Genomic DNA, 113427 nt, shown 5'->3' with positions numbered 1-113427 from the left:
AACCGGTCTGGTCTTTCGTTCCCGATGGCTCGGTGATCGACATCGCCGCGCCGGACGCTGCCGAAGTCTGCTTCATCGAAATGGGCAACGCGCTCTCGAAGATCGCGCGCTTTGACGGCCGCAATCCCGGCCCGGCCTATTCCGTAGCGCAGCATTCGGTGATGGGCGCGCAGGCGATCCTGAATGAGGGCGGCACCCGCATGGATGCCGCCCTGTTCCTGTTGCACGATGGGCATGAATACATCGTGGGCGACCAGTCCAAGCCCTCGCAGGAGCTCTATTCCTCCGTGGCCATTGATCTCTACGGCGAAGCCCGCATGCGCGATGCCGTGGCCACCTGCAAGGCGGCCTGGGATGAGGCGATCTACTTCGCCGCTGGCTTCCCAGGTCCCGAAGCGTGGAACCGCCGCCAGGCGAAGCTCGTCAAGGACATGGACATTCGCATGTGCCGCGCCGAGGCGATCGCGCTCTTCGGACCACGCGCCGGCCGCGAAATGCCCCCTTCCGCCACTCCCAAGCTGACCGGCGCCATCAAGCCATGGGCGCCCATGAAGGCCGAAGAGCAATTCCGAAAAATGGCCTACCGCCTGATCGGCGAAGACCTGGTGCTCGAACGCGCCTCGATCGTCGCCGCCAACCGAGCACTGAGGTGACATGTGTCTGGCTATCTCAACGAAGTAACATTGATCGGCAACCTCGGCGCCGATCCCGAAATCCGCCGCACACAGGACGGCCGGCCAATCGCCAGCATTCGGCTTGCCACGTCCGAAAGCTGGCGCGACCGCAACACCGGCGAGAAACGCGAGAAGACGGAATGGCATAGCGTCGTCGTCTTCAATGAGCAGCTCTGCAAGGTCATCGAGCAGTACGTCCACAAGGGCGACAAGATCCTTGTGAGAGGTCAGCTCGCTACCCGCAAATGGCAGGACCAGAACGGCAACGACCGTTACTCGACTGAGGTAGTGCTGCAGGGCTTCAACGCGTTCCTGACCATGCTGTCGGGCCGTCGTGAAGGCTCCAGCTACCGCGCGGGCGGCGATGGCGCTTCCGACTATGGCTATGACGGCGACCGTGCCGCTGGCTCTTCCTCCTCTTCCAGACAGTCCACCGGTTCCGGCTCCAGCCGGGACTTTAACGACGACATTCCCTTCTAGGAGACGACGATGGGACAAGCGCTTATCAATGAACCGACCGCGACGGTCGGCGGCGTCCCGATCGCCGCCGTGAAAGCGGCCGCAAAGGCCATCAGCAAGCAGGCCGCCGGCGAGCAGCCAGTCGACGAGCCTCAGACCGAGGCCTTCGACAAAAAGGAAACCGGAGCGTCCGACGCGCACGGCGTCGCGCGCGATCAACTCCGCGCCTTCATCGAACGGATCGAACGCCTCGAAGAAGAGAAGGCGACGATCGCCAGCGACATTAAGGATGTCTATGGCGAGGCGAAAGCCATGGGCTTCGACACGAAGATCCTGCGCAAGGTCATCTCGATCCGCAAGCAGGATCATGACGAGCGGATGGAGCAGGAGGCAATCCTCGACACCTACCTCCAGGCGCTTGGCATGGTGCCGGCAGGGGAGGATGCGTGATGATCATCAACAAAACGGTGGCGATCAGCCTTGCTCGCCTGAGCGACGAAGAGAAGGCGAAGTTCACGGCGGCCACGGGGATTTCCCCGGACCAGGTTCCCCTCTTCCTTTACCCGGTCGATGTGCGTGTCAGCTTGCGCGACTTCGACGACGACGAAATCGAGAACTACTACGCCGAGCACTTCGACGATGACACGCCGAGGCCGTGGGTCGACCGCGTCTATGCCGCCTTGGCGGCCGGTGACTGCAAGGAAGCGATGGATTTGATGCATCGCGAGTTCGGTCTTTCCACTCCATCCCACGAATGCGCGATCGCCGACCTCCTCGCCGGCCGTAAAGGAACCGCCCATGTTTAAGACCAGGAAGGCGGCCTTCCAGGCGGCGCTTTCATCCGTGAAGGATGCCGTCAACAGCCGCAACACCATCCCGCATCTCGCTAACATCGCCGTGGAGCGCCACGGTGACCTGCTTCGGTTGCGCGCGACGAACCTTGACATTGAGATCGCCGCACCCTTCGAAGCCGAGATCAGCGCCGACTTCTCCGGTTTCACCTTTCCGATGAAAACGGTGACCTCGATCGTGAGCGCGATCGACGACGGCAAGGATATTTCCTTCGAGGCCGTCATGGTCGGCAACAAGCTCGAGGCGGTGACAATCCGTTCCGGCCGATCGAAGATCAAGGTTCCGATCTTGCCGCTGGCAGACTTCCCGCAGCTCGACAAGGGCGCCTTGCCGTTTTTGCTTTCGCTCGGCAGCTCGTCCTTCATCCGGTGCCTGTCGGCGGTCGACTATGCCTGCGCCAACGAGGAGACGCGCCCCTATCTCGGCGGCGTCTATCTCGACGCCACCGAAACCGGACTGATGTTCGTTGCGACCGACGGGCACCGCATGGCGCGTCGACTGCTGCCAACTTCGGATATCGATGATCCGATTGAAGGCATGCCAAAGGTGATCGTGCCCAGGGAGACGGCACCACTGCTCGTCAAGCACCTGCCGAAGGACGAGACGCTGTCGATCTCGCTTTCCGACTACCGGATCCGCTTCGAGGCCGGAAACATCGTCATCATCTCGAAGCTCGTCGAGGGCAACTATCCGGACTATCGCCGGCTGTCGCCGGCCTCGCACAAGATCCGCGCCAAGATCAACGGCGCCGAGCTGAAGGCGGCAATTGCACGCGTGCTGACGGTCAACACCGAGAAGGGCAATGCCGTCTGCTTCAGCTTCGACAATACCTCGGCAACGCTCACCTCTCGCGAGGGCGATGCTGGCTCGGCCGAGGACGTCGTCACCACCGCGTGCGACGGTGAAATCGTCGTCGGCATCAACGGTGCCTATCTCCGAGAATCGATCGATCACCTCGACAGTGACGAAATCGAACTCGACTTCAACGACCCCGCATCGCCGGTCCTGCTGCGCAAGCCCGGCGAGACCGAGACCCACACCATCATCATGCCGATGCGCGTTTAGGAGGGTGTCGGAAATGGGTGACACGAAGGGTGACAAAGCCACACAGCCTACAGAATGCAAGATCGACGAAAATGGCCGCTGCCCTAACATGAAGGAAGTGGGCGGCGGCTTCGACGGTGAACGATATAGCTGCGATGTCTGCGGAGAAAGCTACTACCTCGACTACGAGGAGATGAAATGAGCGATCTTCTCATGACCCGACGGGCGGTTTTCTCTGAATGCGGTCTGTATCGCTACTTACTTGAACATGACTTCGGTGGCAGCGGTCCGGTCATCTCGCTTGGGATGGTCAACCCAGCCGAGGCTGACGGCGAGAAGAACGACCAGACCATGACGAAGGTTGATGGCTTCGCAATTCGCCTCGGCGCCAGCTTAGTCAAGGTCTGGAACCTATGCGCGCTCGTCGACAAGGATGTTAAGGCGCTGAGATCAGCGGCTGATCCTATCGGCCCTGAGAACGACGCTTATATCGCGAGCGCCATTCAGGCCTCGGATATTCACATCGTCGCGTGGGGCCCGGCCTCCAAGCTTCCGAAAGAACTGCGTGGCCGCTGGCGCACAGTTGCTGATGTACTTTCCAGAGCCGGCGCAAAGCCGATGTGCTGGGGCACTGCTTTGGACGGTCAACCACGCCACCCGCTGATGCTGGCCTACTCCACCCCCCTTGTTCCATGGATTACCCCATGAGCAGGCGAGACAAGATCCGCGAAAAGATTATGGCACGCGTCGAGGTCGACCCCGTAACGGGCTGTTGGATCTGGACCGGGCCCACCTCGGGCAAGACCGGCCGCGGAAAGGACTATCCTCGCATGACATTGAGCGGCCAGACGGTCGCCGTTCACAAGGTCATGTGGACCAATGAGCACGGCTTCATTCCAGGTCGAAAGCAACTCGACCACAAATGCCGGAACCGCCTTTGCGTCAATCCGGACCCGAAGCACACGGAGCTGGTGACGCACAAGGAAAACATGAAGCGCCGCGACCAGGCGCGCGCTGCTGCACTCGAATGCGCGGAGGTGCGGTAATGGTTGCAGCTGATGGCCCTTTGGGCAGGATCTACACGCTCGACGAGGCGAGCACCTATCTGCGAATGACCGGCCGGAGCATCGCCAAAGTTGCCAAGCGGGAAGGTCTGTGCACTATCTCTGGTCGAGACATGCTCTTTAGCGAGAGCGACCTGCTGGCAATCTGGGATGCGATGCGATGCCCCTCAAACTCGTCCAACGCAAAGGCTCGGACTTCTACTACATCCGTGGCACCGTCCGCGGACAAAGCCTATTCGAATCTACTGGCACTCGCGACCGAGAAGTCGCGGAAGCGATCCGTATCAAAACGGAAAGCCGGCTGCTGAACGAAAGCGTTCACGGCAAGAAAGCCCTGATCACGTTCGAAGAGGCTGCAGAGTCATACATCGCGTCTGGCGGCTCTGAGCGGTTTCTCATCAAGGTCTCACCATCAACCGGAAAGGTCTCCGGCATTGTCGCGCACTTTCGCGGCAAGCTTCTGAAAGACCTCACCCAGTCCGACCTTGATGCCGCCGCCCGCATTCTCTTCCCGACAGCCTCGGCCGAGACGCGCAACCGCCAATGCTACACGCCCTTCATCGCCGTCTGGAACCATGCAGCGGGCAACCAGTGGGCGGAGGTTCGCCAATGGAAGCGGCCGCGCAAAGCGAAGGGCACAAACGTCGTCAAGCTCAAGGTGCGAGCCGGCACCAAGCCCACAAGCTATGACCGCGCCGCCCAGTTCGTCGCCGCCATGTCGCCCGCACCGGCTCAGCTCATGACCGCCCTATTCTACACTGGCATGCGTCCGATCGAGATGTTCACCCTCGATGCCTCGGACGTGAACGTGCCAGGTCGATGGATCACGCTCGACGCCAGCAAGACAGGCGAGCCGCGCGGTATTCCCATCCATGAGTTTCTAGTGCCACTCTTCGAGGCTCTCGTGGCCCGTGGCGGCGTTCTGTTCCGCTCCCATAAGGGAGAGCCCTACCCGCCGACCGAAGAGTTTGGCGGGCAGATTTCCAGCGCCATTACCGGCGCCCGCAATCGCCTTAAGAAGCGCGGCGTCTCTATCGTCGACATCGCGCCCTATACTGCGCGCCACACTGTATCGACACAGCTCGTTGTCAATGGCATCCACCCATACATCAAGGATCAGATCCTCGGCCACGCTGCCGACGATATGAGCCGCCACTACACCCACGTGCCGCAGCAGCCGCTGATCGAAGCCATCAACTCCCTGCCCGTGCCGCAGCTCTGGCGCCATCAGGAATGGTGGAGCGACCCGATTTATTGGTCTCGGCGGCTGGTAAAGTGGGGGAAGAACGCTGCATCGTGCGCGAACCTAGCGGCCAGCTAACTTCCGCGAAGGTCTTTCACCACATAGAACTTGTCTGACGCTTCGTCAGCCAACAGCGTCAGAATTGCACTGCTGGGATCGAAAGGTACGCCCTTGATTTTGGAGTACGATGGATTCTTTGGATGATCATACTGATGTACGACCCTTACCTTCGCCCCATGGCCGGATGCGATGGTTTTGGTCCGACCAACATTCATCAACACCATACAGTCTCGATCGCCGATCTGGCGAGTAGTTGAATCGACGCACTGTTTTAGTCGCTCTTCGTGCGTTCCGGCGAAATGCTCGTAGTAGCATGACGACAGATACTCTTCATTCCGGTGAAGCCTCAACTCGAACAGCTGAGGCATAACGCCGACAACGACGCCGTTTTCGCGAATTGTTCTGTTCTTTGGGCAGTGGCGCACTACATGGTGTTCGTCGGGAATAGTCCGTTCCGCCATTATAGCCTTTCCAGAAGAGCGGGCGAATTATTCGCGAACACTCGGAGCGGAGACTGGCCAGCTGCAACGTCGGGTCCGTCCTCCGTATCTCGCTTACTTGTCCACTGAACAATGTCATTTGGTAGGAAGAGCGCCGTTACTAGATTTCCGCCACGCTTAAACGCCACTGAAGTGTTGCCATCACCATCTAGTCCCAACGACGTCCAGTCGTGACGTTTGGTAGCCACAGCCCACTTTAGAAAGTTAACAAATGCTCGACGATTGGGAAGGGCATCGTGTTCATCCCATTCCTCAGGATCCAGTAGAAAGTCGAGCTCTCCGAACAACCGGTCGCGTTGCGGGAACGTCAAGTACATCGCAAGCAACGAGGTGGCCTCTTTAAGGGCCATCGCAGCACGTGGTACGTCGTTCTCAAAAGTTATCTCCTGCGAGACAGTTTGCTTTCGCGCCGCAGGAGATTTTTGAGTGTAAACGGTATCAAATCGCGAGGCATAGTCCATGGATGGCATCAGAGCGGATGCCTTTCCAAAAGACGTAGTACGCTCAAGCATCAAACAATCTCCTGGCCTCATCTGTCACGAGGCACTCAAACAACCCATTTTTGACCGCACGTAAGCTTTCAATTCTGTCTAGAATATCTTCTCGCTTCAACGGCACGTCCTTTTGCACGATGACATCTAAATCGAGCAGATACGAAACATGGTTGATCAGTTCAGGGTCAACCGTACCTGACGTTAGTACTACCGTCGCGCCAGACACGTCGTCCGCATACTCGAAGCGCACGTGGTTGGCAACGAACTTATCATATACCTTAAGTGGCGAATGCGGGTAAACATTCAAGTAGCGGCGAATATCGCCACTCCCGTCTTCGGCGACCGGGACGTCGATACGGTTGATGTACCTTAGCCCGATCCGCGTTATCTTCTTAAAACCCACTGTCTTGTAGAAAAAGTCGTAATCGCGCTCGAAGCGGCCGAAGAATTTCTCCCAATTTTCGTAGGGAGCGCGACGGCCCACGGTGAACTGATTGCGGTTAACCACAAAGAAATCCGCGCCATCTTTACTGGTATGCCTATGCCAAGGGTTCACTGCGCCGATTTCAGGCGTTGCGTTCCCATTGTGCACGCGCACAGCAACCTGAAAGTCGCGCATATCTTCTTTTTCGGTATAGTGACTTTCGGCTTTCCGCGAGACGCGCCCCATATCCGCGTCCGTCAACCCCTCCGCGAACTGCAACTGCAGGAGAGCTTCGACAATCGGCGCTTTCTTGTAGTGCATATTTCTTCCCAGAGTACGGACGCATCGATATTCGCTCAGGAAGCTTTACCAGAACTTGTGGTGAAATCCACCCGCACCCTTGAGATAGGGGGGCACTTGTGCAAAAACCGTGCAGCAGGAACGAGCGCTTCGATTTTATCGCTTATAATCAGACGTTTATAAAAACACACTTCATTCCTTGGTAAGGGAGAGGCCGAGAGTTCAAATCTCTCTAGCAGCACCAGTTTTCTCTTAAAGAAATCAAATTGATACTCGCTCGTAGCACCGCGTGCTTTTGCGGTCTGCGAATGTTTTCGCCTGTCCTATCGCCCCAAACGAGCAGGATCTAGGGCGCCCGCGAAAGACGCGCGCCAGGCCGCAGAATTTCTCATCGGATGCAATTTTCGCCTGCTGCCATCTGCGTTATGCTGCGATTCGGGCGCGCCCACGCCTCCCCCCTCCGATCGGGAAAGTAGATTTCATACCGGGCACTCTCATCATCGAACCGACTGTTGGGGCAATGCGCACAAGGAGGGACTGCGACGATCGCTCGTACCAGGAGGTTGCCGATGAAACTGACTGCACCGATCTACCATTTGAAACGCAGGGCGAAACGCCTGTGCCGTGAAGAAGCCGTCCCGCTCCATGAAGCGCTTGATCGCATTGCCGTTCAGGAGGGCTACTCCACTTGGAGCCTGCTTGCGGCACGACAAACGACTGCCGGCACCGCGGCGAGTATGCTTGCCCAGCTCGCTCCCGGAGATCTCGTGGTCCTCGGCGCACGCCCCGGCCAGGGCAAGACGCTGAAGAGCCTCGAGCTTGCCGTAGAGGCGATGAGGGCCGGCCATCGCGCCTACTTCTTCACACTGGAATATACCGTGACGGACGTCATCGAGCGTTTTGCCGCCATCAGGGCCGACCATGGCCGGTTTGCCCCGCTGTTCGAGATCGATTGCTCCGACACGATCAGCGCCGACCATATCGTCGGCAAGCTGTCCAAGGCCGATCCCGGCACGCTCGTGGTCGTCGATTACCTCCAGCTTCTCGATCAGCGACGTGACAATCCCGCTCTTGGCGATCAGGTGCGCAAATTGAGGGCATTCGCGCGGCAACGCGGGCTGATCATCATCTTCATCTCGCAGATCGATCGATCCTTCGAAGCCGCCGTGAAACCACTTCCGGACCTGGACGATATCCGGATGCCGAACCCCGTCGATCTCCGGCTTTTCGACAAGGCCTACTTCTTGAACAAGGGCGAAGCGAGGCTACTGGCGATAAACTGAAACAAGAGCCTGCCTCGCTGACACCCGGAACGTATTTCCCGATGCTGCGTTATCGTTTCAAAGGCAGCAACGCGGAGGCTTCTCAATGAAAGGTATCGTTCTCTGGCTTATGGGCGTGCCGCTCATCGTCATCATCCTTCTCTACATGTTCGTATTCTAGAGAAGCAAAATGCAACGGCAGGTTGGCAGATTAACGCAACCTTAAGATTCCACTGCCAGATTTGATATTGCGATGATGGACAATCGCAACATCTTTGATCCCCTTTTGAAACCGGCTCCTGCCGGTTTCTTTTTTTGCAGGATCGCTGAGCACGCGGCGTCGTTTGACTTAGGCGTTACTTGGCGGTCAGACCTTAACCGCCTGCTCAACGAAATCCTGCGAGCCAAAGAACTTGAGGTAGCGCTCGACCTCGGCCGGGTCACCGGTCGCCTTGCGCGGATTGTCGGAGAGTTTTACAGCCGGCCGGCCATCCGCCTCGCTGACCTTGCAAACGATCGAGATCGGACTGAGGCCGCTGATTTCCGTCGGCGCGCAACCGGCAAAATCATTGGTGAGGTTGGTGCCCCAGCCGAAGCTCATGCGCACGCGCCCCTCGAAGTGGCGGTACGTCTCGATGATCGTGTCGACGTCGAGACCATCGGAGAAGATCAGCAGCTTTTCCCGGGGATCCCGTCCCATCTTCTTCCACCAGGCGACGATTTTTTCGCCACCTTCGATCGGCGGCGCGCTGTCCGGCCGAAAGCCCGTCCAGTCCGCCACCCATTTCGGCGCGTCGCGCAGGAACGCCGCTGTGCCGAAGGCATCGGGCAGCACGATCAGGAGATTGCCGCCATAGAGTTGGTTCCAGTCCTGCAGCACCTTGTAGGGGGCGGCGGCCAGTTCCTTGTCGTCGCGGGCAAGGGCCGCGGCCACCATCGGCAATTCGTGTGCATTGGTACCAAGCGCCTCCAGATCGTTGTCCATGGCGAGCAAGACATTGCTGGTCCCGGAGAACGAACTGCCAATCCCTTCCTTCAACGCCTCGACGCACCAGCGCTGCCAAAGGAAGCTGTGGCGGCGGCGCGTGCCGAAATCGGAGATCCTGAGGTTAGGGTACTGTCGCAGCCGCTCGACTTTGGACCACATCTTGGCCTTGGCGCGGGCATAGAGCACATCGAGGGTAAAGGGACCGAGGCCCTTCATCGCCGAGCGCGAGCGCAGCTCGTTGATGATCGCCAGCGCCGGGATCTCCCACATGGTGGTCTCTGCCCAGCGGCCGCGGAAGGTCAGCTCGAACTGGCCGTCGCTGCGTTTCAACTCATAATCCGGCAGGCGGAACTTGGCGAGCCAGGCGAGAAACTCCGGCGAGAAGATCTGCTTGCGGCCATAGAAGGTATTACCCGCAAGCCAGATCATTTCCTTCTTGGAGAAACGCAGTTCGCGCGCGTGATCGAGTTGCTCGCGCAGTTCCTTCTCATCGATCTCGTCGGCGAGCCGCACCGTCTTCGTACGGTTGATCAGCGAAAAGGTCGCGTCGACATCCGGATAGAGCTGCCAGATCATCTGCAGCATCAGGAGCTTGTAGAAATCCGTGTCCAGCAGGCTGCGTACGATCGGGTCGAGTTTCCAGGCATGATTGTAGACGCGCCTGGCGATATCGGTCTTCGTCATCGGTGAAATTGCTCCTTCCTCTTGGGCGAGGCTAGATCATCTCGGCTAGTTCAGCTCGACGCCGGCGTCACGCATACGCGTCACCATGGCATGAAGCGAGCCGTTGAGGTCGATGCCCCGACAGGCTTCGAGAACGACCGTGGTCGAGAACCCCTGCGCCACCGCGTCGAGCGCGGAGAAGGCGACGCAGAAATCGGTCGCGAGCCCGCAGAGCGTCACCTTTTTGATACCGCGGTCCCTGAGATAGCCGGAAAGGCCGGTCGGCGTCCGGCGGTCGTTTTCAAAGAAGGCGGAATAGCTGTCGATTTGCGCGCGGAAACCCTTGCGGATCAAAAGTTCGGCGCGGGTCCATTCGAGCGCCGGATGGAAATCGGCACCGGCGCTGCCCTGCACGCAATGATCCGGCCAGAGCGTCTGCGCGCCATAGGGCATGGCGATCATTTCGAAGGGATTTTTGCCGGGATGGCTGGAGGCAAAGCTGGAGTGGCCGGTCGGATGCCAATCCTGGGTCAGAACCACATGCTCGAAGCGGCCGATCAGCCCGTTAATCATCGGCACGATCTCGTCGCCGCCCGCAACACCAAGCGCTCCGCCCGGGCAGAAATCGTTCTGCACATCCACGACGATCAACGCTTTATCCGCCATCATTCACCTCTGGACGATCAACTGCTTATCGATCACCAAAATCGATTTAAGTCCAAGATCAATCACAGAATTTGAGCGACGACAAGCCAGTTCCGCAGGCTTCCGAGATCGGAAGGGCAGATAAGCAAAAAGGGCGTCGGCCATGGCCGACGCCCTCGAACAAATGCGATCGAAAACGATCAGTTTCCGAGATTGTTGATGTTATCTGCGATCGAGAAGCCGGAATTGGCGATGCCGACCGGCTGGGCGACGAAGTTCAGGAACTTCGAGAAATCGACCGACGGGTGACGCGAGGCATAGATGACGTCGCGGTTCTTGACCGGGAAGGTCTGGCCGACAATCAGGCTGTCCGGCTTGCTCATGTCAAAGCGGTAGACGATCGGGTAGCGACCCACGCTGTCGGTCTTCATGCCCTTACGCAGCATTTCGTTGAAACGCTGCTGACCGAGCAGGCTCATGACCACATCAGGCTCTTCGTAACGGAAGATGAAATAGCCCTTCATGTCGAGCGTGTAGTCCGAGCCACCGCCGGCAAGGCCCATCGCCTCGAGCAGATTGAGATCGTTGGCGCCGAATTCGACGCGCTGGTTGGCCTTGACCGCACCGAGGATCGTGAAGCGGCGCGGATCGCGCGTCACGAAGATCTGGTCGCCCGGCTTGACGTGGATATTTTCCGACGGGTTCTCGATGATCGACTTCAGGAGAACCGTTCCGGTCTTCTTGCCGCGCACCAATGTGACGAAGGTCTCATAGGGCTGCGCGACCGGACCGCCGGCCTTGGCGATGACCTCATTGATCGTTTCGTCGACGAGGCTCAGTGGCACCACCGACGATTTGCCGACGGCACCCGAAACCGTAACGTTGCGCGACGCGGTGCTCATGCTCGTGACGATGACGTCGGGCTCAACCGCCTTCTGCTTCAGCGCTTCCAGAATTTCCTGGCGCGCCTGCTCCAGTGTCAGGCCGGCAAACTTGACCGGGCCGACATAGGGGATGGCAGCCTTGCCATCCGGCTGAACGACGAGATCGATGCTCGTCTGCTTGGAGTCCTGCGTCGAGAACAAGCCGTCGCTGCCGGCTTCGAAGATCGAGACCTTAAGCTGATCGCCAACGCCGATGACGACGCGGCCAACACCGCCGCCAATGCCGAAACGGCGATTAAGCGTCGAGGAGACATAATCGGAAACGAGACGCGCGGAGCGTCCGTCCACATCGACGATGTCGAAAACCGTTGCATTTTGGCGGCCGATCTCGGCGCCTGACTGGCCGGCGTCCTTGACGATCGCTCCGGCCAACGGCCCCTCACCAGGCACAGCCTGGCATCCGACGAGGGCGGAACAAAGCAGAAGGGCACTGACTCGTTTCAACTACGACACTCCACATTCGGCACAGCCATGATTTTGCTCATGGTTCCGCGCCGCATCATCCCCCGGCAGGGAATTTCGCCGGTCTCTGAAAAGCACAATCGCCGTCCCACAACAAGTCACCTCAAGACCAAGACGGGCAATTTATTTGAGCCCGCGTCTTTCTGGTCATACCTTCGATACCTTGAGCGTGGTTTGTCGCCCAATCCGACTTGGACTGGCGTTGACAGCGTGTATATCTTCAGTCTTTGGGGTTGAAAGCTAGGGACTTTAAGTTAAAAGCTGACTAATGAGGCGGAACGAATATAGCTGGGGATAGCCCGCAAGCATGACGATTGGCGATTGCATTTCAACTTCCGCCGCGCAATCGCAGGTGCAACTTTAACGGCATTTTAGAGCGTTCGATCATACATGGCTGTTGAGATTATTGGGCGTGCATGCCTCGCCCCTGGAGCAGAATCGCCCTCGGCGTTGTTCAAACTTCTACGTCAGGGCAAGTGCACCGTCACCAGCATTCCATCGGATCGCTGGGACGTGGCGCGATTCTGGCATCCCGTCATGGGCACGCAGGGGAAGACCTATTCCTTCGCGGCCGGCGTGCTGGATCAACTCTATGATTTCGATCCGGCCGTCTTCGGCATGTCGCAGCGCGAGGCCATGTATATGGACCCGCAGCAGCGCGTGCTGCTCCAGCTCGCCTGGCGGGCGCTTGAAGATGCCAACATCTCGGCGACGTCGCTGCACGGCGAAAACGTCGGTGTCTATATAGGCGCCTCGAGCCTCGACCATGCGAACCTGACGGTCGAGGATCCGGCTGCGGCTGGCCCTTACTTCATGACCGGCAACACCCTGTCGATCGTCTCCAACCGCATCTCGCACATCTTCGGCCTCAGTGGCCCGAGCATGACGGTCGACACCGCCTGTTCCTCCTCGCTGGTCGCACTCGACCAGGCGATGCGGGCGCTCAAGGCCGGGGAGATCGACACGGCGATCGTCGGCGGCGTCAACATCCTTGCCCACCCCCTGCCCTTCGTCGGCTTCGCCCAGGCACGCATGCTGTCGCCGGAAGGCCTCTGCCGCGCCTATGACAACGACGGCGCCGGCTACGTGCGCGCCGAAGGCGGCGTGGTCTTCGTGCTGCGCCGTTCCGACCGGGCGCGCCGCGAGAAAGACCGCAGCTACGCGCGCATCGTCGCGACCGGCGTGAATTCGGCCGGCCGCACCAACGGCATTTCGCTGCCGTCGCGCGAAGCCCAGGCCAACCTGCTGAGAGCGATCTACGAAGGAAACGGCATCGACGCCAATCAGGTGGCCTTCGTCGAAGGCCACGGTACCGGCACCAAGGTCGGCGACCCGGCGGAAGTCTGGTCGATCGGAACGGTCATCGGCGCCAAGCGCCGGGCGCCTGTGCCGATCGGCTCGATCAAGTCGAACATCGGCCATACGGAACCCGCCTCCGGCCTCTTCGGCATGCTGAAGGCCATGATGGCGCTTGAGAACAACTACCTGCCGGCCTCGCTGCACTTCGACACGCCGAACGAGCATATCGACTTCGACGGCCTGAACGTTCGTGTCACGGCAAACCCGATCGAGCTTCTGCGCGGCAAGCGCGCGCGCCTTGCCGGCATCAACTCGTTCGGCTTCGGCGGCGCCAATGCGCACGTCGTTATCAGCGATCCTGAACCGGCCGCCGATGAAAAGGCCGCAAACCCGTCGTCATCCGGACATGTGTTCCTCGCAAGCGCTCATACGCAGTCGAGCCTGGAAGCCCTTCTCAAGGATTACAAGACCGCTTTCGCGCATGCTTCCAAGGGTGAAGCCCGTGCGATGATCGCCGCATCGGGTGCCAACCGCACCCATATGCGCCATCGGTTTGCCGCTCGCAGCGACCAGCCCGAAGATATCGTCCGTGCGATCGCCAGCCACCTGGAAAAGCCCGGCTCGGATATCGGTGAGGTCGGCGAGGCCGTCGTTCGCGACGCCAAGGTCGCGTTCGTGTTCTCCGGCAACGGCTCGCAATGGGCCGGCATGGGTGTGGAAGCCTTCCGCGAAAACCTGCATTTCCGCCAGTGTTTCACCTCGGTCAGCGCGCTGTTCAAGTTCCATTCGGACATCGCGCTCACCGATCTCCTGACCGATCCTGATCTCGACAAGAAGCTTGCCGACACCAAGATCGCCCAGCCGCTGCTGTTTGCGGTGCAGGCCGCCCTGTCGGATTCGCTGGTTGCCATGGGCATCAAGCCGGTCGCCGTCTTCGGTCACTCCGTCGGCGAAATCGCCGCGGCCTACGCGGCCGGCGCGCTGTCGCTCGTCGATGCCGTTTCGATCGTTGCGAAACGTTCGCTGCATCAGGACCTGCTTGCCGGCCACGGCACGATGGCGGCCGTCATGCTCGGTGAAGAGGCTGCTCGCGCCTTTGCCGAGGCTCGCGGTCTTGACGAACTCTGCGTTGCTGCGGTCAACGCCCATAATTCCGTGACGATCTCGGGCCCGGCCGACCAGATCTCGGCCTTCCGCGATGCCGCCCGCAAGGCGAAGATCCCGGTCCAGATCCTCGACATCAACTATCCGTTCCATCATCCGATCATCGATCGGGCGAAGGATGCCTTCCTCTCGGACATCCCCGATATCGCACCGCGCCGCACCGAACTCGCCTACCTTTCGACGGTCACGGGTGCCGCGCTCGAGGGCACGCAGCTCGATCCGGAATACTGGTGGAAGAACGTTCGCGAGCCGGTCCGCTTCCAGGCGGCTGCGGAAGCCGCGATCGAAATGGGCTGCCGCCTGTTCATCGAGATTTCGCCGCGCCCGATCCTGTCGTCCTACGTCAAGGAGACGATCAAGCAGGCAGCAGCCCCCGGCATGGTGGTGCCCACGCTGCTCAGAGACGTCGCCGAAAGCGGCCAGGATCCGATCTCGGCCGCGATGGCACGTGCCGTTGCGCACGGCGCCGTCGTGGATACGACCCGGGTATTCGGCAAGCGCAATGCATCGATCGCCCTGCCAAGCCTGCCCTTCGAGCCCGTCGAACTGCGCCCGGCGGCAACAACTGATGCCACCGACCTGTTCGGCCGGATTGCCAGACCATACCGCCTGACCGGCTGGCGCAGCGATCCGAACAGCGGCAGCTGGAAAAACCATATCGACGCCCATCTCTTCCCGGATCTTGCCGAACACGTGGTGGACGGCAAGGCGATCCTGCCGGGCAGCGGCTTCATCGAGATCGCCGTTGCTGCGGCACAGCAGTTCTATGGCAGCGAAGAAGTCGAGATCACCAATCTCGAAATCGTCCGGCCGCTGGAACTCAGCGACACAAAAATCATGGAGCTGTCGACCGTCCTTTCGCCAGAGACCGGCGACCTCGAAATCCGCTCGCGTGAACGGCTGTCGGAAGACGACTGGGCCGTGCACGCGGTTGCCCGCTGCCGCAAGCCGCTGCCGGCCGGGGACCGCGCCTATCCGTCGCTCGCAGGCCTCGCCAAGACGGCAACGGTGGCACCGGGTCGCGCCTATGAGACGGCGCGGCAATTCGGCCTCGACTACGGTCCTCGCTTCCAGCTACTCGCAAAAGCGGTTGCCTATGGCGACCGCCTGGTCGATGTCGAGCTGAAGACGGCCGAAGCCACCGGACACCCGCTGGTCAGCTATGCCCTGAACCCGATCTCGGTCGATGCGACCTTCCACGGGCTGGTGGCGCTCTTCGACCGATTCACCGGCGACAAGAGCGGCGCACCCTATATTCCCGTCCGCTTCGGTTCGGTTCGTGTCGTCAATGGCGGCCTGCCGATCGCGCGCGCGATGATCGAAATTGAACGCGTCAGCACCAATTCGATCAAGGCGAAGTTCCACTTCTTCAGCCAGTCGGGCGAGCCGATCGCGCATTTCGAGGATTGCCGTTTCCGCCGCACCTATCTGCGCAAGCACAAGACGCTCGATGCGCTGTCCTTCCACTACGAGGCAGTACAATCGGAAGCCGCCCTGCCAGGCTTTCTGCGCAACAGCCTTGCGCCGGTATCGATCGCAATGCCGGCCGCCGGCGAGGCTGGTGTCGACAATGCGACGCTGCTCTTCAATGCCGCGATCTACCGCGCCTGCCAGGAGATCGCCCTCAAGCTCGGTAAGGGGCGTTCCACGATCCAGGGCGGCAATCTGCCTGGCGATTTCGCCTTCCAGTGTTTTCTGACGAGCTGCCTCTACGTGCTCGAAGATGCCGGGCTCTGTGAGCACAAGGATGGTGTGTGGACCGTCGCGCAGGAATTCAACCTGCCGAGCGTGCCTGAAATTCTGAGCGAACTTTACGGCGAACGGCCTGACCGCGCCGTCGAGGCCGTGCTGATCAACAACGCCTATGCGGAAGCCCTTGCCCGCATCGACGCCTTGCATGCGGGCGACGAAGCGGCCTCGGGATCGAGCTTCATCAGCGACGCCACGATCGACCATCAGGCGGTTCATTCGGAGGCAAGCCGCCAGCGCATGGCCTTCGTGCTGGAGGCTCTCGAAACGGCGCTATCGGCACAGTCCGCCGGAGCGCGCCTGCGCATCGTCGAACTCGGCAGCGTATCCGCCGGTTTCACTAAGCGGCTGGCGACTCTTGCCGAAAAGCATGGTGCAAGCCTCACCGTGTTCGAAGCACGCGATAACGCCCAGCGCGGCCTTGAGCTGGCCTTCGAAAACGACGCCCATGTACACATCCTCAAGAAGGGCGAACTCGCGACGCTTGCGGCCTTCGATCTTGCTGTCAGCGCGTCCGACGGGTTCTACGGCCTGATCGAGGACGATGTGGCGGTTCGCACAGCGTTGCGCACGGCACTGCGCCCTACGGGTGGGCTGATTGCCGCGGTCAGCGCGCCATCGCTGTTCAACGACTTCGCGCTTGGCCTGTCCGAGGGCTGGTTCGCGCGCAGCCAGACGGCGGAGTTTCCGATCGGCAACCTCGCGGCGGCGCCGCACTGGCAGAAATGCCTCGACGATCTCGACCTGCGGGACACCGACATTGCCGACCGCGAATGTGCAAGCGGCAACGTCATCCTGCTCGAAGCGCGTGGCGCAGCAACTGCTTCCGCAGACGCGGCGGTGCCGGCATCCGTCCCCCACCTGCTGCTGGAGATCGCGGGGCACGAACAGCGCGAGCCCTCTGGTTCAGCCATTCGTGTCAGCCTGACCGGCGATGCGGCTGCGGACAAGGCCGCGCTCCTGCCAGCCTTCGAGACGCTGGGGGGCCAACCGCTTCGGGCATTCTTCCTTGCCTTGCCGGCGGCCGCGTCGCGCACCGACGATTCCGCCTCTCTACAAACACAGATCCTCGCGCTCGGCACGTTTGCCGAAGCATTGCGCCAGCATATCGGCGGTGCGGAGCCAGCGGACGAAAAACGGCCCCGTCTCGTGCTTGTCGCGCCCGGCGGCGCACCGATCGCCAGCCGGACGGTCGGCGCGGCGGTCGCAAGCGACGGCGTCAATGCCGGCCTCTGGGCTTTCGCACGCGTGCTTCAGAACGAATACGAGTTCCTCGACGTCCACTCGCTCGACATCGACGGTTCGCCGACGACGGATGCTCAGATGGCAGCGGCATTGCCGCTGCTTGGCGCGATGGGAGTCAACCGCGAATGGCTGCTCGAAGGCGAAGCTGGCGCTGCGCTTTCGGAGATCCGCGCCGTGCCTGGCCCGGTCGACAATGCGCACGCGGCAACGGCTGCCTTCAAGGCTGCAACCATCCGCCAGCGCGTCAGCTCTCAGGTGGGCAGCATCGTCTGGGAAGAAAGCGACATCCCCTCGGCAGGCCCGGGTGAGGTCGTCGTTGCGGTCGCGGCCACCGGCCTCAACTTCCGCGACGTGATGTGGGCGATGGGCCTTCTGCCGGAAGAGGCGCTCGAAGACGGCTTCGCAGGCGCGACGATCGGCATGGAGCTTTCCGGCCACGTGGTCGCGGTCGGCGATGGCGTCGATGACCTCGCCGTGGGCGATGCCGTCATGGCGATTGCATCCACCGCCTTCTCGACCCACGCGGTCGTTTCGCGCGCCGGCGTCGCCAGGTTGCCGCAATCGGTCAGCCCCGTCGCCGCGGCGACGGTTCCGGTCGCGTTCCTGACTGCCTATTATGCGATGGTCGAGCTTGGACGGATCCAGCCTGACGAAACGATCCTCATCCATGGCGCCGCCGGCGGCGTCGGCCTTGCCGCGCTGCAGGTCGCAAAGCTGAAGGGCGCCAGGATCATCGCCACGGCAGGATCGCGCGAGAAGCGTCGCTTCCTGTCGATGCTGGGTGCCGATCACGTCTTCGATTCCCGTTCGCTCGATTTCGTCAACGACGTTCGCGCCGTGACGGGCGGTGAAGGCGTCGATCTCGTGCTCAACTCGCTGTTCGCCGAGGCCATGGAGCAGAGCCTGGCGCTGGTGAAGCCCTTTGGCCGCTTCCTTGAGCTTGGCAAGCGCGACTATTACGCCGACAGCAAGATCGGCCTTCGGCCGTTCCGCCGCAATGTCAGCTATTTCGGCATCGACGCCGACCAGTTGCTGGTCAATCAGCCGAAGCTGACCAAGCGGATCTTCACCGAGATCGGTGCGCTGTTCGAAGACGGCAAGCTGACGCCGCTTCCCTATCGCGCCTTCGACTTCGACGAGATCGGCAACGCCTTCCGACTGATGCAGAATGCCGGGCATATCGGCAAGATCGTCGTGCTTCCTCCGGTCGCCGGCACGCATCGCGTTGCCAAGCGTCCGCATGGCGGCATGAAGGTCGATCCGAACGGCATGCATCTCGTCGTCGGCGGCATCGGCGGTTTCGGCCTGGCTGCCGCCAACTGGCTCGTCGAAAAGGGTGCGACGAAGGTCGCGCTCTGCACACGCCGCGGCCTGGCGGACGCCGAAACGACGGCAATGATCGAAGCTTGGACGAAGGCTGGCGTATCCGCCACGGTTCATGCCTGCGACGTCACCGATCCGGCAGCGACGGAGCGCCTGCTCAAGACGTTGCGCGCCGTGGCACCGCTGCGCTCGATCGTCCATGCCGCAATGGTGCTCGACGACGCGCTGATCAGCAACCTCAACCGCGAGCGAAACCGGCCGGTCATCGACACCAAGGCCAAGGGTGCCGCGGTTCTCGATCAACTGACCAGCGGCGACAAGATCGACAACTTCATCCTGTTCTCGTCGGCGACGACACTCGTCGGCAACCCCGGACAGGCGAACTACGTCGCAGCCAACGGCTATCTCGAAGGTCTCGCCCGCGCCCGTCGCGCACGCGGCCTTGCGGGTCTCGCCGTCGGGTTCGGCGCCATCGCCGACAGGGGCTATCTGGTCCAGAACACGGATGTGAACGACATCCTCGCCAAGCGCATCGGCAAGACCGCGCTGAAGGCGCAGACGGCACTCGACATGGTCGAGAGCCACCTGGCCTTCGATCCAGGCACCGTCGATGCGGCAACCGTGATGATCTCGGAGATCGACTGGTCGGCGGCACGCAATCTGCCTGTCGCCAAGAACGCGCTCTTCGAAGTCATCCTGCGCAGCGCCGACCAGCATGCGACGGGCGGCGAAGGCACCAAGATGGACCTCGTCGCGATGATCGAGGGCAAGTCGCCGCAGGAAGCCGAAGACATTCTCTTCGACCTCGTCGCCGGCGAGATCGCCGCAATCCTGCGCGTATCGAAGGATACGGTCACGCGCAGCAAGGTTCTGAAGGAAATCGGCCTCGACAGCCTCATGGCCGTCGAACTCGGCATGAGCTTCCAGCAGAACACCGGCTTCGACATGCCGCTCAGCGGCGTCGCCGACAACACGACGGTTGGCGATGTCGCCCGCAAGCTCTATGAGAAGGTGAGCAAGCGCGACCAGAGCGACGATGCCGAGCCCGCCGACGACAAGATTGTCAGCGAACTTGCGCAGCGGCACGTCGGAACGGCGAAGGAAAAAGCACAAGGCCAATGAGCACGAACGGAAACGGTCCAGGCGCATCCAAGATGACCAGCAGCCTCAAAGAGAACCTGCTGGACCGGATGAGAAACACGCATCAATCCTCCGAGCGCAACCGCATGGCGCGCTCGGAGCGGGAGATGCCGCCGCCGGCGCGCCGGCAGCAGGCCCGTTTTGAAGACCTGCCGGAATACAGGCAGGTGATGACCCAGAAGTTCGCAAGCGAACAGCTCGGCATCGCCAATCCGTTCTATCGTGCCCATCAGACGGCCGCCGGCGCGACCACCGTCATCGACGGCCGGAAGCTGATCAACTTCGCCTCCTATGACTATCTTGGCCTCAATCGCCATGCGGAGGTGCTTGCGCGGGCACGCGATACCATCGGCACCTTCGGCATTTCCGCCTCGGCGAGCCGCCTCGTCGCCGGCGAGCGTCCGGTGCATGTGGCGCTGGAAGAGAAGATCGCCGGCTTCTATGGCGTCGATGCCGCCGTCTGTTTCGTCAGCGGCTATCTCACCAATGTCGCCGCCATCAGCTGCCTGATGGGACCGAAGGACCTCGTCGTCCACGACGAGTTCATCCACAACAGCGCCCTTGCCGGCGTCAAGCTCTCGGGCGCGACACGACGCCTGTTCAAGCACAATGACGTCGCCGACCTCGAACACGTGCTGCGCACCGTTGCCGGCGACTATCGCCGCATCATGGTCATCGTCGAGGGCATCTACTCGATGGACGGCGATGTCGCCGACCTGCCGGCGCTTCTGAAGCTCCGGGCCGAATACGGCTTCTGGCTGATGGTCGACGAAGCGCATTCGCTCGGCGTTCTCGGCAAGACCGGCCGCGGGCTTGCAGAGCATTTCGGCGTCGATCCCCGCGAGATCGACATCTGGATGGGCACGCTCTCCAAGACCACGTCGAGCTGCGGCGGCTACATCGCCGGCAGTGAAGCGCTGGTCGAGGTGCTGAAGGCATCGGCCGGCGGCTTCGTCTACAGCGTCGGCCTTGCGCCGGTGCTGGCGGCCGCGGCAACCACAAGCCTGGAGGTGCTGGAACGGGAGCCGACACGCACGGCGGCGCTGCGCCGCAACGGCGCGCTCTTCCTCAAGCTTGCCAAGGAAGCGGGGCTCGACACCGGCCTCAGCAGCGGATTTTCCGTGGTTCCGGTTCTGGTTGGTGATTCCCTGCGTGCGGTGCAGCTGTCGAACGACCTGCTTGCCGAAGGGGTCAATGCGCTGCCGATCATCCACCCGGCGGTCCCGGAAGGCCTGGCTCGGCTGCGCTTCTTCATCACCAGCGACCACACGGAAGAGCAGATCCGGCGCACGGTAACACTCACGGCCGAGCGTCTGGCCGACCTTACCGAACGCAACTTCGGCCTTGGCGGCATCGACATCGACCAGATGATGAAAGCGCTCTCGGCGCGCTGACCCGATCGCATTTGCTGCCGGGTCAGGTGGTCGCGGAAGCAGAGCCGCTTCGCACTCTCCCGAACTCTGGAGCGGAATACCAGCATGGCGCATGTGATCATTACCGGTGGCTCGAGCGGTATCGGATTTGCGGTCGCATCGATCTACGCGGGGCGCGGGGCGCGCCTCTCGCTGATTGCCCGCTCCCGTGGCCTCCTGGAAGGCGCGCAGGCAAAACTTATCGCATCCAGTGGGGCAAACGCCGACAGCATCCGGATCGAGGCCGCCGACGTCGCGGTGGAAAGCGATGTCGAAGCGGCCATCCGTCGGTGCGAACAGGCCTTCGGCCCCTGCGATATCCTGGTAGCATCGGCCGGCATTGTCGAACCCGGCCGGTTCGAGGAGCTCGACAGCGCTTCGTTCCGGCAGCAGATGGACACCAACTTCTCCGGCACGGTGCATGCGGTCCGGGCGGTCTATGACAGCATGAAGCGGCGCCGTCGGGGCCGGATCATGATGATCTCGTCCGGCGCAGGGCTACTCGGCATCTATGGCTATTCGGCCTATTGCGCCTCCAAGTTCGCCGTGCACGGCTTCGCCCAGGCGCTGCGTTCAGAAGCCCGTCCGCACGGCGTCAGTGTCTCCGTCTGTTTTCCGCCGGATACGGAAACGCCGCAGTTTCAGCGCGAGCTGGCGGCTCGCCCGCCGGAAGCCGCCACGATCATGGGCACGGTCCGGCCCTGGCCGGCCGAAGCGGTGGCCAAGCGGATCGTCAAGGGAACCGACCGCGGCCGGTTCGAAGTCTATTTCGGCACGACATTGTTTCTACTTGGACGCTTCGCTCCCGCCGTTCGTCCCCTGCTCAACTGGTGGTTCGACCGGGCGATTGTGCGGTGCGGCAACACGGCGACGCATAATCGTGGAGTGTCCGAGCACCGGACCTGACGGCGCTTGTACCTAGCATCGATAAGATCTAAGTGTCGGGCGGACGCTGTGCCGCATAAAGCGGCATCGGCCGGCATGAAGACATGAAGGTTTCCGCTTGGCGTTGCTTCCCTTTCAGCTGCACGACTATCCGATAACACTGACGCTTAGTTGTTATCTGCTGTCCTGCGCGGTGATCTTCTTCACCGACCGCTTCGCCCTGCCGAAGCGGGAGCGGCGCGCCAATCCTTCGCCTTTCGGGCGCACGCAGGACGTGATCGACGTGCTTGCCCGCCTGCCTGTCATCGCGCTGGTCTTTGCCGGTTTCTTCGCCGGATCCTGGCGTCCGCTCTATGCGGCGGCGGGCACGATGAGCTTCTTCATCATCTTCACCGGCATTTCCCGCGCCAAGTTCAAGTTCATCCGTGAACCGCTGATCTTTTCCGACATCGCGCTGGTCGTCGACGTGTTCAAGTACAAGACGATCTTCTATGCGAGCTCGCTGAACGTCGTCTTCTGGACCGTCGCCTTCCTCTACGTCTTTGGCGTTTCCGGCCTCTACATGTATTTCGAGCCGGCCATTCTGCCGGACCGGGGGAAGGCCTTCTGGATCCTCGTGATGCTCGGCATCGCCTATGGTCCCTGGCTCCTGCTCTTCTACGGCCCGGTGAACCGCCCGACGGCCGCGCTGGTACAGCGGCTGCTCAAGGTCCTCGACGTCAAGATGAACACGGTGCGCTTCGGTACCTTCGGCTCGGTCGTCTTCCGTTTCATCATCTGGCTCGGTGTGCGTCGCGAAAAGATCGTCGCGGATCTCTCCAAGATCGTCCGGGCCGCCGTGCAGGATCTGATCGGTGACGACGGCTCGCCGCTGATCGTCGTCTGGCAATCGGAATCCTTCATCGACATGCGGCACTTCGGCGTCGATACGCTGAAACTGCCGACGCTCGACCGGCTGCGGCGCGAGGCGGTTCAGTGGGGCCGGCTCAGCAGCGTGTTCGAAGGCGGCTATACGCTGCGCACCGAATTCGCCGTGATCAGCGGCCTGGTGCCCGACGATATTCATGTCGACGCCAGCTATCCCTATCTGCGCGCATCGCACTATGCCGACGTCGTCTGGCCCGGAAAGTTGAAGCGTGCCGGCTGGAATACCCACTTCATCCATCCTTATGACCGGACCTTCTTCCTCAGGCACAAGGCGATGCCGCAGCTCGGCTTCTCCAAGCTGACGATGCTCGACGGTTTCGACCATCGCCCAGAGCGAGACGGACCCTACGTCTCCGACGAGAAGCTCGCGGCGAAGGTGATCGACGCAAGCGAGAAGCTGCCCGAAGACGAAAGCGGCTTCATCTTCGTCGCATCCATGGCCAATCACGGTCCATGGGAGCCGGGCCGCGTCGGCGACCTCACCAATCCCGTCGACATCTATCTGGCCATCCTCGAGCAGTCCGATGCGGCGCTCAACACATTGAGCGAACACCTCGACAAGCTCGACCGTCCGGTCTGGCTCGTCTTCTACGGCGATCACGCACCGCTGCTCAAATCCTTCGCCGACCCCTTCCCGGATCCGCGCACCGACTATCTGATCGTGCCGCTCGCCAAGGCGAAGCGGTCGTCCCATAAGCCGGCCGAACCGAGCAGCGTCGAGGCCTGGAACCTGATCGAGGCGCTTCTCAACCACGCGAACCTGAGAAAGGATACGCTGCGCTAGCGGCGGTCTGCGGATGGAGAACGCTTCGACGACATCGGCCGGTGGGGCCGCACGGCCGAGACAGCGGGTCTTCCTGTTCCTGCAGGGCCCCTCCTCGCCGATCTTCCGCAAGATCGCCGACCGGCTCGAAGCCCTTGGCCACCGCTGTCTCAGGATCAACCTGAACGTCGGCGACCAGATCTTCTGGCGCCGCAAGGGCGGCTTCAACTATCGCGGCACGGCGGCCGCCTGGCCCGGCTATCTCGAGGCATTCATCGCGGCCCACGGCGTCACGGATATGCTGTTTCTCGGCGAAGAGCGGCCCTACCACAGGGCGGCCACCGCCGTCGCCCGGCACGCCGGCGTCAGTGTCGCGATTGTCGAAATGGGCTATCTGCGGCCGGACTGGCTGACGCTCGAGCGCAACGGCATGTCGTCGAACTCCCATTTTCCGAACGACGCCGGTCAGATCCTTTCGGCGGCGTCAAACCTGCCGGAGCCGGACTGGCGCAAGCGCTACAGCCAGACGTTCCTCGCCGATGCGAGCTACGATCTGCTCTACAATCTGCCGAACGTCTTTTTCTGGTTCCTGTTTCCGCACTACCGCCGTCACGGGATTTTCCATCCGCTCGCCGAATACGCCGGCTGGGTGCGCCGGCTGCTATCCGAGAAACGGCGCAGCGCGGAAGCGGTGGCGACCGTTACGAAGCTCCTTTCGGACGATGCGCCCTACTTCGTCTATCCGCTTCAGCTCGAAACCGACTTTCAGCTCAGGGCGCATTCGCCCTTCCACAGCCAGAAGGATGCAATCGCTGACGTCCTGACCTCGTTCGGCGCCTTTGCCGCGCCGAATGCACGCCTGGTCTTCAAGGTGCATCCGCTCGACAACGACCTGATCCCGTGGCGCAGCTTCATCGAGCAGCGAGCAGCGGCGCTTGGCTTGAGCGGGCGCGTCTTCTACCTGGACGGCGGAAATCTCGATACGCTTGGCGAGGCCAGCGCCGGCATGGTCACGGTGAATTCGACGGCCGGATTGCACGCCCTGAAGCAAGGGCGGCCGGTCAAAGTGCTCGGCACTGCCGTCTTCGATATTGCCGGTCTGACCGATCAGCAGCCACTCGACGGTTTCTGGCAGGCGCCCCAGGCGCCGGAGCCTGAACTTAGTGTCGCAATGTTCCGCCTGCTTGCCGCGTCGATCCAGGTGCGCGGCAACCTTTATTCCCGCGCCGGAACCGATGCCGGCGCGGAAGCGATTGCCCGGCGGCTGAACGAAAGCAGCCTCAACGAACCTGGCGCCTTTATTGACCCCGCGCCGCGCCAAAAGCCTGCGAAACGCGCGCCTTCCGCTTCCCGCCAAGGGTAGCCGTTTTCACATCGCGGGGACCTGGCGCGGCGCGAGCGCTGCGGCGATGGCGGCGACCAGCATCAGGCCGGCCGCGGCCAAGGGCAGCGCGGAAAAACCAGCCCCGCCATAAACCACGCCGAAACCAAGCGTTCCCAAAAAGAGCGACAGATAGGTGACGCCGCTGTTCAGCCCCATGATCGCGCCACGCCTTGTGGGATCGAGCGCCGTCAGCCGCATGATCAGCACGTTGAGACCGAAATGGTTGGCAAGGCCCCAGAAAAAGACGACGACCAGCATGGCCGTGTAGGAGCTACTCACGGCCGCCATCGCCGCATAAACGCCGGCGACGACGAGAAAAATCAGAGGCAGCAACCTGCCAGCGCCGAAGCGGTCGATCAGCCGGTCGAGTAGTGCCGCCGCACCGAAGCCGAAACCGTAGGAAACGGCCACGAGGCCATTGGCGCTGAGGGGCAACCCGAGCGCTGCGTGCAGGTGTTCGCCGATATAGGCATAAACGCCGTAGAAGGCGGCCATGAAGGCAGCACAGGCGATCAACAGCGGTCCGGCGCCACGCACGCCAAGCGCCGCGAGCGGCGACGTTGTCTTGCCGGCCAGACCTTCCCGCACCGGCGCGAGCCTGACGGCAGCGCAAGCAACCAGCGTGGCTACGGCAACGACGAAGTAAACGGCGCGCCATCCTCCGAAGTCAGCAATCGCTGCCGATAGCGGCACGCCGGCCACCATGCTCAGCGTCCAGCCGGTCAGCACCAGGCCGATCGTCTCGCTCTCCCGTCCGGCCGGCGCGATGACCGAGGCCAGCGTGTAGATCGACGGAAGCGCAATGCCGGTGGCGACGCCGACAACGAGTTGGGCGGCGACCAGGAACGCCAGCATGGGCGCAAGCGCGCTACCGGTGAGCCCGGCGGCCAGAAGCAACAGCGCGGCAGCCAGAATGCGATGGGGGCCGTACCGGTCGATGAAGCGGCCAAGGAAGATGGCGCTGACGGCCGTGCCCAGTCCGAAGGCGGCCGAAGCGACCATTACCGATGGAACATCCGTGCCGAGGCTCCGCGCCACCTCCGGCGCGATTGGTCCGAGCGCCAGCGAGTTGGAGCCGATGACGCCGATGCAGACGGTCAGGACATAGGCGAAGGGCGGGATGCGCGCCCTGTCGATCGAGGTCCTGTCGATCGAATCTGGCGAAATTTGTTGATTGATGTTCGTCATTCCCTCATTTTTGCAGAATGAAATTCAGCAACAAGAGGAATTCTCGGTATGGACCAAAATACAGATGACGTTCGGCGGAAGCGTCCGCCGGAGCGCGACCTCGACGCGATGGACCGAAAACTATTAGGCGTCCTCGTCGAGGACGCGTCCACGAGCTATGCCGAGCTTGGCGAACGCGTCGGACTTTCGCCGCCGGCGGCGCATGAACGGGTGAAGCGGCTCCGGCGTTCGGGCGCGATCCGCCGCGTGTCGGCGCTCATCGATCCGGACGCGGTCGGAAAGACGCTGCTTGCCTTCGTCCATGTCGACACGACCGGCTGGGGCAAGACGCAGGCGCTGCTTGCGATCGAGGAATGCCCTGAAGTGGAAGAGATCCACTCGGTCGCCGGCGACACCTGCATGCTGCTCAAGGTGCGCACAGAAAGCACGCATGCGCTCGAAGGGCTTCTGGCGCGGCTCTACGACACGCCGGGCGTCAAGGCGACGCGCAGCTATGTGGTGCTTTCCACCTATCTGGAACGGCCGGTGCAGCCGGGCACGACGAGCGACTGGCCCGCCGTGGTGAAGGGGTAGGCTGCTTTCGCCAGGCGGAGAGCCGCCTTGGCAGTCTCAGACGACGCCGGCGCGCAGCAGGTCGTGAATATGCAGGATGCTGACCGGCGCCCCGCCGTCGTCGACGACGAAGAGCACGGTCACCTTATGCTGCTGCATGAATTCCATGGCGCCGCTTGCAAGCACGTCGCCGCGGATCACGCGCGGATTGCGCGACATCACCGCCTCGACCGGTTGCAGCAGCAGGTCGCCGGACATGTGACGACGCAGGTCGCCGTCGGTGATCACGCCGGCCAGCTTGCCGCCATCGTCGACGATGCCGACGACACCGAAACCCTTGGACGACATCTCGATCAGCGCCTCGCTCATCGGGCGTCCGACGCTGAGAAGCGGCATCTGGGCGCCGTCATGCGCCAGCTCGCGAACCAGCCGCAGCTGCGCGCCGAGCTTGCCGCCCGGATGAAAGGTCTTGAAATCCTCGGCCGAAAAGCCGCGCCGCTCCAAAAGCGCGATGGCGAGCGCGTCGCCGATGGCGAGTTGCAGCATGGCCGAGGTCGTCGGCGCGAGGCCGTGCGGACAGGCTTCCTGAACCTTCGGCAAGACGATCGGCACTTCGGAGTTGCGGGCAAGCACGCTGTCGCGGTTGGCGCAGATCGAGACGATCGGCACGTTGAAGCGCTTTGCATAGGTGAGCATGTTGGCAAGCTCGGCCGTCTCGCCCGACCAGGAGAGCAGGATCAGCACGTCCTGCGAGGTGACCATGCCGAGATCGCCATGGCTCGCTTCGGTCGGGTGCACGAAGTAGGCGGATGTTCCCGTCGATGCCAGCGTGGCTGCAATCTTGCGGCCGATATGGCCGCTCTTGCCGACGCCGGAGACGACGACGCGTCCCTGGCTTTCGCCGATCAGTTCGACGGCTTCGACGACGCTGCGCGCAAAAACTTCGTCAGCGCCAAATTGGTCCGCCAGCGCCTTGATGCCGGCCATCGCGGTCGTCAGCGTCCGGCCGATCGACTCCAAAGCCGCAAGTGCAGTGCGATCATCCGCCGATGCATGTCTCAAACCCATGATGACCCCAATTCTGCGAAGACTTAAGCAACAGGCACGAATTTGCCCGCCAGACCATTGACGGCAGATAAGCGCTTTTTCTTGGCAAACCAAGTCTTGGAAGCAGAGTTCGGGGGAAAACTGGCGTGAACCGCGGCGTTTTCGTCAGCCGGCGCGCTTTTCTTCCATTTCCAGCGGCATCGACTTGTCGGCCGCGAATTCTTCGAGCGTCATCGAATCAAGAATGGCGGCAACGGCATCACGGACCGTCGTCATCGACACCCGCACCTGACAGGTCTCGGGATCGTTACAATCTTCGCAGACCTCGTAGGCCGTGCGGCTCGCACAGCGGATCGGCGCAAGCGGCCCGTCCAGCGTGCGGATCACGTGACCGATACGGATTTCCGAAGCGGGCCGCGAGAGCGAGTAGCCGCCGCCAGGCCCCTTTTTCGAGCGCAGCATGCCGGCGTTGCGCAGCTCAAGCAGGATCGTGTCCAGGAACTTCTTCGGGATATTGTTGCGCTGCGCGATCTCGGTAATGAAGGCAGTTTCCCCCGGCTCCAGCCGAGCAAGATCGACCAAGGCCTTCAGTCCGTACTTTCCCTTCTTCGTCAGCATTCCGGCACGCTTTCCCTGCGGCGGCACCCCAGAAAACGGGAATCATCCGCGCAAATGCAAATATATATTGGCATAGCACAAGAAACGTACTGCCAACATATAATTATAGTGGGGAATTGAGCGATGTCGCGGGCAATTGCGTGCGGCCGATGCGGCAAGATTTGCGGATGTCTTCGCGGTGGATGCGGGAGAAAAGCCGAAACCGGCTTTTCTCATCCGCATCAACTGCGGCTTCAGGCAGCGGCGCTGTGGTTCTGCCGCTTGGCCTGGACGGCCTGGTGGGCCAACAGCTGCCGGATTGCGGCGCGCGCTTCATCGGCCGAGCCGAAGCGCTTCGCGTCCAGGTCCCAGACGTGATACTTCACCGCCAGGAACTTGAAGCGATCTTCATCCGGGACAACAACGCCGACGGCTTCGCCGCCAAATTCGATAACCTGCTTGCTCATACAAATAACGCTCCATCCACGCTGTCGGCGCGGAAACTTTCAATTTCGGCAAAAGATAAAGTTCGAGGAGTTCGAAGGTCACATTCGGCAAAGATTGCGAATGAGCCATTTTTTCTCTGTTGCGCGACAAAGGAGACGCGTGCCGAAGAAGGCGGCGGTCGAGACGGTTTCGGACATGTCACACTCCTTTGGCTGGCCCGGCATCAGCAATGCCGGAGCGTTCGATGAACAACCGTGAGGCGGACTCCCCGCGTTCACGTAATGGCAAACTAGAATAATCTACCAATTCCGTCAATTAAAAAGATGAAGACGCAGAAAAAATTTCTTCACCCTTTAAATTCAAGGGGCGATGTACGCAAAATCCATCCACCCGTTCCGGACCCGGAGACCTACGCTATTTAGGAAGCGAAGAATCAGTCTGCAAGGCACGGGTGGATAAAGACAGCACATTCGGACAAAAAAGGGGCGGCCCGTCGGGCCGCCCCTTCACGTTTTGTGTTCCAGTGCCGGATGTCAGGCAGCAGGCGTGCCCGCCTGCGGCGTGGTTGTGCCACCGCGGGATGCTTCGCGATCCTTCCACCAGCGATTGAGGAACAGCAGGATCGGGCCGCCGATATAGATCGACGAGGTCGTTGCCACGATCACGCCGAAGATCATCGGCCAGGCGAAGCTCTTGACGGCATCGCCGCCCCAGATCGCCATCGGCACCAGCGAGAAGGCCGTGGCCATCGAGGTGAAGATGCATCGTGCGATCACCTGGTTGATGCTCATGTCGATGAGATCCGAGAACGGCATCGACTTGTACTTCCTGAGGTTCTCGCGCATGCGGTCATAAACCACGACCTTGTCGTTGACCGAGTAGCCGATCATCGTCAGGAGCGCGGCGATGGCCGTCAGGTTGAAGTCGATGCCTGTCAGCGCAAAGAAGCCGATCGTCTTGGTGATGTCGAGCAAGAGGACCGCGATCGCGCCGACGGCGAAGTGCCATTCGAAGCGGAACCAGATGTAAAGCAGGATCGCCACCATCGCGAGACCGACAGCGAGGAAGCCCGAACGGGCAAGCTCGGTGCTGACGGTCGGGCCGACGACTTCGGTGCGCTCGAAGCTCGCATCCGGGATCGTCTGGACGACGGCATCCTTGATGCGGTTGAGCGCTGCCGTCTGTTCCTGCTCGCCGCCCGGCTGGCGCTGGACGCGGATCAGGACCGATTTGTCCTGGCCGAATTCCTGCAGCGCCACTTCGCCGATGTTGAGCGCTTCAAGATTGTGGCGAAGCGTCGGAAGGTCGAGCGTGTTCTTCGAGGTGGTTTCGACCTGGATACCGCCGACGAAGTCGATGCCGTAGTTGAGGCCGGGCGTGAAGAACAGCACCACCGAGCTGACCGACAGGAAGGCGGACATGCCGATGGCGACGAAGCGGCCCTTCATGAAGGAGAAGGACGGAAGCTTCGGAACCTTGCCGAACAGCGACGGGATCTCGAGCTTCTTCATCTTCCGGCGGACGACGACCTCACGCATCATCAGGCGAACGACGGTGATCGAGGTGAACATCGAGATGATGATGCCGAGCATCATGGTGACGGCAAATCCCTTGACCGGGCCGGAGCCGAAGGCGAACAAGAGCACGGTGCCCGAAAGCGTCGTGACGTTACTATCGATGATGGTCGCGTAGGCCTTGTTGAAGCCGATATCGAGCGCCTTCATCGCGCCGGCACCCGCTTCCGTTTCTTCACGGATACGCGCGTTGATCAGGATGTTGGCGTCCACCGCCATGCCGATGCCGAGAATGATACCGGCTATACCCGGCAAGGTCAGCGTCGAGCCGAGCATGGCGAGAAGCGCGATGGTCAGGATCGTGTGCAGCACCAGGCCGACATTGGCGATCATGCCCCAGGCGCCGTAGAGCACGACCATGAGGGTGACGACGAGCGCGAAGCCGGCAAGACCGGTGTAGATGCCCATGCGGATCGAGTCGGAACCGAGGTTCGGGCCGACGGAGCGTTCCTCGATAACGGTGAGCGGTGCCGGAAGCGCGCCGGAGCGCAGCAGCGCCGACAGAACGGTCGCTTCCTGTGCGGTGAAGTTGCCGCTGATCTGGCCGTTGCCGCCGATGATCGGCTCGCGGATAACAGGAGCCGTCAGGACCTTGCCGTCAAGAACGATCGCGAAGGGCCGGCCGACGGCAGCCTGGGTGATTTCCGCGAACTGGCGGGCACCGAGCGCGTCGAAGGTGAAGGACACGATCGGTTCGTTGGTGCGCTGGTCGAAGCCGGCCTTGGCATCGGCCAGGCGCTCGCCCGAAATCGCGACGCGGCTTTCGACCGCATATTTGTTGTTGTCGTGGGCGCCCGGCAGAATGTCGACGCCGCGCGGCGCCGGCTGGTTGGGATCCACGGTCTGGTCCACCATGTGGAAGCTCATCTGCGCGGTCGAGCCCAAGAGCTGGCGCAGTGCCGTCGGATCCTCGAGGCCCGGAAGCTGGACGAGAATGCGGTCGGAACCGACACGCTGGATCAGCGGCTCGGCAACGCCGACGGTGTCGACGCGCTGGCGGATGATCTCGAGGCTCTGTTCGACGGCCTTGGTGGTGCGGTCGGCAAGGCCGGCCTCTGTCATCGCGATGTTGATGCTGTCGCCGTTCTCGGTCACCTCGATATCGGAAGCCGCGCCGCCGAAACCAAGCGTGCCGACAGGGGCCGCCAGCTCTTTCAGCTTCGGCAGAACCTTTTCGCGGTCGGCCGGATCTTCGATCTTCACGGTAACGGTATCGCCGGCGATGCGGGCCGAGGAGGCCGAGATGCGCTCGGCGCGGAGCGCCCGGCGCGTATCGTCAAGCAGGGTTTCGAGCCGAGCTTTGCGAAGGCCGGCAGCATCGACTTCGAGCACGAGGTGCGAGCCGCCCTTGAGGTCGAGGCCGAGGGTTACCGGCTTGACCGGCAGCCAGCCTGCAAATTGTTCACGTTGTGCCGGCGTCAGCACGTTCGGAAGCGCCGCGATACATCCGAAGATGATCACGACGACATAGACGAGAATCGCCCATTTCGATGTACGCATGTTGTGGTTCCAGAAGAGCCTGCGCGGGCACGGGGCGCGTCGTCAGGGCTTGTTTCATAAAGGGCAGAGCTGCAGCCGAAGCCGCCAGCCAGCCAAAATCCGCGTTGTGGATCAGGCGCCGGGAGGCGCGCGAATATGGGGGCCAGGGTTCGAGGCCCCGCCAAGATACGCAGCGAACTCGCGGAAAATCCGCCCGTCCGACGAACGGGGAAGTTCGAGTTCGAGCGATGCCGGCAAGAGCGCCGGCAAGCCATCATCGGCCGCGGACTTGGCGTCCTTGCGCTCGGCCGTAAACCGAAGGTCTGAAAGCGGTGTCGCCCGCGAGAGTTGCCGGGCGGCGGGACGGTCAGTCGAACCGGTGTCGGTGACGTTGCCGGCCTGGGCACCGGAGGCCGAACGGGACGGGATACTCTGTCCGACCGAGATGACCTGCATTGCGAAGGAGGCGCAGAACAGCCACAGCACAGCGAGAAGCCGGCCGGCCTGTATGTTCTTGCTGCCACCACCCATGCGGTCCATCGAGGACGCGGTCCCTTTCCCTGGCGATTGCACGCCAGCGAGACGAAAATTGAGCCCGAATGCCCGACCTTACCTAGAGAACGTGGCCGGAATCGAGCATGGGCGCCTTTAACACCATTCCGGGCCGGAAAAGTCAAATCCGGCCCGTTTCGTGGTTGTCGTTGCTCAGGCCGTGATGCCGCTCGTTCGCCGCTCGTGGATCTCGATAAGCGACGGTCCCTTGCGCTTCGCCGCCTCGGCGAGCGCCTGTGAGAGATCGGCGACGGAAGCAAGCCGCCGTCCCTCGACGCCATAGGCCTTCGCCGCCATCAGGAAGTCCGGCGCCGAAGGCTTGACGCCCTCCGGCGTAACGCCGGCATCGACCATGTAGCTTTCGATTTCCTGGTAGCCGTCATTGTTCCAGACGAGGAAGATGACCTGCGCCTGCGCATCGACGGCAGACCCGATTTCAGCGAGCGAAAACTGGAAGCCACCGTCGCCGACGAGACAGACGACCGGCCGAGACGGATCGGCGACGGCTGCACCGACGGCTGCTGGCGGCGCATAGCCCAGAGAACCGTAACCGGTCGCCGAATTGAACCAGCTACGCTGCCGCGGTGCATCACAGTAGAGGTTGCCGGCATAGACGGCCTGGGTCGAGTCGCCGACGACGGTGCAATCCGGCAGAGACTTGTAGATGGTGTCGATGATGCCGATCTCGGCCCGCATCTTCGGCGTCAGTTCCTTCAGCGCCGCCCTCCGCGCCGTTTCGGCCCGTCCCGCTCCATCCTTCGCAGCATGACCGGGGAGAAAGGCGAGGATGCCCGCCGTCGCCGCCTTGGCGCCGGAGAGGACGGAGAGCGCCGCATGCGGCCCGCGCGCGAGCTGCGCCGCATCGATGTCGGTGCGGATCAGGTTGCGCAGGGCCGGAAAGCCGCCATCGGCATACATGTCGTAGTCGGTCTGGCCCATTTCGGTGCCGAGCGCCAGCACCAGGTCGGCCTCCTTCAGCAGCGACCGCACCGCCTTCAGGCTGGGGCTCGCAGGAACCCTCAAGGGACTGCCCGAGAACATGCCGCGAGCATTGACAGTGGTGACGACGGGCGCACCGATCTTTTCGGCAAGCTCCGCAACTTCCGCCTCCGCCGTCAGGGCGCCGCCGCCGCAGATGATGACCGGGCGCGAGGCGTCGGCGCAGAGGATCGCCGCGCGCTGCAGCGTCTCGCTGTCGGAGCGCGGTCGGGTGGCCGTTGCCGGCCGCAGCGCCTGCGGCGTGATCTTCGCCGACATCACGTCGGTCGGGATCTCGATATGCACCGGTCCCGGCCGACCGGAGACGAGCACCGAGAAGGCGCGGTCGACGACGAAAGGCAGGTCTTCCGGATTGAGGAGCGTGTGCGAATAGAGCGCCAGCGTCTTCATCATGCCGTGCTGGTCGGGCAGCTCGTGCAGCAGGCCGCGCCCATGGCCGAGCGAATCGCGGCGATTGACGCCTGAAATCACCAGCATCGGGATCGAATCCTGGCGCGCCTGCGCCATCGCCGTGATGGTGTTCGTGAGGCCGGGCCCGGTGATGACGAGGGCAACGCCCGGCTTGCCGCTGACGCGGGCATAGCCGTCGGCCATGAAGCCGGCGCCCTGTTCATGCCGTGGCGTCACGTGGCGGATCTTCGATGCAGCGAGGCCCCGGTAGAGCTCGACCGTGTGCACGCCGGGAATGCCGAAAACCACCTCGACGCCATTGGCCTCGAGCAGGTCGACCAGGACTTCTCCAACCGTTCTTTCCATGGTCATGCGCAGCGCTCCTTGCGCAGGCTGGCCCGCTCGGCAAGTGCGGAGATGCGGCGGCAGGCCTCGTCGATGGCACCATCGGGCACGGTCAGGCTGACGCGCAGATAGTTCTGTGCTTCATCGCCAAAGGACGATCCGGGCATGACGGCAACCCCCTCTTCTTCAAGCAGCGCCCAGGCAAACGCATCGCCGTCGAGACCGGTTCCGGAAACATCAATCAAGATGAACATGCCGGCTTCCGGCGCGAACACCTCGATGCCGGGCGCCCCGGCAAGGCCGGCGACGATCTGCGCGGCGCGCGACTTGTAGGACAAGCGCATCCGGCGCGCCGTATCGATGTCATGCGTCAGGGCATAGGCCGTCATGTCGGCGATGAAGGGCTGCGTGCCGAAAAGCATCGTTTCGGAGACCGGCAGCAACTGCTCAGTGAACTCGACCGGACCGACCGCCCAACCGCTGCGGAAGCCAGGCGCGGCATGCGACTTGGAGATCGACGAGACGACGATCGTGCGTTCGGCAAGATCCGGATTGTCGAAGGGCGAGGCAAAGACGGCGTCGAACACCAGCTCCTCATAGACCTCGTCGCAGACGATCCAGAGATCGTGACGGCGCGCGACCTCGCCGATCGCGGCAATTTCTTCCGCCGTCAGCACGGCGCCGGTCGGATTGTGTGGCGTATTCAGCAGCAGCACGCGGCTCTCCGGCGTGATCGCTTTTTCCAGATCTTCGGCCTGCATGTGGAAGCCGAATTCCGGCTTCAGCGGCACCAGCACCGGATGCGCGCCGGTCGAGCGGATCACGCCTTCATAGGTCGCATAGAGCGGATCGCCGACGAGAACGGCATCGCCGGCCTCCGCCAACCCGAGAATCACGGCGAAGAGCGCCGTCTGCGTGCCGGGGAAGCAGAGCACGTTCTCGTTCGTCACATCGGCACGGCGACGACGGTATTTCTCCGCGACGGCCGCCACGACCGTCGGTTCACCGCGGCCGTTGGAGTAGCGATAGCGCCCCGCATTCATCGCGCGCTGGCATTCATCGAGCAGGGCGCGGTCCGGCGGAAGATCCGGTTCGCCGATCGTCAGTTCTATGATGTCGGCACCACTCGCCTTCAATTGGCGGGCACGGATATGCAGCGACCATTTGCCCGAACCAAGATCGGCAAGACGTTCGGTGATGGACGCGTAGCGCATGGTGCTTTCTCCCGTTTTCATTGTTTTGCAGTTCCGATCTTCGTGCCGAGCAGCGCTTCGACCGAAGACATGGCGATGGCGACGAGCTCGCCTTCGCGAAAGAGATCGCCGGCAAGGCAGCCCTCGACCCAGAGGCCGTCGACCAACCCGTTGATGGCGATGGCGAAGGCCCGGCAGGTTTCGGCGTCGGCCGGCTTGCCTTTGGTCGCAAGGAAATCGGCAAGCAGTTCCTGCAGCGAATTGCGAAAGGCAAGATAGCCTTCGCGGTGGATCTCCGACAGCACCGGATCGACCCGGACCTGGCTGATGAAGGCGGCCCAGAGCGAGATGCTGCGGCTGTCCGCCACCGGCTCGGTGAGGTTGATGGCGATGAAATCCCGGAGCCGGGTTTCCGGATCGCCCTCGACCTTGGTCGCCTTTTCGGTGAGCGAGGCGATGACGGCGCGATAGGCCTCGGCAACCATCTGGTCCTTCGATTCGAAGTAGTGGCGCACCAGCCCGGCGGTCACGCCGGCGCGGATTGCGATCTGCCGAACGGTTGCGCCCTTCAGCCCGAATTCCGAGATGCAGTCGAGCGTCGCTTCGATCAATTCCTGGCGGCGCTCGCCTTCCGGCGCGCGGTGAAAACTGCGTCTGTTCATGCGGCACTCTGCTCTCGAACCGGCGCGAAATGCTGTTCAGGCGCGGTCGGCAAAGGCTTCGGCCAGAACGGCGGCATGGGCGGCTCCTACGGGAAATCGAACGATCGGCGGGCGTCAAAAAATCGACGACGTCTATTATTATACGCTTGAACAATAGCGGCACAAGTGCAACCATGCCGGCCAACAAAAACCCGTGACAGGCCAAAGATGCCGCACGGAAGACGACAGGGGAACTGTTTCGATGCTGACAGAAAAAGCTCGCAGAGCCATGGGAGCGGCGCGCCGATGACGGATGCGGCCCAGGCAATCGCGGTCACTGACCTGCACAAGCGTTTCGGGCCATTGGAAGTGCTGAAGGGAGTTTCGCTCACAGCGAAGCAGGGCGACGTGATCGCCATCATCGGCGGCAGCGGTTCCGGCAAATCCACTTTCCTTCGCTGCATCAACCTCCTCGAACTCCCCTCCGCCGGTAGCGTCAGCGTGCATGGCGAAAAGATCCGGATGAAATCCGACGGTCGCGGCGGCCTGGTGCCGGAGGACCGCAAACAGGTCCAGCGCATCCGCAGCCAGCTCGGCATGGTGTTCCAGAGCTTCAACCTCTGGCAGCACATGACCATCCTTGAAAACGTCATCGAAGCGCCGATCCATGTGCTCGGCAAGCCGAAGGCGGAAGCGGTCGCCACCGCCGAAACCCTGCTGAAACGCGTCGGTCTCTACGAGAAACGCGACGCCTACCCGGCCTTCCTTTCCGGCGGCCAGCAGCAACGCGCCGCGATCGCCCGAGCGCTTGCCATCCAGCCGCTCGTCATGCTCTTCGACGAGCCGACCTCGGCACTCGATCCCGAACTCGTCGGCGAAGTTCTCACTGTCATCGGGGACCTCGCGCGCGAAAAGCGCACGATGATCCTCGTCACCCACGAGATGAAGTTTGCGCGCGACGTCGCCAACCACATCGTCTTCCTCCACAACGGCGTGATCGAAGAACAGGGTCCGCCTGAGGCGATCTTCGGCGCACCGAAATCGGAAAGGCTCAAGAAGTTCATCAGTTCCATTCACTGAATTCCTGAATGCTAAACAACCAAAAAGGGGAACAGCATGAAGAAGGCATTGAAAGTCCTAGCCGTTGCGGCGGCGATCGCCGTGAGCGGCGGCGTCGCGGCGTCGGCGGAAGCGCTGAAGGTCGGCGTCGCAGCGGAGCCCTATCCGCCGTTCACAGCGCCTGACGCCAGCGGCAAATGGGAAGGCTGGGAAGTCGAGTTCATGAACGCAATGTGCGCCGAGGCCAAGCTCGAATGCGTGCTGACGCCGGTTGCCTGGGACGGCATCATCCCGGCACTGACGTCGAAGAAGATCGACATGATCATCAGTTCGATGTCGATCACCGACGAGCGCCTGAAGACGATCGATTTCTCCGACAAGTACTACAACACTCCGACCGGCATCATCGGCACCAAGGGCGTCGAGATGAACTCCTCGCCGGAAGGGCTGAAGGGCAAGACGCTCGGCGTCCAGGTCTCGACGGTCCACCAGGCCTATGCCGCCAAGCACTTCGCGCCGGCGGGCGTCGAGGTCAAGGAATACCAGACGCAGGACGAGGCCAACAATGACCTCGCTGCCGGCCGCCTCGATGCGGTGCAGGCGGATGCCATCGCGCTCAAGGCGTTTCTGGCGACCGACCAGGGCAAGGAATGCTGTGAATACAAGGGCGACGTTGCCGAAGACGTCGCCGTGATCGGCCCGGGTGTCGGCGTCGGCCTGCGCAAGGGCGAAACCGAGCTCAAGGACAAGATCAACGCCGCCATCAAGGCGATCCGCGACAACGGCACCTACGATACGTTCTCGAAGAAGTACTTCGACTTCGACATCTACGGCGGATAAGGCGCGATCGGCCGGCGATCGAACCGTCGCAGCGATTGTCGCGTCTGACAAAGACCGCAGCCCTGCAGCGATCGCCGGCCGGCGCCATCGGAGCTCGACGACGCATGGCTGCGGATTCCCTCATCAATTGGGGCCTGCTCTCGCTTTCAGCACCCGGCTGGGGCGGCGTATTGCTGCAAGGCTTTTTCAATTCCATCCAGATCGCCGTCGGCGGCTTCACGCTCGGCCTGGCGCTCGGCATCGGCGGTGCCTTCGGCAAGCTCTATGGCGGCCCGGTTCTGCGCGATCTGCTCGAATGCTACACCACGGTCGTGCGTGCAGTGCCCGAGTTGGTGCTGATCCTCTTGCTCTATTATGCCGGCACCGACCTGCTCAATCAGGTTCTGGCGTTGTTTTCGGTTGGCCCGGTCGACATCAGCGGCCTGATGGCCGGCATCTTCGTCATCGGCGTCGTTCAGGGTGCCTATTCGACCGAAGTGTTGCGCGGCGCGATCAAGGCGGTGCCCGCCGGGCAGATCGAGGCGGCGCGCGCCTATGGCATGTCGCCGGCCATGGTTCTGCGCCGCATCACCCTGCCGGCGATGTTGCCCTATGCCATTCCCGGCCTCTCCAATCTCTGGCTGATCGCCACCAAGGACACGGCCCTTCTCGCCGTCGTCGGCTTCAGCGAGTTGACGCTGGTCACCCGCCAGGCGGCCGGCACGACCAAGGCCTACCTCCTGTTCTTCCTGGCGGCTGGCGCGCTCTACCTGGCGCTGACACTCATCTCCAACGTGTTCATCGGCATGCTCGAACGCCATGCCCGACGCGGTTTTGCGGAGAGCCGATGACCGACGAAACCACCCACGCCGTTGCGTTTACGCCCGAAGACCTGCCTACGGCGAAGAGCTTCTTCCTGCCGCACCGCATCCTCATGATGCTGGTCTTTGCCGCCTTCGTCGTCGCCGTCGCCGTCTTCATGCGCTGGGACTGGCTGCCGCGCTACCTGCCACGGCTTGGCTGGGGCATCCTCGTCAGCCTGATGATGCTGTTCAGCACCGCCATCCTCGGCTTCCTGCTGGCGGTGCCGATCGGCCTCGTGCAGGTCACCGGCCCCTGGTTCCTGAAACTGCCGGCCAAGGTGTTTTGTACCGTGATCCGCGGCACGCCGCTGCTGTTGCAGCTCTGGCTGCTCTATTATGGTCTTGGCTCGCTGTTCCCGCAATTTCCGGCGATCCGCCAGTCCTTCCTCTGGCCTTACCTGCGCGAAGCGTGGCCCTATGGCGTGGCGGCGCTGACCATTTCCTTTGCGGCCTACGAGGGCGAGGTCATGCGCGGCGCTTTTGCCGGCGTTCCGAACGGCGAGCTTGAGGCGGCGAAGGCCTATGGCATGGGCCGCTGGACGATGTTCCGCCGCATCTGGCTGCCGCGCGCCATCCATCGGGCTCTGCCAACGCTCAACGGCGAAACGGTGCTGCAGCTGAAATCGACGCCACTTGTCGCGACCGTGACTGTCGTCGACGTCTATGCGGTCATCTCCAAGGTGCGGCAGGAAACCTTCCTCACCTACGAGCCGCTGTTGCTGCTCGCACTCATCTACATGTGCCTCACCGGAATTCTGGTGGTGGCCTTCCGCACCTTCGAAAATCGCATCCCAACCCGCGGTGCCTGACATGAAGCTTTCCCCCTCGATTACCAACGCCATGCCGGAACTCGTCGCCATTCGCCACGACCTGCATGCGCATCCGGAACTCGGGCTGGAGGAGACGCGCACTTCCGCCTTCATCGCCAAGCACCTCGAAGGTCTCGGCTATGAGGTAACAACGGGGCTTGCGAAGACCGGTGTCGTCGGCACGCTCCGGAACGGCACCGGCAAGCGCTCGATCGGCATCCGCGCCGACATCGATGCGCTGCCGATCCTGGAAGAGACCGGGCTGGACTATGCCAGCAAGACCTCGGGCCTCATGCATGCCTGCGGCCACGACGGCCACACGACGATGCTGCTGGGTGCTGCCCGCGCGCTTGCCGAGCGGCGCAATTTCGACGGCACGATCCACCTGATCTTCCAGCCGGCGGAGGAGAATTTCGGCGGCGCCAAGATCATGATGGACGAGGGCCTGTTCGATCAGTTTCCTTGCGACGCCGTCTTTGCGCTTCACAACGAGCCGGGTCTGCCTTTCGGCCAGTTCGCCCTTAGAGAAGGCCCGATCATGGCCGCCGTCGACGAGGCGCGCATCACCGTGCATGGACGCGGCGGGCATGGCGCGGAGCCGCAGGAAACAGCAGATCCCATCGTCTGCGGCGCCTCGATCGTCATGGCGCTGCAATCGATCGTCTCGCGCAACATCCATCCGATGGATCCGACTGTGGTCACCGTCGGCGCCTTCCATGCGGGCTCGGCCAGCAACATCATTCCCGAACGCGCCGAGATCGTCGTCGGTATCCGCTCATTCGAGCCCGATGTGCGCGGCGAACTCGAACGCCGCATCCGCATGATCGCCGAGGCGCAGGCGACGAGCTTCGGCATGCGCGCGACCGTCGACTACCAGCGCAGCTACGATGCGACGATCAACCACAAGGCCGAGACGGACTTCGTCCGCGATCTCGCGGTCCGCTTCGCCGGCGCCGACAAGGTGGTCGATCTCGCCCGCCCCTTCATGGGCAGCGAGGATTTCGCCTATATGCTGAAGGAGCGGCCGGGGACCTACTTCTTCCTCGGCTCGAAGGTCAGCGACGACGACAGGCCGCTGCATCACCCCGGCTACAACTTCAACGACGACCTGCTGCCGATCGGCGCGGCTTTCTGGACGGAGTTGGCCGAGGCCTATCTCGCGCGCCGCTGATATCCCGCTCACCTTTCGCCTATATGCCGCAGCGCAACATTGCCGCAGTGTGACAACGTGGCGGACGCGCTGTCATTGACGTTTGGCAAATTTGGCGCAGATTCAAGTGCATGCTGAAAAGCCGGTGCAACCCCAGGATTTGCCTCGGCCAGAGGCCAAGACAGGTTCCCTGATCGACGATCGGTCACCGGACAAATGATGCAGCAGCCAGAGCATTGCGGCCTACGCTTCCGTGAGGCGTCGCATCCGCGTGTCTGAAAGGATTGCGCCCGTGTTTGAGAGTTTCGATGCGACCCTGCTCGCTCGCTTCCAGTTCGCCTTCACCGTTTCCTTCCACATCATCTTCCCCGCCTTTTCCATCGGGCTTGCGAGTTACCTCGCGGTGCTCGAAGGGTTGTGGCTGTGGAAGAAGGACGAGGTCTATCTCGAACTCTTCAATTTCTGGAAGACGATCTTTGCCGTCGCCTTCGGCATGGGCGTCGTTTCCGGCATCGTCATGTCCTATCAGTTCGGCACCAACTGGAGCGTCTTTTCCGACAAGGCCGGGCCGATCATCGGGCCGCTGATGGGCTACGAGGTGCTGACCGCCTTCTTCCTCGAAGCGGGCTTCCTCGGTGTCATGCTGTTCGGCCTCAACCGCGTCGGGCCGAAGCTGCATTTCTTGGCAACCGTCATGGTCGCCGTCGGCACGCTGATCTCGGCCACCTGGATCCTTTCGGCGAACTCGTGGATGCAGACGCCGGCCGGTTTCGCAATGAACGAGGCGGGCCAGTTCGTCCCGGTCGACTGGTGGGCGATCGTCTTCAACCCCTCCTTCCCCTATCGCCTCACCCACATGGTGCTGGCGGCCTATCTCACGACCGCCTTCGTCGTCGGCGCCTGCGGCGCCTGGCACCTCATCCGCAAGACGGCGCCGCGGCGGGCGCGAAAGATGTTTTCGATGGCAATGTGGATGGCGGCGATCGTCGCGCCGATCCAGATCTTCGCCGGCGACATGCATGGTCTCAACACGCTGGAGCACCAGCCGGCCAAGGTGATGGCGATGGAGGGGCACTACCAGAGCCATCCGGACGGCGCGCCGCTCATCCTCTTCGGCATTCCGAACTCGCCTGAAAAGCGCGTCGATTACGCGATCGAGATCCCGAAGCTTTCGAGCCTGATCCTGAAGCATGATCTGAACGCGCCGCTCGCCGGTCTCGATACGATCCCGGAAGAACTTCACCCGCCTGTTGGTATCGTGTTCTGGTCATTCCGGGTGATGGTCGGCCTCGGCTTCGCCATGCTCGGCATCGGGCTCTGGTCGCTCTGGTGTCGCAATCGCGGCACGCTCGACAGCAATGTCTGGCTGCACCGTGCCGCGATCGCCATGGGGCCCGCCGGCTTCGTCGCCGTGCTCGCGGGCTGGGTCACGACCGAAGTCGGCCGTCAGCCCTATACCGTCTACGGCCATCTGCTGACGGCAAACTCAGTGGCGCCGATCGCGGCACCCGCGGTCGCCGCCTCGCTGATCGCCTTCATCATCGTCTATTTCTTCGTCTTCGGCGCCGGCACCTTCTACATCCTCCGGCTGATGGCGCGATTGCCGCGGGATCCGATGCCGGAGCTCGGCGAAGGACCATTGCGCAGTTCCGGCATCATGCCGGGCCCCGCCATCCATAGCAGCCATGCAAACACCAAGGGAGGCCATCATGGAGTTTGATCTGCCGTTCATCTGGGCTGGCATCATCGCCTTTGCGGTGCTCGCCTATGTCATTCTCGACGGCTTCGACCTCGGTGTCGGCATCCTCTTCCCGTTCTTCCCGGAGAAGCACGACCGTGACGTGATGATGAATTCCGTCGCCCCGGTCTGGGACGGCAACGAGACCTGGCTGGTTCTTGGCGGCGGCGGCCTGATGGCGGTGTTTCCGCTGGCCTACGCGACCATCCTGCCCGCACTTTACGCGCCCATCATCGCCATGGTGATCGGCCTCATCTTCCGCGGCGTCGCCTTCGAATATCGCTGGCGCACGCGGCGGGCCGAATATCTCTGGAACTGGGCCTTCTCCGGCGGCTCGATGCTGGCCGCCTTCGCGCAAGGGATCACGCTCGGCGCGCTCGTCCAGGGCATTCCGGTCGAGAACCGTGCCTATGTCGGCGGCTGGTGGGATTGGTTGACGCCGTTCTCGATCATGACCGGCATCGCCGTCGTCGTCGGCTATGCGCTGCTCGGCGCCACCTGGCTTGTTATGAAGACCCATGGCGACCTTGCCGACCGGGCCCGCGACCTCGCGCTCAAATGCTCCTTCGCCACCGTCGCCGCCATGGGCATCGTCAGCCTGTGGACGCCGTTCCTGGAGCCGCAGTATCTGGACCGCTGGTTCGGCTATCCGACGGCGATCTTCAGCGTCATCGTGCCGGCGCTCGTTCTCGGCTGCCTTTATGCGCTGATCACGGGTATCCGCAAGCGCCACGACAGCCGGCCGTTCATCGCCGCACTGGGCCTCTTCGTGCTCGGCTATGCCGGCATCGGCATCAGTTTCTACCCCTATATGGTGCCGCCTTCGCTGACGATCTGGGACGCGGCCGCGCCTGAGGAAAGCCTCTCCTTCCTGCTTGCCGGCGCTTTGGTGCTGGTGCCGATCATTCTCGCCTACACCGCCTATTCCTACTGGGTCTTCCGCGGCAAGGTCGATCCGGAGGAGGGCTACCATTGACCAGCGAAACAGGAACCGGCCGCAAGCTTCTCTGGTTCGTTGGCCTCTGGTGCGCGGGGGTGGCGGCCGTCACCCTCGTCGGCCTTGCGATCAAGCTGATGATCGGAACGTAGTCGATCCATTGGAGCGGGATGCGGGCGGAAAACCGCAGACACTTTTCCTCATCCCGTTCTAAAAAGCCTCGCTCAAGCTTGGCCAGCTAACTTCCCTTAACACGTCAGCAGGCGATCGCCGCAGACGGAGACAGGACCGCACCCTCCTCCCCTGCAAAGCGATCGCCTGCTGAGGTGACCACCTCAAGGGTCGCCGGCTGCGACCCTGTTGCCCCTTCCAAGATAGCTCGCCGTTTGTTAGCAGTGCGCCGCAGAAGCGCCCCGCTTGCTGAGAGCCGAGGGACGCTCGAACATCCTGGGCCCGCGCTTGGCCGCATCCAGGCAATTGGACGAGACAGATGCAGAAAACCCCCGCGCAATGCGAAACCATGGCCGACGTGCGTGCCGAGATCGACCGTCTCGACCAGGCGCTGATGGCGCTGTTTGCCGAGCGCTGGGGCTATATTGACCGCGCGGCCGAGATCAAGGCGCCGCTGAAACTGAAGGCCGACATTCCGGCGCGGGTGATGGAAGTGCGCGAGAATGCCCGCAAGAACGCTGCGCGCGTCAACCTCGATCCTGATTTTTACGAAGACATCTGGGCGCGGCTGATCGGCCACGCGATCGCTCATGAGCAGAAGCTGCTTGGCGAAACCGGCGACGAATAACGTCGCCGCCTCGCTCTTTCAATCTACGGCCGTCAGCGCCCGAGAATGTAACCCTGGAGACGGTCCGCCGCTTCCCTCACATGGTCCGGATCGCGCAGGAAGCAGGCGCGCATGAACAGCGAGCCGCCGTCGCCGAACGCCGTTCCCGGCGCCAGGCCAACGCCGGTCTTGTCGACGATGTCGATCGCCGCCGCGCGCGAATCGGTGACGCCGTCGATCTTCAGGAACGCATAGAGCGCGCCGTCGGGTTTGAGCGTTTCCACCCGGTTGGTGGCGATCAACGCGTCGCAGAAGACGTCCCGGTTCTTCGCCGCCTTGGCGACATTGGCATCGACGAAGGCGTCGCCCTCGTCGAGCGCCACGACGGCACCGCGCTGCATGAACTGGGCGACACCCGAGGTCGAGTATTGCACCAGGTTTTCGAGCACCTGGCCGATCGCGGGCGGAGCCACGATCCAGCCGACACGCCACCCGGTCATCGACCAGTTCTTCGAGAAGGAATTGACGAAGAGGATGCGGTCGCCTTCCTCCATCACGTCGAGGAAGGACGGCGCGCGGGCGCCGCCATAATAATAGAGCGCGTAGATCTCATCGGCGATGATCCAGAGCCCGTGCCTGCGCGCCAGCGTCAGGATCGCGGCCAACTCCTCGCGGGTCGCGGTCCAGCCGGTCGGGTTCGACGGCGTGTTGATGAACAGCGCCTTGGTCTTCGGACCGATCGCCGCCTGCAGCCGATCGAGATCGAGCTGCCATTTGCCGTGTTCAAAACGAAGCTCCACCGAGACCGGGCGAACGCCGGAGAGATCGGCGGCGGCAGCAAAGTTCGGCCACGCCGGCGTCAGAAGCACCATCTCGTCGCCGGGCGAGGCGATCGCCTCGATCGAGAGCTTGATCGCCTGCATGCCGGAGCCGACGACGTAGAAATTCTCGGGCGAAAGCGACTTCTGAAAGCGCCTTTGATAGTAGCGCGACAGCGCCTCGCGCAGCGGCGGGATACCGCGCTGCCAGGTGTAGAAGGTCTCGCCGCCGGCAAGCGCATCGCGCGCAACGTCGCTGATGAAGGCAGGCGTCGGCAGGTCGCCTTCTCCGACCCACAGCGGGATCAGGCCATCGCGCCCGCGTGCATAGTTCACCACCTCGACGATGCCGCTTTCAGGTGCCGAAAGCGCACGGGGACTGATGGTGCTGAGGATGGTCATCGGCGGGCTCCGGATGCACGACGTTAAAGGCCGCGGCCTTTAGATCATCGTGAAAGATTCCAATGGACTAGAGCGCGTATCGACCGCTCCAGTTCGCCCGTTGCTTCTAGCCGCTTTCGCCAAGGCGATCACGCGACTTTATCTGACCGGTTTATCGATTTTTGTGATGTTTCGCGGCCCCGGCGAAGCCAGGGCCGCGAGGAAAGTCACGCGCGCTGCTTCAGCAGGTCGCGGATTTCACCGAGAAGCAGAATGTCTTCCGGCGGGGGCGCGGCCGGTGCTTCGTCCTTCTTCTTCTCCATCGAAGCGCGCATGCGATTCACCGCCTTGATCATCAGGAAGATGATCCAGGCAAGGATCAGGAAGTTGATGAGCACGGTGATGAAGTTGCCATAGGCAAAGACGGCACCCTGTTGACGGGCGGCGGCGAGAGACGTCGCCGTCACGTTCGCCGAGAGCGGCAGGAAATAATTGGAGAAATCGAAACCGCCGCCGGTCAGCGCACCGACGATTGGCATCACCAGGTCCTCGACGACCGACGTTACGATCTTGTTGAAGGCGGCGCCGATGATGACACCGACCGCGAGATCCATCACGTTCCCGCGGGCAATAAACTCCTTGAACTCATTCAGCATAAATCTCTCCGTATTATCCCCGTTTGAAAACGGCTGGCGGCGCTGTCCCGCGCTGCAAGCGTTTACGGAAACTAAACCAAAGCGGGCAGCGAGAAAACCTTTCTTTGCCTTTGGTCAATTGGCAGCGGATGGAGCAGGAACGGGAAGGCAGCCTGTGCTGTACACCGATTTCTCGTGTCGAGCCTTGAACTTAAGACTCATGCGGCAGGCAATTCTCAACCCGGCGGACTTGTCCTATGCTCCGCCCTGGAGGAATGAGGCATGCTTTCGGGTTCGGTCATCTTTGCCTCGGCCTTCGCCTATCTGCTGCTGCTGTTTGCAGTGGCTAGCTATGGCGACCGGCGGGCCAGGAGGAACAGCGCTGCGCTGAAGGGCAGACCGCTCGTCTATGCGCTGAGCCTTGCCATCTATTGCACCTCCTGGACCTATTTCGGCGGCATCGGCCTTGCTGCCGAACGCGGACTCGAGTTCACCGGCATCTATATCGGCCCGATCCTGATGTTCACGCTCGGCATGCCGCTGATCCGCAAGATCATCCGCCTTGCCAAAACCGAGAAGCTGACCTCCGTCGCCGACTTCATCGCCGCCCGCTACGGCAAGAACCCGGCGGTGGCCGCCATCGTCGCGCTGATCTCGCTGGTCGGCGCCATTCCCTATATCGCGCTGCAGCTGAAGGCGATTTCGAGCTCGGTCGCAGCGATGATCAACACCAGCGACTACGGCATCGGCGCCGGGCAGAGCTACGTCGATCTTCCCCTGCTCGTCACATTGTTTCTCGCTTGCTTCGCCATCGTCTTCGGCACGCGCCATACGGACGCAACGGAGCACCAGGACGGCCTGATCCTTGCGATCGCGATGGAATCGCTGGTCAAGCTGGTGGCGCTCGTCACCGCCGGCTTCTACATCGTCTTCGTCATCTTCAACGGACCGGCTCACCTGTGGTCGCTGGCGGCAGAGAGCCCCGCCGTGCAGTCGGCGCTCGCCTACGAGACCCCTATCGCCCGTTGGGTGCTGTTGATCGTCACGTCAGCTTTCGCGATCATCATGCTGCCCAGGCAGTTCCACGTGACGGTCGTCGAAAACCGCACCGAAGGCGAGCTTCGCACCGCCGGCATCCTCTTTCCGCTCTATCTGATCGGCATCAATCTCTTCGTGCTGCCGATCGCGATAGCCGGCATCCTCACCTTTTCCGGTTCCGGCGACGCGGATCTCTACCTGCTGACCTTGCCGCTCGCCAACGGCCTGCCGGTGCTGACGCTGATCACCTTCATCGGCGGTTTTTCGGCGGCGACCGCGATGGTGATCGTCGCATCCGTGGCGCTGTCGATCATGATCTCCAACGATATCGTCATGCCCGTGTTCCTGCGCCGCAACCTCAGCCAGCGCGGCGGCTTGCAGGAAAACCTCGCGGGAACGCTGCTCAACATCCGCCGTTCGGCGATCTTCGTGGTGTTGTTGCTCGGCTATGGCTACTACCGCTCCGCCGATATCAGCGCCGGCCTCGCCTCGCTCGGCCTTCTGTCTTTCGTCGCCATCTCGCAGATGGCGCCGGCGCTGCTCGGCGGCCTCATCTGGCGACAGGCCAATGCCCGCGGCGCGATCACCGGCATGGTCTCGGGCTTCCTCGTCTGGGCCTATCTGCTCTTCCTGCCGAGCCTTGGCGGACCCGACAATTCCCATGTGGCGACGACGATCTTAAGCTTCCTGTTGCCGTTCACCGACCTCTTCTCCGGCCCCAACGCCGATCCGCTGGTCAACGCGACGGCGCTCAGCCTGCTCGTCAACTGCGCCACCTATGTTCTCGGATCGCTGACCCGCACACCGAAGCCGATCGAACGCTTCCAGGCCGGCGTGTTCATCACCCGGCGGTCGCGAACCGAAGGCGCCTTTCGCGGCCGCAAGACCAAGGTCACGGTGCGCGACCTCAAGGCGACGATCGCCCGTTACATGGGTGCTGAGCGCATGCAGCGCTCGTTCCATACGTACGAGCGCCAGACCGGCCGCTGGCTGGACGACAATGCGCCAGCCGACATGGCCGTGGTGCATTTCTCCGAGCAACTGCTCGGCAGCGCCATCGGCTCGTCCTCCGCCCGGCTGGTGCTTTCCCTGGCGCTGCAGCGCGGCGACGACACATCGTCCGAGACGGCCTGGCTGCTCGACCAGGCGAGTGAGGCGCTGCAATACAATCAGGATATGCTGCAGACTGCGCTCTCGCAGATGGACCAGGGCATCGCCGTCTTCGACAACGCCAACAACCTGATCATCTGGAACCGGCGCTTCCGCCAGCTTCTCGACCTGCCGGAGGCAGCCGGCCAGGTCGGCTTCCCGCTTGCCGATATCGTCTCGATCCTCACCAAGCGCGGCGATATTCGCAAGGATCAGGAAAAGGGGCTGATCGCCAACTTCCTGACGCTAGACAAACCCTTCCTGCTCGAACTGGGCAACGGCGAGCGCATCATCGAAGTGCGCACCAACGCCATGCCCGACAAAGGCATCGTCACCACCTATACCGACATCACCCAGCGCGTCGCCGCCGACATGGCGCTGAAGCAGGCCAACGAGACACTGGAACTGCGTGTGGCCGAGCGCACCGGCGAATTGACCCGGGTGAACCGGGAGCTCGCCGAGGCGCGCGCGGCCGCGGAAGAGGCCAATATAGGCAAGACGCGGTTCTTCGCCGCCGCCGGCCACGATATCCTGCAGCCGCTGAACGCCGCCCGCCTCTATTCCTCGTCGCTCGTCGAGCGGCTCGGCGAGTCCGACAACAGCACGCTGGTCGAAAACATCGATTCCTCGCTGGAATCGGTCGAGGCCATCCTCGGTGCCGTGCTCGACATATCGCGCCTCGACACCGGCGCCATGAAGGCGCGGATACAGTCCGTTCCGCTCAACGAGCTGCTCAGAAGGATCGAGACCGATTTCGCCCCGATGGCGCGGGCCAAGGATCTCGAACTCATTATCATGCCGACATCGCTCGTCGTGCGCAGCGATCCGAACCTGCTGCGCCGCGTCGTCCAGAACCTGGTCTCCAACGCGATCAAATACACCCTGGCCGGCAAGGTGCTCGTCGGGGTGCGCAGACATGGCGCCATGGCGACGATCGAAGTGCTCGATTCCGGCATCGGCATTCCCCAGTCGAAGTTCCGCACCGTCTTCAAGGAATTCGCCCGGCTCGACGAAGGCGCCCGCACGGCGTCCGGTCTTGGGCTCGGCCTTTCGATCGTCGACCGCATCTCGCGCGTGCTCAACCATCCCGTCAGCCTGCAATCGACTCCCGGCAAGGGCACGGGCTTCAAGGTGACCCTGCCGCTTGATGCCAGCGCCGGCGAACGGGTCGCTGTCCGTCCGGTGCCGCAGAGCAAGGCAAGCGAGGCGCTGAACGGCCTGCGGGTGCTCTGCATCGACAACGAACCGCGGATCCTCGAGGGTATGCGGGTGCTGCTGTCAGGTTGGGGCTGTATCGTCAGTACGGCGGAATCGCTTTCTGCCTGTTCCGAATTCGGCGTGGAGCCCGGCGAGAAGCCACACGCCGTCATCGCCGATTATCACCTCGACGACGGGACCGGCATCGAGGCGGTCGCCCGCATTCGGGCATCGACCGGCGAAGCGACGCCGGCGCTGCTCGTGACGGCTGACCGCTCGCCGGAAGTGCGCGCCGCGGCCGAACGCGACGGCATCGCGATCCAGAACAAGCCGGTGCGCCCGGCGGCGATGCGCGCCTGGCTGACGCAACTTTCGACAGCGGCACGAACGGCTGCGGAATGAACGGCTCCCACGTTGTGGGGCCGCCTGGGACGAGCAAAAATCACAAAGCCAAGGCTGGCCGCATCAGGCGGCGGCGACGGTGCCGATCTTCGAAAGCTGGATGACCGCCTGGGTGCGGCTGTCGACATTGAGCTTTAGCAGGATCGCCGAGACATGCGCCTTGATCGTCGCCTCGGAGACGCCGAGTTCGTAGGCGATCTGCTTGTTGAGCAGGCCCTCGCCGAGCATGCTGAGGACGCGGGACTGTTGCGGCGTCAAGGTCTGCAGGCGCTGGAGCAGATCGGCGACCTCGGGTTCGTATTCCTGGGCCTGGTCGTAGCCCGCGGGAACGAAGACCTCGCCGGCCATCACCTTCTCGATCCCCTCGCGGATTTCCTCGATGCCGGCCGATTTCGAAAGAAAGCCGGACGCGCCGAGATCGAGCGCGCGATGGATCGTCGCCGGATCGTCATGGGCGGAAACCACCATGACCGGCAGGCTCGGAAATTCGGCGCGAAGTGCGATCAGACCGGAAAGCCCGCTGACGCCGGGCATGGTCAGGTCGAGCAGCATGAGATCGGCGTCAGGGTTGTCGGCCGCCGCCTTGCGCGCGGCTGCGAAATCGCCGGCTTCGACGATGGCGGGCGCGCCGTCCACGCCGCTCAGTGCCTGGCGCATTGCGCCCCGAAACAGCGGATGGTCGTCCGCGATGATGATGGTCATGTCCGGTGTCATGCTGCTCCCTCCCAAGAGCCCGGGCTGAAATCTGCACGCCCCCACGCGCCGATCCGCATCCCGCATGGCCGATCCGGAAACTCAGGTCTTCTGCGGCTCCTGAGCGGGGTCGCTGCCTTCGAGATCCTTCACGATATCCATGAACCTACGCATCATTCTTTCCATGATGCCCATTGCCCGGTCAATCTCTTCCTCAGCCGGAAGGTCCTGTTTTGCGACACTTTCACCGGCTTTGGCCGCCTTTTCCAAAGCATCGACCCGCTTCGTCAGGAGGTCCAACTCCCGTTCAAAAGCGGCCCGCTCGTCGGCGGCCATGCGGCACACCAACTGGCCGTCCTTCTCCTGGCAGAGCGATACCTCGCCGGTCTGGGTATCGAGCCGGGCGATACCGGTGTCGGACTTCTGCATGCTGTAGCGTCCGGGGGACGGATCCTGCGCGCTGGCGCCGCCGGCCAGAGCCAATCCGGTACCGAGCAGAAGTATGGCAGCAGCGTTTTTCATGACATCTTCTCCGTTACGATCCTTGTCGGAACATCACATGTGCGCGAACGAGAAGAGCGAAATCGGTCTTCACCGCCGATTATGCGCGAATCGTCGTCCTTCTGCGATGGACAATCGCCGATATTTACGGCAAGGCCACGACAGAAGATTACGGGGACAGACGGGCACCATGGGTTCCATCATCTACAAAATCGTTCCGGCATTGCTGTGGCAGGAAGCCAAGCACAGCGGGCGCTTCGACGGCGCGCCGGTCGATCTCGCCGACGGTTACGTCCATTTTTCGACCGGCGAACAGGTGCTCGAGACGGCAGCGCGCTACTTCGAGGGACAGGAAGGCCTGCTTCTGGTCGCCGTCGACGGCGACGCACTTGGCGAAGAGCTGGTCTATGAACCCTCGCGCGGCGGCGCCCTCTTCCCACATCTCTATGCCCCCCTCTTCCTGTCGGCCGTTCTCTGGGAAAAGCCCCTGCCGCTCGGCGCTGACGGCGCGCATATCTTCCCGGAACTTGATGCATGAACCCGCTGACCAGCCTTGCCCGCCGCGGCCTTTTCCTCTTCGATCCGGAGGCCGCGCACGGCCTTTCGATCAAGGCGCTGAAGACCGGGCTCGTGCCGAACTGTCCCGCCAAGGCCGACAAGCGGCTTGCGCAGACAGTCGCTGGCATCGTTTTTCCGAACCCGATCGGCATGGCGGCCGGCTACGACAAGAATGCAGAGGTGCCGGAAGCACTTCTGAAGATCGGCTTCGGTTTCACCGAGATCGGCACCGTCACGCCGAAGCCGCAGGCAGGCAACGACAAGCCGCGCATTTTCCGCCTGGTCGAGGACGAAGCGGTAATCAATCGCCTCGGCTTCAACAATGAAGGCCATGGCGCAGCGCTGGCGCGGCTGAAGGCCTGTTCGCGCGATGCGCTGATCGGCGTCAATATCGGTGCCAACAAGGACAGCGCCGACCGCATCGCCGACTATGTCAGTGGCATCCATACGTTCTACTCGGTCGCCCGCTATTTCACCGCCAACATCTCCTCGCCGAACACGCCGGGTCTGCGCGACCTGCAGGCGCGCGAAAGTCTCGCCGCCCTGTTGTCGGCGGTGCTTGCCGCGCGCGACGAAGAGGCGCTGCGCAGCAATCGCCGTGTTCCCGTCTTCCTGAAGATAGCGCCCGATCTCACCGAAGAAGGCATGGACGATATCGCTGCCGAAGTGCTGGCACACAATCTCGACGGCCTGATCGTCTCCAACACGACGCTTTCGCGCGACGGCCTCAAGGATCAGGCCCAAGCGAAGGAGTCCGGTGGCCTCTCGGGCAAGCCACTGTTTGAAAAGTCGACGGCGGTGCTTGCCCGCATGCGCAAGCGTGTCGGCCCGAAGCTGCCGATCATCGGCGTTGGCGGCGTCAGCTCGGCCGAAACCGCGGCCGAAAAGATCCGCGCCGGCGCCGATCTGGTTCAGCTCTATTCCTGCATGGTCTATGAGGGCCCTGCCCTGCCGGGCCGCATCGTACGTGGCCTCTCGGATCTCTGTGAGCGCGAGCGTCTCACCTCGATCCGCGATATCCGCGACAGCCGTCTCGACTACTGGGCCGGCAGGAACGTCTGACGCGCCTTCATCGGGATCCGCGACAAGAGGAACAGCCCGCGCATCAACAGGAACAGGTTGAGCCCCGCCCACAGGCCATGATTGCCGAAGGCGGGGACCAGCACAGCGAGCGCTGCGGCATAACCGACAAAGGCCGCCAGCATCATGTTGCGCATCTCGCGCGACCATGTGGCGCCGATGAAGACGCCGTCCATCAAGAAGGCGAGCGCGCCGGTCATCGCCGTCACTGCCGCCCAGGGCAGATATTCGTAAGCCGCCGCGCGAACATCCGGGGCCGTCGTCAGAAGATCGATGAGCCTGCCGCCGAACAGCAAGAAGGCAACGGTCGTCACCAGTGCAAGCCCCAGCGACCAGGCGGCCGTCAGCCGCAGCGCGCGGTCGAAGGCCGGACGGTAACGGGCGCCGATCGAGCGGCCGATGAGCTGTTCCGCCGCATTGGCAAGGCCGTCGAGATAGTAGCCGGCAACGAGGAAGATCGTCATCAGCACCGCATTGGCGGCAAGCGTCACGGGCCCGAAGGCGGTGCCGATGCGGGTCATCAGCGTGAAGGCGGCCAGAAGCAGGAACGAGCGGATCATGATGTCGCGGTTGAGGCCGAAGAGCGGCTTCAGCCGTTCGCGATCGAAGATCTCGGCCCAGCTTGGCGCATCCTTGCGGTCGAAGCGGCCACAGACGATGGCAAAGCCGACGAGCGCGCCGATCACTTCGCCGGTGACGGTCGCCAGCGCCACTCCCATCACACCCCAGCCGAACACCAGACCGAGCAGGATCGACAACACGATGTTGATGCCGTTGATCAGCGTCTGCAGCATCAGCCCGATGGTGCCTTCGCCGCGGCCGAGCACGAAGCCAAGGATGGCGTAGTTGGCAAGCGCCGCCGGTGCCGAAAGGATGCGACAGAGAAAATAGGTGCTGGTGACATCAGCCACTTCAGGCTCCGGTCCCACCAGCCAGAGGCCGCCGGACAAAAGCACCGGCGAAACGAGCAGGCTGATCGTGCCGCAAACGAGCGCGATGATCAGCGAGCGCCAGAACACCGCCTGCTGCTCGCGCCGGTCGCCGCGGCCATAGGCCTGGGCAACCAGGCCCGTGGTCGCTGCCCGCAGGAAGTTGAAGCTGGTGAAGATCAGGTCGAACAGGATGGCGCCGACGGCAAGGCCCGCCAGCAAGGTTGCCTGCCCCATGCGGCCGACAACGGCGGTATCGACGAGGCCTAGCAAGGGCGTCGTCAGAAAGCCGAGCGTCATCGGCAGCGCAATCGCCAGGATCAGCCGATGGGTGACATGGAACGGGCCGGCAGCGTCGCTCGGCGAGGCGGAAGAGGCGGTCATCGAACGGTCCGGGCGTGTTGGATGAGAGGTGACCGTTTTAGGGAATGAGCATGGGCGGATGCAAGCGCGTCGTGCAGCTCGGCGAAAACGTCCCAATGCGGCAAGAGCCCCTCACCCTAGCTCTCTCCCCGCAACCGGGGAGAGAGGACGTGGCGAACGCAACGTCACCCCCGACATCGATCGAAGGAAAGTCCGGATATCAGTCACAGTGAATTGGAAGGGCGCCGCAAGCCTCCTACTCCCCGCCTGCGGGGAGAAGGTCCGGGCAGGGGGATGAGGGGCGCAGTTCCATACGAATGCGGACGCTATCAGCCCGAAAGTACCATCGCCCAGAACGGACGGTTGCCGGAGGCTGCGTTCTGCGCGACGGCAACGCCCAGGCCACGGTAATTGCCGAGCATGTTTTCGAGATGCTTGGGCGACCTGTACCAGGCGTCATAGGCGCGTTCGGCATCGTCCTGGCCCACGGCGATGTTTTCGGCGGCCGGAAGCGTCACGCCCTGGCCCTTCATGCGGTCGTAGAAACTGTCGTTCCAGCCGATCAGGTGCTGCATCTTGCCGGCCTTGGCCATGCGCGCCGCCTGGTTCATCGCAGCGACGGACGCCGCATGGTCGGCGACGAGCTCGGTCAGGCCCTTGCCCTTGCGCAGCTTGTTGACATAACCGAGGCTCGCTGCGGTCTGGTCGCTGCCGGTGCCGCTTTCGGGCATCAGCACCTTGGACGTCGTGCAGCCGGCAAGTGCGCCGAGCGAGAGGATGGCGGTCGCACGCAGCAGGCCGCGGCGTTCGATCAGAAGAAGGCGGTCCTGCATCGTCAACGCCGAAAGTTCAGGACGCGCAGGATGACGAAGGCCGGCACGACGATCACGGCGCCGAGCAGCAGATAGTCGCCCACCCGACCAAGCGCTGCAAAGCCGGTGTACCAGAGGTCGAGCAGGAAGTTGCGGACGGCAAAGTAGATATCGGTCGGATACCAGCCGAACATCCTCATCACGAAGCCGACGAGGATCGACACCACGATGAGCTTGACCAGCACACGCAGCGGCGAGTCACCCAAGAATCTGTTCATTCCGTCCGACATCAGCGAACTTCTCCTGTTTGTCTTCACATAAGCCGCGATCGGCAGCGTCGCAAGTCACCGGCCCCGGCGGGCACGGCCCGCGCTTCCGATCGCGCCAGATTCCGCTTGTATTTTGCGGCATCCGGCGTCAGAAGCGCTAATCGCAACCAACATCTCACATTGATGACGCTCAACCAGCTCTCCTCCGGCGACCTGATCGCCGACCGCCGCGCCGACTACGCAAAAATGCTTGCCGAGGGCGGCGAGCCCGCAAGTGCGGCCGAACTCATGGCGCAAGCGCTGGAACAGGCACCCAACTGGGCAGCCGGCTGGTTTCGGCTCGCGGACTATGAAGAAAAATCTGGCCGGAAAGAGGCGGCGATCGAAGCGCTGAGGAAAACGCTGGCGCTCAGCCCCCAGGATATCTTCGGCGCCGGCCTCAAACTGGCTCTGCTTGGCGCTGCGGCCATGCCCGAACAGCCCCCGAGCCTCTATGTCGAGCGCCTCTTCGACGACTATGCCGATCGCTTCGACAAGGCCCTGGTGGAGAAACTCGGTTATACCGTGCCGCAGAAGCTCGCGGCGCTCATTCAAAGCCATATCGGGCAAAGCCACACGGGAGGCCTCATCTTCGAGCATGTGACGGATCTCGGGTGCGGCACCGGCCTCTTCGGCGAGCGCATCCGGGATCAGGCACAGTTCCTCGAAGGTTTCGACATCTCCATCAACATGCTCGCCAAGGCCGAGGCGAAATCCACCTACGATCGGCTGGCCCGCGCCGATCTCTCTCTTTCGCCGGAGGTTTCCGGCATCTTCGGCAACTTCGCCACCGCCCGAGCCGATCTCGTCAGCGCCGCCGACGTGCTCATGTATCTCGGCAATCTCGACAGTGTCTTCGACATCACCACGCGCCTGCTCACCCCTCAGGGCCATTTTGCGTTCTCGGTAGAGGACGCCGGCGAGGGGGAGGAGTTCCTGCTGCGGCCGTCGCTGCGCTACGCTCACAGCGAGACCTATGTCCGCGGCCTCTGCGCAACGCATGGACTGGAGCTTGTGGCCATGGAGCACACGGTCATCCGCATGGATGCGGGAGAGCCAGTCTTCGGCATCCTGTTCCTGGCGCGCAAGCCTGCATAAAACGCAAGGCAGAGTCGCAAAAATAGGTCAGCATAACTGACATATTTTTCTTGATTGTTGTTGTGCATTGCAGCATTGCTCAAGCCATCGCAATCGAGGATTTGCCATGGCCCAGATCAGCAGCGTTTTCGGTCTCTGGAACACCAGCCCGACCCGGCACTCCGCCGTCGAGGACCTGCAGGGCATCTTTACCGGCAGCCTGATTGCGGCGCTCGGCCTCTATTTCCTCGCAAGCGCCGGCCTTTTGACCGGCAGCACGGCGGGCGTCGCCTTCCTTTTGCACTATGCTTTCGGCATCAATTTCGGCCTCGCCTTCTTCCTGCTGAACCTGCCGTTCTTCTACCTGTCGCTGAAGCGTCTGGGCCCGGCCTTCACGGTCAAGACCTTCATCGCCATCGGCGTGACCTCGTTCCTGACAGACATCCAGTCGCGCCTCTTCCAGATCGGCACGATCCAGCCAGCTTGGGCGGCCCTGCTCGGCGGACTTCTGCTCGGCTACGGCCTGCTTGCGCTCTACCGCCACCGCGCCAGCCTCGGCGGCGTCGGTATTCTCGGCATCTATCTGCAGGAGCGCTTCGGCATTCGCGCCGGCCTCGTGCAGCTTGCGATCGACATGGTCGTGCTTGTCTTCGCCTTCGGCGTGACCTCGCCCACCGTCGTTGCCTGGTCGGTGCTCGGTGCTGTCGTCTTGAACCTGTTCGTGGCCATCAACCACCGCGCCGATCGTTACATCGCGCTCTAGAACGCCGTACGTTCATCTGAACGCGGATGCTCTAGGATGCAGAGCAGCTAGCCCCGAAGCGGACCTCGGGGCTAGCTGGAGGTTCCTCACGCGATATCAGGCGGCCTTGACCGGCTGATCGACCGGATGCTGCGAGCGCAGGCCGACAGCGACACGGTTCCAGACATTGATGACGCCGATCGCCATGGTGATCTTGGTGATTTCAGCCTCGCTGAAGTGCGCGCGCAGCGGCTCGAAATCCGCGTCGGGTGCGCCGGTCTGGGCAAGGTTGGTCAGCGATTCCGTCCAAGCGAGCACGGCGCGCTCACGCGCGTCATAGATCGGCGATTCCCGCCAGGCGCAGATCAGGTGAATCCACTGCTCGCTCATACCGGTGTGGCGCGCCTCTTTCACATGCATGTCGATGCAATAGGCGCAGCCGTTGATCTGCGAGGCGCGCAGCTTGATCAGGTGGATCAGGCGCGGCTCCAGGCCGGATTCCTTGACGATGTAGCTGTCGAAGGCGGCCGCGGCCTTGTAGGCATCGGGAGCGGCTTGAACGAAGTTGAAACGCGGCTGCATGGTCTTCTCCTTGGGCTTAACGGGTTGATGGGGGTCAGGCGCTGGCGGACGATTTGCGCTCGTTGATCGCCAGAAAGGCTTCGGTTCGCGCCCATACGCTGCCGTCATCCTTGGCGTTGAGGTCATCCAGGATGCTGGCGATGGTCACGCGCCTGAGTTCGGTGCGGTAGGCCTGCTCGGCTCTCAGCATCGCAACATTGATGGTGCAGGGCGCGGTCGGCTTGCAGGCATAGGGATTGGGACCGCGCAGCCGGATCTCGTTGCACCGGAACGCCGGCTCCGGGCCTTCGACCGCAAGCACGATATCGAGCAAGGTAATCTTCTCCGGCGTCTTCGCGAGCCGGTAACCGCCCTTAGGACCCGGAACTGCCTCCAGCAGTCCGGCACCGGACATCGCCTGCAGGTGCTTCAAGAGATAGCTCGTAGAGACGCCATGGAACTCGGCAAGAGCGGCCGCCGACAGGGTGCTGCCCGGCTGAAGACAGCTCAGCATCGTCACGCTGTGAATGGCCTGCTCGACCCCGTCACCGAGTTTCATGGGCGGCTCCTTAATCGTGGATAATTTTTATCTATGATTAGACGGAGAGTCAATGCCTGTGATTGCACCCATCGGACAGGCTTCTCTTTTGGCGGATTTGATCTACCTTTGTTCTCCGTGAACAGGATCGATTCCAGAGAGCCGCAGGGCGATGCCCTGACCCTGCCCGCTCCCTTTCTGCGCTGGTTCGGCGAGAAGGGCTGGCGGCCGCGTGCGCACCAGCTGGAGCTGCTCGCCCGCGCCGAGGCCGGGGAAAGCACGCTGCTGATCGCTCCGACCGGCGCCGGCAAGACGCTCGCCGGCTTCCTGCCTTCGCTGGTCGATCTCACCCGGCGCGGCAAGATCCCGCCGGGCGCAGCCTTCGTCGGCATCCACACGCTCTACATCTCGCCTCTGAAGGCGCTCGCCGTCGATATCGAGCGCAACCTGATGAAACCGGTCGGCGAAATGGGACTGCCTGTGCGCGTCGAAAACCGTACCGGCGATACGCCGACCGCCAAGCGTCAGCGGCAGAAGCTCAATCCGCCCGACATCCTGCTGACGACGCCGGAGCAACTGGCGCTGCTGCTCGCCAACGGCGAGGCGCAACGCTTCTTCAAGGACCTGCGCTACGTCGTCTTTGACGAGCTGCATTCGCTCGTCACCTCCAAACGCGGCCATCTTCTCTCCCTCGGTCTGGCGCGGCTGCGCCGGCTGGCGCCCGGCCTGCAGACGATCGGCCTTTCGGCAACGGTCGCCGACCCGATGGAACTGCAGCGTTGGCTGGCGCCGCAAGAGCCGGACGCGCACAACCATGCCGGTCTGGTCCAGGTCCAGGGCGGGGCCAAGCCGCAGATCTCCATTCTGAAGACCGAGGAGCATGTGCCCTGGGCCGGGCACTCGGCACGCTACGCCATCGCCGATGTCTACGAAGCGATCAAGGAGCACGGCACCACCCTGCTCTTCGTCAACACCCGCAGCCAGGCGGAGCTGCTCTTCCAGGAGCTCTGGACGATCAACGACGACAACCTGCCGATCGCGCTGCATCACGGTTCGCTCGACGTCGCCCAGCGCCGCAAAGTCGAGGCGGCGATGGCGGAGAACCGCCTTCGGGCGGTCGTTGCGACCTCGACGCTCGACCTCGGCATCGACTGGGGCGATGTCGATCTCGTCGTGCATGTGGGCGCACCGAAGGGCGCGAGTCGCCTTGCCCAGCGCATCGGCCGCGCCAACCACCGCATGGACGAACCGTCGAAGGCGATCCTGGTGCCGGCCAACCGCTTCGAGGTGATGGAATGCCAGGCCGCACTCGACGCCAACTATATCGGCGCGCAGGACACGCCACCCGTCGGCAAGGGCGCTCTCGACGTGCTCGCCCAGCACGTGCTCGGCATGGCTTGCGCCGCGCCTTTCGATCCGCTCGCATTGTTCGATGAAATCACCACCGCCTCGCCTTATGCGACGCTCGCCTGGGAGACCTTCGAGCGCGTCATCGATTTCGTTGCCACCGGCGGCTATGCGCTGAAGACCTACGAGCGCTATGCCCGCATCCGCAAGACCAAGGACGGGCTCTATCGCGTCTCCAATCCGCTGGTGGCGCAACAGTACCGGCTGAACGTCGGCACCATCGTCGAATCGCCGATGCTGAACGTGCGTTTGGTCAAGCGCAACGCCCGCGGCTCGCTTGGCCGCGGCGGCATGCCGCTCGGCAAGGTCGAAGAGTATTTTCTCGAAATGCTGTCCCAGGGCGACACCTTCATGTTCTCCGGCAAGGTGCTGCGTTTCGAGGGCATCCGCGAAAACGAGTGCCTGGTCAGCCAGGCCTTCACGTTCGATCCCAAGGTGCCGAGCTATGCCGGCGGCAAGTTCCCACTCTCGACTTACCTCGCCGAGCAGGTCCGCAGGATGCTTGCCGATCCGGCGCGCCGGGCAGCGCTGCCGGAACAGGTGCGCGACTGGCTGTCCTTGCAGAAGGACGTCTCGATGCTGCCGCGCGAGGACGAGCTTCTGATCGAGACCTTTCCGCGCGGCAGCCGCCATTACATGGTCATCTATGCCTTCGAAGGGCGGTTGGCCCACCAGACGCTCGGCATGCTGCTTACCCGCCGGCTCGATCGCGCCGGGCTGAAACCGCTCGGTTTCGTCGCCACCGATTACTCGCTGGCGGTCTGGGCGCTCGACGACCTCGGGGCCACCTTCGAGCTCAGGCGCGGCGCGCTTGCCGATCTCTTCGACGAGGACATGCTCGGCGACGACCTCGAAGCCTGGCTCAACGAATCCTTCCTGCTCAAACGGACCTTCCGCAACTGCGCCGTCATCGCCGGCCTCATCGACCAGCGCCATCCCGGCAAGGAAAAGACCGGCCGGCAGGTGACGGTCTCGGCAGACCTCATTTACGACGTATTGCACGCGCACGAGCCGGATCACCTGCTGCTCGAAGCGACCCGCAACGATGCGGCGACGGGGCTTTTGGACATCGCCCGCCTCGGGGATATGCTGAAGCGAATCAAGGGCCACATCACGCATCGACGGCTCGACCGGATCTCGCCGCTGGCGGTGCCCGTCATGTTGGAGATCGGCAAGGAAATGGTCCAGGGCGAAGCGCAGGACTTCCTGCTGTCGGAAGCCGCCGACGACCTGATCCACGAGGCGATGGGCGGTCTGGATGTGGATTGATAGGAAAATGGTTTCGAGAATGAGCAGTCTGTCGATGTCGGCGGGTTACCCCCCTCTGCCCTGCCGGCCAGAGGGGGGTATTATCCTCGCAACACAATGTGCGAGACCGTGACCATGCACCGCCTCGCCCACGCCCTCTCGGCCCAGACGACTGCCCCCCTCCTCCATGCCCAGACAATCGTCAACGGCGTCATCGCGATCTGCGATCCGCTCGGTAGCCTCTACCTGCCGGAGACGGGCACGCTGGTCGTCTCCGACCTGCATCTGGAGAAAGGCTCCGCCTTTGCCCGCCGCGGCATGCTTTTGCCGCCTTACGATACGCTGGCGACGCTGCGTGTGCTTGAAGCGGCGATCGCGCGGCACGACCCGAAGTTCGTCATCAGCCTCGGCGACAACTTCCATGACCGCGTCGGTTCGGCGGCAATGCCCGATGATTTCCGCCACATGATTGCCGCCATGGCGCATGGGCGCGAATGGGTCTGGATCAACGGCAACCACGACCCGGACGGCGCTTTCGGGCTGCCGGGCGCCTCGATGGACGAACTTGGCCATGCGGGCCTGACCTTCCGGCACGAGCCGAAGCGCGGCGATGCCGTCGGCGAGATCGCCGGGCACCTGCATCCGGCAGCAACGGTGGTAAGACGGGAAAGAGCAGTGCGCCGCGCCTGTTTTGCGACCGATGGCACGCGCATGCTGATGCCAGCTTTCGGGGTCACCACTGGCGGGCTCGATCTCAGGCACCGGGCCATGACCGGCCTCTTCGACCGCAGCAAGCTTGTCGCCCATATGCTCGGGCGCGACCGGATCTATTCGGTTCGCTTTGCCAATCTCATCGCCTGAAGAGGGCGGGGAAAACGGCGCGGCTCTCCCGCGCCGGGGATCCGCCGGTAATCAGAAGGCGTTGAAGGTCAGCGTCGTCAGCGAGCGCGAGATGCCCGGCACCGTGGCAATGTTGTCGTTGATGAACTTGCCGATGTCCTGGCCTTCTTCGATATAGACCTTGATGATCAGGTCGTAATCGCCGCTCGTCGAATACATCTCCGAAACGATCTCCTTGCGGTAGATCTCGTCGGCAACCTCGTAGGTCTTGCCGGGAGCGCACTGCAACTGGACAAAAATCGGTTTCATCGAGCTTCCTCTGTTTTTTATTTGCCATGGCATGCGCTGATGAAACGCATTCGGCATGCCTTTCCATAGCGCTCCGGCGCGCAAAAGGAAACGTCGGCGAAGATCGCCCGTCACTATTCCTTGCGGAAGATCACGCTGGCGCCCCAGCCGGTGATGACGGCGAGCAGCACGGCCATGAGGCCATAGAGCAGCGGCTGCTGGTGTGCCGCCTGGGTGATGAACTGTTCCAGGCCGGTCTTGACGACACGCAGCGGCAGCGCCTTGGCGGCGACGAAGACGCCGTCACGGAAGAGATAGGCGCGAACCACATGCACGCCGTTCGGCACGTTGGCCGGCAAGCGCACCGACGCCTTGAAGAGGCTGGAGCTGATGAACTGCACGCCGCCGGGATCGCGCTCGTAGACGCCGCTGGTCTCGCGGATCCGGCGGAAGGCGTTGCGGAATTCGCCGAGATTGCTGCCGTCACCGACGAAGCCGAGCGGCACCAGCCGCATGTGGTCGACGCCGATGCCCATGTTGCCCATCTCGCCGGGCGGCGCGATCGTCTCGATATCGCGCGTCGACGACAGCGAATAGGATTCAGGCACCAGCTCGAAGGTCATGGAGCTGGTGTTCACCCAGATGCCGAAGACGCGCTCCTTCTTACGCACCGTCGCGTTGTCCTTGGGCCCTTCGAGGCTGACGACGATGTTGTAGCGACCCTGGGCCAGCAGGCCCTGATCGAAGCCGTCGACTGCGCCGAAGATCGTCAGGTCGGCGCCGCGGAAATCGGAAGTGATGGCGATCTCGTCGGTGGAGATGCCGATCTCCAGCTTCTCGGTGAAGTCGGCATTCTCGTCCTGGATGGCTGCCTGCGCCGGGGCGGCGAAAGCCAGAACAAGGAGAGCGAGAGTTGTGCGGGCGAGGCGGATCATCAGAAACCGAACCCCGCGGATACGACCGAATAGACGTCCTTCGGCGGAATGATGAGCTCGATTGCCAGACGGATGCCGACGGCAAGAACAAGCAAGGCCAGCAATGCGCGCAGCTGTTCGCCGCGCAGCTTCTGGCCGACGCGTACGCCGTATTGGGCACCGATGACACCGGCGATCATCAGTACGAAGGCGAGCACGATATCGACGGTGTAGTTGGTCGAAGCCTGGACGATGACCGTGTAGGCCGAAACAAAGATGATCTGGAACAGCGACGTGCCGACGACGACATTGGTCGGGATGCGCAGGAGATAGATCATCGCCGGCACCATGATGAAGCCGCCGCCGACACCCATGACCGAGGTCAGGATGCCGATGCAGAAGCCGAGGGCGACAACCGGGATGACGCTCAGGTAAATCTTCGATTTCTTGAAGCGCATCTTCAAGGGCAGGCCATGCACCCAGTTGTGCTGGCCAGGGCGACGCAAGGTCGTCTGCTGGTTCTTGGCCGCCTTGCGCATGGCGACGACGCTCTCCCAAAGCATCAGGCCGCCAACGGTGCCGAGCAGCACGACGTAAAGCAGCGAGATCACCAGGTCGAGCTGGCCGAGGCGACGCAGCAGCGAGAACAGCCAGACGCCGACGGTCGCGCCGGCAAGACCACCGCATAAGAGCACCGTGCCGAGCTTGATGTCGATCGTACCACGCCGGAAATGCGTGATCGCCCCCGAAATCGACGAGGCCACCACCTGGTTGGCACCGGTCGCTACCGCTACGACGGGAGGAATATTGTAGAAGATCAGGAGCGGGGTGATCAGGAACCCGCCACCGACGCCGAACATGCCGGACAGAAAGCCGACTGCGGCGCCCATACCGAGAATGATGAGTATGTTCACCGACAACTCTGCGATGGGCAGATAAATCGACACGCCGGGACCTCGATATGCCAACGGCCCGCGATGCGGGCGAACCAGTCAGTGTGGCAATCAAATCACCACGATTGAGGGAATATTCGAAGGGCCGGCACCTCTCCCGAGGGCGAGGCGGCCTCCGTCATGCACTCCTGCAGCGTTGCGCTTCCGCCAGGACGTGCCAAGGCCACGAATCGGACCTTGATTGCTGCATCGGTTCTTCCTTAGCCCGATTCCGATTAAGGAATTATGCAGCAGCCCGAGATTTCAACCTTTTCAGCCACATGGCGGATGGCTGCGCCACCCGCAACCCGTGTCGCCCGGCTCTGCGGCTTTATTACGGCGCAAGGCCCAAGGGTCAGGAATTGCGCTTCAGCAATTCCTTGACCAACTGCTCGGTGATTTCGCCCGTCGGCTCCTGGCCGACCGACTTCTGGAAGGCCTTGATGGCGGCGACGGTCTTCTTGCCCATCTGGCCATCCGGCTTGCCAGCGTCAAAGCCGTTGTTGTTGAGGATCGCCTGGATGTTGCGGACCGCCTTGCTCATGTCGACGCTGGCGGTCTTGTTGGCCGGGCCAACCCAGGCATCCGGAACGTCGACGCTGTTTGCCTTGGCGTCGACCGGTTCAGCCTTCCAGGCTTCCGCCTTGGCCTTGGCGCTTTCGAGCTGCTCCGGCTTCATCGCCTTGGCAACTTCGTCGCGCTTGGCGCCGGCATCGAGATCGCCTTCGCGGGCAGCCGCCGAGAACCACTTGTAGGATTCCGTCAGGTCCTGCGGCACGCCGTTGCCACGGGCATAGAGAACCGCAAGGTTGAACTGGCTGTCGCGGATGCCGAGCTCGGCCGCCTTCGCAAACCACTTCGTTGCCTCGTTGAAGTCAGGCGCGCCATCGCGGCCGCTTGCCAGCATCACCGCGAGGTTGTGCATGGCGCTGGCGTTGCCCTGGCCAGCGGAAGCGATATAGAGCGCCTTCGCCTTCGCCGCGTCGCGCGTCACGCCGGTGCCCTTCTCGTAAAGGGTCGCGAGGCGGTACTGTGCCGGCACGACACCGGCATCGGCGGCGCGCTGATACCATTTGGCGGCTTCAGCCATGTTTTCCTGAACACCACGGCCCTCGGTGAAGCGCACGGCGATTTCGTAGAAGGCGAGCGGGTCGCCGCCCTTGGCCGCGGTCACCAGCGCGACCGGACCGAAACCTTCCGGCAACACGACGTCGGTGGGCACAGCGGCAGCAGCTGTCGTCGCCGGGGTCATCGCGGCGCCATCGGCCGGCGCGCTGGCGAGCGAAGCGTTCGCCACCGGCGACGCTGCGGCCGGAGCCGGCTGGAACTCGGTGACCGGCGTCTTCGTTTCGGCGACCGGCGCAAGCATCGGCGCCTTGTCTTCGGGCGTTGCAAATGTGGTCGTCGGCACGGTCGTTGCCGTCACCGCGATCGAGGCCTCGGGAGGCTTCACGGGCGTTTCGACGGAATCGAGCGGCGTCGCAACGGCCGTCTCAGACGCGGTAACCGGTGCTTCCTGCGCCGCGACGGTCGTGCCCTGCACCAGATGGTCGTCGGCGGCCTTGAACTCGGCTGCCTGCGGAGTGACCGTCTGCTCGATGACCGCGACCGGTTCGACCGGCATCTCGTCCTTGTTCAGCATCGAGCTGACCAGCGGGTAGGACATGATCGCCAAAAGGACGGCGCCGACGGCCATGAGGATCGGCCGGCGATGGCGGGCGAAGGCGCCGCCGATGCCGGACGTCGCGGCCCTGTCGCCGGTCTTGTTGAGGGTGTCGGTCTCTTCGACGGCAAGCTGGGCGGCGCGGCGGGCGGCGGCGATGAAGTCCGATTTGTCGCCATCGGCCGGCTGGATGCCTGCCTTGTTCATCTGCCCGGCGCGCACGCGTTCCAGGATCTTCTTCACGTCGGGAACGCCGGAGCCCGGCTCGAGCAGCTGGTTCGCTTCTTCCGGCGCGAGCATTTCGGAGGGATCGATCGACGGGGTCGGCTCTACGAGCTTGCGTGCCTGTTCCGGCGCCGGTTCCGAGCGCTTGCCGGAAAAGCGCCGGGTGAGGCCGGCGAGCAGGCCGGTGCGGGCGGCGGCAGCCGGCTCGCGCTCTTCTTCGAGCTCGACGGTCGAAATCTGCGCATCGTCGGCAAGGGCTGTTGCCGGTTCGGCGGGTTGAACCGCGACGGCCTGGTCCTCTGCCTGGAGGGCACGGACATTGCGCTGCAGGTCGTCGTAGCGATCATCAAGATCGCCGCCACCGAAGGGGTCGTGGAACTCCGGCTGTGCGGCGCGCGGCATCTGAGCCGCTTCGCGCACCACCGCCATGGCAGGCTGCGCCGCCATTGCCGGCTCGCGGTTTTCGATGCGCTCCAGCTTGTCGGCAATGTGGACGAGCGTTTCGTGCAGCGCCTCGAAGGTGCGCGCAGTCCGCTCTTCGCTGGAGCGGCTCAAGTCCTCAAGCGTCCTCAAGTCTTCGGCGAGTGCCGAGATCGCTGCCAGATCGCCACCGGCGGAGGCCTGCGAAGGGCCGTTCTTGGAATAGGCTTCCATCACAGCTTCGGCGGCCTGGCGCGCGGCTTCCACGATGTACTCGTCGCTGGTCGAGAAATAGTCCTCGAGCGCGGTCATGCGGCTTTCGTAGTCGACGGGCATGGCGCTTTGGGCGACGTCCGCCCGCGGCTGGCTGACCAGCGTCGACAGGTTGGCAATCTGGGCTTCAAGGTTCTGAAGTGCCGCGCGGTCGTCGAACGGCGCGGCGTAGGTCTCTTCCAGACGCTGCGCAATACCGACCAGGCGATCTTCCAGCCGGTCGAAGCGCGGATCGGACGCGGGCTGGGCGCCATGGGTGTCAAGCTCGTCAATTCGGCGGGCGAGATAGTCCAGCCGTTCGGCGAGCGCATCATTGACGCTGCCCTGGTCGAGAGCTTCGATCTTGCGGGAAATGTCCGACAGGTAATCGTTGAGGTCCGACTGCGCGGTCCTGCTGCTGCGCTCCATCATCATCGACAGCTGGTCCAGCCGCTCTTCCAAGCGGGCAGCCGCCTTTTCACCGGCGAGATCCTCGACCCGGACGGTCAAGGCTTCGAGGCGCGCACCGAGCCCACCGTCGTTCGGGCGCGACAGGCTGTCGATCTGGCGGGAGAGATCGCCAAGCCGGCTTTCCAGGCGATTGACAAAGCCGGAATCCAGCCCGGGCGTCGTGCGAGTGTTGGCCGCGATGGCGCGGCTGATTTCGTCGAGACGGCTGTCGAGATCGGCAAACTGCGAGACGAGGCGGCGATCGTCCGGCTGGATCTGGCGACCGAGCATTTCGATCGCCTGGGCGACGGCGATCAGCTTGTCTTCCAGCGCGTCGACGGCGGAGCTTCCCTGGAGCGAGCCGATCTGCGACTTGATTTCGTCCAGGCGATAGGCGAGCGCGACCAGTTCGTCGTCGCGGTTCTGATCAAAGGCGATCAACCGGTCTTCGACACCGCTCCAGCGGTTTTCCATCCGGCGCATGCTGTCTTCGCGCGCGAGACCGTCGATCATCGCGCGCAGGTCGTCAAAATCGCCGCGCAGCGCATCGGCCTGGGCGGGCGATGCCTGGCGGCCGAGATGCTGGATGCTATCGGCAAGGCGCTGCATGTCGCCGCGCACGTCTTCGGCAAAGCTGTGATCCTGCGCCTGCGCCTTGATGCCGCGAATTTCGGTGCGCAGCGAATTCATCTCGCGCGTCAGGCCGTCAGTGATGTCGCGCTTCAGGTCCTGGCGCAAACCGACAAGCGCTTCGGCGATATCGTTGACCGCGGAGGCGGGCCGCGGAGGTTGGCTGTGAAGCGGTTGCTGGCGCGGCTCTTCGACGTAACGATCGGAGATCGGGCGCTCGGAAACAGGGCGTTCGGGGGCATAACGTTCCGGCTCGCGCTGCGGCACCCGGTCGCGAAGCGTCGGGCGCTCACGCGAGGTGCTGAGGCTGCGCTGGCGCTGCATGATTTCGGCGACGGCATCGCGGGGCGAGGCCGTTTCCCGCACGGGTTCGCGGGCGGGTTGGCGCTCGGGCGGCCTTGGCGCCGGGTCGCGAGCCGTGCCGCTCATCAGGCCTTCGATCCGCGCCTCCAATCCTTCGATGGTGCGGTTCAAGGCGTCGAGCGACGGCCGCTCGCTATAGGACTGGCTGCCTGCGCGCTGAGGATTTGATCGCAATCCGCTCATGTTGTTCTTCGCCCCTGTCGTCGGCCATCTCGAAAGTCGTCACGGAAGAAAACTGCTTTCTTCACCCCTGTGGCGCTTCCGACGCGGGCAAAACTACAACGATGCGACGCCAGGACAGGTTGCAGCTTTGACCATCTCAACACGCACCTTTCACGAAACGTGGTAAACAAGCGGTTAACCTGCGGATGATTTTTTAACGATTTGGCAGGATCGTGCGAAGTTGAGGCGCCGCAGTGCCGCCGACCTCCCCCACACGCCACCAAACTGCACGACACGCAATTTTTGACGTTTACGCAAACGTCAAAATTTTGTAGCATCCGTCCAACGATGCGAGACCGCCCCGGAGCATCCCGCTGTCCCGTGGAAGCACGGGAGGGAGACGATGCCCTGGAATCAATGAGGATGGCGGCGCATCCGGCATCCTGCAACCGGGCGTCGACGACGAGAGACGGCAGCCCGAAGCACCAAAGGCGAGGAAAGAATGCCCATCTACAAGGCTCCGGTCGACGATACCCTCTTCATCCTGAACGACGTGCTCGGCATCGAGCGCTACAACAACCTGCCCGGATTTGCCGATGCGACGCCCGACATGATCGAAGCGATCGTCGGCGAAGCTGCCAAGCTTGCCGAAGAAGCCCTGTTTCCGGTCAACCTTTCCGGCGACCAGGAAGGCTGCAAGCGTCGCGACGACGGTTCGGTCAGCGTGCCGAAGGGCTTCAAGGAAGCCTTCGACCTGTACCGCGAAGGCGGCTGGCTTGGCCTTGCCGTGCCCGAAGAATTCGGTGGCCAGGGCCTGCCCTATACGCTGCACACCGCCGTCGGCGAATACATGTCGTCGGCCAACATGGCACTGACCATGTATCCGGGCCTCACCCAGGGCGCGATCGCCGCGATCCTCGTGCATGGCACGGACGAGCAGAAGCAGGCCTACCTGCCGAAGATGGTTGCCGGCACCTGGACCGGAACGATGAATCTCACCGAGCCGCATTGCGGGACGGACCTCGGCCTCCTGCGCACGAAGGCAGTGCCCACCGGCAACGGCGCCTACAAGATCTCCGGCCAGAAGATCTTCATCTCTGCCGGCGAACACGACATGTCGGACAACATCATCCATCTGGTGCTCGCCCGCATTGAGGGCGCGCCCGAGGGTGTGAAGGGCATTTCACTGTTCATCGTACCGAAGTTCAAGCTTGATGCCGCCGGCGAGCCGGGCGAACGCAACGGCGTTTCTTGCGGCGCGATCGAACACAAGATGGGCATCCACGGCAACTCGACCTGCGTCATGAACTATGACGAGGCCGAAGGCTATCTCATCGGCACGGAGAACAAGGGCCTCAACGCCATGTTCGTGATGATGAACGAGGCGCGCCTCGGCGTCGGCCTGCAGGGTCTCTCGATTGCCGAAATCGCCTACCAGAATGCCGCCAACTATGCGCGCGACCGCATCCAGGGCCGTTCGCTCTCCGGCCCGAAGGCGCCGGACAAGAAGGCCGACCCGATCATCGTGCATCCGGACGTGCGCCGCACCCTGATGACGATCAAGGCCTTCAACGAAGCCGGCCGCGCCTTCACGCTCTGGACCGCGCTCAAGTCCGACATCGCCCACCGCTCCGACAATGATGCCGACCGCCAGACGGCCGACGACGTCCTCGGCCTGATGACGCCGATCCTGAAGGGCGTACTCACCGACAAGGGCTTCGACCATGCCGTCATGGCGCAGCAGATGTTCGGTGGTCACGGCTACATCGAAGAACACGGCATGAGCCAGTATGTCCGCGATGCCCGCATCGCGATGATCTATGAAGGCGCCAACGGCATCCAGGCGCTCGACCTCGTCGGACGCAAGCTGGGCCTCAACGGCGGCCGCGCCATCATGGCGCTGTTCAAGGAGATCGGCGATTTCTGCGAGGAAAACCGCAGCAACGAAAAGCTCGCCGTCTATACCAAGGCGCTGAAGAAGGGCCTCAACGACCTGCAGGCGGCCACCATGTGGTTCATGCAGAACGCCATGGCCAAACCCGACAATGCCGGCGCCGGCTCGACCGACTACATGCACCTCTTCGGTCTCGTCGTCCTTGGTTACATGTGGGCGAAGATCGCCAAGACCGCCGAGGAAAAGCTTGCCTCTGGCGAAACGGCTCGCGCAGACTATCTGAAGAACAAGCTGATCACCGCGACCTTCTTCATGGAAAGGATCCTGCCGGAAACGGCCCTGCGCAAGGCCCGCATCGAAACCGGCGCCGACACGCTGATGGCGCTCGATGCGGCCGCTTTCTAATCCCGCCGCGGGTTCGATCTAAAATGTTTTGACGGGCAGCACCTGACGGTGCTGCCGAAAGGGAGATGAGACATGACGAAAGTCTTCGTTTACGACCACGTGCGCACACCGCGCGGCCGTGGCAAGAAGGACGGATCGCTGCACGAAGTGCCGTCCGTTCGCCTGGCAGCCAAGATGCTGGAAGCGGTGCGTGACCGCAACGACCTCGACACCTCGACCGTGGACGACATCATCATGGGTTGCGTCGATCCTGTGATGGACGCAGGCGCGGTGATCCCGAAGGCTGCCGCCTTCGAAGCCGGTTATTCGACCCGTGCGCCTGGCATGCAGATTTCACGCTTCTGCGCCTCCGGCCTCGACGCCGTCAACTTTGGCGCAGCCAAGATCGCCCAAGGCGCCGACGACATCGTGATTGCCGGCGGCGTTGAATCGATGTCGCGCGTCGGCCTCGGCATGTCGGGCGGCGCCTGGTTCATGGACCCCTCGGTCAACCTGCCGGCCTTCTTCATGCCGCAGGGCGTTTCGGCCGACCTGATCGCCACCAAGTACGGTTTTAGCCGCGACGACGTCGACGCCTATGCGGTCGAAAGCCAGAAGCGTGCGGCGCACGCCTGGGAACAGGGCTACTTCAAGAAGTCCGTCGTGCCCTTCAAGGACCAGAACGGCCTGACCATCCTCGACCGCGACGAGCACATGCGTCCGGGCACCGACATGCAGGCGCTCGCCTCGCTCAACCCGTCGTTCCAGATGCCGGGCGAAATGGGCGGCTTCGAAGCCGTCGGCATCCAGGCGCATCCTGAAATTGAAAAGATCAACTACGTGCACCACGCCGGCAACTCCTCGGGCATCGTCGATGGCGCTGCTGCCGTGTTGCTCGGCTCCAAGGCCGGCGGCGAAAGCATGGGCCTGAAGCCGCGCGCCCGCATCCGCGCCTTCGCCAACATCGGCTCCGATCCGGCGCTGATGCTGACCGGCCCGGTCGACGTCACCGAGAAGCTTCTGAAGCGCGCCGACATGAAGCTGTCGGACATCGACCTCTTCGAGCTCAACGAAGCCTTCGCGGCCGTCGTGCTGCGCTACATGCAGGCCTTCGACATCCCGCACGACAAGATCAACGTCAACGGCGGCGCGATCGCCATGGGCCATCCGCTCGGCGCAACCGGCGCGATGATCCTCGGCACCGTGCTCGACGAACTGGAGCGCCGCGATCTCAACACCGCGCTCGTCACGCTCTGCATCGGCGCCGGCATGGGCACGGCCACGATCATCGAAAGGGTCTGACGATGGACGTGATGCGCCGCACCCTTCTCGGAGTGATGGGCCTGGGGCTGCTTGCAGCCGCGGGCTGCGTCTCCGACGAGGAGGAAGGCGGCGACAGCTTCACGCTCACCGGTGCGATCTCCAATGTCGCGAGCGGCCCGGTTCCGGCCGGCACCGTCACGATCCGGCTCGAAGAGCAGGGCGTGATGGACCTCGCCGCCAAGCTGATCGCCGAGACTTCGGTTGTCAGCGACGGCAAGGCCACCCGCGTGCCCTTCGTGCTGCAGGTGCCGAAGCCCGAACTCGACAAGGCTGTCGACGCGGGCTTCACCATCCGCGTCGAGCGCGACGGCCGGCTGATCGCCACCAACACCAGCAAGCAACGTTACAGCGGCGGATCGAACGTCTCGCTGCAGATCGAACCCATTCTCTACTGAGGGGGAGAACCATGACGAATTACACCAATTTCAAGATCGAGACCGACGCTGACGGCATCGCGCTCGTCACCTGGGACATGCCTGAGAAGTCGATGAACGTCTTCACTCAGGAGGTGATGGAAGAGCTCAACGCCATCGTCGACCAGACCACGGCCGACGCAGCGGTCAAGGGCGTCGTCTTTACGTCCGGCAAGTCGAGCTTCTCCGGCGGCGCCGACCTTTCGATGATCAAGTCGATGTTCACCTTCCAGCAGGAAGAAAAGAAGAAGGATCCGGATAACGCCGCCCAGAAGCTCTTCGACCTCGTTGGCCGCATGACCGGGCTCTTCCGCAAGCTCGAAACCTCGGGCAAGCCATGGGTATCGGCGATCAACGGCACCTGCATGGGCGGCGCCTTCGAGCTTTCGCTCGCCTGCCACGGCCGTGTCGCGTCGAATTCCAAGTCGGTCAAGATCGCGCTGCCGGAAGTCAAGGTCGGCATTTTCCCGGGCGCCGGCGGCACCCAGCGCGTGCCGCGCCTGACCAATGCGCAGGACGCGCTGCAGATGATGACGACAGGCTCGTCGCTGACGGCAGCCCGCGCCAAGGCGCTTGGCCTGGTGCATGAAGTCGTCGATGCCGACAAGCTGGTCGACGCGGCCAAGGCGATGATCAAGAACGGCCTGAAGCCGGTCCAGCCGTGGGACGAAAAGGGCTACAAGGTTCCGGGCGGCGGCATCTGGACGCCGGCTTCGGCCCAGCTCTGGCCGGCCGCTTCCGGCATCCTGCGCCGCGAGACCTACGGCAACTATCCGGGCGCCGTCGCGATCCTGAAGTGCGTCTATGAAGGCCTGCAGGTACCGTTCGACACGGCGCTCAAGATCGAGCAGCGCTACTTCACCGAGATCCTTCAAACGACCGAAGCCTTCTCGATGATCCGCTCGCTGTTCGTCTCGATGCAGGAACTCGGCAAGGGCGCCCGCCGTCCGGCCGGCGTGCCGAAGTCGGAATTCAAGCATGTCGGCGTCGTCGGCGCCGGCTTCATGGGCGCCTCGATCGCCTATGTGACGGCTGCTGCCGGCATCGCGGTGACGCTGATCGACCGCGACATGGAAGCGGCCGAAAAGGGCAAGGCGCATTCGGAAGGCCTGGTCAAGGATTCGATCGGCAAGGGCCGCCTGACCAAGGAAGAGGGCGAGGCGCTGCTTGCCCGTATCACCCCTTCGGCCGACTACAATGACCTGAAGACCGCCGGCCTCGTCGTCGAAGCGGTGTTCGAGGATCGCCAGGTCAAGAAGGACGTGATCGAGAAGGTGGAAGCGGTGATCGGCGAAGATACGATCTTTGCCTCCAACACCTCGACGCTGCCGATCACCGGTCTTGCCAAGAACTCCAAGCGCCCGGGCCAGTTCATCGGCGTCCACTTCTTCTCACCAGTCGAGAAGATGATGCTGACGGAAGTGATCCTCGGTAAGGAGAGCGGCGACAGGGCGCTCGCCGTGGCACTCGACTATGTCGCGGCGATCAAGAAGACGCCGATCGTCGTCAACGACACCCGCGGCTTCTACGTCAACCGTTGCGTCTTCCGCTACATCCACGAAGCCTATGACATGCTGATCGAAGGCGTACCGCCGGCGATGATCGAAAATGCCGCCAAGATGGCCGGCATGCCGGTCGGCCCGCTGTCGCTCAACGACGAAGTGGCGATCGACCTCAGCCAGAAGATCCTCAAGGCCACCGTCGCCGACCTCGGCGAAAAGGCCGTCGATCCCAAGCACCTGGCGCTGATCAACAAGATGGTCGACGATCTCGACCGTCGCGGTCGCAAGAACGGCAAGGGCTTCTACGAGTATCCGGCCAAGCCCGCCAAGAAGTATCTGTGGCCGGAGCTGAAAACCCTCTATCCGCAGAAGAACGCCGACAAGATCGATGTCGAGGTGCTGAAGCAGCGGCTTCTCGCGACGATCGCGCTCGAAGCGGCCCGCACCATGGAAGAAGGCATCGTCACCGATCCGCGCGAAGCAGACGTCGGCTCGATCCTCGGTTTCGGCTTTGCTCCCTACACCGGCGGCACGCTCTCCTACATCGACGGCATGGGCGTGAAGGCCTTCGTCGAGATGTGCGAGACGCTCGCCAAGGATTATGGCAACCACTTCAAGCCGACGGCACTCCTCAAGGAAATGGCCGAACGCGGCGAGACCTTCTACGGCCGCTTCGACCCCTACGGCGAGAAGAAACAGGCGGCGTAAGGTTCGCTGAATAGCATTGGAAGCAGGCCCCCTCGAGGGCCTGTTTTCGTTTGAGCCCGGCCTGCTCGAGGCCCTTGCCGGCTTAGCGCCCACCCGGCCGCCATCACTCTGTTACGGTTGTGGTGCTAGGCCTGCGCGGATTGAACCACACTCCATGACGAAGCCATGACCAAAGCCGCCCTCCGCCCCGCCGTCCCCGACGACGAACCCTATCTGCGCTGGCTGGAAGAAGCCTGTATGCGCAACTATGCGATCGCGCTTTGGGGCAGCTGGCGGCCTCGGCTGGCGGATGCACTCATCCTCGGCGAGTATCGCATCATCGCCGTGGGGCACGAGGATGTCGGCTGCGTATCGGTCACGCGGCGCGAGGACCATTTCTGGGTGAACAAGCTTTACGTCGCGCCCGGTCACCAGAAGTGCGGCTACGGTGCGATCGCGCTTCGCCAAGTGCTCGGTGAAGCAAGGGCGATCGGCCTGCCCGTGCAGCTCAGCGTGCTGACGACCAATCCGGCGGTGGCGTTCTACCGCCGCGAAGGTCTTGTGATCTATGAAGAAACTCCCGAGCGACGTTTCATGACGTCCGGCGTGCGTTAAGCTTATCAGCATCTTCTGATTGACGCTCTTCGCGCGCAGGCGCATCCTCCGCGAGGTCAGAGGGGGACACGCCATGAGCGAGCCTGATCTCTATCTTCTTGGGCGCGCCGGGCCCGAAGAAGAACGCCTGAAACGACAGATTGCCAATCTCGCTCCTGATTCCGACCAGCAGCTCGAACGGGTCGGAATCCGGCCGGGCGAACGCGTCGTCGATCTTGGCTGCGGCCCCGGTGGGGTTCTGCACCTACTTGGCAAACGCGTCGGGCCAAACGGATCGGTGCTCGGCATCGAACGCGATCCGAATTTTGTCGAACTCGCCCGCCGTTTCGTTGCCGGCCATGCGCTCCCCCAGGTGGATGTGCGCGAGGGCGATGCCTATGCGACAGGCCTGCCGCGCCGTTCCTTCGACGGCGCTCATATGCGGCTGGTGCTCGTCAACGTGCCGCGGCCAGAGCTGATCGTGCTCGAAATGGTGTCATTGGTACGGCCGGGTGGCTGGATCGCGAGCTTCGAGGCCGATTTCCTCGGACATATCTGCGATCCGCCGCTTGCCGCCTGGGACAGGCTGCTTGCCGCCTATGTCGCCTATTCCGCCGCCAGAGGCATCGACCTCAATATCGGTCGCCGGCTGCATCGTCTGTTCCGGAACGCCGGTATCGAGGCGATATCCGTCGACGCGGTCGAGCATGTCTATCCGCCGGGTCACGACCGCCGGCCGATCCTTCGGGATTTCATCGACAATGTCCGCGGCGGGCTTGTCGCCGAAGGCTTCATCGGCCAGGCCGAGCTCGATGCCGATCTGGAAGCACTCGACCAGCATCTTGCCGACCCAAACGTGCTCGTGACCTCACACATGTTCTTCCGGCTGACCGGCCGTGTTCCCGAGGCGCTCGTCATCAAAGCATGACGACGGTTTCCATCCGTCCCGTATCTCTAAGCGGCGGCACCGGCGCGCCGATGCGCCAGTCGTTCGCCGACGATGATCAGCAGGCCAGCCGCAAAGATCAGCCCGGCGCCGGCAAAGACGTTCATGGCCGGAACGTCGCCCCAGATCAGGAAGCCGAGTCCGAAGGCCCAGACGAGCGAGGTATATTCGAACGGCGCGATCACCGAGATCGGTGCCCGGCGCATACCCTCGAACAACGCGTACTGGGCGATGCCGGCGATGACGCCGGTTCCGGCCATCAGCGCGACGTCGAAGAGCGCAGGCGGCGTCCAGAAAAAGCCGACGGCAAGCCCGGTCATGCCGATGAAAAAGACGTTGGAGATCGTCATCTGCACCAGGGTCGTTTCCTGAAGTGCCGTCTTGCGCAGCATGACCGTGCCGATCGCCCAGAAGACGGCGGCGATAAGCGCCAGGAACACCGGCAGCGACAGTTTCATGCCGGTGCCGAGCGGATCGCAGGCGATGAGCACGCCGACGAAACCGATGAACACGGCGAACCAGCGGATCGGCGGAACGTCCTCCTTCAGGATCGGTACAGCAAGCAGCGTCACGATGATCGGCGCGGCGTAGTAAAGGGTGGTCATCTCCGCCAGGCCGAGGTCGCGCGCCGCGTTGAAATAGGAAAGCCAGGCAGCGAGCAGCAAAAGATTGCGCACGAAGAGCGGTTTGATCACCGGCGACGAGATGGCGCTGCGCACCAGCTTGCCGCGACCGATCACAAGGCAGAGCAGGAGAATGGTGATGCTGCGGGTAAACAGGATCTGCCAGACCGAGTAGCCGACGACCAGCCATTTGACCGACGCATCCTGCAGCGAAAACAGGAAATAGGAAAACGTCGTCATGACGATGCCTGACAGGACGGTCTTGTTCATGGGAGCCTCGATCACGCCGGCGGGAGGAGAAGCGGCGGAGCCCGTCTGATAGCGCGGCCGCGACGGGCGCGGAAGGGGCATGTCGGGGCGGCGCTGTGGCGATTTCTTGGGGTGGCTTGCACCACGGATCGGACAGCAAGCTTGATGGAGATCAAGAACCGGCGCTTGCGCCGCTGCTAGAAGGCAGCGATAACGACCATGAAACTCGGGTCCCAACGACATGCAGCCGCTCGCCTTTGCCCTTGCCGCCCTCGTCCTGCTCGCGACGCCCGGTCCGACGAACACGCTGCTTTGGCTCTCCGGCGCATCGGCCGGGTTTCGCCGGTCGCTGCCGCTTTTGAACGGCGAGCTCGGCGGCTATCTCGCGGTGATCATTCCCGCCGTCGCGTTGCTCGCACCGTTCCTTGCCGCCCATCCGAACCTCGGCCTGGCGCTGAGGCTCATTGCCGCCTGCTGGGTTCTCTACCTCGCCTATGCGCTCTGGACGACCGATGCCGAGCGCAGCGAAGGTGCCGTCATCTCCATCCGACAAGTCTTCGTCACGACGCTGCTCAATCCGAAAGCCCTGATCGTCGCCCTGGTGCTGTTGCCGCAGACAGGACTGGCAGCCGTCTGGCCCTGGATCGCCGGCTTCTCCCTGCTGGTCATCGCCGCCGGGTCGGCCTGGATCGGGGCCGGCGCCCTGCTGGTGCAGATGTCCAAGGGTCTTTCGGCTTCGCACCTGCCGCGCCGGATCGCCGCCGTCTGCCTCACGCTCTTCTCCGTCGGCATCGCCGGCAGCACGATTGCCGCCATGCACTAGAAAAATCCCGGAGGATCAGCACGTGTCCTCCGGGAATCGATCGCTATGCACGGCCAAACGTTGTGCCTCAGGCAGCAACCGCCTCGCCGAGTTCCTTGGCCAACGCCCCCATCAACTCTTCCCAGCCTCCACGCCGGTACTCGAGCTTGTCGAGCCCGTCCAGGAAGGCCACCTGTTCGGTAAAGACGAGGCGCGTGCCGGTGCCCGCAGGCTGGATATCGACCGTGGCGACGGAGGCAGAAATCCGCCTGTCGTTCTGCGTCATCGTATAGGCAAAGATGATCCGGCGGTTCTCGACGATATCGAGATAGACGGTATCGTCGTAATAGGTCGTCCCGTCGTCCACGCTGAAGCGACCGCTTTCGCGGCCGCCGACGCGGAAGTCGTGGGTGATCTGCGCCCCGGCTTCGACGTTGACGAACCAGCGCTCCTTTGCGGCTGGCTCCGAGAACGCCCTGAACACCTCAACCGGTGTCGCCTTGAAGTTGCGTTCAATGGTGAAGCTCGAATGTTCCACGGATCTGTCGATCATGTCCTGCCTCCTCTGGGTTGGAAATTGATGGCTTATACGCAACTGGTTTCGATTATGAACTGCTATAATTTTGAAATCAGTTGAACGTTAGCGTCAGTGATGCGATAATGCAAGCGGTTTTAAAGAGGTGCCAATGAAGGACGACATGCGCTCGGGTTGCCCGATCAATCTTTCGCTCGAAGTGTTCGGCGACAAATGGAGCCTGCTGATCATTCGCGACATGATCTTCGGCGGCAAACGGCACTTCCGGGAGCTGCTGCGATCGCAGGAGGGTATCTCATCGAATATCCTTGCGGATCGGCTGAAGATGCTGGTCGAACAGGGAATGCTGACGAAGCGCGACGACCCCACGCACAAGCAGAAGGCGATCTACAGCCTGACGGAAATGACGATTGCACTCGTGCCGATCATGGCCCAGCTCGGTGCCTGGGGACGGCGCTACCTGCCGGTCAGCGAAGAGCTCAGCATTCGCGCCGAACTCATGGAGAACGGCGGCCCGGCGCTCTGGGATCGCTTCATGGACGAGCTGCGGCACGACCATCTGGGGATGCCGCTCGATGGCCCGCCGCGGGTGCGCGCCACGCTCCAGGCCGCCTATGAAGAGGTGGTCGCCAGGAAGGCGCAGGAAAAGGCGACGGCCTGACGCTCGCCCGGCGGCCGGTTCAGAGCCCGATCGCCGAGAGCATGACGAAGGTGGCAAACAGCACGAAATGCGTCATGCCCTCGATGGCGTTGGTCTGGCCGTCATTGAGGTTGATCGCGGCAACGATCAGCGTGATCGTCACCATCACCGTCTGCACCGGCGACATCGCCATCAGGAACGGCTGGCCGGTATAGAGCGCGATCGCCTCCATCACCGGCACCGTCAGGATGACGGTCGAAAGCGAAGCGCCGAGCGCGATATTGACGACCGCCTGCATGCGATTTGCGAGAGCGGCGCGCATGGCGGTCATGATCTCCGGAGAGGCGGAAATCGCCGCGACGACGATGGCCGTGACAGCCGGCGGTGCACCGCTCCCTTTCAAGCCCGATGTCAGCAGCGACGACATCACTTCCGCCAGCACACCGATCAGCACGATGCCGAGGATCAGGATCACGATCGACGGCAACACCGGCTGGTCGGGGCCGCCCTCTCTCGCGCTCCCCTCGCCCTTCGCCTTCGGATAGCTGTAGCTGAAGAAGTAGCTGTGCACGCCCACCTGCATGCGCAGGAACAGGGCGTAGAGCGTGATCATCGCGCCGATGGTGAAGGCCGAGTAGAGATGCCATTTCGCCGCCGGCACGAATTCCGGCACGATCATAGAAATCCCCATCGCCGTCAGGATCATCACGCTGTAGGTGCGGGCGGAATCGTCATTATAGGGCTGTTCGCCGTGCTTCAGACCTCCGAGAAGGGCTGCGAGGCCCAGGATGCCGTTGATGTCGAGCATGACGGCCGCATAGATCGTGTCGCGCACCAGCGTCGGCGAGGTCTCGCTGGTCATCATGATCGCCAGAACGACGACTTCGACGAGCGCCGCCGAGAGCGTGAGGATCATCGTGCCATAGGGATCGCCGACCTTGGATGCCAGAACCTCGGCGTGATGCGACACCCGCAGCGATGCAAGCACGATCGCAACCACCAGACCGGCGGCACCGAGAAGCGTTGCGAGGCGCCCCATCTCAAGCAGGCGATCTTCGAGCGCAAGCCCGGCGACCGCGGCAAGCATGGCGACGATCAGCAGGCGTTCCGCTTTCATGCGCATCAACAAAACGCCCTCCACCGAAAGCCTGTCCTGCCCATCACCGGAACTATAGGGGCCGCGTCCCGCAAATCAAATGACGGAAAGAGGACTATTTTCCTCCCGATTCTTTACCGCCCTGCAGCGTTTCGGTAGTGTGGCCGGGAACCAAAGCAGCAAGTGGCCGCCTGCCCGGCCTGGATCTCTCGTCATGTTGTCTCACGGCACGATCTGGCACGCTATCGACACCCTGGCCGAGCGCCACCAGCTCTCGCCGTCCGGCCTCGCGCGCCGTGCCGGCCTCGACCCGACCTCCTTCAACAAATCCAAACGTCGCTCCGCCGACGGGCGCGAGCGCTGGCCCTCGACAGAATCGATCGCCAAGGTGCTGGGGGCGACGGGCGCCACCATGGACCAGTTCACCAGCCTACTGCAGCCGGAGGGGGTCCCAGCGCCTTCCGAGCCGGTGGCCGCTGCCACGATCCCGCTGATCGGCTTTGCCCAGGCGGGTGCCGGCGGCTACTTCGACGATGGCGGCTTTCCCGCCGGTCAGGGCTGGGACGTCATCGACTTTCCGACGGATGCGGAAAAGCGCAGCGGCACCTATGCGCTCGGGGTCCAGGGAGACAGCATGCTGCCGCTCTACCGCGACGGCGACATCCTGATCGTCGACCCCGGCGCGCCGATCCGGCGTGGCGATCGGGTTGTGGTGAAGACGCAGGAGGGCGAGGTCATGGCAAAGGTGCTCACGCGCCAGACGCCGCGTGTGATCGAACTTCTATCGCTCAATCCCGAGCATCCGAACCGGAGCTTCGAGACCAGCCAGATCGAATGGATCGCCCGAATTATCTGGGCCAGCCAATAGGACGTCCTTCCTGATGCGGCAGCATTTCTACACCCTTGCCGGCGGCATCGCCGCAATCGCCCTTTTCACCGGCATCCTCTATGCGGGCGCTGTTGCCATCCGCGACCGTGAGACCGCCGCCACACCGGAACTCGTTCTCGAAACGCCCGACATGACAGATTTCGAGGCGACGCCGGATCAGGCCGACGACGAGGTCCCGCTCGACCCCGGCGCGTCCTCCGGCGGCGCGGCGACGACCGGCGAACAACCGCAGGGCGCCCCCAAGACGGAAAATGCGGCGCGCGCCATCGAGCCACAGCAGTTCGGCCTGCCCGATACGGTCACCAGTGCGCCGCTCGAACGGGTGGAACCGCGCGCGCCGTTGTCGGAACCGAAGAAGGAAGCGAAGGCCGCCGGGCCGACCGTACTCTATCGCCCGGTCGCGGTCGCCGCCGGTGTGATCCAGTTCGACAAGCTGACGCTGCAGATCGACGGCATCGAGCCGGAGCAGGCGGAGCGGACCTGCGAAAGCGCCGGCAAGAGCTGGCCCTGCGGCATCGTCGCGCGAACCGCCTTCCGAAACTTCCTGCGCGCACGTGCGGTCAGCTGCGATCTGCCCGAAGGAGATTCCGGCCCTTCGGCCACCGCCTCCTGCACGCTTGGCGGACAGGATCTTGCCACCTGGCTCGTCGACAATGGCTGGGCAACGCCGGTTCCCGGCTCGACCCTCGAAAAACGCGCCGACGCAGCACGCCAGGCGAAGCTCGGTTTTTACGGTGACGATCCGCGCGACCTCAACCACACGCCGATGACATTCGACGATCCGACCCTCGGCATCGGAGTGGACGCCTCGCAGCCGGACTTGTAAATAGCCGCGACAATTCCCAGCTCTCGACCGTCTGCCGAAAGCGGCAGATGGCTCAACTCTTTCAAACGACGCAATTCCGGATCAGGAACCGTCCCATCCTGGAATCGCTCTACCGCCGGAAAGCCCATGCAACCAAGCCTCAGCCACCACGAAGCTCTCATCTATGTCATGGTGATGATGTCGGCGGTCGACCGCGAGATGAGCGACGACGAGTTTGCCCGCATCGGCCGGCTGGTTCAATTCCTGCCCGTGTTCGACGGCTTCGACGAGGACAGCCTCGTCCATATCGGCCATGAATGCTCGGCACAGCTGGCGGCGCCCGAAGGGCTCGACATCATGCTCGAGATCGTGCGCGAAGCGCTGCCGGAGAAGTTCCACGAGACGGCCTATGCGCTCGCCGTCGAGATCGCGGCCGCCGACCAGCGCATCCGCAACGAAGAAATCCGCCTGCTGCAGTTGCTGCGCGATCGGCTTGGCCTCGACAAGCTGACTTGCGCCGCTATCGAGCGCGGCGCGCTCGCCCGCTTCCGCCGATAGGCCGGCCGGTGATCACGCCGAGAAGTCCTGGCGCCTAGTAGATTCCGTTTGGGAAGTAGCGCAGGTAGATTTCCTCCAAGCGGCCACTGCGCGACAGCGCCAGCAGCGCGTGATCGATCGCCTGGGTCAGGGCAGCCTCGGACTTGCGGTTCATGATCGTCAGGCCTTCACCGAGGAAGCGCTGCGAGAAGTAGGCGCCATCGACAAGCGTGCAGCAGCCGCCAGCAGCGCTACCCGAGATCCAGAAGGACAGCTGCATGCCGTCGGAAAACACCGCCGGCACATCGCCCTTCTGCAGAGCCGTCAGCATGGCCTCGCGGTCGGGATAGACCTTGGCCTCGATCTTCGGGAAAAACGCCTTGAACATCGCCTCATGCGTGGTTCCGGCGACGACACCGACCGGCTTCCCCTTGAGATCGCTCGGTGCCGAGACTGCTCCCGCCGCCTTGGTGTTGACGGCGAAGCGCGCCGGAAGCCGCATGAAGGCGCGGGAAAAGCCGAAGCGTTGGCGCAGTTCCGGACCGACGGCGATACCGGCGGCCACCGCCTCGCCCTGCCCCTCTTCCAGTGCCGGCAGCAGCTCCGCATAGGTCACGGCCTGGATCTGGCATTTGGCCTCGATGTCGAGCTCGCGGCAGATCTCGCGCACGAGATCGACATGAAATCCCGAAAGCTTGCCGGACTGGTCGATGAAGTTGAACGGCGGAAAATCCACCGTCGTCAAGAAACGCAGGCGCGCCAGGCCCGTGAGATCGGGCTTGGCGATGCGTTCGCGCGCGTCGAACAGCAGCGGCAGATCCTTGGCCTCGGCCGCAAGCGGCGTCGCGATCAAGGATGCGCAAAGGGCGAAAAGGGGAAGAACTTTCATGGGCAGCGGCCGGCACGTCTCATGTGGCAGGGGCGGCCCTTGGAACCGCGGTGATTCATCGAGCGGTAAAGTAACCGGCCGCAGCGCAGCTGACCATAGGTCGCCACGAGAACGCGGTTACACAAGGAACGGGACGAGAAAGAATGGAGCGGGTGATCGGGATCGAACCGACGACATCCAGCTTGGGAAGCTGGCGTTCTACCGCTGAACTACACCCGCGGCGCCTGCGAAACTTCCCGAACCGGGGCGATCTGTCAAGCACCCTTGCGCGGGATCGCGTAAGGGGCGCTTCGAAATCCCCTACTCGGCGCGGAAATGCTTCGAGAGCTTCAGGCCCTGCGCCTGGTAGTTGGAGCCGACGCCGAGGCCATAGAGACCATCCGGCCGTTCCAGCATGTGTTCGTAGATCAGGCGGCCGACGATCTGGCCGTGTTCGAGGATGAACGGCACCTCGTGGCTGCGCACTTCCAGCACGGCACGGCTGCCCGTGCCGCCGGCCGAGGCATGGCCGAAGCCCGGATCGAAGAAGCCGGCATAATGCACGCGAAACTCGCCGACCAGCGGATCAAACGGCGTCATCTCGGCCGCATAAAGCGGCGGAACATGCACCGCCTCGCGCGAGACGAGAATGTAGAACTCATCCGGATCGAGGATCAGTTCATCGCGGCCGCGGCTGTAAAGTGGCTCCCAGAAATCGAAGATCGCATGCTGCGCTTTCTTGTCGACGTCGATGACGGCGGTGTGATGCTTGCCGCGATAGCCGATCAGGCCTTCGGGCCCGGTGCCCTTCAGATCGATCGACAGCGCGATGCCGCCGCCGCTGACGTTCGGCTTGTCGCTCGCCACCAGCACGTCGCTCTCGTGCAGCGCCTGCAGTTCCTGCTCCGACAGGATAGACTGGCCCATGCGGAAGCGGATCTGCGACAGGCGCGAGCCTCGGCGCACAACGATCGGGAAGGTGCGCGGGCTGATTTCGAGATAGAGCGGACCGCTGTAGCCGGCCGGGATCTTGTCGAATTCCTGGGCGCGATCGGTGATGACGCGGGTGAAGATGTCGAGGCGACCGGTCGAGCTTTTCGGGTTGGCCGAGGCCGACATGCCCTCAGGCAGTTCCAGGCTTTCCATCAGCGGCACGATGTAGACGCAGCCCGTTTCCAGCACCGCGCCATCGGTCAGATCGACGACGTGCAGCTTCAGCCGGTCGAGCTTGTCGGCAACGAGGTGAGACGGACCCGGCATGAAGCTTGCGCGGACGCGGAAAGCCTTCGAGCCTAGGCGCAGGTCGAGGCTTGCCGGCTGGATCTGATCGTCATCCAGCGGCTTCTCGCTTTTGAGGCGTCCCGATTCTAACAGCGCGGCGATCGCGCGATCGGCCAAAATCCCAGTGTCGCGGCCCATTGCAGTCCTCTTTTCAGTTGCGAGACAAAACCAAACTCCGGGAATTGACGCAAGCGTACCCTGGCAGTATTGAAGCTTTATCCCGTGGTGATTTGGCCGGTCGGCTTGCAGCCACGTTAAACAAGTAGCTAAAAAGGCCGGGTGTCAAACCGGCCCTTCACGCGGCCGGTTTTTTTGTTTTTGAAAGTGACCGTCACATGAGCAAAAACTGGCGCCCCGCAACGCAACTGGTCCATGGCGGGACCACCCGTTCCCAGCACGGAGAGACCTCCGAGGCGATCTTCCTTACCCAGGGCTTTGTCTACGAGACGTCGGAAGCTGCGGAAGCTCGTTTCAAGGGCGAGACCGAAGGCTTCATCTACGCCCGCTACGGTAGCCCGACCAACGACATGTTTGAAAAGCGCATGTGCATGCTGGAAGGCGCCGAGGATGCGCGCGCCACGGCATCGGGCATGGCTGCCGTCACCGCCGCCATTCTCTGCCAGCTGAAGGCCGGCGACCACATCGTCGCCGCCCGCGCCCTCTTCGGCTCCTGCCGCTGGGTGGTCGAGACGCTGGCGCCGAAATACGGCATCCAGTGCACGCTGGTCGACGGACGCGACCTCGCCAACTGGGAAAAGGCGATCCAGAAGAACACCAAGGTCTTCTTCCTCGAAAGCCCGACCAACCCGACGCTCGAAGTCATCGACATTGCCGGTGTTGCCAAGCTCGCCAACCAGATCGGCGCCAAGGTCGTCGTCGACAACGTCTTTGCGACGCCGCTCTTCCAGAAGCCGCTGGAACTCGGCGCCCATATCGTCGTCTATTCTGCCACCAAGCATATCGACGGCCAGGGCCGTTGCCTCGGCGGTGTCGTGCTTTCCGACAAGGAATGGATCAACGAGCACCTGCACGACTACTTCCGCCATACCGGCCCGGCGATGTCGCCGTTCAACGCCTGGACGCTGCTGAAGGGCATAGAGACGCTGCCGTTGCGCGTGCGTCAGCAGACGGAAACGGCCCGCCGCGTGGCCGACTTCCTGGCAGAACAGCCGCAGGTCGCCAAGGTCATCTATCCTGGCCGCAAGGATCATCCGCAGGCCGACATCATCGCCAAGCAGATGACCGGCGGATCGACGCTCGTCGCCTTCGAACTGAAGGGCGGCAAGGACGCTGCCTTCGCGCTGCAGAACGCGCTGGAGATCGTGCGCATCTCCAACAACCTCGGCGACAGCAAGAGCCTGATCACCCATCCGGGAACGACCACGCACAAGAACCTGACCGACGAGGCCCGCGAAGAGCTCGGCATTTCCGCCGGAACCGTGCGCTTCTCGGCCGGCATCGAGGACAGCGACGATGTGGTGGAAGATTTCGCCCGCGCGCTGAAGGCCGTGAAGGCCTGATTTTTACGAAGACACGGCCGCCGTGATCAACGGCGGCCGACGCCCCTTGCCGGCCGTCACGAGATGGTTTCCGGCGGCGGGGCGCCAAGGCGCCAGGCACGTTTCACCCGCTCGATCGCGTCAGCACGGCCATCCGTCCCATCATGGGATCGCACAATCTTGCCGTTATTCTTGACGAAACCATCTTGCTGTAGAATACCCTGAAAGACCTGAAGCAAGGTGATGCCCATGTATCGCGCTTTGACCCGCGACATAGAAGTTACGGTGGAGCCGTACTATCTCGAAGAGCAGTCGGATCCCGATGACGGCCGCTATGTCTGGGGCTATCGCATCGTCATCTCAAACCACTCGGACGCGTCGGTGCGGTTGATGACGCGCTACTGGCACATTACCGATGAGAACGGGCAAGTCGACGAGGTCAGCGGTCCGGGCGTCATCGGCGAGCAGCCGCTGCTCAATCCCGGCGATACCTATGAGTATTCGTCCGGATGCCCTCTGGATACGCCCTCAGGCGTCATGTTCGGCCACTACAGCATGGAATCGGAAGGCGGAGAAACCTTCAACGTTGCCATCCCCGCCTTCTCGCTCGATTCACCCGGGCTCGTGCGCACCCTGAACTGATGCCAATCCGGAACAGCGCGTCCTTCGGACTAGCGTCGCTCTAAATCGCGGCCAGTCGGCCGGAGGCGCCCGCTACTGCGGGCGCACCTCGCTTGCTTCGAAGCGATAGGTCGTCGAGCAGAACTCGCAGGTCACCTTGACTTCGCCATCGTCGATGGTGCTTTCGAGGTCGTCCGTGCTCAGGTTGGACAACACCGACTGAAGCTTCTCGCGCGAGCAGCTGCAGCGGTCGTAGACCGCCTGCGGTTCGTAGACGCGGACGCCGCGCTCGTGGAACAGGCGATAGAGCAGCCGCTCGGTTCCGACCATCGGATCGGTCAACTCGTCCATGTCGATCGTTTCGACCATCACCTTGGCTTCGGCCCAGAGATCGTCGTCACCGAACGCGCTTTCACCATCATCACCATCACCGCCGGAAAGGTCGGGCTGGCGCATGCGTTCCGGCGCTTCCGGCAGGAACTGGGCGACCATGCCGCCGGCGCGCCAGCGATGGCGCGGCTTGCCGTTTTCGTCGCGATCGAGAAGCTCGGCCACGCCAAGGCGCACCTTGGTCGGGATCTGCTCCGACTGTCGGAAATAGACGCCGGCGATTTCTTCCAGCGTCGCTCCGTCGAGCGCAACGATCCCCTGGTAACGCTGGGTATGAGCGCCCTGGTCGATGGTGAAGGCGAGCACGCCCTTTCCGAGCAGCTCGTGCGAAAGGGTCCGGCCGTCCTTTTCGGCAGCGGCAAGCGCTTCCTGATCGTAGCGGGCATAGGCGCGCACGCGATCCGGCGTCGAGAAATCAGCGACCACCAGATCGACAGGGCCATCGCCCTGAGTCTGGACGATCAGCTTGCCTTCAAACTTCAGCGAGGTCCCGAGCAACACGGTGAGTACAACGGTTTCAGCAACCAGACGCGCGACCGGAAGCGGATAGTTGTGGCGCTCGAGGATTGCGTCCAGCATGGGGCCGAGCTGCACGGCGCGGCCGCGCACGTCGAGGCCTTCCACCTGGAAAGGCACGACGTGATCGTCACCGGCAAAGTCGAACTCACCAAGCCCTGGCGTCATGTCAGTCATGTCTTGCTCCTTGCCTTCAGCCACCAAGCTGCACCAGAGATATTGCTATCCCCGCGCAACGTGCTCGCTGTCTCAGTTGATCCCGCGATAAACGGATTGTCCACCAGGTATGTGCCGCGGCCATAGCAACGCACCACCTCGACGGTTGCGCGCTCACTACTTTCAGGAGCGCCCGTATGCCGCCTAAATCGTGTCGCACGTGGACAATGTCAAGTGCGGTGAACACGCCCCTATATGGCGCACGCTCGGCGGAGCGCACTGAAGCCTCTTCGCCGTCGCGCGCGACCGGGCAGCCGGCTCAGACGAGCCCCATGCACCAGGCAATGACCGACTTCTGTGCGTGCAGCCGGTTTTCCGCCTCGTCGAAGACCACCGACTGCGGGCCGTCGATCACCTCGTCGGTGACCTCTTCGCCGCGGTGCGCCGGCAAGCAGTGCATGAACAGCGCATCGGAGGCCGCACGCTTCATCAGCGCTTCATTGACCTGGTAGGGCTGGAAGACGTTGTGCCCGCGGGCGCGATGTTCCTGGTTCATCGAGATCCAGGTGTCGGTCACGACGCAATTGGCGTCGGCGACGGCCTGTTCGGCGTCATGACACAAAAGGACCTCGCCGCCATTGTTGCGCGCCCAGTTCAGGAACTTGTCCTGCGGCTCGGAACCGAGCGGCACGGCCATGTTCATGCGGTATCCGAAGCGGGCAGAACCTTCGATCAGCGAATGCAGCACGTTATTGCCGTCGCCGGTCCAGGCAATCGTCTTGCCCTTTACCGGACCGCGATGCTCCTCGAAGGTCAGGATATCGGCCATGATCTGGCAGGGGTGCGTATCGTCGGTCAGGCCGTTGATGACGGGGACCGTCGCATGCTCGGCCAGTTCCAGAAGGCGGCGATGGTCGGTGGTGCGGATCATGATGGCGTCGACGTAACGCGAGAGCACCTTGGCCGTGTCGCCGATCGTCTCGGCGCGGCCGAGCTGCATTTCGGTGCCCGACAGAAACAGGGTTTCGCCGCCGAGCTGGCGCATGCCGACATCGAAGGAAACGCGGGTGCGGGTGGAGGGCTTTTCGAAGATCATCGCCAGCATCTTGCCGGCGAGCGGCTTCTCGGCAGTTCCGGCCTTGGTCGCCGCCTTTCGGACGCGCGCATCGTCGATGATCGTCCGGAGGTCGGCGGCCGTCATGGCCGAAAGATCGAGAAAATGTCTGGTGCCTGCCATCGTACTCGGTTCCTGTCTGAAAAATCGGTCCCCGGTGCGGCACGCTATCGACGTGCCCGCACGGAGGTCATTCTAACGCCTTAGTCGGCCCTGGGTCGCTACCTTCAGGCCGCGGCGTTGCCGCTTGCCTTGCGAACCGCCTCGGCGGCGCGTTCGATACGTGCGAGCCCCTCGCGCGCCTCTTCCGCCGTCACGGTCAGCGGCGGCAGAAGACGCAGGACATTTTCGCCCGCCGGCACGGCCAGGAGCTTTTCGGCGCGGATTTCCTTCAGCAGATCGGCCGAAGGGCCCTTCACCTTGATGCCCAGCATCAAACCGTCGCCGCGGATGTCCTCGATGACATCAGGGAAACGGTCCTTGAGCGACGCAAGGCCCTGGCGGAAGACCAGCGCGACATCGCGCACATGCGTCAGGAATCCGTCGGCCAGAACGACGTCGAGCACGGCGTTGCCGACGGCCATGGCCAGCGGGTTGCCGCCATATGTGGAGCCATGCGTGCCCGCCACCATACCAGATGCGGCTTCCTCAGTCGCGAGGCAGGCGCCGAACGGGAAGCCACCGCCGATACCCTTGGCGACCGCCATGATATCCGGGCGGATATCCGCCCATTCATAGGCAAACAGCTTGCCGGTACGGCCGACGCCGGTCTGGACCTCGTCGAGGATCAAGAGCAGGCCGAACTCGTCGCAGAGCGCGCGCAGTTCCTGCATGAATTCCTTGGTCGCCGGACGGATGCCGCCCTCGCCCTGGATCGGCTCGATCAGGATCGCTGCGGTTTCCTCGGTGATCGCATTCTTGACCGCGGCGATGTCGCCGAACGGAACCTGGTAGAAGCCCGGCGCCTTCGGCCCGAAACCTTCGATGTATTTCTGCTGACCACCGGCGGCGATCGTCGCGATCGTGCGGCCGTGGAAGGCGCCTTCGAAGGTGATGACGTGGAACTTCTCCGGGTGGCCCTTGGAGAAGTGGTAACGCCGTGCCGTCTTGATGGCGCATTCCAGCGCTTCCGCGCCCGAATTGGTGAAGAAGACCTTGTCGGCAAAGGTCACCGCCGTCAGCCGGCGGCCGAGGCTTTCCTGGCCCGCAATTTCATAAAGGTTGGACAGGTGCCAGACCTTGTCGGCCTGCGCCTTCAGCGCTTCGACCAGGTGCGGGTGCGCGTGGCCGAGCGAGTTCACGGCAACGCCGGCACCGAAATCGAGATAACGCGTACCGTCTTCAGCGATCAGCCAGGCGCCCTCTCCTCGCTCGAAACGCAACGGCGCGCGCATGTAGGTATCGTAAAGCGGCGTGGTTGCAGTCATGCGAGGCTCTCCTTCACTCCAGATCGACATCGATCCCGCGCCTCACGCGGGCCGATAAAAATCAAAAATGCCGCCTTTCGGCGGCGCAGGCACTATTCCCATTTCGCGCTGCAATGTCAACAAAACCAAGCCTTGCAGCGCAACATGAAGGGTCGATTCCTGGCAGCAGAAAAATCGTCCGGGAGGGCTTGCAAAAATGCAACGCTGGCCGAGCAAGTTGGGGAAAACTACGAAATCGATTCGGCCTGATTCCTGGGACTCTTGCCACAGAGTCCAGCGGTCAGTACGTTAACATTCAATTACTAGACGCATGCGGCGGACCTAGTCACCAAAAGAGTTATCGCGTTTGCAACCCCGGGGTTTAGCCGGGGTGCGGTGAGGGATTCTGCCATCCCCAACGCTGAGAACGGAGAGTGCAGAAATGAACTGGACTGACGAGCGGGTGGAGAAACTGAAGAAGCTTTGGTCCGAGGGCCTGAGCGCAAGCCAGATCGCGGCGCAGCTCGGCGGCGTCAGCCGTAACGCTGTCATCGGCAAGGTTCACCGCCTGAGCCTGCCAGGTCGCGCCAAGGCCGGCGGCAGCACCACGACGGCAGCCCGTCCGAAGCGCCCGACTTCGGCACCGCGCGCACCGAACTACGCTTCGCGCGTTTCGACCCGCCCGGTTGCACGCGCGGCCGGCGCTGTCGTTCTCAAGGAAGAAATCGAAGTCGATCTCGTTGCCGAGCAGGATTTCAGCACCCGCACCGACGTTGTCGTGCCGATGTCGCGCCGCCTCGAGCTGACCCAGCTCACCGAGCGCACCTGCAAGTGGCCGATCGGCGACCCGCTGAAGGAAGAGTTTCACTTCTGCGGCAACGATTCCCCGGAAGCCTCGCCTTACTGCACCTTCCATGCTCGGCTGGCCTACCAGCCGTCGGGGGAGCGCCGCAGGGCTCGCTAAGAAGCTGGACCGCATTGATAAAGGAAGGGGCCGATCGGCCCCTTTTTTTGTTGGCGACTTTCAGACCGCTCAGCTTTCGAGCGAATAGCCGGCGCCGCGAACGGTGCGGATCACGTCGGGCATGTTCGAGAAGTTCAGAGCCTTGCGCAGACGACCGACATGCACGTCGACGGTTCGCTCGTCGACATAGATGTCATGCCCCCAGACGCCATCCAGAAGCTGCGAGCGAGAGAAGACGCGGCCCGGCGAGGACATGAGGAACTCCAGAAGACGGAACTCGGTCGGGCCGAGGCGCACTTCGCGGCTGCGGCGATGAACGCGGTGGGTCTCGCGGTCGAGTTCGATGTCGCCGCAGCGAAGCAGCGTCGAGAGCACCTCGGGCTTTGCCCGGCGCAGCATCGCCTTGACGCGCGCCATCAGCTCCGGCGTCGAGAAGGGCTTGACCACGTAGTCGTCGGCACCCGTCGCCAGACCCCGGACGCGCTCGCTTTCCTCGCCGCGCGCCGTCAGCATGATGATCGGCAGACGTTCGGTCTCCGGACGCTGGCGCAGCCGACGGCAAAGTTCAATGCCGGAAACACCGGGCAGCATCCAGTCGAGGATAAGCAGGTCGGGCAGCCGCTCCTGAAGCCGGATCTCCGCCTCGTCGCCCCGCAGGATCGTATCGACGTCGAAGCCCTCGGCTTCCAGATTGTAACGCAGCAGAACGCTCAGCGCCTCTTCGTCTTCGACTACGGCGATTTTTGGCAACATCAGGTAACGTCTCCTTACCGCGGGCGGCCTTTGGGCTCATCGGCCCGGCCGGCGCTCAGACACTCTAAATCTGGAGCACATCCGCCGTTTTCAAAGGCGGGGCGAAAACCGCATGCTTCAGATACAGGAATTCGGGGCCGCGACCGAAGCCGCGACCGGATCAGATTTCAAAGGGCATGCATGCTTACGGCGCGCTTGGCGCTCAGTCGTTGACCGAGCCCAGCGTCGACGTGGTGTCATCCTTCGGACGCTCGCCTTCCGGCTGAGCACCCGTCGCCATGTAATAGATCGTCTCAGCGATATTGGTCGCGTGGTCGCCGATGCGCTCGATGTTCTTGGCGCAGAACAGAAGATGCGTGCAGGGCGTGATGTTGCGCGGATCTTCCATCATGTAGGTCAAGAGCTCGCGGAACAGCGAGGTGTAGATCGCGTCGATCTCCTCGTCACGCTCGCGGATGCTGTTGGCCTTTTCCGGCGAGCGCGAGGCGTAGACGTCGAGCACTTCCTTGAGCTGGACGAGAGCGAGCTCTGCCAGATGCTCGAGGCCACGGGCGAGCTTGCGCGGAATGCCGGAGCCGGCGACCGCGATCACGCGCTTGGCGGTGTTCTTGCCGAGGTCGCCGACGCGTTCCAGATCGGAGGCGATGCGGATCGACCCCATGATCTCACGCAGGTCGGCGGCGACCGGCTGACGCTTGGCGATCGTGACGATCGCCTTCTCACCGATCTGGCGCTCGGCGTCGTCGAGGACGGTGTCGTCCGAGATCACCTTCTGTGCGAGAGCCAGGTCGGAGTTGACCAGCGCGCGAACGGACTCGGCGACCATCTGTTCGGCGAGGCCGCCCATCTCCGAGATGCGGCGCGTCAGGTACTTCAGTTCTTCGTCATAGGCGGACATGATATGCATGGACATGATCGTCGATCCTTACGGGCGCTTTGCAGTTACTGTTGCAGCCTTATGCGGCCTCAGCCGAAGCGGCCCATGATGTAATCCTGGGTGCGCTGGTCATCCGGATTGGTGAACATCTTGTCGGTGTCGTTCTCCTCGACGAGATTGCCGAGGTGGAACATGGCGGTGCGCTGCGAAACGCGGGCGGCCTGCTGCATCGAGTGGGTCACGATGACGATCGTGAAGTTCGTGCGCAGCTCGTGGATGAGCTCTTCGACCTTGGCGGTCGCGATCGGATCGAGAGCCGAGCACGGCTCGTCCATGAGGATGACTTCCGGGCTGACGGCGACGGCACGCGCGATGCAGAGGCGCTGCTGCTGACCACCGGAAAGGCCGGTGCCGGGCTCCTGCAGACGATCCTTTACCTCGTTCCACAGACCGGCCTTCTGCAGGCTGGTCTCGACCACTTCGTCAAAGTCGGCCTTGGTGCGGGCAAGGCCGTGAATCCGCGGGCCGTAGGCGACGTTGTCGTAGATCGACTTCGGGAACGGGTTCGGCTTCTGGAAGACCATGCCGACGCGGGCGCGAAGCTCGACGACGTCGATCGTCGGGTCGTAGATGTCGTCCTCGTCGAGCGTGATCTTGCCGGTGACGCGGCAGTTCTCGATCGTGTCGTTCATGCGGTTCAGCGTGCGCAGGAAGGTCGACTTGCCGCAACCCGAAGGACCGATCAGCGCCGTGACCGTGTTCTCGCGGATGTTGAGGTTGACGTCGAAAAGCGCACGCTTCTCGCCGTAATAGACCGACACATCCTTGCCGATCATCTTGTAGGGCACGGTGTTCATTTTCTGATCCAGAGCCTTCTCGACTGCTGCTTCTGACATGATGTTCATAGTAATTACCTCACTACCAGCGGCGCTCAAAGCGACGTCGCAACAGAATGGCTCCAAGGTTCATGACGACCAGGAAGATGAGAAGAATGATGATTGCGCCGGAGGTGCGCTCGACGAAGGCGCGTTCCGCCTCGTTGGCCCACATGTAGATCTGCACCGGCAGTGCCGTCGACGGTTCCATAGGCGAACCGGGAAAATCGACGACGAAGGCGACCATGCCGATCAGGAGCAGCGGCGCGGTTTCACCAAGCGCGTGGGCAAGACCGATGATGGTGCCGGTCAGGATGCCCGGCATCGCCAGCGGCAGCACGTGGTGGAAGATGGTCTGCATCTTCGACGCACCGAGACCGAGGGCCGCCGAGCGGATCGACGGCGGGACCGCCTTCAACGCCGCACGGGTGGCGATGATGATCGTCGGCAGGGTCATCAACGTCAGCACGAAGCCACCGACGACGGCTGCCGAGCGCGGCATGCCGGCGAAGTTGATGAAGACGGCGAGACCCAGGAGGCCGTAGACGATCGACGGAACGGCCGCGAGGTTGTTGATGTTGACCTCGATCAGGTCGGTCAGCCGGTTCTTCGGCGCAAACTCCTCGAGGTAGATCGAGGCGGCGACGCCGATCGGAAGCGACAGCACCAGCACGATCAGCATCATGTAGAGCGAGCCGAGGGCAGCGACGCCGACGCCTGCCGCTTCGGGACGGCTGGAGGCGCCGAAGGTGAAGATGCCGGTGTTGAAGCTCTTCTTCAGGATGCCGGCGCTCGCCAGCTCGTTCATCCAGGTGACCTGCTGGTCCTTGACCTTGCGCTTGCCCTCATCGACCGAGAGATCGATCTGGCCCTTGAAGGCGGAGTCGATGTTGGCCTCGGCCAGCAGCGTGACAGGAACCGTCTTGCCGATGATCGACGGGTCGGCGGCGACCATGTCGCGCAGGAGCGTGCGGGAGCTCGCGGAAACCATGTCGGTCGCCTGCTTAACCTGCGGCCGCTTGGTGGCGTCGATGCCGAGCTGCTTGACGAGCGCGTCGCGCACCAACAGCGGATAGTTGGCGGTCATCAGCACCTTGCCGTCGGTCGCGCGTTCGCCTTTGGGGTCAATGACCTTTTCGGTGAATTCGATCGGCAGCGTAATCGTCGTCTGCTGGAATGCGGTGTAGCCGTTGGAAAAGACGGTCCACAGCAGCAATGCCAGGAAGAAGAGACCGGTGCTGATCGCGGCCATGCCGTAGAAGCGGAACCGGCGTTCGGCAGCATAGCGACGCTTGATGCCGATATCGCGCTTGGCGGATGCGGGACGGGCGGAGATCCGGACGGTCGGGGAAGCGATGTCGGTCATTCGTACTGTTCCCGGTATTTGCGCACGATGTAGAGCGCGTAAATGTTGAGGCCGAGCGTGATGACGAAGAGCGTGATGCCGAGTGCGAAGGCCACCAGCGTCTGCGGCGAGGTGAACTCGAGGTCACCTGTCAGCTGGTTGACGATCTTAACGGTCACCGTCGTCATCGGCTCGAAGGGATTGATCTGCATGCGGGCCGCCACACCGGCTGCCAGCACCACGATCATGGTCTCGCCGACGGCGCGCGAGGCGGTGAGCAGCAGCGCGCCGACGATGCCCGGGAGGGCTGCCGGAAGGATGACCTTCTTGACCGTCTCCGAGCGGGTGGCGCCAAGGCCGAGCGAGCCGTCACGAAGTGCCCGCGGCACCTGGGTGATGATGTCGTCCGACAGCGACGACACGAATGGGATCAGCATGATGCCCATGACGATGCCCGCCGTCAGAACGCTCTGTGCCTGGATGAAGTTCTGGTAGTTGCCGGTCATGAGACCGTTCATCTGGGCGGAGATGTCACGCAGGAACGGGCCAACGGTCACCAGCGCAAAGAAACCGTAGACGATGGTCGGGATGCCGGCGAGCACTTCGAGCAGCGGCTTTGCGGTCGAACGCAGGCGCGGGCTTGCATATTCCGCCATGTAGATCGCCGCGAAGAGGCCGATCGGCACCGCAAACAGCATGGCGACGAAGGCGATGTAGAGCGTGCCGGCAAGAAGCGGGATGAGGCCGAACTGGCCCGAAGCGCCGCCGCTGCCAGCAGCGGCAAACCGCGGATCCCAGACCGTGCCGAAGAAGAACTCGAACGGCGAGACCATGGTGAAGAAGCGTCCGGCTTCCGACAGCATCGAGGCGACGATGCCGACCGTCGTCAGGATGGCGATGGAGGACGCGACGATCAGCGAGCCGAGAATGACCCGCTCGACCTGGTTGCGGGCGCGGAAGCGGGTCGCGACGTTGCGGATGGCGTAGACGCCGCCGGCAATCGCGATCAGCAGAACGGCGACCGTCATCAGCCAGCGGTTGGTCGCGGTCATCGCGTTGAAGTGCTTGGCGACGGCGACCATGTAGGGATCGCCTTCGCCAGCAAGGGCAACGCCCTTGGACGCGAGCGTCGCGCGAAGATTGGCGGAGCCGCTCTCAAGGGCTGCGAGTTCCTCGCCGCTCAGGCGCAGAAGGCCACCGGCAACGGATTTGACCTGACCGAGCGCGAGCTGCACGGCGGCAGGGCCCTGGCTCTGGACGGTATCCGGCAAGGCCGCGCGCGTGCTTCCGTCGATATAGACGGGAGCGGCGAACAGCCAGGTGCCGAGAACGAGTGCGGCCGGAAGCATCGCCCAGATGGCGACGTAGCTACCGTGATAGCCCGGCAGAGAATGAAGGTTGGAGAGCTTGCCGCCGGACTGCGCCAGCGAACGGGCGCGGCCTGCAAAATAAGCAATGAAACCAATAACAATAATGAGCAAAAGAAGGAGCGAAGTACTCATCCGCACGTCTCCCCGGCATCGCCCGTCATGGGTGCCGGCAAATCGAATGAAGGCATGCCCCGGCGCGAAGACATCGCGCCGGGGCTTGTCATTATCAGAGCATGTTGCCGGCAGAGAAAGCCTTGCGGATTTCTTCGCGCTCAGCGTCCGGAGCCGCAACGAGGCCGTATTCGGCGAGCGGGCTTTCCGGGCCGATCATCTGGTCGTCGAGGAAGAACTCAACATATTCCTTGAGGCCGGGAATAACGCCGAGATGTGCCTTCTTGACGTAGAAGTACAGCGGGCGGGAAACCGGGTACTCGCCGGAAGCGATCGTTTCGGTCGACGGTACGATGCCGTTGACGGTCGCGACCTTCAGCTTGTCGGCGTTGTTTTCGTAGAACGACAGGCCGAACACGCCGATGCCGTTCTTGTTGGCAGCGATACGGGCGAGCGTTTCGGTGTAGTCGCCGTCGATGTCGACAGCCAGGCCGTCCTTGCGGACTGCGACGCACTTGCTGTGCTGCTGCTTTTCATCGGCAACGGCAGCCTTGATCACGTCAACGGCGCCAGCGTTCTTGCAGCCTGCAGCGAGGATCTTCTCTTCGAAGACTTCGCGGGTGCCGTGCTTTTCGCCCGGGATATAAGCGGCGATTTCGACGGCCGGCAGGGCGGCGTTGACTTCGGACCACTTCTTGTAGGGGTTGGCGACGATCTTGCCGTCGACGACGACTTCAGCAGCGAGCGCCTTGTAGAGGTCTTCCGGCTTCAGGGCGAGGTCGGCATTGCCGGCGTCGGTCGCAAAGACGATGCCGTCATAACCGATCTTCACTTCCTGGATTTCGGTGACGCCAGCGGCCTTGCAGGCCTCGACTTCGCTGTCCTTGATCTTGCGCGAGGAGTTGGCGATGTCGATGGTATCAGGGCCGACGCCCTTGCAGAATTCCTTCAGGCCAGCGGAGGAGCCGCCGGATTCGACCACCGGGGTCTTGAAGTCGGGGAAGGTCTCGCCGAACGTCTCGGCGACGATTTTGGCGTAGGGAAGAACGGTCGAGGAGCCAGCGACCTGAACCTGATCGCGAGCGGCGGCTGCGCCGGCAAATGCGGCCGAAGCGACCAGCGCCGCGACAGTGAGTTTAAGAGCTTTCATAAAAGTTCTCCCGGAATGGGCTTGTGTTGGTGTGCGCCAAGCGTTGCAGCGCTCTTCGCCGTCTTATCGGCTGCCCCTAACTAGCTGCCGATGGCCACACCTTTTATGTCAGTTCGACGAAACATTTATGACAGCTCATGTCATTGAAAATGCTAATTAAAAGTGAACACCCCCGGGTTTTCCCGCGCCAATATGTCAGAAGCGGACCGTAAAGGTCGTGCCTTTGCCGACCTCTGAATGGATGAGGAGCCGGGCACGATGCCGCGTGAGAATGTGCTTGGCGATGGCAAGGCCCAGGCCGGTGCCCTTCTTCGAGCGGCTGGCCTCGACATTGACCCGGTAAAACCGCTCGGTGATACGCGGCACATGCTCGGCCGGAATGCCCGGGCCATAGTCCTTCACGACGACTTCGGCCTCGCCTCCCTCGCCGCCATGCAGGATTATGTCCACCTTCTTGCCTTCCTGGCCGTACTTGCACGCATTCTCGATCAGGTTCTCGAAGACCTCGATGAGTTCGTCGCGTTCGCCGCGGACGACCACGGGCTTGTCCGGCACCACGAGCGAGACGGTGACATCCAGATCCTTCGCCAGGGGCAGCAGGCTGTCGCGGACATGCCCGAGCAGCGGCGCCAGATCGACGGGGTCATCGGGCGCGATATGCGAGCGCAACTCCAGCCGCGACAGCGACAGCAGATCGTCGACAAGCCGGCTCATGCGCGTCGCCTGCTCGTGCATGATGCCGAAGAACTTTTCCTGCGCCTTCAGATCGTTGCGCGCCGGACCCTGGAGCGTCTCGATGAAGCCGCGCAAGGATGCCAGCGGCGTGCGCAGCTCGTGGCTGGCATTGGCGACGAAGTCCGAGCGCATGCGGTCGATACGGCGCGCCTGAGAGATGTCGCGATAGGTCAGCAGGAAGATCCGCTTGACCGGCCCGTCGCCCGGAATTTCAGCCGGAGCGACCCGCACCACATAGACGGCGTCGGACGGCAACTGCTCGTTATGCTCGATCTGGTTCGCCTTGCCGGTCGCCATCGTCTCGCGGACCATGTCGAGGATGCCGGGCGAACGCACCCGAGCGGCAAGATAGGTGTTTGGCGGAATGGTCCCGAAGGCCTTCTCGGCTGCAATGTTCTGGAACACCACCGTCTCGTCGGCAGCAATCACCAGAACCGGCATGTCGAGCGCGTTCAGCGCGGGCACCAGCGGATCGCTCGCCGGGCCGGCAGCGACCACCGCCTTGGCCGGGCTCAGAATAACCGAGGTTGGCGCGCTACGGTTGAGCAACGCGGCGACGAGAACGATCCAGAAGGGCAGGACAATGAGGAAATGAATACCCGCGACGGTCGCAAGGATCGCCAGGAGCACGGTGAGCCCCAGCAGCCAGCGCTCTGCTTTCAGCCGCGGAACCAGGTTCCGCCAGAACGCCTTCGAACCGTCCACCTCGACATCCTCATGAATCACTTTCTTTTCCTCCCGGACCAAAATGGTCGAGGAATAGCGATCCTTCATGACATGATTTTCACGACCGGCTTGAATCCGCAACGCAATTATGGCCTCCTCCAACGAAATCGGGTCGCGAGCGCCTTGTTTATCCGATGACAGGCGCAGGCCCGAAAGTTTGAAAACGCGCATGATCCTTCCGATGATCGAAGCCGGTTTTCGGGCCCCTGCGCCAAGCCGAAAGGGCGAACCGATGGCAGCGACGGATACGGCGGACAAGGCGGAGAACCGCGCGGTGGAACTCGAAATCGGCGGCAAGAGTCGCGTTTTCGACATCGACAATCCCGAGTTGCCGAAGTGGATCGACGACGCGGCATTTTCCTCCGACGACTACCCCTACAAGAAGAAGCTCGACGACGACGAATATCTGGAAACGCTGGAAAAGCTGCAGGTCGAACTGGTCAAGGTTCAGCTCTGGCAGCAGAAGACCGGCAAGCGCATGATGGCGTTGTTCGAGGGCCGGGACGCCGCCGGCAAGGGCGGTGCGATCCATGCGACTATGGACAACCTCAACCCTCGCTGGGCGCGTGTCGTCGCTCTGACCAAACCGACCGAAACCGAACGCGGGCAATGGTATTTCCAACGTTATGTCGCGACCATGCCGACGGCCGGCGAATTCGTGCTGTTCGACCGCTCCTGGTACAACCGCGCCGGCGTCGAACCGGTCATGGGCTTCTGCACACCCGAAGAGCACAAGCAGTTCCTGAAGCAGGCTCCCCGCTTCGAGAAGATGATCGTGCATGAGGGCATCCAGTTCTTCAAATTCTGGATCAACATCGGCCGCGAGATGCAGCTGAAACGCTTCCACGATCGCCGCCACGACCCACTGAAGATCTGGAAGCTGTCGCCGATGGACATCGCGGCGCTCAACAAATGGGACGATTATACCGCCAAGCGCGACGAGATGCTGAAGGAGACCCACACGGATCATGCACCCTGGACGGTGGTACGCGGCAACGACAAGCGGCGAGCCCGGCTCAACCTGATCCGCCACATCCTTTCCTCGCTCGATTACGAGGGTAAGGACAAGGGCGCGATCGGCGAGGTCGATGACAAGATCATCGGATCCGGCCCCGGTTTCCTGAAATAGACGCCTGCCCTGTCAAAACCGATGACGCCGATGGGGCCGACAGGTTTTCCCGCCGCCCCACCTCGGAAAGCCTTGGCGACCGGCCTTATTGCCCCGGTAGGACGCGGATGGCGTAGAGGCTGAGGCTCTTGCCCTCACCGCTGATATCGCTGTTGATCACGATCTGGCCCGGCGAGCTCGGCGCCAGGCTACGGTCGAAGGTGATCTTGAACAGCATGTCGAGCCGCTCGTCATGCACGGTGAAGCGATGGCGCCCGCATTCGCCGAGCGAGGAGAAATTGCACTCGACCGCGAACTCCGTGGTCTTGCCGGGCTCGGCCTGCACGGTCAACGCCAGTGTCGACGTCTTGCCGGAGAGTTCCGCCAGGACCGCGGCCGGGATTTCGATGGTGATATCCCCTTCCGCGTCGGCGACCGCCGATGTCAGCTGCACGCGTCGCCCGCCTTCGTCGTCCACCGGCTCGACCTTTGCCTGCGCTCCGGGCGCGATCGCGCCGGTTTCCTTGGGCGTGAAGACCTCGACCCAATCGCCGGTAAAGCCCTGCTGCGCGCCGAGTGTCCGCAATCCCGCCGCGCCATCGAAGTCTTCCGACGCGACCGATGCCGGGGGATTGGCAACATTCGTGTCGCGCTCGGCGGCAGATTTCAGCAGGTCATTGGTCTGCACCCACCAGGCCGCGGCCCCTGCTGCGGCGGCAAGCGTGACGACGACCATGGTGAAGGACAGAAAGCGGCTGCGCTTGCGCCGGCGTTTGCGCGTATCTCCGCGGACCGTGGGCGCGATGCTCGCAGCTTCGCCAGCATCTGCCGTGCTCTCGGCGGCTGCACGCGTCGATACCACCGGACCGTCGCGATCGGCACGCAGACCACCGAGACCGCCATCGCTCGCCGCCTGGCGCGGCGCGTCGCCGGCAAAACCGGGTTCCCGACGACCGGCCGCCGGGGCCTGTGGCTGGCTCTGAGGTGGAGCCTGGGTCTGAGGTTGGGGTTGGGCCTGCGTCGGTGACCGGACTTGCGGCTCGACCCGTGGCTGTGCCGGCCCGCGCGCCCGCGCGGCATCGTCGAGGCTGACCACCGGAGGTGCCGGTTGTCGCGTCCTCAGTGCCGCTCTCTCTTCCGTTTCGATCGCATGGATGACGGCTTCGAGCCGATGGCGCTGCTGGGCGATGACGTTGCCGTCCTCGATCCCCTGTTTCTGCAACCCGGTTTCGAGCGCCTGACGGGCAGATTGATAGATGCGCGCCCGCGTTTCCGCATTGGCGCGATCGGAGCGCTCAAGGGCATTTCTGATTGCAGTCTCAAGTCCGCTCACATCAAGTCCTTCTGTGTAGGCAGGGCTTTGGACCTGCCGGCGCGCCGCGGTTGACCACCGCTCTCGATCCAACCGCAAGGGCATAAGGGTTAAATCTGGAGGCACGCCGTTGGTTTTGTTAACAATTGCGTAACCGCTGCTGCCAGAATCCGCAAGTCCGGCGACGGGCGCGACCGGCCAAGGCCGGGGAAAACGCTTTGCTTCGCCGCGCCTGCGAGAAAAAGAGGCGGCGACATCACGGCCAAACCGCCCCCTTTGCAAGCGGCAAACTTGCTGCTATCTGTTTTGACGTTTACGCAAACGTCAAAAATTTGGCGCGCCTTACCGAGGGATGGAGAAACCGATGCCGCTTCCGCCAATTCTTTCCGGAACGACGAGACTGCCGGTTGTCGGCGCCCCCCTGTTCATCATTTCCAACCCGAAGCTGACGATCGCGCAGTGCAAGGCTGGCGTGATCGGCGCCTTCCCGGCGCTGAACGCCCGCCCGCAATCGCAGCTCGACGAATGGCTGGCCGAGATCACCGAGACGCTTGCCGACCACGACGCCAAGAATCCCGGCCGGCGGGCCGCTCCCTTTGCCGTCAACCAGATCGTGCACAAATCCAATGCGCGGCTCGAGCAGGATCTGATGCTCTGCATCAAATATAGGGTGCCGGTCGTCATCTCCTCGCTCGGCGCCGTGCCCGAGGTTAATGCCGCCATCCATTCCTATGGCGGCATCGTGCTTCACGACGTCATCAACAACCGTCACGCCAATTCGGCAATCCGCAAGGGCGCCGACGGCCTGATCGCGGTGGCCGCCGGCGCCGGCGGCCATGCTGGCACGCTTTCCCCGTTTGCGCTTGTCCAGGAAATCCGCTCCTGGTTCGACGGGCCGCTGCTTCTCTCGGGCGCGATCGCTACCGGCGGCGCCATTCTGGCGGCCCAGGCGATGGGCGCCGACATGGCCTATATCGGCTCACCCTTCATCGCGACGGAGGAAGCGCGCGCCAGCGACGCCTACAAGCAGATGATCGTCGACAGCAACGCCGCAGACATCGTCTACTCCAATTATTTCACCGGCATCCACGGCAACTACCTGAAGCCCTCGATCTCGGCCGCTGGCATGGATCCGGACAATCTGCCCGAAGCCGACCCGTCGAAAATGGACTTCGGCGCGGCGACCGACGGCGCCAAGGCCTGGAAGGACATCTGGGGATGCGGCCAGGGCATCGGCGCGGTCAAGGAAGTGACATCCGTCGCCCGCATGGTCGACCGGCTCGAGCGCGAATACGATGCAGCGCGCACCCGCCTCGGCCTGCACTCCGCACCCGCAGCGACAGCCAACAAGGAATTTTCAAGTTCTCGCAACTGATGGCTTGAAATCTCGGCGCTTTGCGTTTATCAGCGCCTCACATTCGTTCCGCGGGCTTCCGCGGAACTGCCTCCGGGCCGCTTTAGCTCAGTCGGTAGAGCACATCATTCGTAATGATGGGGTCACGTGTTCGAGTCACGTAAGCGGCACCATTCCTCCTTGAAAAGAAAAGCACGATCGCCAACGGCGAAAGTACCACTCTGTCGTCGGACAATCGATTGCCGAGATTGCCCTATCTCGCTCGGACGCTCCAGCCGTGCTGGGCATCAGACACGGTTCCAGGTGACTTCACGTCGGTCACCCAAATCTCCAGTCCATTGGCACCCGGTCGTTGACGCTTTTGCGGAAACCACGGCCGGTTCGGGTCGACGGCAATCAGCATGCCTTCATCATTGCCGATCGCGGCAAAGCTGGACGAGGCTGGCCCCACCGTTCCGACACCGAACGTCCAAGCCGCCTCGGCCACCATGCCCTCGACATCATCGGAGGGAACGCCGACCTCGCTCAGGCAGGACAGGTCAGCGCCGCTGAACGGTCGCTTGTCCGCAGGATGGATCAGCCTGCGGCGGCCGATCAATTCGAGCACGGCATTGTCGGGGCCGTCGAAGTAGATCGACTTCGATTGCCAATCTCCTTCAAGGGCAAAGCACGCGTCTCCACCCGGCTCCTTTTGGAGCAATGTCCGCCCCTCCAGCCAAGCGACGGCCATGTCAAAACGCGCAAAGGGGACGTTGAAGGCCAGGTGCACGCCGTGTGGCGCTCCCTCAGCGGCCGGGATCAGCTGGATTTCGCTCCAGCCCACCTTGATGGAGTTCCCGGCCGTCGGCAGTTCGAGGACATCGCGAAAGAAGGCAGCACTATTGGCGACGTCCGATGCCGGCAGAATTAGTCTGGAGATGTGCATGAAGTCCGATCCGTCACATGGCAATTGGCTCTATCGGACAAGTTCATAAGACCTCAAGTTAAGTTGAGGTCAAGACGCTTCCCAATCCTGGACCACGGAAAGCCGGATTTTCTGTTTCGAACCTCACCACAACGGGCCCAAACAGACAGGCCGAGCCTGATCGGGGTACGGCCTCCCCGACGAAGCGACGCGCGTCACAGCAGCAACAGCTTCTTCAGGACAGAAAACACTTCCTTGTAAGGCAGCCTTGTCGCGCCTGCGGCGGCGAAGGGAATGAGAGCGGCGGCGGCGACCGGCACGACGGCGTCGCGGCTGATGAGCATGGTCGAAAGCTTCTTGGTCGCATCGAACAGTTTGCCGGGGTCGGCCACGTCGTCGTCGGGTTCCTCGGTCGCGTCGGCTGCCACGTTGCGGCCGAGCACCTTGCGCTCTGCTGCGCGCTGGAAGCGGGTCGCCTGCACGCCGAACATCAGCAGCCCGGTTTCCTTCAGCCGTGCCAGCGGCTTGGAGAAGGCCGACAACGGATAGGCGAAGAAGGCGATCACGATCGCCAGCCACCCGCTCATGATCATGCTGAACGTCGTCATCGACAGCGTCTCCTGCAGCAGGTGCTTCATGACCGCTGCCGCGATCGCCGCGCTCATGCCGAAGACGAAGAACATGTAGGCGTTCGGATATTGCGACAGAAAGCCGAGGCCACCCTTGCCATCGGGATGGGCGGCGACGAGACGAAGCTCCAGTTGAGCGATCTTGCGCAAAAGTCGCGCCCAGACGAGGTGCCGCCATACGCCGCGCAGGAACAGGAAGACGAAGAGCGGTAGGCTGACGCAGATCGACCACCATCCGGCAGCGGTAATCCTGTTGCCCTCGGCCGAGTGCTCGACGGCCCAGAACGAGGCGTCTGTCGTGTGGAAGTTCAGGAAGGAAAGCAGCGCCGCGACCGCGGCGAGCGCCAGGCAGACGGTTTCCGCCAGCCCGGAATCGCGTTGTTTCAGCGCGTTGGAAATCGCGCGCGCGGCTGATGGCATCGAGGTCGGAGCGATGAGCGGCGCGCGCGAAAACTGTCCGAGCTTGATGCGAAGGCCGCGCTCGACCTGCTGTTCGGCCAGCACAAAAGCGGCAATCGCGACGAAGAACTTTGCCCACACGCCCGGATCGGTCAGATAGGCGCCCTGGCTATGGTCGAGCGACAGGCTGTCGGGCAGGCCAAGCAGAAAGGGAACGCCCCAGGCAAGCGCGACGAAAAGCAAAGCCCGCTTTCCCGACTGCAGCGCGTTCGCACGCAACAGCTTCAGCCTTGCCTGCAGCTCGAAGAACGGGCCGCCATGGGACGCGAGGTACTCGGCGATCCTTCCCTGCCGAGCTGCCGGCGCGGCATCCGCCGCGTCGCCGCCGGATGCCTTGGCGCCTGGGTCCGCTCCGCTCATGGCGCTCAATCCTCCACGACCTGCCAGTTGTCGTTGGGATTGAACTGCCGGATCCCTTCAGCAACACTCTCGGTCTTGTCGCCCAGATCGGCCTGGTAGACGGTGCCGTTGCGGTTGACGACGAAGGTGTGGACGCCCGTTGCGCCATATTTCACCGGCCAGGCGACCAGAGCGAAGCCCGCAATCATGTTGCCGTTGATGATGTAGTCGAACTTGCCGCCGGCGATGTTGTCGCCCTGGCTCGTCAGCACGCGGTAGCGATAGCCGAAATAGCCCTTGCCGGCCTGGGCCCTGGCAAGCACTGCGCCATCGGCGAGCGCTTCACCCGCAGGGCTCTGTGGCTGGCCCTCGCCCGCGGGCCAGTAGAGCCCGTCGGTCTTGCCCTCGCTGCTGATCAGCTTCTGCGCGTATTCGAGCACGCCGTCGCCGTCATGATCTTCCTGCGCATATTCCTCCTGCGCCTCGACATAGGCGCGGACCGTCGCGATCGTGTCGAGTTCGTTGCGGCCGACCAGGCGATTGGCGATCTCCTCGAGACCGGTATAGGTGTCGAAGGCCCATTTTCCGTCGTCGCCCTTGGCAATCGGGAACGGGAAGGGCCAGAGCACCTCGCCGATCTCCAGTACCTTTCGGTTTTCGACGTCCTGTACGGCCACCTTCTTCTTTACGCCCGCCTGGATATCGGCGTAGGCGTCCATCACCCCGTCGCTGGTCTTGGCCTTGGCGGCATCCAGCCCCACCAGGTTCGCGAGCTTGTCGAAATCGCCCGAACCAACGGCGGCCTTGAACGCATCGACTGCCTGTTCCGGTGTGTCGAACGCCGGCGGGTCGCTTGCGGCCGCATAGTCGGAGAGCGGCGTGTGCGCCGCGGGATCCTGCGCAGAAGCGACTGTCGCCGAGCCGCTGGCGAGCACGGCGGCTGCAAAGGAAGACAGGAGCAGATTATGTACGCGCTTGGTCATTTTCGTTCTCCTCCCTTGAGTTACCGGTGCCGTCCGCCGCCGCCACCACCACGCCTGATCTCACGGTGCGGCTGGCCACCGCCGCGCTGGCCGCCACCAAGCGCCTGGCGGCCGCGGTCCGACTGCATCTTGGTCACCCGTCCGCTCTGGACCTGACCAAGGGCGGATGGTTTTCCGCCACCGCCACGATCGATCTTGCCGCCCGGCTTCGGCTTGGCGACCTGGCGATCGGCCCGGGCCGCCGGCTTGGCATTGCCGATCTTGTCGCCCTGAGGCCTCTGCTTGACCTGGTTGCCCGGTTTGCGGTCGCCAGGAGCTGCGTTGGTTCGCCCGAGATTTTCCCGCTGGCGCGCCTCGACCTTGCTCTTGCGGACATCGTCGACCGAGATCCGGCTACCGGATCTATTTGCCGCCGCGCCGATCTCGTTGGTGCGGGCCACCTTCGCCCGGTTGGCGATGTTGTTGCCTTTCGCGGACTTGAAGTCCCGCTCCATGGAGGTGCGATCGATCTTGGCGAACTGGTTCTTGTCGAAGCTGATCTTGCTGCGGTCGACATTTTTCCAGTCGACGTCGTTGAATTTCACCTTGCCGTTGATGTTGTTGAAGCAATTGTTGCAGTCGATATCGACATCGCCGCCGTTCCAGCGCCCGCCCCAGACGCCCCAGTCGTCCCAGTCGACGACCGCGGCAAAGGCAGCACCCGTGACCACGCCGGCAAAGAAGGTCGCCGTCGGATAGTAATAGTTCGGATAGGGCTCGGGATAATAGGCGATCGGGGCCGGCTGATAGCCCGGATCATAGAGCATCTGCGGCTCGTATTGGGGGACGTAGATTTTCTCCGGATTGGCGGCCTGGATCACGACGTTGTCGTTTTCCTGCTTCACGACCACCTTGTCGTCCGACTTGATGACGCCGTCGGCGACGGCCTTGTCGCGCAATTGCTGGATGGCGACGAGCACGTCCTTCTGCTGATAGGCGAGCGCGTCGCTGAGCGACTGGGTCCAGTCGAGGTCGTCGCTCATCATCTTGACGATCTGAGGATAATTCAGCAGCGAGACGATGCTGCCGTCCCAGCTGTCCTTCGGCTTTATGTCCTTCTTGGTCTGCGAAACCTCGAGGAAGCGCTCGGCCTCGACGATCTGCAGCGGGTAGAGCGAGGCAGAGGTCACGAGTGCGACGAGTTCGTCGGGGTAGAGCGCAATGCGCGCGACGAGGACCTCGAGCTCGTCTTCGCTGAGCGGTTGCGGCGCCTCTTCGGTCGCCGCCTGGGCGGCGGCCTGCTCCTGCGCCAGCGCAGTGCCCACTGCAAACGAACCCGTCAGCAAGGCAAGCAACGCCACCGTTGGCGCACGCAAAGAACGAGGTCGGTCGAACATGGTCTCTCCTATCCAGGCACAACGATCAACAAACGAGCCCGGGAGATCCCCCGGCTTGGACGTCACGGCGCCGGCCATACGCGGCCGGCGGGGCAATCGCGAGAATTTCCATTCGCTGTCATCGACGTCCCCTTCCGCACGCTTGCGTGGAGAACCTGGTCGCTTGTCAGAAAGCCGAATGGGACAATCAGGAAGAGCGGCATGAGCACCGGCAGCCAGCTGGCCAGCTGCCGGTGAATTTTAGACATGAGAAACAGAACGCCCGGCAATTGCAACCGGAAAATGAGGACGTGCGTGCGCGCACGCCGTCTTTGCTTGCGCGAGAGCCGGGCCGAAGCCCGTGCCCGCCAGCCGCGAACGACCGGGATCAAGGGCGGTCGGCATCGGCTCCGAGCATCATTTCAGGCTGCCGTCGCCGCTTCGATCCGCGGTCTTGAAATCCGCCATCACCCGATCAAGAAACTCGTTCCGGCTGATCTTGCCGTCACTGTTGGTATCCGTGGCGGCAAACTGCTGAGCGTTCAGCGCCTGCTTCGTCTCGTCGGACGTAAGATTTCCGTCCTTGTTCTTGTCGAGATTGTCGAAGGCGCTCGCCATGAAGGCCTCGTACTCGGACCGCTCGACCGCGCCGTCCTTGTTGCTGTCGAGCGCGCTCATCTGTCCCTGGTTCATCGTCGCAGCTTGCTGCGCGATCGCCGGTGTGATCTGGCCGAGCGCAAGCACGCTCATAAGAACGATTTTCTTCATTCTGCTCTGTTCCTCGATCAATAATAGCGGCATGTCAGCGCGTTGCCGGCAGCAGCGCCGAGTGTCGCTCCACCACCAACGGCCCATAGCTGACCGGTGCCTGAACCAATGGTCGAGCCGATCAGGCCGCCGACGATGGCCCCACCAACGGTTCCGGCAATGCAGCCGAATTCGTTGCCGGTCGAACCGCTCTTGGACATATAGGCCGATTGGCACCCCGATAAGGCTAGGGCGCCGGCAAGAACGATAGTTATGGTCTGCTTGCTCATCTTATCCTCCAATATGGCCGTCTGATTGCAATAGAGATCGGCGGAGGCGCCATTGAGTGGCGTCGGATGTAAATAAGCTTCCGAATATTCTCCCGGAATCGGGGGAGACTCTTCTGTTGGATCAGAAGCAGCTCGCGGATTAGACATGCAGTCTGGCAACAACAGGGCCTTGAACTGCCGGCGAATACTACGCCCGAGAACCCCCGATGACAACGGACAGCGTGATTTTGTAGAGTGCATGGCGCCGGCGCCCCTCCCCGCCGCCCTTTCGGCCTCTGGAATCGTCTCCCGCGCGGCGACATCTCACCCTAGATTTTCTAGGGTCTCCCTCGAAATATCGTCATTTGTGCCGTCGGGCCGGGCGGTCTAGCTCTTTGCCGTCCCGTTGGGCACTTCTTGCAGGGTCTCCATGGCCTGGCGGGACGTGGGCCGGCAAAGCGCCAGCTCGGACCCGACACAGCATCTCCGACCGTGGCCGGCGACCCTCCCACACCGCGCCACCGACAGCATACCTATCGAGAGAGAACACATCGAATGGATAGAATGGCGACAATTAAATTAGGTCTTTCTACTGCAATCCTTGCGACCCTGGCGTCCAGCGCCTTCGCCGAAGGCGGCGAGCGGGCGCAGATTGCCGCTGCCGTGGACAAGGCGATCCGCCCTATCATGCGCGAACACAAGGTGCCGGGCATGGCCGTCGCCGTCACCGTTGAAGGCCGGCACTACTTCCTGAACTACGGCGTCGCTTCCAAGGAAACGAACGCACCGGTTACCGAGAATACGCTGTTTGAACTGGGCTCGATCAGCAAGGCCTTCGCCGCGACACTGGCGTCCTATGCGCAGGTCACCGGCAAGCTCTCCTTCGACGATCATCCCGGCAAGTACATCCCGGCCTTTGCGGGCACGCCGATCGACAAGGCGACCCTCCTGCATCTTGCCACCTATACGGCTGGCGGGCTGCCGTTGCAGTTTCCCGATGCGGTCAAGAGCGACGCCGACATGGTCGGCTATTTCAGCACATGGAAACCGGAGGCCAAGCCCGGCAAGACGCGTCGCTATTCCAACCCGAGCATCGGCCTCTTCGGCCACACCGCGGCATTGGCGATGGGCGGCAGCTTCAGCGCGGTTCTCGAAAGCGAGATCTTTCCCAAGCTCGGCCTGAAGCACAGCTATGTCCGCGTTCCCGATAGCCAGATGGGCAGCTACGCCTGGGGCTACGGCAAGGCCGACAAGCCAATTCGCGTCACCGCCGGTACGTTCGACGCGGAGGCCTATGGCGTAAAGTCATCGGCGATAGACATGATCCGCTTCGTCGAAACCAACATCCAGCCTGAACTTCTCGACGGCGCGATCCGCAAGGCGGTCGAAGGCACCCATGTCGGATATTTCGACAGCGGCAAGATGGTGCAGGGGCTGGGCTGGGAACAATACCCCTACCCCGTTTCGCTGGAGCGGCTGCTCGACGGCAATTCGCGCGACATGGCCCTGAAAAGCAACCCGGTCAAGGCATTGGATCCCCCGAAGCGCCCCGATGGCTCGACGCTCTACAACAAGACCGGCTCCACCAACGGCTTCGGCGGCTATGTCGCCTTCGTACCGGAGAAGAAGATCGGCATCGTGCTGCTTGCCAACCGCAACTACCCGAACCCCGAGAGGATCAAGGCTGCCCACGCGATCCTGAAGTCGCTGGAAGCGGCGGCGAAGTAACGGCAGATCGCCCGCGTCGGTTTCGTGTCGCGGCAAGCCCGCGACACGGGAAACGACATCCATCAACAACTCTGTAGCGAATCTTCAATCAGCGCCTGCTTGCATATTGACGCCGAGTATTGTCATCTGCATTTCGCGAAAGCGCGATCAGATGCAGTCGAGTTCAGGCGTATGTGGGGATGCCGATGTTCGAATGGGTGGGAGTTCAGGGTTCGTTACATCGGGGAGGCGCAGGCAGGGGGCGGACAATGTTCGTGCTTGCTGCGCTGACGCTGCTTGCCGGCTGCGGCGGCCATGCCAAGGGTGTGATGGCGCCCGTCGCACTCACCACTCCGGTCCCGGGCGCATCCACCGTCGACATGCTTGTCGCAACCACGCGCGAACCCTCCGGCGATCCGGCAACGCTCTTTTCCGGCGAGCGCGACGCCAATACTTTCCTTACCGACGTCGCGGTTTCGATCCCGCCGGAAACGGCACGCAAGTCGGGCACGGTGCAATGGCCGCGCAAACTGCCGCCGGATCCGGCCAAGGAATTCGCCGTCACGCGGGTGAACGAGCTCAAGTCGCTCGATGAAGCGAAGTCCTGGTTCCTGCAGCACGATGTCGGCGGCAATGCCTTCGTCTTCGTGCACGGCTTCAACAATCGCTACGAGGATTCGGTCTACCGGCTGGCGCAGATCGTGCATGACTCGGAGGTCCAGGCAACGCCGGTTCTCTTCACCTGGCCTTCGCGCGCCAACGTGTTCGACTACAACTACGACAAGGAAAGCACGAACTATTCGCGCACGGCGCTCGAAGACATTCTGAAAAAGCTATCCGACGCGCCGAAGGTCAAAAGCATAACCATCCTCGCCCATTCCATGGGTACCTGGCTGACGATGGAATCGCTCCGGCAGATGGGCATCCGCGACGGCAACGTGCCGTCCAAGATCGAGAACGTCATCCTCGCCTCGCCCGATATCGATCTCGATGTCTTCGCCAAGCAGTTTGTCGAGATGGGCAAGAAACGGCCGAAGTTCACCATCTTCGTTTCGCAGGACGACCGCGCCTTGGCGCTTTCGAGCTTCATCTCGGGCGACGTTTCACGCCTTGGCGCAATCGACCCGTCGGCAGAGCCTTATCGCACTCAGCTTGAAAGGGCCGGCATCACTGCCATCGATCTGACAAAGGTTAAGTCTGAGGACGGCCTGCACCACGGAAAGTTTGCGGAAAGCCCCGAGATCGTCCAGCTCATCGGCACGCGGCTCGCCACGGGGCAGACGCTCACAGATTCCGATATCTCGGTTGGAACCGGCATTGCCGCGGTCGTCGCCGGCACGGCGAGAAACGTCGGCAACGTCGCGGCCGTGACGGTCTCGGCGCCTGTGTCGATCCTCGAAAACCCGCAGCCGGCGAAGAAGAAGAAGGTGGTCGTCGGAGACACGCTCGCAACCGACATGCCGACGCCGGTGAAGATAAAATAAGGGCTTGGCGGCAGCCCGCCGTCAGCCCTCGTCGCCGACGAAGCGATAGCCGACGCCCGGCTCCGTACGGATGATCTTCGGATCGGCCGGATCGCGCTCGATCTTGCCGCGCAGCTGGCCGATGAAGACGCGCAGATAATGCAGGTCTTCGCCGTGCGCGACGCCCCAGACCGAGGTAAGCAGCGTCTTGTGGGTGACGACACGGCCGGCGTGATGCGCCAGCATCACCAGGAGGTCGTATTCCTTTGGCGTCAGCCGGACGGGCTCGCCGTCCTTCGTCACCACCCGCTTGATCGTGTCGATCGAAACACCATCGGCGGAAAGCTGCGTCTGGCCGCCTTCCATCTGCACCCGGTGGCGAAGGGCCGCACGGATGCGGGCCGTCAGTTCGCCGATACCGAAGGGCTTTTCGATGTAGTCGTCGGCGCCGAGATCGAGTGCTGCGATCTTTTCGCTTTCCCGGTCGCGGGCCGACAGGATGATGATCGGCACCTGCGACCAGCCGCGCAGGTTGGCGATGACCTCCTTGCCATCCATATCGGGCAGGCCGAGATCGAGGATGACGACATCCGGCGCCATCGTCGCCGCCGCCTTCAGCGCCTCGGCGCCGGTCATCGCCTCACGAACGTCATAGCCGGCAGCACTCAGCGCGGGTTTCAGGAAACGCTGGATCTGGGGTTCGTCGTCGACGACGAGGATACGCTCCACGCTCATGCACGGTCCTTTTCGGAGATTTCAGCCTTGGCGGCGGGAAAGCGCATGGAAATGCGCGTGCCGCGGCGGCGAAGCGCCGGGCTCTCCGCCTTAATCTGCCCGCCCATCGCTTCGACGAAGCCCTTGGCGATCGACAGTCCCAGCCCCGTTCCCGGCGTGCGGCCATCCGCCTTGCCGCGGCGGAAGAATTTCTCGAAGACCTGCTCGAGGTCCCGCGGCGGAATACCCTTGCCGAGGTCGGTCACTGACAGCACGATCTCGTTGCCGTCGGTACGGGCATAGATGCTGATCGGCTCTTCGCCGCCATATTTGTTGGCATTGTCCAGCAGGTTGAAGAGCACCTGGCCGAGCAGCACGCTGTCGCCCCGCATCAGGGGCAAGTCAGGGGCGATGCTGGTTTCGATCTCGCGCTCGGGAAAATATTTGCGAGCGCGATCGACCGCCGCCCGCACCACGTCGGCGACATCGACCCAATCGCGCTTGGCATTGACGGTACCGGCCTCGATGCGCGTCATGTCGAGCAGGTTGGCGACAAAGCGCGTCAGCCGACCGCCCTCCTCCTCGATCGACTGCAACAGGTCGTCGCGGCTTTCCGGCGGCATGCGATCACCGAGCTGGCGCAAGCTGGTGACGGCGCCGGTAATGGTCGCAAGCGGGGTTCTCAGATCATGCGAAATGGATGAAAGAAGGGCAGCGCGGAAGCGCTCGCCCTCGAGCTTTGCGGCCTGGTCGAGGCTTTCGCGTGACAGGCGGGCGCGGTCGACGGCGATCGCCGTCTGGTCGAGGATCGCTGCCAGCGCCCGCTCCTCGTTGATCTCCAGTGGCTTGTCGGCCTGGACGAAGCCGCAGACGCCGACGACGCCGTGCGGGCTCGTCAGCGGCCGGAAATGGAAAGGGCTGTTCGGCAGGGTTCCCGTGCCGTTGCCGGCCGGCTCGCGTTTGTCCATCGCCCAACGCGCCGCCATGATGTCGGTGACGTCGAGCTCGGTGTCCGGCGGCCAGGCGGCTTTCAGCTGCAGGTCTCCGTCCTCAGGCAGAAGCAGCGCTGAACTGCGTTTCAGCGTCGACTGCATCTGCGTCACCGCCGCCCAGAGCACGTCGTCGGCCTTGGCGGTGCCTGAAAGTTTGCGCGAAAAGTCATAGAGCGCCTGAGTCGCGGCGGCGCGCTGGCGGGCGGTCTTTGCCTGCTCCCGTACCCGCGATGCCAGGCTGCCGGCAAGGGCTGCGGCAGCGAGGAAGACGACGAGCGCAAAAACCTCGTGCGGCTCGGCGATGGTGAAGGTGC

101 protein-coding genes, 2 tRNA genes, 1 pseudogene and 1 riboswitch (2 of these 105 only partly in view) are annotated in these 113427 nt (G+C 62.9%); of the genes and pseudogenes, 50 read left to right on the top strand and 54 right to left on the bottom strand.

All coding sequences use genetic code 11. The annotated features are described in order from the left end of the window. The 9 genes and pseudogenes from IB279_RS02755 to IB279_RS02715 form a co-directional block, all read left to right on the top strand. On the top strand, window positions 1-653 hold the 3' portion of the coding sequence (locus IB279_RS02755; protein ID WP_192338997.1) for a hypothetical protein. The gene continues 28 nt to the left of window position 1, outside the view; 653 of the gene's 681 nt are visible here — the last part of the coding sequence; its start codon lies beyond the left edge, outside the window; the stop codon is at window positions 651-653. Window positions 654-656: 3 nt separating this feature from the next. Then, window positions 657-1154 (top strand): single-stranded DNA-binding protein, encoded by a 498-nt coding sequence (gene ssb, locus IB279_RS02750; RefSeq protein WP_192338995.1) that lies wholly within the window; start codon window positions 657-659, stop codon window positions 1152-1154. 168 nt (window positions 1155-1322) lie between these two features. Beyond that, a pseudogene (locus IB279_RS37055) lies at window positions 1323-1583 on the top strand (DUF2312 domain-containing protein); the annotation flags it as partial. Further along, entirely contained in the window at window positions 1583-1939 is a 357-nt protein-coding gene (locus IB279_RS02740; protein WP_192339168.1) for a hypothetical protein, read from the top strand. The pseudogene IB279_RS37055 and the gene IB279_RS02740, both read left to right, overlap by 1 nt. Beyond that, complete coding sequence (gene dnaN / locus IB279_RS02735) at window positions 1932-3050, top strand: DNA polymerase III subunit beta (protein ID WP_192338991.1); 1119 nt, start codon at window positions 1932-1934, stop codon at window positions 3048-3050. The genes IB279_RS02740 and dnaN overlap by 8 nt, the downstream gene beginning before the upstream one ends. 13 nt (window positions 3051-3063) lie before the next feature. Continuing rightward, window positions 3064-3231, top strand: a complete 168-nt coding sequence (locus IB279_RS02730) for a hypothetical protein (RefSeq protein ID WP_192338989.1) — start codon at window positions 3064-3066, stop codon at window positions 3229-3231. After that, complete coding sequence (locus IB279_RS02725; RefSeq protein WP_192338987.1) at window positions 3228-3737, top strand: DUF1643 domain-containing protein; 510 nt, start codon at window positions 3228-3230, stop codon at window positions 3735-3737. The genes IB279_RS02730 and IB279_RS02725 overlap by 4 nt, the downstream gene beginning before the upstream one ends. After that, window positions 3734-4075 (top strand): HNH endonuclease signature motif containing protein, encoded by a 342-nt coding sequence (locus IB279_RS02720; protein ID WP_192338985.1) that lies wholly within the window; start codon window positions 3734-3736, stop codon window positions 4073-4075. Before IB279_RS02725 ends, IB279_RS02720 begins: the two co-directional genes overlap by 4 nt. Window positions 4076-4253: 178 nt before the next feature. Further along, window positions 4254-5414 (top strand): site-specific integrase, encoded by a 1161-nt coding sequence (locus IB279_RS02715; protein WP_192338983.1) that lies wholly within the window; start codon window positions 4254-4256, stop codon window positions 5412-5414. Here the strand turns inward: IB279_RS02715 and IB279_RS02710 are convergent. Genes IB279_RS02710 through IB279_RS02700 form a run of 3 tightly spaced genes read right to left on the bottom strand, consistent with a single transcriptional unit; the run spans window position 5411 to window position 7135 of the window. Further along, window positions 5411-5857: a hypothetical protein gene (locus IB279_RS02710; RefSeq protein ID WP_192338981.1), complete on the bottom strand. Its 447-nt coding sequence runs from the start codon at window positions 5855-5857 to the stop codon at window positions 5411-5413. The genes IB279_RS02715 and IB279_RS02710 overlap by 4 nt on opposite strands. After that, entirely contained in the window at window positions 5857-6408 is a 552-nt protein-coding gene (locus IB279_RS02705; protein ID WP_192338978.1) for a hypothetical protein, read from the bottom strand. The genes IB279_RS02710 and IB279_RS02705 overlap by 1 nt, the downstream gene beginning before the upstream one ends. Then, complete coding sequence (locus IB279_RS02700; RefSeq protein WP_192338976.1) at window positions 6401-7135, bottom strand: TIGR04255 family protein; 735 nt, start codon at window positions 7133-7135, stop codon at window positions 6401-6403. Before IB279_RS02700 ends, IB279_RS02705 begins: the two co-directional genes overlap by 8 nt. 548 nt (window positions 7136-7683) lie before the next feature. Here IB279_RS02700 and IB279_RS02695 point away from each other — a divergent pair. Next, window positions 7684-8397, top strand: coding sequence for a DNA helicase (locus tag IB279_RS02695; protein ID WP_113187624.1), 714 nt, complete (start codon window positions 7684-7686; stop codon window positions 8395-8397). Between the two features lie 346 nt (window positions 8398-8743). On the opposite strand, the gene pncB is transcribed toward IB279_RS02695, so the two are convergent. The 3 genes from pncB to IB279_RS02680 all read right to left on the bottom strand — a co-directional run bounded on the left by pncB (window position 8744) and on the right by IB279_RS02680 (window position 12060). Continuing rightward, window positions 8744-10048, bottom strand: a complete 1305-nt coding sequence (gene pncB, locus IB279_RS02690; RefSeq protein WP_113187625.1) for a nicotinate phosphoribosyltransferase — start codon at window positions 10046-10048, stop codon at window positions 8744-8746. A 45-nt stretch (window positions 10049-10093) separates the two neighbouring features. Continuing rightward, window positions 10094-10693 carry a bifunctional nicotinamidase/pyrazinamidase gene (gene pncA, locus IB279_RS02685; RefSeq protein ID WP_113187628.1) on the bottom strand — a complete coding sequence of 200 codons (600 nt, stop codon included), beginning with the start codon at window positions 10691-10693 and terminating at the stop codon, window positions 10094-10096. Between the two features lie 179 nt (window positions 10694-10872). Further along, a complete protein-coding gene (locus IB279_RS02680) occupies window positions 10873-12060 on the bottom strand; it encodes a polysaccharide biosynthesis/export family protein (RefSeq protein WP_034797015.1) in 1188 nt (395 codons plus the stop codon). A gap of 408 nt (window positions 12061-12468) precedes the next feature. Between IB279_RS02680 and IB279_RS02675 the strand changes: the two genes are divergently transcribed. From IB279_RS02675 to IB279_RS02655, 5 genes are all read left to right on the top strand, one after another. Next, window positions 12469-19980, top strand: coding sequence for a type I polyketide synthase (locus tag IB279_RS02675; RefSeq protein ID WP_192338974.1), 7512 nt, complete (start codon window positions 12469-12471; stop codon window positions 19978-19980). Then, window positions 19977-21392, top strand: a complete 1416-nt coding sequence (locus tag IB279_RS02670) for an aminotransferase class I/II-fold pyridoxal phosphate-dependent enzyme (RefSeq protein ID WP_192338972.1) — start codon at window positions 19977-19979, stop codon at window positions 21390-21392. The genes IB279_RS02675 and IB279_RS02670 overlap by 4 nt, the downstream gene beginning before the upstream one ends. A gap of 84 nt (window positions 21393-21476) precedes the next feature. After that, on the top strand, window positions 21477-22316 hold the full coding sequence (locus tag IB279_RS02665; protein WP_113186951.1) for an SDR family oxidoreductase: 840 nt from the start codon (window positions 21477-21479) through the stop codon (window positions 22314-22316). A 97-nt stretch (window positions 22317-22413) separates the two neighbouring features. Next, window positions 22414-24006, top strand: a complete 1593-nt coding sequence (locus IB279_RS02660; protein WP_034797021.1) for an LTA synthase family protein — start codon at window positions 22414-22416, stop codon at window positions 24004-24006. Between the two features lie 13 nt (window positions 24007-24019). Then, on the top strand, window positions 24020-25348 hold the full coding sequence (locus IB279_RS02655) for a capsule biosynthesis protein (protein ID WP_113186952.1): 1329 nt from the start codon (window positions 24020-24022) through the stop codon (window positions 25346-25348). Between the two features lie 6 nt (window positions 25349-25354). Here IB279_RS02655 and IB279_RS02650 read toward each other — a convergent pair whose 3' ends face one another. Next, window positions 25355-26557 carry an MFS transporter gene (locus IB279_RS02650; protein ID WP_113186953.1) on the bottom strand — a complete coding sequence of 401 codons (1203 nt, stop codon included), beginning with the start codon at window positions 26555-26557 and terminating at the stop codon, window positions 25355-25357. A gap of 48 nt (window positions 26558-26605) precedes the next feature. Here IB279_RS02650 and IB279_RS02645 point away from each other — a divergent pair, with 48 nt between their 5' ends. Next, entirely contained in the window at window positions 26606-27130 is a 525-nt protein-coding gene (locus tag IB279_RS02645; RefSeq protein WP_113186954.1) for an Lrp/AsnC family transcriptional regulator, read from the top strand. Window positions 27131-27166: 36 nt separating this feature from the next. On the opposite strand, the gene IB279_RS02640 is transcribed toward IB279_RS02645, so the two are convergent. The 8 genes from IB279_RS02640 to IB279_RS02605 form a co-directional block, all read right to left on the bottom strand. Continuing rightward, complete coding sequence (locus IB279_RS02640; RefSeq protein WP_060522323.1) at window positions 27167-28177, bottom strand: SIS domain-containing protein; 1011 nt, start codon at window positions 28175-28177, stop codon at window positions 27167-27169. Window positions 28178-28321: 144 nt separating this feature from the next. Next, window positions 28322-28774, bottom strand: coding sequence for an Rrf2 family transcriptional regulator (locus IB279_RS02635; protein WP_034797035.1), 453 nt, complete (start codon window positions 28772-28774; stop codon window positions 28322-28324). Between the two features lie 233 nt (window positions 28775-29007). Next, window positions 29008-29220, bottom strand: a complete 213-nt coding sequence (locus tag IB279_RS02630; protein ID WP_034797039.1) for a hypothetical protein — start codon at window positions 29218-29220, stop codon at window positions 29008-29010. A 513-nt stretch (window positions 29221-29733) separates the two neighbouring features. Next, window positions 29734-32274: a protein translocase subunit SecD gene (secD, locus tag IB279_RS02625; protein WP_113186955.1), complete on the bottom strand. Its 2541-nt coding sequence runs from the start codon at window positions 32272-32274 to the stop codon at window positions 29734-29736. Between the two features lie 111 nt (window positions 32275-32385). After that, window positions 32386-32793: a hypothetical protein gene (locus tag IB279_RS37050; protein ID WP_034797046.1), complete on the bottom strand. Its 408-nt coding sequence runs from the start codon at window positions 32791-32793 to the stop codon at window positions 32386-32388. Window positions 32794-32958: 165 nt separating this feature from the next. Next, window positions 32959-34566, bottom strand: a complete 1608-nt coding sequence (locus tag IB279_RS02615; RefSeq protein WP_113186956.1) for a 5-guanidino-2-oxopentanoate decarboxylase — start codon at window positions 34564-34566, stop codon at window positions 32959-32961. Next, window positions 34563-35753 carry a pyridoxal phosphate-dependent aminotransferase gene (locus tag IB279_RS02610; protein WP_089043254.1) on the bottom strand — a complete coding sequence of 397 codons (1191 nt, stop codon included), beginning with the start codon at window positions 35751-35753 and terminating at the stop codon, window positions 34563-34565. Before IB279_RS02610 ends, IB279_RS02615 begins: the two co-directional genes overlap by 4 nt. Before the next feature lie 17 nt (window positions 35754-35770). Continuing rightward, window positions 35771-36394: a TetR/AcrR family transcriptional regulator gene (locus IB279_RS02605; protein WP_192338970.1), complete on the bottom strand. Its 624-nt coding sequence runs from the start codon at window positions 36392-36394 to the stop codon at window positions 35771-35773. Between the two features lie 285 nt (window positions 36395-36679). Here IB279_RS02605 and IB279_RS02600 point away from each other — a divergent pair, with 285 nt between their 5' ends. The 8 genes from IB279_RS02600 to IB279_RS02565 all read left to right on the top strand — a co-directional run bounded on the left by IB279_RS02600 (window position 36680) and on the right by IB279_RS02565 (window position 44547). After that, window positions 36680-37453 (top strand): ABC transporter ATP-binding protein, encoded by a 774-nt coding sequence (locus IB279_RS02600; protein ID WP_034797059.1) that lies wholly within the window; start codon window positions 36680-36682, stop codon window positions 37451-37453. Between the two features lie 36 nt (window positions 37454-37489). Continuing rightward, window positions 37490-38272, top strand: a complete 783-nt coding sequence (locus IB279_RS02595; protein ID WP_034797062.1) for a transporter substrate-binding domain-containing protein — start codon at window positions 37490-37492, stop codon at window positions 38270-38272. A 104-nt stretch (window positions 38273-38376) separates the two neighbouring features. After that, the gene (locus IB279_RS02590) at window positions 38377-39102 is read left to right on the top strand and encodes an ABC transporter permease (RefSeq protein ID WP_034797065.1); all 726 of its coding nucleotides are present in this window, start codon (window positions 38377-38379) and stop codon (window positions 39100-39102) included. Then, a complete protein-coding gene (locus IB279_RS02585; RefSeq protein WP_034797068.1) occupies window positions 39099-39923 on the top strand; it encodes an ABC transporter permease in 825 nt (274 codons plus the stop codon). Before IB279_RS02590 ends, IB279_RS02585 begins: the two co-directional genes overlap by 4 nt. A 1-nt stretch (window position 39924) precedes the next feature. Further along, window positions 39925-41094, top strand: a complete 1170-nt coding sequence (locus IB279_RS02580) for a M20 aminoacylase family protein (RefSeq protein ID WP_113187493.1) — start codon at window positions 39925-39927, stop codon at window positions 41092-41094. Between the two features lie 271 nt (window positions 41095-41365). Continuing rightward, window positions 41366-42793: a cytochrome ubiquinol oxidase subunit I gene (locus tag IB279_RS02575; RefSeq protein ID WP_113187494.1), complete on the top strand. Its 1428-nt coding sequence runs from the start codon at window positions 41366-41368 to the stop codon at window positions 42791-42793. Beyond that, complete coding sequence (gene cydB / locus IB279_RS02570) at window positions 42783-43787, top strand: cytochrome d ubiquinol oxidase subunit II (protein WP_090295002.1); 1005 nt, start codon at window positions 42783-42785, stop codon at window positions 43785-43787. The genes IB279_RS02575 and cydB overlap by 11 nt, the downstream gene beginning before the upstream one ends. Before the next feature lie 451 nt (window positions 43788-44238). Next, window positions 44239-44547, top strand: a complete 309-nt coding sequence (locus IB279_RS02565) for a chorismate mutase family protein (RefSeq protein ID WP_034797078.1) — start codon at window positions 44239-44241, stop codon at window positions 44545-44547. Window positions 44548-44579: 32 nt separating this feature from the next. Here the strand turns inward: IB279_RS02565 and IB279_RS02560 are convergent, their stop codons facing one another. Beyond that, a complete protein-coding gene (locus tag IB279_RS02560) occupies window positions 44580-45746 on the bottom strand; it encodes a pyridoxal phosphate-dependent aminotransferase (RefSeq protein ID WP_112770577.1) in 1167 nt (388 codons plus the stop codon). 206 nt (window positions 45747-45952) lie between these two features. Then, entirely contained in the window at window positions 45953-46381 is a 429-nt protein-coding gene (gene mscL, locus IB279_RS02555) for a large conductance mechanosensitive channel protein MscL (RefSeq protein WP_034797082.1), read from the bottom strand. A gap of 261 nt (window positions 46382-46642) precedes the next feature. Between mscL and IB279_RS02550 the strand changes: the two genes are divergently transcribed. Then, window positions 46643-50146, top strand: a complete 3504-nt coding sequence (locus tag IB279_RS02550; protein WP_113187495.1) for a PAS domain-containing hybrid sensor histidine kinase/response regulator — start codon at window positions 46643-46645, stop codon at window positions 50144-50146. Between the two features lie 63 nt (window positions 50147-50209). Here IB279_RS02550 and IB279_RS02545 read toward each other — a convergent pair whose 3' ends face one another. Both IB279_RS02545 and IB279_RS02540 read right to left on the bottom strand, forming a co-directional pair. Beyond that, window positions 50210-50860, bottom strand: coding sequence for a response regulator transcription factor (locus tag IB279_RS02545; protein WP_034797087.1), 651 nt, complete (start codon window positions 50858-50860; stop codon window positions 50210-50212). An 81-nt stretch (window positions 50861-50941) separates the two neighbouring features. Next, window positions 50942-51361, bottom strand: coding sequence for a hypothetical protein (locus tag IB279_RS02540; RefSeq protein ID WP_113187496.1), 420 nt, complete (start codon window positions 51359-51361; stop codon window positions 50942-50944). 169 nt (window positions 51362-51530) lie between these two features. On the opposite strand from IB279_RS02540, the gene IB279_RS02535 reads away from it, so the two are divergent. Beyond that, a complete protein-coding gene (locus IB279_RS02535; RefSeq protein WP_113187497.1) occupies window positions 51531-51878 on the top strand; it encodes a DUF952 domain-containing protein in 348 nt (115 codons plus the stop codon). Next, the gene (locus IB279_RS02530; RefSeq protein ID WP_060581873.1) at window positions 51875-52960 is read left to right on the top strand and encodes a quinone-dependent dihydroorotate dehydrogenase; all 1086 of its coding nucleotides are present in this window, start codon (window positions 51875-51877) and stop codon (window positions 52958-52960) included. Before IB279_RS02535 ends, IB279_RS02530 begins: the two co-directional genes overlap by 4 nt. Here IB279_RS02530 and IB279_RS02525 read toward each other — a convergent pair. The 3 genes from IB279_RS02525 to IB279_RS02515 form a co-directional block, all read right to left on the bottom strand. Then, complete coding sequence (locus IB279_RS02525; protein WP_113187498.1) at window positions 52936-54291, bottom strand: MATE family efflux transporter; 1356 nt, start codon at window positions 54289-54291, stop codon at window positions 52936-52938. The two genes, IB279_RS02530 and IB279_RS02525, sit on opposite strands and share 25 nt — an antisense overlap. A gap of 308 nt (window positions 54292-54599) precedes the next feature. Then, complete coding sequence (locus tag IB279_RS02520) at window positions 54600-55103, bottom strand: CAP domain-containing protein (protein WP_034797109.1); 504 nt, start codon at window positions 55101-55103, stop codon at window positions 54600-54602. 2 nt (window positions 55104-55105) lie between these two features. Further along, window positions 55106-55372, bottom strand: a complete 267-nt coding sequence (locus tag IB279_RS02515; protein WP_034797119.1) for a DUF6460 domain-containing protein — start codon at window positions 55370-55372, stop codon at window positions 55106-55108. Window positions 55373-55534: 162 nt separating this feature from the next. Between IB279_RS02515 and IB279_RS02510 the strand changes: the two genes are divergently transcribed. Both IB279_RS02510 and IB279_RS02505 read left to right on the top strand, forming a co-directional pair. Then, a complete protein-coding gene (locus tag IB279_RS02510; protein WP_060581870.1) occupies window positions 55535-56488 on the top strand; it encodes a methyltransferase in 954 nt (317 codons plus the stop codon). Between the two features lie 106 nt (window positions 56489-56594). Continuing rightward, window positions 56595-57230, top strand: a complete 636-nt coding sequence (locus IB279_RS02505; protein WP_034797123.1) for a YitT family protein — start codon at window positions 56595-56597, stop codon at window positions 57228-57230. A 96-nt stretch (window positions 57231-57326) separates the two neighbouring features. Here IB279_RS02505 and IB279_RS02500 read toward each other — a convergent pair whose 3' ends face one another. Both IB279_RS02500 and IB279_RS02495 read right to left on the bottom strand, forming a co-directional pair. Further along, window positions 57327-57791 carry a carboxymuconolactone decarboxylase family protein gene (locus IB279_RS02500; protein ID WP_034797125.1) on the bottom strand — a complete coding sequence of 155 codons (465 nt, stop codon included), beginning with the start codon at window positions 57789-57791 and terminating at the stop codon, window positions 57327-57329. A 34-nt stretch (window positions 57792-57825) separates the two neighbouring features. Next, on the bottom strand, window positions 57826-58329 hold the full coding sequence (locus IB279_RS02495) for an Rrf2 family transcriptional regulator (protein ID WP_060522333.1): 504 nt from the start codon (window positions 58327-58329) through the stop codon (window positions 57826-57828). 108 nt (window positions 58330-58437) lie between these two features. Between IB279_RS02495 and IB279_RS02490 the strand changes: the two genes are divergently transcribed. Together IB279_RS02490 and pdeM are read left to right on the top strand one after the other, a co-directional pair. Next, on the top strand, window positions 58438-60984 hold the full coding sequence (locus IB279_RS02490) for a ligase-associated DNA damage response DEXH box helicase (RefSeq protein WP_162741139.1): 2547 nt from the start codon (window positions 58438-58440) through the stop codon (window positions 60982-60984). 114 nt (window positions 60985-61098) lie between these two features. After that, the gene (pdeM, locus tag IB279_RS02485) at window positions 61099-61824 is read left to right on the top strand and encodes a ligase-associated DNA damage response endonuclease PdeM (RefSeq protein ID WP_060581904.1); all 726 of its coding nucleotides are present in this window, start codon (window positions 61099-61101) and stop codon (window positions 61822-61824) included. A 51-nt stretch (window positions 61825-61875) separates the two neighbouring features. On the opposite strand, the gene IB279_RS02480 is transcribed toward pdeM, so the two are convergent. From IB279_RS02480 to IB279_RS02465, 4 genes are all read right to left on the bottom strand, one after another. Beyond that, entirely contained in the window at window positions 61876-62112 is a 237-nt protein-coding gene (locus tag IB279_RS02480; RefSeq protein WP_034797129.1) for an Lrp/AsnC ligand binding domain-containing protein, read from the bottom strand. A gap of 113 nt (window positions 62113-62225) precedes the next feature. Next, window positions 62226-63026, bottom strand: a complete 801-nt coding sequence (locus IB279_RS02475; RefSeq protein WP_113187501.1) for a TIGR02186 family protein — start codon at window positions 63024-63026, stop codon at window positions 62226-62228. Next, complete coding sequence (locus tag IB279_RS02470) at window positions 63026-63952, bottom strand: sulfite exporter TauE/SafE family protein (RefSeq protein WP_034797131.1); 927 nt, start codon at window positions 63950-63952, stop codon at window positions 63026-63028. The genes IB279_RS02475 and IB279_RS02470 overlap by 1 nt, the downstream gene beginning before the upstream one ends. 340 nt (window positions 63953-64292) lie before the next feature. After that, window positions 64293-68123, bottom strand: coding sequence for a peptidoglycan-binding protein (locus IB279_RS02465; protein WP_113187502.1), 3831 nt, complete (start codon window positions 68121-68123; stop codon window positions 64293-64295). A gap of 481 nt (window positions 68124-68604) precedes the next feature. Here IB279_RS02465 and IB279_RS02460 point away from each other — a divergent pair, with 481 nt between their 5' ends. The 6 genes from IB279_RS02460 to IB279_RS02435 all read left to right on the top strand — a co-directional run bounded on the left by IB279_RS02460 (window position 68605) and on the right by IB279_RS02435 (window position 75827). After that, window positions 68605-70401, top strand: coding sequence for an acyl-CoA dehydrogenase C-terminal domain-containing protein (locus IB279_RS02460; RefSeq protein ID WP_113187503.1), 1797 nt, complete (start codon window positions 68605-68607; stop codon window positions 70399-70401). A 72-nt stretch (window positions 70402-70473) separates the two neighbouring features. Further along, entirely contained in the window at window positions 70474-71682 is a 1209-nt protein-coding gene (locus IB279_RS02455; protein ID WP_034797134.1) for an acetyl-CoA C-acetyltransferase, read from the top strand. Window positions 71683-71693: 11 nt separating this feature from the next. Beyond that, the gene (locus IB279_RS02450) at window positions 71694-72098 is read left to right on the top strand and encodes a YbaY family lipoprotein (RefSeq protein WP_162741140.1); all 405 of its coding nucleotides are present in this window, start codon (window positions 71694-71696) and stop codon (window positions 72096-72098) included. Window positions 72099-72109: 11 nt separating this feature from the next. Beyond that, window positions 72110-74326, top strand: coding sequence for an FAD-dependent oxidoreductase (locus IB279_RS02445; RefSeq protein WP_113187505.1), 2217 nt, complete (start codon window positions 72110-72112; stop codon window positions 74324-74326). A gap of 165 nt (window positions 74327-74491) precedes the next feature. Continuing rightward, entirely contained in the window at window positions 74492-74920 is a 429-nt protein-coding gene (locus IB279_RS02440; protein ID WP_034797137.1) for a GNAT family N-acetyltransferase, read from the top strand. 73 nt (window positions 74921-74993) lie between these two features. Continuing rightward, window positions 74994-75827, top strand: coding sequence for a methyltransferase domain-containing protein (locus IB279_RS02435; RefSeq protein ID WP_034797138.1), 834 nt, complete (start codon window positions 74994-74996; stop codon window positions 75825-75827). A 26-nt stretch (window positions 75828-75853) separates the two neighbouring features. Here the strand turns inward: IB279_RS02435 and IB279_RS02430 are convergent, their stop codons facing one another. After that, a complete protein-coding gene (locus IB279_RS02430) occupies window positions 75854-76738 on the bottom strand; it encodes a DMT family transporter (protein ID WP_034797139.1) in 885 nt (294 codons plus the stop codon). Window positions 76739-76958: 220 nt separating this feature from the next. Between IB279_RS02430 and IB279_RS02425 the strand changes: the two genes are divergently transcribed. Continuing rightward, a complete protein-coding gene (locus IB279_RS02425; RefSeq protein ID WP_113187506.1) occupies window positions 76959-77540 on the top strand; it encodes a LysE family translocator in 582 nt (193 codons plus the stop codon). 67 nt (window positions 77541-77607) lie between these two features. Here the strand turns inward: IB279_RS02425 and IB279_RS02420 are convergent, their stop codons facing one another. Beyond that, a complete protein-coding gene (locus IB279_RS02420) occupies window positions 77608-78072 on the bottom strand; it encodes an SRPBCC family protein (RefSeq protein ID WP_090295021.1) in 465 nt (154 codons plus the stop codon). Window positions 78073-78205: 133 nt separating this feature from the next. On the opposite strand from IB279_RS02420, the gene IB279_RS02415 reads away from it, so the two are divergent. Continuing rightward, on the top strand, window positions 78206-78715 hold the full coding sequence (locus tag IB279_RS02415) for a helix-turn-helix domain-containing protein (protein ID WP_060581860.1): 510 nt from the start codon (window positions 78206-78208) through the stop codon (window positions 78713-78715). Window positions 78716-78734: 19 nt separating this feature from the next. On the opposite strand, the gene IB279_RS02410 is transcribed toward IB279_RS02415, so the two are convergent. Next, window positions 78735-79817, bottom strand: a complete 1083-nt coding sequence (locus IB279_RS02410) for a calcium:proton antiporter (RefSeq protein ID WP_192338968.1) — start codon at window positions 79815-79817, stop codon at window positions 78735-78737. A gap of 187 nt (window positions 79818-80004) precedes the next feature. On the opposite strand from IB279_RS02410, the gene IB279_RS02405 reads away from it, so the two are divergent. From IB279_RS02405 to IB279_RS02395, 3 genes are all read left to right on the top strand, one after another. Further along, window positions 80005-80658, top strand: a complete 654-nt coding sequence (locus IB279_RS02405) for a helix-turn-helix transcriptional regulator (RefSeq protein ID WP_060581859.1) — start codon at window positions 80005-80007, stop codon at window positions 80656-80658. A 13-nt stretch (window positions 80659-80671) separates the two neighbouring features. Continuing rightward, the gene (locus IB279_RS02400) at window positions 80672-81505 is read left to right on the top strand and encodes a thermonuclease family protein (protein WP_113187507.1); all 834 of its coding nucleotides are present in this window, start codon (window positions 80672-80674) and stop codon (window positions 81503-81505) included. Window positions 81506-81631: 126 nt separating this feature from the next. Next, window positions 81632-82042, top strand: coding sequence for a tellurite resistance TerB family protein (locus IB279_RS02395; RefSeq protein WP_034797150.1), 411 nt, complete (start codon window positions 81632-81634; stop codon window positions 82040-82042). Between the two features lie 34 nt (window positions 82043-82076). Here IB279_RS02395 and IB279_RS02390 read toward each other — a convergent pair whose 3' ends face one another. The 3 genes from IB279_RS02390 to IB279_RS02380 all read right to left on the bottom strand — a co-directional run bounded on the left by IB279_RS02390 (window position 82077) and on the right by IB279_RS02380 (window position 84308). Next, complete coding sequence (locus IB279_RS02390) at window positions 82077-82910, bottom strand: transporter substrate-binding domain-containing protein (protein WP_113187508.1); 834 nt, start codon at window positions 82908-82910, stop codon at window positions 82077-82079. A gap of 144 nt (window positions 82911-83054) precedes the next feature. Continuing rightward, a tRNA-Gly gene (locus IB279_RS02385) sits at window positions 83055-83129 on the bottom strand. 81 nt (window positions 83130-83210) lie between these two features. Beyond that, window positions 83211-84308, bottom strand: a complete 1098-nt coding sequence (locus tag IB279_RS02380; protein WP_060522346.1) for a 2'-deoxycytidine 5'-triphosphate deaminase — start codon at window positions 84306-84308, stop codon at window positions 83211-83213. A gap of 74 nt (window positions 84309-84382) precedes the next feature. Continuing rightward, window positions 84383-84461, top strand: a riboswitch (SAM riboswitch). Between the two features lie 44 nt (window positions 84462-84505). Between IB279_RS02380 and IB279_RS02375 the strand changes: the two genes are divergently transcribed. Next, complete coding sequence (locus IB279_RS02375; protein ID WP_113187535.1) at window positions 84506-85690, top strand: O-succinylhomoserine sulfhydrylase; 1185 nt, start codon at window positions 84506-84508, stop codon at window positions 85688-85690. A gap of 56 nt (window positions 85691-85746) precedes the next feature. On the opposite strand, the gene IB279_RS02370 is transcribed toward IB279_RS02375, so the two are convergent. Further along, on the bottom strand, window positions 85747-85920 hold the full coding sequence (locus IB279_RS02370) for a hypothetical protein (protein ID WP_162741141.1): 174 nt from the start codon (window positions 85918-85920) through the stop codon (window positions 85747-85749). On the opposite strand from IB279_RS02370, the gene apaG reads away from it, so the two are divergent. After that, window positions 85919-86311, top strand: coding sequence for a Co2+/Mg2+ efflux protein ApaG (gene apaG, locus IB279_RS02365; protein WP_034797159.1), 393 nt, complete (start codon window positions 85919-85921; stop codon window positions 86309-86311). The genes IB279_RS02370 and apaG overlap by 2 nt on opposite strands. Window positions 86312-86383: 72 nt before the next feature. Here apaG and IB279_RS02360 read toward each other — a convergent pair whose 3' ends face one another. The 3 genes from IB279_RS02360 to IB279_RS02350 form a co-directional block, all read right to left on the bottom strand. Further along, entirely contained in the window at window positions 86384-87373 is a 990-nt protein-coding gene (locus IB279_RS02360) for an Hsp33 family molecular chaperone (RefSeq protein ID WP_034797161.1), read from the bottom strand. Between the two features lie 298 nt (window positions 87374-87671). Then, on the bottom strand, window positions 87672-88589 hold the full coding sequence (gene argF, locus IB279_RS02355) for an ornithine carbamoyltransferase (RefSeq protein WP_034797163.1): 918 nt from the start codon (window positions 88587-88589) through the stop codon (window positions 87672-87674). 104 nt (window positions 88590-88693) lie between these two features. Beyond that, the gene (locus tag IB279_RS02350; RefSeq protein WP_060522347.1) at window positions 88694-89893 is read right to left on the bottom strand and encodes an aspartate aminotransferase family protein; all 1200 of its coding nucleotides are present in this window, start codon (window positions 89891-89893) and stop codon (window positions 88694-88696) included. A 421-nt stretch (window positions 89894-90314) separates the two neighbouring features. Between IB279_RS02350 and IB279_RS02345 the strand changes: the two genes are divergently transcribed. Next, window positions 90315-90836 (top strand): GcrA family cell cycle regulator, encoded by a 522-nt coding sequence (locus IB279_RS02345; RefSeq protein ID WP_034797167.1) that lies wholly within the window; start codon window positions 90315-90317, stop codon window positions 90834-90836. A 69-nt stretch (window positions 90837-90905) separates the two neighbouring features. Here IB279_RS02345 and phoB read toward each other — a convergent pair whose 3' ends face one another. From phoB to phoR, 7 genes are all read right to left on the bottom strand, one after another. Next, window positions 90906-91589, bottom strand: coding sequence for a phosphate regulon transcriptional regulator PhoB (phoB, locus tag IB279_RS02340; RefSeq protein ID WP_034797168.1), 684 nt, complete (start codon window positions 91587-91589; stop codon window positions 90906-90908). Between the two features lie 202 nt (window positions 91590-91791). Continuing rightward, window positions 91792-92505, bottom strand: coding sequence for a phosphate signaling complex protein PhoU (gene phoU, locus IB279_RS02335; protein ID WP_089043230.1), 714 nt, complete (start codon window positions 92503-92505; stop codon window positions 91792-91794). A gap of 50 nt (window positions 92506-92555) precedes the next feature. Continuing rightward, entirely contained in the window at window positions 92556-93371 is an 816-nt protein-coding gene (gene pstB, locus IB279_RS02330) for a phosphate ABC transporter ATP-binding protein PstB (RefSeq protein ID WP_034797173.1), read from the bottom strand. A gap of 13 nt (window positions 93372-93384) precedes the next feature. Beyond that, window positions 93385-94707, bottom strand: a complete 1323-nt coding sequence (gene pstA, locus IB279_RS02325; RefSeq protein ID WP_034797174.1) for a phosphate ABC transporter permease PstA — start codon at window positions 94705-94707, stop codon at window positions 93385-93387. Next, the gene (pstC, locus tag IB279_RS02320; protein ID WP_113187536.1) at window positions 94704-96188 is read right to left on the bottom strand and encodes a phosphate ABC transporter permease subunit PstC; all 1485 of its coding nucleotides are present in this window, start codon (window positions 96186-96188) and stop codon (window positions 94704-94706) included. Before pstC ends, pstA begins: the two co-directional genes overlap by 4 nt. 94 nt (window positions 96189-96282) lie before the next feature. Beyond that, a complete protein-coding gene (locus tag IB279_RS02315; RefSeq protein ID WP_034797176.1) occupies window positions 96283-97317 on the bottom strand; it encodes a substrate-binding domain-containing protein in 1035 nt (344 codons plus the stop codon). Between the two features lie 195 nt (window positions 97318-97512). After that, the gene (gene phoR / locus IB279_RS02310) at window positions 97513-98778 is read right to left on the bottom strand and encodes a phosphate regulon sensor histidine kinase PhoR (RefSeq protein WP_113187537.1); all 1266 of its coding nucleotides are present in this window, start codon (window positions 98776-98778) and stop codon (window positions 97513-97515) included. Between the two features lie 232 nt (window positions 98779-99010). Here phoR and ppk2 point away from each other — a divergent pair, with 232 nt between their 5' ends. Further along, window positions 99011-99907 (top strand): polyphosphate kinase 2, encoded by an 897-nt coding sequence (gene ppk2, locus IB279_RS02305; RefSeq protein WP_034797604.1) that lies wholly within the window; start codon window positions 99011-99013, stop codon window positions 99905-99907. Window positions 99908-99992: 85 nt separating this feature from the next. On the opposite strand, the gene IB279_RS02300 is transcribed toward ppk2, so the two are convergent. Then, entirely contained in the window at window positions 99993-101219 is a 1227-nt protein-coding gene (locus tag IB279_RS02300) for a biotin transporter BioY (RefSeq protein ID WP_113187509.1), read from the bottom strand. Between the two features lie 343 nt (window positions 101220-101562). Here IB279_RS02300 and IB279_RS02295 point away from each other — a divergent pair, with 343 nt between their 5' ends. Both IB279_RS02295 and IB279_RS02290 read left to right on the top strand, forming a co-directional pair. Beyond that, window positions 101563-102573, top strand: coding sequence for a nitronate monooxygenase family protein (locus tag IB279_RS02295; RefSeq protein ID WP_113187538.1), 1011 nt, complete (start codon window positions 101563-101565; stop codon window positions 102571-102573). A 76-nt stretch (window positions 102574-102649) separates the two neighbouring features. Continuing rightward, a tRNA-Thr gene (locus IB279_RS02290) sits at window positions 102650-102725 on the top strand. Window positions 102726-102805: 80 nt separating this feature from the next. Here the strand turns inward: IB279_RS02290 and IB279_RS02285 are convergent. The 6 genes from IB279_RS02285 to IB279_RS02260 form a co-directional block, all read right to left on the bottom strand. After that, a complete protein-coding gene (locus IB279_RS02285) occupies window positions 102806-103477 on the bottom strand; it encodes a VOC family protein (protein ID WP_113187510.1) in 672 nt (223 codons plus the stop codon). Window positions 103478-103671: 194 nt separating this feature from the next. Next, window positions 103672-104904, bottom strand: coding sequence for a hypothetical protein (locus tag IB279_RS02280; protein WP_113187511.1), 1233 nt, complete (start codon window positions 104902-104904; stop codon window positions 103672-103674). 5 nt (window positions 104905-104909) lie between these two features. Next, window positions 104910-105866, bottom strand: a complete 957-nt coding sequence (locus IB279_RS02275; RefSeq protein WP_113187512.1) for a DUF2950 domain-containing protein — start codon at window positions 105864-105866, stop codon at window positions 104910-104912. Between the two features lie 20 nt (window positions 105867-105886). Further along, entirely contained in the window at window positions 105887-107242 is a 1356-nt protein-coding gene (locus tag IB279_RS02270) for a DUF3300 domain-containing protein (protein WP_192338965.1), read from the bottom strand. 396 nt (window positions 107243-107638) lie between these two features. Continuing rightward, window positions 107639-107989, bottom strand: a complete 351-nt coding sequence (locus IB279_RS02265) for an EF-hand domain-containing protein (protein ID WP_090295034.1) — start codon at window positions 107987-107989, stop codon at window positions 107639-107641. Between the two features lie 17 nt (window positions 107990-108006). Beyond that, window positions 108007-108258, bottom strand: a complete 252-nt coding sequence (locus IB279_RS02260; RefSeq protein ID WP_034797201.1) for a glycine zipper 2TM domain-containing protein — start codon at window positions 108256-108258, stop codon at window positions 108007-108009. A 534-nt stretch (window positions 108259-108792) separates the two neighbouring features. Here IB279_RS02260 and ampC point away from each other — a divergent pair. Then, a complete protein-coding gene (ampC, locus tag IB279_RS02255; RefSeq protein ID WP_060581846.1) occupies window positions 108793-109965 on the top strand; it encodes a class C beta-lactamase in 1173 nt (390 codons plus the stop codon). Between the two features lie 248 nt (window positions 109966-110213). Continuing rightward, window positions 110214-111428, top strand: coding sequence for an alpha/beta hydrolase (locus IB279_RS02250; RefSeq protein ID WP_051659371.1), 1215 nt, complete (start codon window positions 110214-110216; stop codon window positions 111426-111428). 21 nt (window positions 111429-111449) lie between these two features. Here IB279_RS02250 and IB279_RS02245 read toward each other — a convergent pair whose 3' ends face one another. Together IB279_RS02245 and IB279_RS02240 are read right to left on the bottom strand one after the other, a co-directional pair. After that, window positions 111450-112142, bottom strand: coding sequence for a response regulator (locus IB279_RS02245; protein WP_034797205.1), 693 nt, complete (start codon window positions 112140-112142; stop codon window positions 111450-111452). Then, window positions 112139-113427, bottom strand: partial view of a sensor histidine kinase KdpD gene (locus IB279_RS02240; protein ID WP_060607157.1) — the end only. The gene runs 1408 nt beyond the window's last position; the window shows 1289 of its 2697 coding nt (coding positions 1409-2697); the start codon falls outside the window, past its right edge; its stop codon occupies window positions 112139-112141. Before IB279_RS02240 ends, IB279_RS02245 begins: the two co-directional genes overlap by 4 nt.

The sequence above is a fragment of the Ensifer sp. ENS06 genome (assembly GCF_014852205.1).
Lineage (GTDB): Bacteria > Pseudomonadota > Alphaproteobacteria > Rhizobiales > Rhizobiaceae > Ensifer > Ensifer adhaerens.
Note: the sequence above shows the minus strand (reverse complement) of the source record. Positions and strands in the feature narration are given on the sequence as shown.

What these genes read in the sequence shown, in the direction of transcription:
- IB279_RS02695 (WP_113187624.1), top strand. Translation starts at nt 7,684, where the DNA reads ATGAAACTGACTGCACCGATCTACCATTTGAAACGCAGGGCGAAACGC.
- IB279_RS37050 (WP_034797046.1), bottom strand. Translation starts at nt 32,793, where the DNA reads ATGGACCGCATGGGTGGTGGCAGCAAGAACATACAGGCCGGCCGGCTT.
- IB279_RS02435 (WP_034797138.1), top strand. Translation starts at nt 74,994, where the DNA reads ATGAGCGAGCCTGATCTCTATCTTCTTGGGCGCGCCGGGCCCGAAGAA.
- IB279_RS02405 (WP_060581859.1), top strand. Translation starts at nt 80,005, where the DNA reads ATGTTGTCTCACGGCACGATCTGGCACGCTATCGACACCCTGGCCGAG.
- pncA (WP_113187628.1), bottom strand. Translation starts at nt 10,693, where the DNA reads ATGGCGGATAAAGCGTTGATCGTCGTGGATGTGCAGAACGATTTCTGC.
- IB279_RS02375 (WP_113187535.1), top strand. Translation starts at nt 84,506, where the DNA reads ATGAGCAAAAACTGGCGCCCCGCAACGCAACTGGTCCATGGCGGGACC.
- IB279_RS02705 (WP_192338978.1), bottom strand. Translation starts at nt 6,408, where the DNA reads ATGCTTGAGCGTACTACGTCTTTTGGAAAGGCATCCGCTCTGATGCCA.
- IB279_RS02260 (WP_034797201.1), bottom strand. Translation starts at nt 108,258, where the DNA reads ATGAGCAAGCAGACCATAACTATCGTTCTTGCCGGCGCCCTAGCCTTA.
- IB279_RS02525 (WP_113187498.1), bottom strand. Translation starts at nt 54,291, where the DNA reads ATGACCGCCTCTTCCGCCTCGCCGAGCGACGCTGCCGGCCCGTTCCAT.
- ampC (WP_060581846.1), top strand. Translation starts at nt 108,793, where the DNA reads ATGGATAGAATGGCGACAATTAAATTAGGTCTTTCTACTGCAATCCTT.
- IB279_RS02730 (WP_192338989.1), top strand. Translation starts at nt 3,064, where the DNA reads ATGGGTGACACGAAGGGTGACAAAGCCACACAGCCTACAGAATGCAAG.
- IB279_RS02510 (WP_060581870.1), top strand. Translation starts at nt 55,535, where the DNA reads ATGACGCTCAACCAGCTCTCCTCCGGCGACCTGATCGCCGACCGCCGC.
- mscL (WP_034797082.1), bottom strand. Translation starts at nt 46,381, where the DNA reads ATGCTGAATGAGTTCAAGGAGTTTATTGCCCGCGGGAACGTGATGGAT.
- IB279_RS02610 (WP_089043254.1), bottom strand. Translation starts at nt 35,753, where the DNA reads ATGCGCTACGCGTCCATCACCGAACGTCTTGCCGATCTTGGTTCGGGC.
- IB279_RS02315 (WP_034797176.1), bottom strand. Translation starts at nt 97,317, where the DNA reads ATGAAAGCTCTTAAACTCACTGTCGCGGCGCTGGTCGCTTCGGCCGCA.
- IB279_RS02475 (WP_113187501.1), bottom strand. Translation starts at nt 63,026, where the DNA reads ATGATCCGCCTCGCCCGCACAACTCTCGCTCTCCTTGTTCTGGCTTTC.
- IB279_RS02530 (WP_060581873.1), top strand. Translation starts at nt 51,875, where the DNA reads ATGAACCCGCTGACCAGCCTTGCCCGCCGCGGCCTTTTCCTCTTCGAT.
- IB279_RS02615 (WP_113186956.1), bottom strand. Translation starts at nt 34,566, where the DNA reads ATGACCATGGAAAGAACGGTTGGAGAAGTCCTGGTCGACCTGCTCGAG.
- IB279_RS02670 (WP_192338972.1), top strand. Translation starts at nt 19,977, where the DNA reads ATGAGCACGAACGGAAACGGTCCAGGCGCATCCAAGATGACCAGCAGC.
- IB279_RS02350 (WP_060522347.1), bottom strand. Translation starts at nt 89,893, where the DNA reads ATGACTGCAACCACGCCGCTTTACGATACCTACATGCGCGCGCCGTTG.
- IB279_RS02710 (WP_192338981.1), bottom strand. Translation starts at nt 5,857, where the DNA reads ATGGCGGAACGGACTATTCCCGACGAACACCATGTAGTGCGCCACTGC.
- IB279_RS02345 (WP_034797167.1), top strand. Translation starts at nt 90,315, where the DNA reads ATGAACTGGACTGACGAGCGGGTGGAGAAACTGAAGAAGCTTTGGTCC.
- IB279_RS02390 (WP_113187508.1), bottom strand. Translation starts at nt 82,910, where the DNA reads ATGAAAGTTCTTCCCCTTTTCGCCCTTTGCGCATCCTTGATCGCGACG.
- IB279_RS02445 (WP_113187505.1), top strand. Translation starts at nt 72,110, where the DNA reads ATGACGAATTACACCAATTTCAAGATCGAGACCGACGCTGACGGCATC.
- IB279_RS02700 (WP_192338976.1), bottom strand. Translation starts at nt 7,135, where the DNA reads ATGCACTACAAGAAAGCGCCGATTGTCGAAGCTCTCCTGCAGTTGCAG.
- IB279_RS02245 (WP_034797205.1), bottom strand. Translation starts at nt 112,142, where the DNA reads ATGAGCGTGGAGCGTATCCTCGTCGTCGACGACGAACCCCAGATCCAG.
- IB279_RS02650 (WP_113186953.1), bottom strand. Translation starts at nt 26,557, where the DNA reads ATGACGAACATCAATCAACAAATTTCGCCAGATTCGATCGACAGGACC.
- IB279_RS02360 (WP_034797161.1), bottom strand. Translation starts at nt 87,373, where the DNA reads ATGACTGACATGACGCCAGGGCTTGGTGAGTTCGACTTTGCCGGTGAC.
- IB279_RS02380 (WP_060522346.1), bottom strand. Translation starts at nt 84,308, where the DNA reads ATGGGCCGCGACACTGGGATTTTGGCCGATCGCGCGATCGCCGCGCTG.
- IB279_RS02725 (WP_192338987.1), top strand. Translation starts at nt 3,228, where the DNA reads ATGAGCGATCTTCTCATGACCCGACGGGCGGTTTTCTCTGAATGCGGT.
- IB279_RS02295 (WP_113187538.1), top strand. Translation starts at nt 101,563, where the DNA reads ATGCCGCTTCCGCCAATTCTTTCCGGAACGACGAGACTGCCGGTTGTC.
- IB279_RS02440 (WP_034797137.1), top strand. Translation starts at nt 74,492, where the DNA reads ATGACCAAAGCCGCCCTCCGCCCCGCCGTCCCCGACGACGAACCCTAT.
- IB279_RS02715 (WP_192338983.1), top strand. Translation starts at nt 4,254, where the DNA reads ATGCCCCTCAAACTCGTCCAACGCAAAGGCTCGGACTTCTACTACATC.
- IB279_RS02740 (WP_192339168.1), top strand. Translation starts at nt 1,583, where the DNA reads ATGATCATCAACAAAACGGTGGCGATCAGCCTTGCTCGCCTGAGCGAC.
- IB279_RS02455 (WP_034797134.1), top strand. Translation starts at nt 70,474, where the DNA reads ATGACGAAAGTCTTCGTTTACGACCACGTGCGCACACCGCGCGGCCGT.
- IB279_RS02250 (WP_051659371.1), top strand. Translation starts at nt 110,214, where the DNA reads ATGTTCGTGCTTGCTGCGCTGACGCTGCTTGCCGGCTGCGGCGGCCAT.
- secD (WP_113186955.1), bottom strand. Translation starts at nt 32,274, where the DNA reads ATGCGTACATCGAAATGGGCGATTCTCGTCTATGTCGTCGTGATCATC.
- IB279_RS02505 (WP_034797123.1), top strand. Translation starts at nt 56,595, where the DNA reads ATGGCCCAGATCAGCAGCGTTTTCGGTCTCTGGAACACCAGCCCGACC.
- IB279_RS02420 (WP_090295021.1), bottom strand. Translation starts at nt 78,072, where the DNA reads ATGATCGACAGATCCGTGGAACATTCGAGCTTCACCATTGAACGCAAC.
- pncB (WP_113187625.1), bottom strand. Translation starts at nt 10,048, where the DNA reads ATGACGAAGACCGATATCGCCAGGCGCGTCTACAATCATGCCTGGAAA.
- pstB (WP_034797173.1), bottom strand. Translation starts at nt 93,371, where the DNA reads ATGAACATCATGTCAGAAGCAGCAGTCGAGAAGGCTCTGGATCAGAAA.
- pdeM (WP_060581904.1), top strand. Translation starts at nt 61,099, where the DNA reads ATGCACCGCCTCGCCCACGCCCTCTCGGCCCAGACGACTGCCCCCCTC.
- IB279_RS02630 (WP_034797039.1), bottom strand. Translation starts at nt 29,220, where the DNA reads ATGAGCAAGCAGGTTATCGAATTTGGCGGCGAAGCCGTCGGCGTTGTT.
- IB279_RS02520 (WP_034797109.1), bottom strand. Translation starts at nt 55,103, where the DNA reads ATGCAGGACCGCCTTCTTCTGATCGAACGCCGCGGCCTGCTGCGTGCG.
- IB279_RS02410 (WP_192338968.1), bottom strand. Translation starts at nt 79,817, where the DNA reads ATGCGCATGAAAGCGGAACGCCTGCTGATCGTCGCCATGCTTGCCGCG.
- IB279_RS02285 (WP_113187510.1), bottom strand. Translation starts at nt 103,477, where the DNA reads ATGCACATCTCCAGACTAATTCTGCCGGCATCGGACGTCGCCAATAGT.
- IB279_RS02450 (WP_162741140.1), top strand. Translation starts at nt 71,694, where the DNA reads ATGCGCCGCACCCTTCTCGGAGTGATGGGCCTGGGGCTGCTTGCAGCC.
- IB279_RS02545 (WP_034797087.1), bottom strand. Translation starts at nt 50,860, where the DNA reads ATGACACCGGACATGACCATCATCATCGCGGACGACCATCCGCTGTTT.
- IB279_RS02560 (WP_112770577.1), bottom strand. Translation starts at nt 45,746, where the DNA reads ATGACCATCCTCAGCACCATCAGTCCCCGTGCGCTTTCGGCACCTGAA.
- pstA (WP_034797174.1), bottom strand. Translation starts at nt 94,707, where the DNA reads ATGACCGACATCGCTTCCCCGACCGTCCGGATCTCCGCCCGTCCCGCA.
- IB279_RS02265 (WP_090295034.1), bottom strand. Translation starts at nt 107,989, where the DNA reads ATGAAGAAAATCGTTCTTATGAGCGTGCTTGCGCTCGGCCAGATCACA.
- IB279_RS02370 (WP_162741141.1), bottom strand. Translation starts at nt 85,920, where the DNA reads ATGGGCATCACCTTGCTTCAGGTCTTTCAGGGTATTCTACAGCAAGAT.
- IB279_RS02635 (WP_034797035.1), bottom strand. Translation starts at nt 28,774, where the DNA reads ATGCTGACGAAGAAGGGAAAGTACGGACTGAAGGCCTTGGTCGATCTT.
- IB279_RS02565 (WP_034797078.1), top strand. Translation starts at nt 44,239, where the DNA reads ATGCAGAAAACCCCCGCGCAATGCGAAACCATGGCCGACGTGCGTGCC.
- cydB (WP_090295002.1), top strand. Translation starts at nt 42,783, where the DNA reads ATGGAGTTTGATCTGCCGTTCATCTGGGCTGGCATCATCGCCTTTGCG.
- pstC (WP_113187536.1), bottom strand. Translation starts at nt 96,188, where the DNA reads ATGAGTACTTCGCTCCTTCTTTTGCTCATTATTGTTATTGGTTTCATT.
- IB279_RS02605 (WP_192338970.1), bottom strand. Translation starts at nt 36,394, where the DNA reads ATGAACAGACGCAGTTTTCACCGCGCGCCGGAAGGCGAGCGCCGCCAG.
- IB279_RS02270 (WP_192338965.1), bottom strand. Translation starts at nt 107,242, where the DNA reads ATGTTCGACCGACCTCGTTCTTTGCGTGCGCCAACGGTGGCGTTGCTT.
- IB279_RS02540 (WP_113187496.1), bottom strand. Translation starts at nt 51,361, where the DNA reads ATGAAAAACGCTGCTGCCATACTTCTGCTCGGTACCGGATTGGCTCTG.
- IB279_RS02275 (WP_113187512.1), bottom strand. Translation starts at nt 105,866, where the DNA reads ATGACCAAGCGCGTACATAATCTGCTCCTGTCTTCCTTTGCAGCCGCC.
- phoB (WP_034797168.1), bottom strand. Translation starts at nt 91,589, where the DNA reads ATGTTGCCAAAAATCGCCGTAGTCGAAGACGAAGAGGCGCTGAGCGTT.
- IB279_RS02580 (WP_113187493.1), top strand. Translation starts at nt 39,925, where the DNA reads ATGAAGCTTTCCCCCTCGATTACCAACGCCATGCCGGAACTCGTCGCC.
- IB279_RS02640 (WP_060522323.1), bottom strand. Translation starts at nt 28,177, where the DNA reads ATGGGTTTGAGACATGCATCGGCGGATGATCGCACTGCACTTGCGGCT.
- IB279_RS02590 (WP_034797065.1), top strand. Translation starts at nt 38,377, where the DNA reads ATGGCTGCGGATTCCCTCATCAATTGGGGCCTGCTCTCGCTTTCAGCA.
- IB279_RS02595 (WP_034797062.1), top strand. Translation starts at nt 37,490, where the DNA reads ATGAAGAAGGCATTGAAAGTCCTAGCCGTTGCGGCGGCGATCGCCGTG.
- dnaN (WP_192338991.1), top strand. Translation starts at nt 1,932, where the DNA reads ATGTTTAAGACCAGGAAGGCGGCCTTCCAGGCGGCGCTTTCATCCGTG.
- IB279_RS02495 (WP_060522333.1), bottom strand. Translation starts at nt 58,329, where the DNA reads ATGAAACTCGGTGACGGGGTCGAGCAGGCCATTCACAGCGTGACGATG.
- IB279_RS02500 (WP_034797125.1), bottom strand. Translation starts at nt 57,791, where the DNA reads ATGCAGCCGCGTTTCAACTTCGTTCAAGCCGCTCCCGATGCCTACAAG.
- IB279_RS02480 (WP_034797129.1), bottom strand. Translation starts at nt 62,112, where the DNA reads ATGAAACCGATTTTTGTCCAGTTGCAGTGCGCTCCCGGCAAGACCTAC.
- IB279_RS02515 (WP_034797119.1), bottom strand. Translation starts at nt 55,372, where the DNA reads ATGTCGGACGGAATGAACAGATTCTTGGGTGACTCGCCGCTGCGTGTG.
- IB279_RS02430 (WP_034797139.1), bottom strand. Translation starts at nt 76,738, where the DNA reads ATGAACAAGACCGTCCTGTCAGGCATCGTCATGACGACGTTTTCCTAT.
- IB279_RS02665 (WP_113186951.1), top strand. Translation starts at nt 21,477, where the DNA reads ATGGCGCATGTGATCATTACCGGTGGCTCGAGCGGTATCGGATTTGCG.
- IB279_RS02655 (WP_113186952.1), top strand. Translation starts at nt 24,020, where the DNA reads ATGGAGAACGCTTCGACGACATCGGCCGGTGGGGCCGCACGGCCGAGA.
- IB279_RS02600 (WP_034797059.1), top strand. Translation starts at nt 36,680, where the DNA reads ATGACGGATGCGGCCCAGGCAATCGCGGTCACTGACCTGCACAAGCGT.
- IB279_RS02400 (WP_113187507.1), top strand. Translation starts at nt 80,672, where the DNA reads ATGCGGCAGCATTTCTACACCCTTGCCGGCGGCATCGCCGCAATCGCC.
- IB279_RS02645 (WP_113186954.1), top strand. Translation starts at nt 26,606, where the DNA reads ATGGACCAAAATACAGATGACGTTCGGCGGAAGCGTCCGCCGGAGCGC.
- IB279_RS02675 (WP_192338974.1), top strand. Translation starts at nt 12,469, where the DNA reads ATGGCTGTTGAGATTATTGGGCGTGCATGCCTCGCCCCTGGAGCAGAA.
- IB279_RS02550 (WP_113187495.1), top strand. Translation starts at nt 46,643, where the DNA reads ATGCTTTCGGGTTCGGTCATCTTTGCCTCGGCCTTCGCCTATCTGCTG.
- IB279_RS02465 (WP_113187502.1), bottom strand. Translation starts at nt 68,123, where the DNA reads ATGAGCGGATTGCGATCAAATCCTCAGCGCGCAGGCAGCCAGTCCTAT.
- IB279_RS02395 (WP_034797150.1), top strand. Translation starts at nt 81,632, where the DNA reads ATGCAACCAAGCCTCAGCCACCACGAAGCTCTCATCTATGTCATGGTG.
- IB279_RS02280 (WP_113187511.1), bottom strand. Translation starts at nt 104,904, where the DNA reads ATGAGCGGAGCGGACCCAGGCGCCAAGGCATCCGGCGGCGACGCGGCG.
- ppk2 (WP_034797604.1), top strand. Translation starts at nt 99,011, where the DNA reads ATGGCAGCGACGGATACGGCGGACAAGGCGGAGAACCGCGCGGTGGAA.
- IB279_RS02535 (WP_113187497.1), top strand. Translation starts at nt 51,531, where the DNA reads ATGGGTTCCATCATCTACAAAATCGTTCCGGCATTGCTGTGGCAGGAA.
- IB279_RS02425 (WP_113187506.1), top strand. Translation starts at nt 76,959, where the DNA reads ATGCAGCCGCTCGCCTTTGCCCTTGCCGCCCTCGTCCTGCTCGCGACG.
- IB279_RS02415 (WP_060581860.1), top strand. Translation starts at nt 78,206, where the DNA reads ATGAAGGACGACATGCGCTCGGGTTGCCCGATCAATCTTTCGCTCGAA.
- IB279_RS02720 (WP_192338985.1), top strand. Translation starts at nt 3,734, where the DNA reads ATGAGCAGGCGAGACAAGATCCGCGAAAAGATTATGGCACGCGTCGAG.
- apaG (WP_034797159.1), top strand. Translation starts at nt 85,919, where the DNA reads ATGTATCGCGCTTTGACCCGCGACATAGAAGTTACGGTGGAGCCGTAC.
- argF (WP_034797163.1), bottom strand. Translation starts at nt 88,589, where the DNA reads ATGGCAGGCACCAGACATTTTCTCGATCTTTCGGCCATGACGGCCGCC.
- IB279_RS02585 (WP_034797068.1), top strand. Translation starts at nt 39,099, where the DNA reads ATGACCGACGAAACCACCCACGCCGTTGCGTTTACGCCCGAAGACCTG.
- IB279_RS02460 (WP_113187503.1), top strand. Translation starts at nt 68,605, where the DNA reads ATGCCCATCTACAAGGCTCCGGTCGACGATACCCTCTTCATCCTGAAC.